Genomic DNA, 110,466 nt, shown 5'->3' on the forward strand with positions numbered 1-110,466 from the left:
AGGCAAAGAAATGGCTGACAGCAGCTTACCCCATGCTGGAGCAGGCCCTGTCAAACGGCCCATGGCTGGCCGGTGCCTTCTCCATGGCCGATTGCGCCGCACTGCCCGGTTTGTACTACGCCAGGCAGTTCCTCTCCTTTGACGACCGGCCATTGATCGCAGACTACTGGCAGCGCGCCAATACACGCCCCTCGGTAGCAGCCACCTTTGCGCTGGCCGACCAAGCCTGGCGTGAGCAAGGCGCGTAAGACCAGGCTTGGTGCGGTTCAGGCCGCGACCCGTTTCCCTTGGCTGGACAGGCTCAGCAAAGTTTGCCGCAGCAAAGCCTGGGTAGTTGGGGCCAGGAAACCTTCCACGAACTCGTCCACCGGCAATTGGTTGATGTCCGCAAACGCTTCTCGCAAAGAGGCCCGAGCCGCCTGGCGCATGGTCTGGAAACTGTGGCTGGGCAGGCGTGACAACTGTTCTAGCTGACGCAGCGCCTGTGCCAGCTCCTGCCCCGGTGGCACCAGCTCATCCACCAGCCCCAGCTGCAGCGCGCGCGCCGGGTCGCAGCTCTCGCCCCAGACCAGCAGGCGCTCGGCATGGCGGGCACCCACCACCCGCTCTACCGCCAGTCGGAAACAGGGTGGCAGGCAGACGCCTACGCATACCTCGCTGAAGCCGATACGCCCCTCGCCCACGCTCATCACGCGATAGTCAGCAAACACGGCCAGCAACGCCCCGGCGGCCAGCGCATGCCCAGTGAGGGCAGCACAGACCGGCAGTGGGCTGTGCGCCAGCTCCGCCGCCAGCAGAAACACCTGTTGCCAGTAAGCACGCACCTGCTCACGGTCTGCCGTTAGCAAGAAAGGCAGGTCGATCCCTGCCGAAAACACGCCCGGCTGGCCTGACAGCACAATGCCTTGCTGCCCCTGCCGCTCAGCTTCGCTCAGGGCATGCCGCAGCTGCAGCAGCATGGCGCGGTCGATCAGGTTATAGGGTGGGCGCTGCAATCGGATTTCGACCCGCTGCCCCGGGTGTTGAATGATGTCCAGCATGGTATGGCTCCTGCTTGTATCGGCCTGATGCTGCATGAAGGGGGCATCCGCCGCCCTTTAATCAGGCAGCGGCGGATGGTGAGCGTGCTCAGTCAACGATGCCGTACTGGCGACACCAGTCGGTAATCTCGGCAAAACGTGCCGCATTCAGCTTCTGGTTATGCTCCGAGTAGCGCACCTTGCGGATCGCCTCGTGGTCGCCCGGCTGAATCGGGTAATCAAAGCTGGCGAAGCGGGCTATCTCCGGCATATAGGTGTATTCCTCCAGCAGGAAGACATAGCCCTTGCGGAAAAACTCGCTCAGCCTGGCGGTATCGGCCGCCGGGGCCTGCCGGTAGTAGTTTTCGACCACGTTCTTGGCGAAGGCGATATGGCGCACCTCTTCCAGATGGTGCTCACGGAACATGGTGCGGGTCAGCGGGTCGATCACATCATGCTGGGTTTGATAGATGGAGTTCATCTCGGCAAACCATTCGATCAGGAAGTTCCACAGAATGCCGTACACCGGGTGCAGGTCCGGCAACTGCCGCTCAAAGCTGGAAAACTGCGGGATGTTTTCCGGATGGCTCCACATCTCCAGATTGGCCGCTTTCAGGTAACGACGGAACATCAGGGTGTGCATGATCTCTTCCCGCGAAAAGATCATCAGATACTCCCGCACATCCGGCTCCAGCTGGGCATGGAATTTGTTGACATAGCCCACATACAGCTCGGGCAGTGCCTGTTCCAGCCAGATGAAGTAAGACACGTCGCGCGCCGTTTCCAGCCACAGGGACTCCGTGCGCTGCTCGGGCGTCATGCGCTCCCAGTATTCGGTGCCGTACAGCCAGCCGGTTTCTTCCAGCTTGGGTGGTTTGCTGAAATCAATGCCCTGTTCCCAGTCCACCACCTTATCGAGCTGCAGCAGCTTGCGATGTGACGCATTGATCAGCGTCTGCACCATCTTGTGGCTTTTGTCGTCGAGGATGATCGGGTTTTCCAGTGTCGTGCTGTCCATCATTCGCGTCCTTGTGGGGGTCAAAAAGGGGGCTGTCGCCTTAAGGGGTTCCTGCAGAAACCTTCCTCAAACCACGCGGTCCGGCTGAGCACCGCCCTGCCGCCGGTCTGGCAGCATGTCAGGCCCTGCGGGCAGGGTTTCAGGAAGGATTCCGGCGGGCCGGGCTATCGCAGCCCGGCCCGGGCTCAGGCGGCGATCCGCTCCGGTTGAGGTTCCACCGGACGTTCCTCGCGCAGCTTGCGGCGCAGGATCTTGCCCACATTGGTCTTGGGCAATTCGTCCCGGAATTCGATATGTCTTGGCCGTTTGTAGCCGGTGAGCTGCTCCCGGCAATAGGCCATCAGCAGCTCCTCAGTCAGCTCCGGGTCACGCCGCACCACATAGAGTTTGACCGCCTCCCCGGAGTGCGGGTCTGGCACGCCAACGCAGGCGCACTCCAGCACGCCCGGGTGTTGGGCCACCACACCTTCCACTTCATTGGGGTACACATTGAAGCCCGAGACCAGGATCATGTCCTTCTTGCGGTCCACCACGCGGACGAAGCCCTGCTCGTCCATCACCCCGATGTCGCCGGAGCGGAAGAAGCCATCTGCCGTCATCACCAGCGCCGTTTCATCAGGCCGGTTCCAATAGCCCTGCATCACCTGCGGGCCACGGATGGCAATCTCCCCCGGCTCCCCCAGCGGCAAGGTACGACCATCGTCATCCAGGATGCGGACTTCGGTGGAGGGGATCGGCAAGCCAATCGTGCCAGAGAACGTTTTGAGAAACGGTGGATTGAGGGTGACCGTCGGTGCCGTTTCCGACAAGCCATAGCCCTCGAGGATCGGGCAACCGGTGACCTGCTGCCAGCGTTCACTCACTGCCTGCTGCACCGCCATGCCACCGCCGAGGGTAATGCGCAGGCTGGAGAAATCCAGCTTGGCAAAGTCCGGATGGTTGAGCATGGCGTTGAACAGGGTATTCACCCCCGGCAGAAAATGGAAACGATGCTTGCGCAAGGTGGCGATAAAACCGGGAATGTCGCGCGGGTTCGGGATCAGGATGTTCATGGCCCCCCAGCGCATGCCCATCAGCAGGCAGGCGGTCAGTGCCAGGATGTGGTATAGCGGCAGCGCACACACGGTATGCAGCCGCTCCACGCCGGGCGCACGCAGCACCGGGCCGGCCCAGCTGTCGTTCTGCAGCACGTTGGCAATGACATTACGGTGGGTCAGTATTGCGCCCTTGGACAGGCCGGTGGTGCCTCCAGTGTACTGCAGGAAGGCAATGTCATCATGACCCAGACTGGGCGCGGCAAAGGGCAAATGCGCCCCTTTTCGGATCGCCTGCATGAACGGGATGGCGCCCGGCAGTGACCACGCCGGCACCATTTTCTTCACATGGCGGACCACCCAGTTGACCACCGGCCCTTTCACCAGACCTTGCATGTCGCCCAGCGTGGCCACCAGCACATGCTTCACCGGGGTCTGTGCCACCACCGCCTGCAGGGTGTGCGCAAAATGCTCCAGCAGAATGATGGCCTCAGCGCCGGAATCCTCCAGCTGGTGTGCCAGCTCACGCGGGGTATACAGCGGATTGACGTTCACCACCGTATAACCAGCGCGCAGGATGGCGGCTACCGCAATCGGGTAGTGCAGCAGATTGGGCAGCATCACCGCCACCCGGGATCCCCGATGCAGGCCGCGTGACTGTAGCCAGGCCGCCAACTGGCGGGAATACTGCTCCAACTCGCGATAGCTGAGGTAGTGACCCATGCAGACACAGGCGGCCTGGTCGGCATAGCGGGTAAATGACTCCTCCATCAGGTGAACCAGGGAGGGATAGCAGGAGGGGTCGATGCTTGCCGGAATCCCTTCCGGATAGGACTTGAGCCAGATGTGATCCATGGTCTTCCTCTGTTGCGGCTGCATTATGGTTATGGAAGGCGCGTCATCTCTGGCGGGTAGCCATAAACGACGGCCAGGCATCGGTCGATGCCGCCAGCGGCCCGGTAGGCCACTGTGTGCAGGATGGCCCCGCCATTGGGCAGGGCAAGCAACAGGGGAGGCTCCCTAGGAAGCCGTGAAGCAGGTTCAGCGGCGCGTGCGGGCCGCTTCAGCCAGCGCCCGTGCAGACGCATCTGCTGCCGGGCCCGGCTCAAAATCCAGTTCGGTGGCCGCCAGCGGCACACCGGCCTGTGAGAAGATCTGCACAGGGCGTACCACTTGGCGGCTCTGCCGCTCAATCAAACGTATCCTGCGACCTTTCGGGTGAGGCATCCATGCCTCCCCCCAGTCCACCATGGCCGCCAGCAAGGGGGCCAGCGCCTGGCCTTTTTCCGTCAAACGGTAGTGCCATGCTCGCCCGTCCTGCGGGTCGGCCTCACGCTGGACAATCTGCAGCGTGGTTAGTCGCTTCAGGCGGGCTGCCAGAATATTGCTGCTGATCCCCAGATGCTGCTGCAGGGCATCAAAGCGACTCATGCCGCAAAACAGGTTGCGAACGATCAGCAGGGACCACCATTCCCCCACCTGCTCCAGCGTCTGGGCGATCGGGCAATGCTGCCCGCCAAGGTCAGCCTTGTGCATGCGGTCCACCGACCGTTTTGTTTAGTAAATGTATATTCACGATCGAGTATAGGGAGATTACTTTCATGATGCAAGCTTTCACCAAAAAACCATAGGGCTTCTAAATCCAGCATTCATGCGGGTTACGGGATGGATAACGGTCGTACCTGTCCCTAGGGACAGGGGTGCTCAGGGGCAGTTTAACGCTTCCACCGCAAACTGCTTGACCTGTTGTGTGAGGTGCAATTCTCGTACCGGCATCACCCCGATCAGGCTGTTGCATAGCCACATGCGATCTGCCGCCAGCACCATCTCCAGCGTGAGGTCGGCACATTTCAAAGGCTGGCGACTGTTGCGCGACGCCTCAATCCAGCGATCGCGGGTCAGCCCGGCGACCCCGCAGCGGCGCAAGGCTGGGGTCAGCAGCTCGCCATCCAGTCGCACAATCAGGTTGCTCTGGATGCCTTCCACCACCCAGCCCTCCTGATCCAGCAGAATGCCCTCAAAAAAGCGCTCGGTCGGCAGGGCCTGGCGGGCCAGCACATTATCCAGCCGGTTCAGGTGTTTGATCCCGGCCAGTTGCGGCTGGTGGCCCAGCCGCAACGCGCTCAGCTGTACGTCCACCCCCTGCTGGTAGTGGCTTTCCGGGTAGTGGGGCAAGGGGCTGAGTTGCAGCAGGCGGTTGGGCTGAATGCCATCCGGCGGGCGGTAGCCACGCGGGCCGCACCCCCGGGTCAGCGTCAGCTTGATCACCGCGTCTGCCTCGCCCCATGCTGCCAGCGCGGCCTGCAGGTCTGCCTGCCACACACTGGCTTCCGGCATGCCGATGCCGAGCACCTCGGCATCGCGGTGCAGCTTGTCGAGGTGCGCATCCCACAGCGGTACCTCGCCCGCCACCCGCCGCAAGGTGCGGAACACACCATCGCCATAAAGGAAGCCACGGTCATCCAGCGGAATGCTGCTGGCGGCGGCACCATTGAGCCAGCTGAGCGTGGTCATTGCTGGATACCCAGCGCACGCAGCAAACCGCGTACCTTGGCGCGGGTTTCGTTCAGCTCGCGCTCGGGGTCGGAGTCCGCCACAATGCCGCCGCCCGCGCGAAACAATAGCGCCCCATCCGCTCGGTGTGGCGCATACATGAAGCTGCGGATCAGGATGTTCATGTCCAGCGAGCCGTCCCGGTTCACAAATCCCATACTGCCGGTATAGGCGTAACGCGGCGAAGTTTCCAGTTCACGCACGATCTGCATGGTGCGTACCTTGGGGCAGCCGGTGATGGTGCCGCCAGGGAACAGCGCCCGGATGGCTTGCGCCGGGCTGATGTCGTCACGCAGATTGCCATGCACATTGGATTCGATATGGTGCACAAAGGCGTAGCTGGCCACCGCCATCAGCTCATCCACCTTCACGCTGCCCGGCTTGCACACCCTCCCGAGGTCATTGCGCTCCAGATCAACCAGCATGATGTGCTCGGCGCGCTCCTTGCGGCTGGCCAGCAGGCGGGCCTTCAGCGCGGCATCCTCATCCGGATCGGTCGAACGGGGGTGGGTACCGGCAATCGGCCGCGTTTCCGCACGGCGCTCGCCTGCCTGGTGCGAGACGCGCAGCAAACGCTCCGGCGAAGCCGACACCACCCAGGCCTGCCCTTCCCCATCCGGCAGGCAAGCAAGCCCGGAGAACGGGGCCGGGTTCACCTCACGCAACTGACGGTACAAGGCGCGCGGGTCAAAACCGTCGGCCACCTCAGCGGCCCAGCGGCGTGACAGGTTGACCTGAAAGACATCACCCTCGTGGATGTATTGCTTCACCCGCTGGATATTGCGCAGATACACCGCCGGGTCTTCCTCGTTCAAGGCGGTCACGCGGGCGGGCGGCCACGGTGGCAAGGGCGATGCATCGTGGCAGGCAGCCAGCAACTGCGGCAGCAGGTGGGCGGCGTCATCCTCCAGCAGCAGCATGGACTGGTTGCGGTCGCGCCGGTGCAGGATGGCGGCGGGCACCCGCAGCAGACATGCCTGCGGGAAATCCGGCGTGGCGGGGAAGCGTGGCACGGTCGGTTCAATCTCGTGCAGCAGCTCGTAGCCACAGTAGACAAACCAGCCACCACGGAACGGCAACTCGGCCAGGTCCGGGTCCACCGGCTGCTGCTCGGCACGCCACGCTGCATCCAGCACGGTGAACAGCGCATCCGGGCTGCTCAGCGCAACCGGCTGCGGGCAGGCCAGCAGAATATCCCAGCCTTCCGGGCCGCTGGATTGCAGCAGTACCGGGAACTGCGCCGGATTGCGGGCGGCCAACAGGAACAGGTCGGGGACGATATCAAGGGGGTGGATGCGTGTGCGGCTCATGGTCGCCATTCTGCCTCAAGGCGGGGGTGCTGACGAGCGCCCCACAAAACAAAACCGGCAAGGCGCAGAACGCCTTGCCGGCTGTACGGCTGGACCCCGCAGCGTCAAACGCGGCGGAACACCAGGGTACCGTTGGTACCGCCAAAGCCAAAGGAATTGGACAGTGCCACGTCGATCTTCATCTCACGCGCCTCGTTCGGCACGTAGTCGAGATCACACTCCGGGTCCTGATCATGCAGATTGATGGTCGGCGGGCTGACCTGATGATGCAAGGCCAGGGTAGAGTACACCGCTTCAATCCCGCCCGCGCCACCCAGCAGGTGACCGGTCATCGACTTGGTGGAGTTCACCGCCAGCTTGGCCGCATGATCGCCAAAACAGCGCTTGATGGCGATGGTTTCGGCAATGTCACCCAGCGGGGTGGAGGTGCCGTGGGCATTCAGGTAGTTCACTTCATCGATATTGATGCCCGCATCGCGCAGTGCATTCTGCATGCCGCGCGCCGCACCTTCGCCGTCTTCACATGGTGCCGTCATGTGGTGCGCATCCGAGCTCATGCCAAAACCGGCCAGCTCGGCGTAAATACGGGCACCACGCTTCTTGGCGTGCTCGTACTCTTCCAGAATCAGGACACCCGCGCCCTCACCCATCACAAAGCCGTCACGGCCCATGTCCCACGGTCGGGAAGCGGCTTCCGGATCATCATTGCGGGTGGAGAGTGCACGGGCGGCAGCAAAGCCGGCCATGCCAAGGCGGGTCACCGCCGCTTCGGTCCCGCCCGCCACCATCACGTCCGCATCGCCATAGGCGATGATGCGTGCCGAATCGCCGATGCAGTGGGCGCCAGTAGTACAGGCCGATACGATGCCGTAGCTCGGGCCTTTGTAGCCCTTCATGATCGACACCTGACCAGACACCATATTGATGATGGAGCCGGGGATGAAGAACGGCGATACCTTGCGCGGACCTTGTTCACGCAGCAAGCCATCGGTTTCTTCGATCAGGGTCAGACCGCCGATCCCGGAGCCGATATTGACACCGATACGAGTCGGGTCAATGCCAGCGTCGTCCAGCCCGGCGTCACTCACCGCCTGCAGGGCGGCAGCAATGCCATACTGGATGAACAAGTCCATCCGGCGCGCATCCTTGGCCGAGATGTACTGGGTCGGGTCGAAATTTTTGACTTCACCGGCAATCTGGCAGGCCAGATCACTGGTTTCAAAACGGGAAATACGGGCAATGCCGCTCTTGCCTGCCAGGATATTGGCCCAGCCGGTTGCGACATCATTGCCGTTCGGGGCCAGCAAACCCAGCCCGGTAACTACCACTCTGCGCTTGGACAACGGTTTCTCCGTGCTTGTTTTCAGATCCTGCTACAGATGCAGCACGATCCCGGAAAGCGGTCCGGTAAAGCAACGGGCGCCCGGGGCGCCCGTTCTTTGAATCCAGCTTACTTGGCCACGTTGGCGTTAACGTAGTCGATCGCCTGTTGCACGGTGGTGATCTTTTCAGCCTGATCGTCCGGGATTTCGCACTCGAACTCTTCTTCGAGGGCCATCACCAGCTCGACGGTGTCCAGCGAGTCCGCGCCGAGATCGTCGACGAAGGAGGATTCGTTCTTGACTTCCGCTTCGCTCACGCCGAGTTGTTCAGCAACGATCTTTTTAACACGCGCTTCGATGTTTTCCATTTTTACTCAACCATTCCTTTCAACAGGATTCAATAAAGCGCAGGCATTGTAGCAAATTTGCGGGAAAACCCAAACCGCCTGCCTGCAACAAAAAAATCATTCAAAAACAAAACGTTAAAACTGAACGCGCATTCAAGGCCGACCCGCACGCGGCGAGCCCGCCCAGAATATCACGCCCTTGGGCCAGGATCAGCCCATATACATGCCACCATTCACGTGCAGGGTTTGCCCGGTGACATAGCCTGCAGCCGGGCTGGCCAGATACGCCACCGCCGCCGCAATTTCTTCCGGTTGGCCCAGCCGACCCAGCGCAATCTGTCCCAACAAGGCTTCGCGCTGCGCTTCGGGCAGATCCTTGGTCATGTCGGTTTCAATGAAACCGGGTGCCACACAGTTCACCGTGATGTTGCGGCTGCCCACTTCACGCGCCAGCGACTTGCTGAAGCCCATCAGACCGGCCTTGGCGGCGGAATAGTTGGTCTGCCCCGGGTTGCCGGTGGCACCCACCACCGAGGCGATATTGATGATACGGCCCCAGCGGGCCTTCATCATGCCGCGCATCACCAGTCGTGACAGCTGGAATACCGGCTTGAGGTTGGTGTTCATGATGTCGTCCCACTCGCTGTCTTTCATCCGCATCAGCAGATTGTCGCGGGTGATGCCGGCGTTGTTGACCAGAATGGTGATGGCACCGTGCTGGCTCTCGATGGCCGCCACAATGGCGTCCAGCTGGGCGGCATCGCTCACGTTCAGCACGCGGCCTTCTCCAGTCACTCCGGCTTCTTTCAGATAGTCCGAAATAGCGGCTGCGCCGCTTTCGCTGGTCGCGGTGCCGATCACGGTGGCGCCCATGCGCCCCAGTTCCAGTGCAATTGCACGTCCGATCCCGCGTGATGCGCCGGTGACCAGCGCAATCTTGTCTTTCAGCATTGCCACTCCTTGCGGATGGTTAAAGGGTTGAGGCTCAGGCCAGCTCGGCAAAAGCCGCCGGTTCGACCAGCGCCACATGGCGCGCGTCCGGCGCACCCCGTTTGTTGAGACCCACCAGCACCTTGCCGGGGCCACACTCAGCAATCACGCTTACCGGACGAGCGGCCAGCGCCGCCACGGTTTCCACCCAGCGCACCGGGCTGTACAGCTGTGCCACCAGCGCGGCCTTGATGGCGGCCGCATCGCTGTGGCTGCACACGTCGACATTGTGCAGCACCGGAATCGCCGGGGTATTGATCTGAATCTGCTCCAGTGCAGCCGCCAGACGGTCGGCGGCCGGTTTCATCAGCGCGCAGTGCGAGGGTACCGACACCGGCAGCAGCAGGGCACGCTTGGCCCCCTTGGCCTTGGCCAGCTCGCAGGCACGTTCGACAGCCGCCTTGTTGCCGGCGATCACGGTCTGGCCTGCCGAATTGAAGTTGACCGGGGCCACCACCTCGCCTTGTGCCGCTTCGTCACAGGCGGCTTGCAGCACGGTGTCGTCCAGCCCGAGGATGGCAGCCATCGCGCCGGTCCCTTCCGGCACCGCCGCCTGCATGGCTTCTGCGCGCAGCCGTACCAGTTTCAGCGCGTCGGCAAATGCCAGACTGCCCGCCGCTACCAGTGCTGCGTACTCGCCCAGGCTGTGCCCGGCCACCACGCTGGGTGCCGCGCCGCCTTGGGCCAGCCAGGCGCGGTATACCGCCACATCGGCGGTCAGCATCAGCGGCTGGGTATTGATGGTGGCATCCAGCTGTTCCTTGGGACCATCGGCCACCATTTGCCAGACGTCAAAGCCGAGCACGGCGGAGGCTTCTGCAAAGGTGTCACGCACCACGGCCACGTCAGCAAAGGCATTCATCATGCCCACCGACTGGGAGCCTTGACCGGGAAACACAAACGCCAAAGACATGCTTTACTCCTTGAATCCGTCAGGGCGCAGGGCAGTCACCCAGCCGCTGCGCGGTAAATACCGAGAGAAAGGTACCCGGTGGCCAGCCATTGAGGCTCTGCGCCGTGGCTTCACCGTGGTAATGGGTAGAGTCATCAAACACCAGCCAGGCGGCGCCTTTGGCCGGAATCTTGCCCTCACAGCGCGCCTGCCAGCTGGCGCGATTGCCTTCTTGCTTGAACTGGCTGGTTTCACACTGCTGCTTCTGGTCACCCAGCAAACGATGCAGATCACTGCGCCACTGTTGCAGCTGAGCTTCTTCCAGACAGCGTTGCACCGATTTGGGCCGCTTGCCGATCAGGCTGTGGCTGGTCACGGTCGAGATTTCCCACAGGCCCGCCTGCAGTGGCGCGGCGGTGTCCTCGGCCCAAGCCAAGGCTGGCAGCAGCCCGAGCAGGATGAGGAGCGCTCGCAACATGATCCGGCCCGCGCGCTTTACCAGCGCAGCAGAACCGCGCCCCAGGCAAAGCCGCCGCCGATGCCTTCCAGCATCACCAGATCACCGGCTTGCAGGCGACCATCACGCGCGGCTTCGTCCATCGCCAGCGGAATGGAGGCTGCCGAGGTATTGCCATGGCGATCGACTGTGGTCACCACCTGCGACATCGGCAGGCCCAGCTTTTTGGCGGTGGCTTCCAAAATACGGATATTGGCCTGGTGCGGGATCAGCCACTTGAGATCGGCTGCCGTCAGGTCCTGCTCGCGCAGCACCTGGTCGGCCATCTCACCCAGCGACTTCACCGCAAACTTGAACACGCCCTGCCCGTCCATGCGGACAAAAGGGTGGCCGTTGATCTGACCACTGCTGGCCTGACCCGGCACTTCCAGCAGGTGCTTGTGGCGTCCATCGGCCTTCAGCTGCGAGCTGAGGATGCCCGGCGTCTCGCTGGCTTCCAGCACCACGGCACCAGCACCATCGCCGAACAGCACGCAGGTGGTGCGGTCCGTCCAGTCGATGATGCGGGAGAAGGTATCGGCTCCGACCACCAAAGCTTTTTTCGAGCTGCCACTACGGATGAACTTCTCGGCAGTTGCAACCGCATAGACAAAACCGGCACAGACCGCCTGAATGTCAAAAGCGACCCCGCCAAAAGCACCCAGCCGGTTTTGCAAGATAGTGGCCACACTGGGGAAAATCTGGTCTGGTGTGGTGGTGGCCACCACGATCAGATCAATCTCTTCCGCTGCGACACCCGCCGATTCCAGCGCACGCAGGCAGGCTTCAAAGGCCAGATCACTGGTCAGCTCACCTTCGGCGGCAATGTGACGCTGACGGATACCGGAGCGAGTGACAATCCACTCATCGCTGGTATCCACCATCTTTTCCAGATCTGCGTTGTACAGCACTTTGGCCGGCAGATAGCTGCCGGTACCGGTAATCTTGGCGTACATCAGGAGGCCTCACGGGCTGCCGCGTCACCGCTGGCAGTCGGTTGAAATTCTGCCATTTTGCCAGAAATGTGGGCGATGACGTTATGTTCCACTTCCAGCAACGCCTGCTCCAGCGCATAGCGGAACGCCAAAGCGTCTGCGCCACCGTGGCTTTTCACTACCGTGCCGCGCAGACCGATCAGGCTGGCGCCGTTGTAACGACGCGGGTCCATACGGCGGCGGAAGGAAGACAGCGCAGGCAGAGCCAAGAGGCCCAGCAGCTTGGTCAGCCAGTTACGGTTGAACGACTCTTTCAAGGCCGCGGCAATCATTTTGGCCACGCCTTCCGAAGTCTTCAGCGAGATATTGCCGGCAAAGCCATCGGTGACCACCACATCGGTGGTGCCTTTGAAGATGTCATCACCTTCCACGTAACCATGGAAATTCAGGCCACTGTCACGCAGCAGCGCAGCCGCTTCCTTGATGGTGGCCGTGCCCTTGATGTCCTCGGTGCCCACATTGAGCAGGCCTACCGTCGGCTCGGGCTTGTTCAGCAAGGCGGAGGCCAGCATGGCCCCCATCACGCCGAACTGCAGTAGGTGCAGGGGCTCGGAATCAATATTGGCACCCAGATCCAGCACCACACTGTTGCCCTGCATATTGGGCATCAGCTTGGCGATGGCCGGTCGATCCACCCCCGGCAGCATCTTCAGCACAAAGCGGCTGGTGGCCATCAGCGCGCCGGTATTACCGGCAGAAACACAGGCCTGGGCGCGCCCTTCCTTCACCATATTGATGGCGATGCGCATCGAGGACTGTTTCTTGTTCTTCAGCGCAGACTGTGGCGATTCGTCCATGCCCACCACTTCGGTGGCGGGTTCGAGTGACAGGCGGTCGGTCGGCACATCCTTGTGACGGCGCAATTCAGCCGACATGGCGTCCGGCATGCCTACCAGAATCACGTGGATAGCAGGATGTTGCTGCAGAAAGCGCAGAACTGCGGCGATCGTAACCCGACAACCGTGATCGCCACCCATGGCGTCAACGGCAATGGTGATATTCATCGAGCAGAGGCAGGCGAGAAATGAGAGGGAGGGAACTGCGGGCGGGTCGTGCCCTGGGGACCGTTACCGGTCCGGACATGACACCGCCGCCACAGCGGGCCGCGCAAGGCGGCAGGACCAGCAGGCTTACTCGCCCTTGGTCTTCAGGACCTTGCGGCCACGGTAGTAGCCGTTCGGGCTGACGTGGTGACGCAGGTGCACTTCACCGGACACCGGCTCAACAGCCAGCGGCGGGGTGGTCAGAAAGTCGTGGGCGCGGTGCATGCCACGCTTGGACGGGGATTTTTTGTTCTGTTGAACGGCCATGATGACTCCTTAGACTAAATCGGCTGCGATTGCAGTTACCGCCCGCAACCGGCGCCAGCGACCGGCTCAGTGCCGGGTTTTCAATTTCGCCAGCACCGCAAACGGATTCGGCTTTTCTTTTTCTGCGACCGCACCCGCTGCCGCAGCAATGTCGACACACTGTTCGTGCCTGGGGGCAAACGAGAGGTTAAGCAGCACCTCATCTTCCACCCAGGTCAATACGTCAAAAGCTGCCTCGACCAGCACAGCATCTTCGTCATCACTGTCGTACTCTTCCACCTGCTCCTGCGTCTTCACCACCACCAGACGGTTTTGGCTCGACACCGCATGGGTGAACGGTTGCAGACAGCGCTGGCATACCTGGCACACGTCGGTTTCCACCGAGATGTCCAGCACCGGCAAGCGCAAGGCGTTGACACCACCCTGCACCACAAACCTGACTTCGCCGTCGGTACGTGACAAACTGGCGGCCAGCCGTGGCAGCTGCTGGAGCGGCACGCGGCCTTCCAGACGTTGCTTGCCCTCGGCAAAGGCGAGGTTATGGATGACGAACTGTTCTGACATAAACGCGGCATGATATAATCAGCGCCCTTGATTGTCAAAGCCTTTCACGCCCCGCCCCATGTCTCCCACGCTGGTTCTGGCCTCTACCTCCACCTACCGCCGCGAGCTGCTGGCACGGCTGCAGTTGCCGTTTGACGTTGCCCGCCCGGATGTCGATGAAACCCCGCTGCCCGGCGAGCGCGCCGAGCAGACGGCACTGCGCCTGGCAGAAGCCAAAGCCCGCGCCGTGGCACCACGCTTTCCCGGCAGCCTGATCATCGGGTCCGACCAGGTTGCCTTGCTGGACGGCGAGCAACTGGGCAAGCCCGGCCACCACGCGGCTGCCGTGGCCCAGCTGCAGAAGATGCGGGGCCGCCGGGTGGTGTTTCACACCGCGCTGGCCTTGCTCGACAGCCGCAGCGGTGTGGCCGAGGTGGTGGATGTACCGTATGAAGTACAGCTGCGCACCTACTCAGATGAACTGATCGAGCGCTATCTGCGCACCGAGCAACCGTATGACTGCGCCGGCAGCGCCAAGACCGAAGGACTGGGTGTCGCCCTGATTGAATGGATGCGGGGTGACGACCCTTCCGCACTGGTCGGTCTCCCCTTGATGGCGCTGACCACCCTGCTACAACGCGCCGGGCTGCCACCGCTGGGGGTGATATGAGCTACGGCACCCTGTATCTGATCCCGACCCCGCTGGGCGAAGGCGCACCACCGGAAGCGGTATTGCCCGCCAGTGCGCTGGCCATCACCCGCCAGCTGCAGCACTTTGTGGTGGAGCATCCGAAAACCGCTCGCGCCTGCCTCAAGCTGATGGGCACCGCCCTGCCCCTGCAGCAACTCAGCATGCAGACGCTGAATGAGCATACTGCTGCCAAGGACGTGGAGCCCTTGCTGGCCCCGCTGCTGGCGGGCCAGGATGTGGGCCTGCTGTCGGAGGCCGGTTGCCCGGCGGTGGCGGACCCCGGTGCGCAACTGGTGGCACTGGCCCATCAGCGGCAGATCCCGGTACGACCTCTGGTGGGCCCGTCTTCGCTGTTGCTGGCCTTGATGGCCAGCGGCCTGAATGGCCAGCGCTTCTCGTTTCAGGGCTATTTGCCTGCCCAGCCTGCCGAGCGTCAGCAACGCCTGCAACAACTGGAGCAGCACTCACGCCGTCAGCAGGAAACCATCCTGTTCATCGAGACCCCATACCGCAATGCGGCGATGCTGGAGAGCCTGCTGCAAACCTTGCAGCCGGACACCCGCCTGTGCGTGGCCACCGACCTGACGCTACCGAGTGAGCACATCCTCACCCGCAGGGTGGCTGACTGGCGGTCGCAGCCCCGCCCGGAGCTGAACAAGCGGCCCAGCATTTTCCTGTTTTTGGCCTGATACTGTATTGCTCTTACTGCGCACTGAGCGGCGGCAAGGCACTATCTAGCTGAGTCATGACCGCATCAGGCACCTGCTTGCTGCACATCAGATAGCGCAGATTGCCTGGTGGCATATCCGTAAAGGTCAGCCGGGCCAATGCCACTTTGGGCGCATTGGCCTGCGGGCTGACACGCAACACGTGTTGATAATAGTCCAGCTCTTCCGGGTTAAGCGGAACCAGCTCTACCCGTTGGAATTGCAGCTTACGCAAAGCCTGCAGCACATCACTGGAGCGATCCACGTCCGCCCCCATCCCCTGCAGTAGTGCATCCAGCGGCGCACCATAGACAAAACCGTCCACCACTCCGACCCGTGGTGGCGCCGGGCGGGTCAGCAACTCGCTGACCCGCGCAATGCCGCTCCAGTGCGCCACATGCTCTGGCAGGCTGGCAAATACAATGGGCTGGTCCCGATGCAGAGGCCGGCTAAAGCGGGCAAAGCCTCGTCGCTCATCATTCATGAACCAGCCGATGGAGCACACGGGAAAAGCGTTCACTCGTATCTCTTCAAGTGCCCGCCGCGCCGGGCGAGCCACATAAACTGCAGACAACCCGCCCTTGGACAACGCTTGCCGCACCCGTTGCAACAGGAAGCCCGCAGGCAGACCACGCTCATCCGTATAGTAATAAGGTGGTTTTTCGATGTAGGTGATGGTCAAAGGCTCCGCCGCCCATGCCATCGGGCTGATCGCCAGCAGCAAGAATGCCCGTTTCAGCATACCCATCCTCCTGCCATGAGTATGGTCCAGCGGGTGACATTTTCCCAGCGTTCAGACATCCTGATTGCGCATGAAATCTGCCGTGCGAAACAGTGCTTCCTCCAAATGACTGCGCAAGGCGTCTTCCATGGCCACCTCGTTCATGGCTTTGAGCATGCAGTACATCCACTGATCACGCCCGCTGCTGTCAATGGCAAACGGCAGGTGCCGGGCACGCAGCATGGGATGGCCAAAACGCTCAATGTACAGATTCGGTCCGCCCAGCCAGCCCGACAGGAACATGAACAGCTTATCGGCAGAATGGGTCAGGTCTGCCGGGTGCATGTCACGCACGGCTTTCGCTACCGGATCGGTATCCATGATGGCGTAAAAGCGGTCCACCAGCTGGCGCAGCACGGCTTCGCCGCCCAGCAGTTGATAAGGCGATAATTCAGTCGACATCCATCACACCCGGGTCTAAGCCATCAAACGCGAGAAATCCGGTACGGGTGACTTGCTCAACGCTACCAGCACCATATAGAAGAACACACAGACCGCCAGCACCCAGCACACCAGACGCTGGGCATGTGTCTTGCCACGCTTGAGCGCAAAGGTGCCCAGGCCGATATAGGCCAGCAGGGCAAAGAACTTGGCGGTCAGCCAGGGCTGCATGAACGGATACATGCCGCTCAGCACCATCAGCGCGATCGCTGCAGACAGCAATACGGTATCGATCACATGCGGCACAATGCGCACCCAGCGGTAAGCCAGCCGGGGGGATTCCTGCAGCATCCAGACGCCCCGCAGCAGGAACAGGCTGCCGGACAAGGCAACCGCCAACAGATGAAGATGTTTGATGGCTGAGTACATGGCCCCTCCACTCGGTCGATAAACAGGGCGCACTGTACCATTTTGCATCACGACCCGACCAGTCTATCCGCTCCTGCCTGCAGGAGCATTGGACAGCCACTTGCATCTGGCTTTAACATTTCTGACCAACAAGCCAGTTAAATTTTGCAAACAGCATAAATGTCTGCTATGACCTTCAAGTACCCCCTCCGCTCGTACAAGAGGTTCGCCCACTGATCATGTCCGACAGCGAAGCACAATTCGTTGACATCGCCCGATTGCGCATCGGTTTGTACATCCACCTGGACCTGGGCTGGATGGCGCACCCGTTTTCGCTCAACAGTTTCAAGATTCGCACGGAAGAACAGATCGAGATCATCCGCAATCTGGGACTGGAACGTATCCGCTATGACCCAGCCCGCAGCGACGCTCAGCCGCTGGCGGAGCCCGGTCATGACACAATCAAACCCATCGTCGCTACCGAAGCCAGCCCGGTCGAGAATCCTGAGATCAAGGCCAAGCGTGCCCGCCGTGAACGACTGGATCAGCAACGCGCCAGCCTGGCGGCCTGTGAGCGGCAGTTTGGTGAAGCAAGCAGGCAATTCAAACTGGTCAGCAAGCAGGCCAATACCTCCCCCGAGCAGGCACGGCAACTCTCCGAGCAATTGATTGGTGGGTTTGTTGATGACCTCACAGGCGATCAGGAAGCAGCCATCCGGCTGCTGTCTGAGAAAACTGGCGAAGAGGGGGCACTGCATGCCCTGAACGTCACCATCCTGTCCTTGCTGCTGGGTAAGGCCTGCGGGCTGGAACGGCAAGCCATGGCTGACCTCGGCATGGGCGCACTGCTGCATGACATCGGCAAGATTGAATTACCTGACCGGGTCCGTCATCTGGACGATCATTTCAATCACGCCGAGCGTGAGCTCTACCAGACCCACGTCAGCCAGGGCATTGCGCTGGGGCGTCGCATGGGCCTGTCCGCCCCGACCTTGCTCACGCTGGCCCAGCATCATGAGCATGCCGATGGCAGCGGCTTTCCGCAACGGGCCAAGAGCGACAAGATCAGTCCGGCAGCCCGCATTGTGGCGCTGGTCAATCGCTATGACAATCTGTGCAACCCGGCCAACCCGGCGCAGGCACTGACCCCGCATGAAGTCCTGCGCAGCCTGTTTGCGCAGCAGCGAAATCACTTCGACGCCACCATTCTCAACAGTTTTATCCGCATGATGGGTGTCTACCCGCCAGGCTCGGTGGTACAGCTGGAAGATGAGCGTTATGCACTGGTGGTATCGGTCAACGCCGCTCGGCCGCTCAAGCCCCATATTGTGGTGCATGATCGTGAGGTGCCGCGCGAGGATTGCATTGTGCTGGACCTGGAAAATGAGCCCGACTTGTCGATCAAGCGCAGCTTGAAGCCCACGCAGTTGCCGCGTCCGGTGTTTGATTACCTCTCGCCCCGCAAGCGCATGTGTTACTTCTTTGAGCGCGGTCGTGAGGCGGCCTCAGGGACACCACCATGAAGCTCAATCGCTGGCAACCCCTGATCGACGGCCTGATGGAGGCGGTCTGGCTGGTCGACCCGATCAGCCTGCAAGTGGTCGCCGCCAATGCCGCCACCGAGCGTATGCTGCGCATGCCGGTCACCGCCCTGCTGGGACGTTCGGTCGCCGAGCTGGCGTCCACCCCGGAAGACCTGTACTTCTGGGAAGACGTTGCTGCAGGTCGCAGCCAGCATATCAATTCGGAAACCGTCATGCGCCGTGGCGACGGCGGCCTGATCACGGTGGAGCGCTGTGTCAGCCTGGTCAAGCTCGGCAACGAATCCATGTTCATGGCCAGCTTCATCGACCACAGCGCCCAGCTACAAGCCGAGCAGGAGCTGGAAACCCTGATCGCCGAGTTACGTGCCACGCTGGAGTCGTGCGCAGATGGCATTCTGGTGGTCAACCGGCATGGCAGCATCCGGGGCTACAATCAGCGTTTTGCCCAGCAATGGGGCCTGCCGGAGTCCTTGCAGACCCGCCGCGACGATCCTGCTGTGTTCCAGTGGTTATTGCAAGCCGTGCAACACCCCGATGACTATCAGCGCCGCTTGCAGCAACTGGAGCAATCTCCGCTGCTGGAAGCCACCGACACCCTCTACCTGCGCAGTGGCCTGGTGCTGGAGCGGGTATCGCTACCCCAGTTTGCGCGGGGCCGCGCCATTGGCCGGGTCTATGCCTTCCGTGACATTACCCGGCGGCTGCAGGATGAGGCCCAGCTGCAAGTAGCGGCCAAGGTGCTGGATGCCAGCCTGGATGCCATTTTCATTACGGATCAGCAAGGGCGGATCGTCACCGCCAACCCGCGCTTCGCCGCCCTGACCGGGCAAAGCATCACTAGCCTGCAGGGGACTGATCCCTCCCGCTTCCTGAGCCACCCGGATGGCAAGCGCTTTCTGCATAACCTGCAACTGGAGCTGGCACAGCATCTATTGTGGGAAGGTGAGATTCAGTTGCAGCAGGCCCATGGTGGAACCATACCCTGCTTGCTGTCACTGGTAAGGATGCTGGATAGCCAGGGCATGCGCAGCCACGATGTCGGCTTCCTGAAAGACCTGACGGAAGCCAAGGCGGCCAAGCGCCGTATTGAAGACCTCGCCTATAACGACACCCTGACCGGCCTGCCCAACCGCCTGCTGCTGGCCGAGCGTGTCCAGATGGCCATCCAGTCCGCCGAGCGCAACCAGAGCCAGTTCGCCGTGCTGTTTCTGGACCTGGACCGCTTCAAGCACATCAACGATTCACTGGGTCATCTGGCCGGAGATGCCGTGCTGATGGATGTCGCGCAGCGGCTGCAGGATTGCCTGCGGCAGCAGGACACTGCAGCCCGCCTGGGCGGCGACGAATTCATCCTGGTGCTCAACGGCGTGAATGAACAGGGCGCGGAAAACTCGGCGCGCCGCATCATTGATGCGCTGTCGCAACCCTTCCACTTTGCCGACCTGACGTTCTCGGTCACCTGCAGCATTGGCATCGCGCTCTACCCTGATGATGGTCGCAGCATGGATGACCTGATCAAGAACGCCGACAGCGCGATGTATCACGTCAAGGAGCGGGGCCGCGCCGACTTCCGCTTCTACCAGCGGCAGATGAATCTGGGTCTGCTGACCCGCATGAAGCTGGATCATGCCATGCGTGAAGGGCTACGCGAGCAGCGCTTTCATCTGCACTACCAACCGCAGGTGGACCTCAATAGCGCTACCTTGCTCGGGGTGGAAGCACTGATTCGCTGGCACGATCCGGAGCTGGGTGAAGTGCCCCCCGGCCAATTCATCCCGATTGCCGAGGAAACCGGGCTGATCGTTGCGATTGGTAACTGGGTACTGGACAGCGCAGCCGCTCAGGCCAGCCAGTGGCGGCGTGACGGCTACCGCTTCACGACAGCGGTCAACGTGTCAGCCTACCAGTTTCAGCAAGCTGACTTCGTCGAACGGGTGGCGGACACCCTGCAGCGCCATCAACTGCCGGGTGAGGCACTGGAGCTGGAGCTCACCGAAACCTTCCTGATCCGCGATGCCACCGAGGCGCTGCGCAAGCTGGATGCCCTGTCTGCGCTCAAGGTGCGGATGGCCATTGATGACTTTGGCACCGGCTACTCCAGCCTCAGCTATCTGAAGCGCTTCCCCATCCACAAGCTGAAGATCGACCGTTCCTTCATCCACGATGTACCGGGCGACGAAGGTGCAGAAGGCATCGTGCAAGCCATCATCAACATGGCACAGGCCCTGCACCTGCAGGTGACGGCAGAAGGAGTGGAGACCGAAGCCCAGCGCGCCTTCCTCAGCCGCGCAGGTTGTACGCAGTACCAGGGATACCTGTTTGCCCGCCCCACCGCCGCTAGCGACCTCGCGCCGATGCTGCCCTCCCCCGCTCAGCGCTAGACCTTGTCGTTGCGCTGTCATCCTGCACTGCTATAAGTACATGACCAGATGGTCTGAGGCCCGGCTTTACCCAAAGCCAGGCCTGCCTTAGCATGATAACCATCGCCTGTGTCTGGAGCCTGCATGACTGCCCCGCTGCTGCAAGAGCACCCGCTGCGCCAATCGCTGAACGACGAAGCCCATGCCCGCCCCTCAGTACCGGTGCACACCGGTAGCCGGCTCAGCGCACTGGTCTTGTTTGGCGGTGATACCACCGCACACCGTGCCGCCTTGCAGGCATTGACGCGACAGCTAGGCCTGCCGGAACCGGGCAGTCACCCGCACTATGTCGGCGAACACGCCGGGCTGACCCTGCGCTGGGACAGCCATACCGAATTTACCCGCTACTCGCTGCTGCTGCCGGATGGCCCGGAAGATCCTTTCGCCGAATCACCGCTGGACCGCTTGCCTGCGGACTGGCTGGATACCTTGCCAGGTCAATTGCTGGTCGCCATCCATGCTGCAGTGGTACCACGACAGGAAGAGCCCGTCGATCTCACCCGAGTAGCGGACCGATATTTTGCCGGGCACGACTTGATCGGCTCCGAGCTGGGCGATGGTCGCGGTCTGGCCCTGACCGACCTGCAGCTGCACCCGGACCGCCACCTGCCCTCCGGCGCCAGCCGCCTGCTGCTGCTCGATGGGGCGATGAGCGAACGCCAGTGTGGCCGCATGCTGCAGCGCCTGCTGGAAATCGAAACCTATCGCATGCTGGCCTTGCTCGGGCTGCCGGTAGCCAAGGCCTTGCTACCGCAGCTGGCCGACATGGAAGCCCGCCTGAGCCGACTGACCCGCGCCATCCGCCAGCCAGAAAGTGACGACCGGCAACTGCTTGACGAGATGACCGAACTGGCCGCTGAACTGGAAGGCAGTCTGGCCGCCAGCAGCTACCGCTTCAGCGCCGCCAGTGCCTACTACGCCATTATCGAACGGCGGATTGCCGAGCTGCGCGAAAGCCGCCTGAGTGGCCTGCAGCCGTTTCGTGAATTCGTGGAGCGACGTCTCGCTCCCGCCATTGACACCTGTCAGTCGGTCAGCCGGCGGCAAGAGCAGCTCTCCTTGCGGCTCCAGCGCAGCACCGCCCTGCTGCGTACCCGGGTTGATGTCAGCAGTGAAGCTCAGCGCCATGGCCTGCTCGCCTCCATGAACCGCCGCGCCGCGCTGCAACTACGCCTGCAACAAACGGTGGAAGGGCTCTCCGTTGCCGTACTCACCTACTACATCGTCAGCCTGATCGGCTACGCCGCCAAAGCCCTGCACGCCCTCGGCCTGCATGTCACCCCTGAACTGGTCACCGGCGGCGCCATCCCGCTGGTCGCCGCCACCGTCGCATTTGGCCTGCACCGCTTCCAGGCCCGCCAGGAAGAACCCCGACCTCCGGTCAGTTGAGCCCCTGCCCTATCGGACAGTACTTACGGCAAGGCAAATAGTGCAGTGTGTGCGAGCGCCGGGTCATGCCCAGCGCTGCCACCATAGACTTGCCGTAAGCGCTTGCCTATCACAGGGAGACCCGCATGCACCTCGCCAAACTTCGTTTGCTTGCATGGAGCATGGTGCTCTTGCTGGCTGGCTGTGGAGCCAATCACAACGCCATCCACCATGAGTTCACGATACCTGCTAACAACACAAACTCTAACAGCACAAACTCAGTACCCGGTAAGGCGATTTTCGTAGATGCCAAGCAGCGCGCCATCCTCGCCATACCATATGGAGGCGCAATTCGGGTCTGCGCAGAGCAGGCACCGGATGTGTTTTCGGTGCTGAGTGCCAGTCTGGCAGCGGATCTTGATGCGGGGATCCCTGAGCAAAAGCTGAAAGCGGCAATCAAGATGGCCAGCAGCGAGAGTGGCGCCACCATCCGCCGTAGTCAGACGGTCAATCTGCTAAGCCTGTCCATGCTGAATACCTGCTTGCGCTATGCCAGTGGTGCCATTAGAGAGGACGAGCTGAGGTTGCAGGCAGCACGGGACCAGCGCATGCTGGTCAGCGTGCTAGCCATTGAGCAACTGACCAGCCTGGGAGACAGTCAACCCGTTGTGATTCTAAATACCCAGTCTCAGGCGAGTGGCAGCAATCCGCAACTGTTGAGTGACGCAAAGCAGGATCGCGACCAGAAACAAAGCGCCTTCGACGACAAGAAAAAGGCAGCCGGAGACCCGTTTGAGGCATGGATAAAAGACAAGACCTGCAATGACGTATCTAGTGACGATAAGGGCAAGTGCCATGCATTGCACGAGGCACAATCCGCGCTGGATAAGGCGGAAAAATACTACCAGGCCATGCTGACAGCAACTCAGAATGCAGGGGCAGCCTATGGTAATGCAAATGGTACCGTCACCCTCCCTGCCCACAGCACAACACTCTCCGAGGCATCCATCCGCGAGATTACCCAAGCCGTCATAAAAATTGCAGAAGCGGGCATGCGTCTTGACCCACTCGAACACTGCCTGGCAAACGCCAATAACCAAACAGAAAGAAATCAGTGCATTGCGGAACATGGGAAGCCCGAAGAGGAGGGTACCTCCACAGCCTCTTTAATAAAAGGGAATCAAGTCAAAATTACTCCTGCTAAGCTTTTTATACAATTCTCCGCGGAATCCATTGCTCAAGACGTCAGAACGCTCAATTACACGCTTAAAGCATGCTTGCCAAACCTGAGCATTTATTCCCCGGAACGAATGAAGACAGGAACGCCGAAAAACACAATAGTCCGCTATTATTTTGAGGAGGACAAAGGTGCAGCTGAGGCGATCAGCACGAGCTTCACAGCCCTCACTAAACAGCCAGCAGTGAAAGAACTGTATCCTGGAAATGGCAATGTCAAACCCGGCCTGATCGAACTCTGGATAGCAAATGACACACTAAGCTTAACCCTCACCAACAAATGCCAATAACAAGGCCGCCCAAATTAACGGCTTCCCTCAGTTCACCCCTGGCACCACCCAGCGGGCCGGGATGCCGCGCAGGAATTCCAGTTTGCAGGGTTGCTGGTATTCCTGCTGGCAGCGTTTGAGGACATCCTGTTTCACCTCGTGCGCCTCGGCGGCAGAGCCGCCGCTGAGGCCGCCGTTGGGTGCGCGGGCGATGGCGACAAAACCGTTGTAGAAACTGAAGCCGATCCGGCATTCCTTGAGCTGGGCCTCATTGCAGGCCGCCATGGCTTCGCGTTCAGCCTCTTCCTGACTGGACCAGTCCAATCCGTAGGCGTAGCTGGGGGCGCCTTTGGCATCACGCGCCCAGGCTATGGCGCTGTAGCGGCGTTGCCAGTAGCCGGTCGGGCCAGGCGGTGGTGCGGCTTGCGGGGTATTGCCTTGCCGCCCCGCTCCGTTGACCCGCGAATTCCACTCCGGGGTACCGGGCACATTGCCTTGTGGGTCATAGATCGGAGCACAACCGGACCAGCCGGCATTGCCCCCCCCCAACGGGTATTGACCCGGCGGGCAAGCATGAGCCTGCAAAGACCAGACCAGACTCAGCACGAGGAATGCAGTAACAGATAGCGAACGGGGCATGCTCGGCTCCGATAACAGATGGGGCTATGACCCGAGCATGCCGGGCTAGTTCCGCCGCTGCCAGAAGCCCTCTGCAGTGAATACCAGCAGTGCCAGCCAGATCAGGCCAAAGCCGATCAGGCGCACCTGATCAAAAGGCTCATGATACAGCAGCGCACCGATCAGCAATTGCAGCGTGGGCGAGAGGTATTGCAGCAGGCCCAGTGTACTGAGCGGCAAGCGTCGTGCACCCGCACCAAACATCAGCAAGGGGATGACCGTGACAATGCCGGTACCCATCAGCAGCAGGGTTCTACCGCTGTCGATATGGCCGAAGTGGCCTTGCCCCTGCCACGACAGCCAGAGCAGATAGCCCAGCGCGGGCAGGAACAGCAGGATGGCCTCCATCGACAAGCCTTCCAGCGAGCCCAGCGCGGCAGTCTTGCGCAGGAAGCCATAGAAGCCAAAGCTGAAGGCCAGCACCAGCGCCACCCACGGCAAGGTGCCCAGTTGCCAGCCCAGCCAGGCCACCCCGGCTGCTGCCAGCGCGACCGATAGCCATTGCCCGGGCCGCAGCCGCTCATGCAGCAGTACGCTGCCCAGCAGCACATTGACCAGCGGGTTGATGAAGTAACCCAGGCTGGCTTCCAGCACCTTGCCCTGGTTGACCGCCCAGATATACACGCCCCAGTTACAACCCAGCAACAGGGCGGAGCAAAGGAAGAGGCGGCTACTGCGCCATTGGCGCAGCGCGGCCAGTACCTGACGCCAGTCTCCTTGCCAGGCCAGCAGCACGATCAGCACTGGCAGTGACCATACCATGCGGTGCGCCAGAATCTCCGTCGCGGGCAAAGCGTGCAGCGGTCGCCAGTACAGCGGGAACAGCCCCCAGCAGAAATAGGCTCCGAGGCCATACCAGATACCCTGGCGAACCTGTGCCGCGCTCATGACCGTGCCTCCGGGGCATTGCCGTGTGTGTAATGTGTGTTGTGCTGGCGAGCAGGTTTGACCTGCATAAGATTCCTTGCGTGGCCAGAGTGGCCTGACTTCAAAGTCAGCACTATACGCGGACACACGACACACTGTCCCGGTACAGCCAGAGGGCACTGCACCATGACAGTGCCTGATCAACCTGCCTCAGCAGCAGCACTCCCCGGGCTTTCTTCACGCTGGATGCGCTGGCTGGTTCGCCACAGCAGCGGCATTGCCAGCACACAGCACAGGGCGTTGGCATACCACATGCGCTCGGCACCGAAGTAGCGGATCAGCTGACTGGAGCAGACGGGTGACAATAGACTGGCCACGCTCCAGGCCACCGTATAGATGCCCAGATAATGGCCGGTACGCCGCCCTTCTGCCCGCTGCATCACCACGCCAATGACCGTGGGCATGATCACCATCTCCGCCACCGTCCACACCACCGTAGAAAAAGACAGCCACACCACGCCCTGCCCCAGCGGCAGCATGGCGCTGGCCAGGCCCATCAGCAGCGCGCCGGCCAACATCAGCAGCGGCGGCTGGGCGTTGCGACTGCACCAGCTGGTCAGCGGTATCTGTACGGCGACGATCAGCAGGCCGTTGAGCGCAATCTGCCAGCCAAACCCCTCCGGCCCCAGCCGGTAATGCAACACCGTATAGTTGCCCAGCTGCGAATAGATGGCCTCCAGCACCAGCCGCAGGATCAGGCTGCCGAACATGAAAGCGAGCAAAGGCCCATCCCGATAAGGGCTCTGCAGATGGCGCTCACCCGTGGTATCCCGTGTGACGGCAGCCTGCGCCTGCCCGGCATGCCGCCGCAGCGCCCACCATAGCCACAAGGCTGCCAGCGCGGAGGTGAGGCTGTCGAGGATGAACACAATGCGATAGTCGTGGCTGGCCGCCAGCCCGCCCATGACACCCGCCACCGAGACTGCCAGATTGATCGACACCCGGTTGAGCGACTGCGCCACCACCCGGCTTTCTGCCGAGCAGGTTTCCATGATCAGCCGGTGGATCTGCGGCCGAAAACCGGTATCCATGAAGCCACTGGCCATCATCACCAGCGCCAGCAAGATCGGCTGCTCAACACACAGGTAGAGCAGGAAGCAGCCTGCCGAGCCGCACAACATGATCAACGCCAGGCGGCGGGCGGGCCAGTGGTCATTCATCAGGCCGCCGCCGTAAGCCCCGGCCAGCATGCCCAGCCCATTGCAGGCCAGCAGCCAGCCCACCATCTCGATCGGCAAGTGCAAAGCCTGGTGCAGGTACAGCGGCATGAAGATGCGCACCGCACCGCCCATACGGTTAATCAGTTGCGCCCCCGCCAGCACCCAGGCCATCGTGGGCAAGCTGCGCAGCGACGGTCCCAGCCAGCGCCGCCAGTCCGCAGGGGCCGCTTTACTCATGCACGCCCCCCGGCCTCAGCCGGTTTGGCCGCAGCATGCTGATCCTGCATGACACGCCCGGTGCGCAACAGCAGCGGCAACACCAGCACACAGGCCAGACCGCTGAGGTACCAGACACTGTCCGCCCCGCCATGGTGAATCAACTGGCTGGACCATACCGGCGCCAGCAGCCCGGCAATACTCCACGCCATGGAGTACACCCCCAGATAATGCCCGGTACGACGCCCCTCCGCACGCTGCATCACCAGCAGCACCAGGGTTGGCATCCACAGCATCTCGGCCACCGTCCACACCACGGTGGTGAACGACACCCAGCCAAAGCTCTGCCCCAGCGGCACCAATGCCGCACCCAATGCCATCAGCGCACCGCCACTGAGTACCAGCGCCGTAGGCGGGTAGCGGCGGTTGCCCCAGGCGGTGAGGGGAATTTGTACCACGGTAATCAGCAAGCCATTGATGGCCATCTGCCAGCCAAAGGCCGATGGCCCCAGCCGATAATGCGCCCCCATATAATTACCCAACTGGATGTTGATGGTCTCAAACACCATCTGCAGCACCAGCGCGCCGCCCACAAACCAGAGAAAGGGCGGGTCCTGATACGGGGTTTGCCCCTCCTGCGGTGCTTTGGCAGTACCGGTCTGCGCTGCAGGCGCAGCCTCCGGTGCAAAGCGGCGCAACGCCCACCACAACCAGACACCCGCCAGGGCCGAGGTGAGGCTATCAAACAGGAACACAATCCGGTAATCCATGCTGGCAGCAATCCCGCCCAGCACCCCGGCCAACGCCACCGCCAGATTGATCGACACCCGGTTGAGCGACTGCGCCGTCGCCCGGGTCTCCGGCGGACAGGCCTCCATGATCAGGCGGTGGATTTGCGGCCGCAGCGCCACATCGGTAAAGCCGGTCACCAAGAGCAGTGGCGCCAGCCACCAGATTGAGTCGAGGAACAAATACAGCAGGAATATCAGCGCCGCGCTGAACAACATACCCACCGCCAGTCGCCGCGCCGGCCAATGGTCGGTCATCACGCCACCCAGCCAGGACCCCGCCAGCATGCCCACCCCATTACAGGCCAGCAACCACCCCACCTGATCCATCGGCAAGTGCAGCGCCTGATGCAGATACAGCGGCATGAACATGCGCACCGCGCCACCCATGCGATTGATCAACTGTGTCGCCGCCAGTACCCAGGACATCACCGGCAATTGCGACACCGCCTCACCAAACATACGCTTCCACACCGCAGGCGCAGCAGACATCAAACCTCCTGAACGACGGGGCTGCTTGTGGCAGCACACCGAAAGCAGCGCCACCAGACGGTAGCGCCAGAGAAAGGGGGGGTGCACTTACTGTACGGTAATGTCATCGGTTTGAAACGATACAGATGGTGCAAAAACCAGCAGACAGTGTTACGCCCTGTGCAAACGGGCGGGAGGGCTTGACTTGGGAGGGGGCTACAGCTGGAATGACCGAAGTTTGGGTATGGAGTCAGTTATCTTTCCCCTAGACCAGCATGCACCTGCCGGTAGCGCTTATGCAAATCGACTATTCAGGTGTATATTGTTACGCACCCTTTATCTGGTACGCCCCATGACACGATCACGCGGTTTAGCTTGCGCCCTGTTTCTGTCCGCCATCACGTTGAGCACTCACAGCACGGCGGCTCAACCCGCGTTTGAGCTATCCAGCAAGTTTTACGAGGCGGATTTCAGCCGAGCCCCCATCTGGGATGGCACCCATCGCTTCGAGAATGTGTTTTGCCTGAGCTTTCCGCGCAGCCAGGAGGCGCAGGGGCTGGCCTACGCGCTGTACAACAGCAATACCCTGTACTTTAGCCGGGTGGCCTACCCCGACCTGACCGCCCTCTACGTGGTGACGTCAACCGTGCCGGCAGGCCGCACCACTGAAGCGGAGATCGACAATCTGGCCGCGCAAAACCAGCGCAGCGTGGAGGCCTACCCCAGCTATTTCAAGCAGACCCGCACCACGGGCGTACTCGGCCCCTCACTGACCTTGACCGTGCGGAATGCGCGAGAAGGCGGCAAAGAAGCGCCCTTCCCTTTTGTACGCAGCGTAGCCAATCGACCGGATGGGCAGCTGGCCTCGCTCTCGGTGCATCGCCTGTTCGTGCACGGGCAAGATCGAATTGAAGTGGCCGGGCTGCGTTACTTCCAAGCCCCCATCAGCGCCGACCGCGAAGCCGAGGCAATCTCTAACTTGACCGCACTGGTCGAAGCCGCAGCCGACTCCTTGCAAAGCTGCACGGCGAAACTGCCACCACGGGGGTAATTAAGGCAAAGAGGCGACCCCAGTATGCAGCAGATGCCAGCTAATAGCATCGGCCTGCTTTACTTCAACGCTCCGAACAGCCCCGCTCATAAGGCTGGGTCCAATCCCTTGCAAACCTTCACAATGAAGCTGCTGCCATAGTAGGTAGTAAGTGTAATCTATGTACGCTATCGCACCGCCAGGTGAGTTGAATGCGCCTAGTCTTAATCTACTGCCCGGTGGTCTAGCCAATTAAATTTAGCTCGGTCGCTGTGATGCAGAAACACGTTCCTAAATTATCTAACACTAAATAACATGCCTGCTGTGCAAGTTAGATATTCTTGCCTGTGGCACAACCACCCATAAGGAGCATCAAAATGAACTGGGATATTACTGAAGAAAACTGGAAGCAATTTAAAGGTAAAGTTAAGGCGCAATGGGCTAAGTTAACAAATGACCATCTTGATGTCATTGCGGGAAAACGTACAGCCCTAGCTGGAAAAATTCAAGAAACATACGGTGTCAGCAGCGAGACGGCAGAGGAGCAGATCAAGAAATTTGAGGCGCAACAAAAAGATGGCTGACCGCATTAATGACTAATCCTATCTCGGGTGTTGAAGTGAAAAAATAAAAGCACCCGAGGTTAGCTGCCAGGTTATCAATAAAAACAAGCTTTGCCCCATGTATTTTAACAATATGGGGCATTTTTTTAAATAATTTTCTTGTTGGTAAAGGAGAGAAAATGCAAGCCATCGCCACCCCGCAAGATGCACTGGAAGCAGATGAACTACCGAACAGTCGCGGGGGAATGAATGAACTGTTGAGCCCATCTACAGACGAGCGATTTGTTGAAATGAGCCCCTACGAGCTGCTAATGTGTGTAGATGCATGGCTATCGGAGGGAGGGCGTGAATAGGCTACAGTGATTGAGTTAGGTTGCCATTATGTTGGGTAATAAACGATCATATTCTTTCTTAACCACTGCATAGCACTCGCAAGAGCGTTTCTCAAGCCCCAGTCTGTCCAGCACTTTGATATGCCCGCGTGCATAACTTATCAGCCCTGCTTTTTGCAACTTTAACGCAGCTTCCGTCACGCCCTCACGGCGTACACCCAGCATATTTGCAATGAGCTCCTGTGTCATCACCAGTTCATTTCCTGTCAGGCGATCAAGGCTTAGTAGCAGCCAACGACACAATTGCTGGTCAAGTGAATGATGCCGGTTGCAAACGGCTGTTTGTGCCATCTGGGTAATCAAAGCCTGAGTATAACGCAATAATAAATGTAAAGCGGGACCAGCTCGATTAAACTCATCCTGCAATGCAAACGCTTTTAGGCGAATACCCTCTCCGGCACTCTGTACAACGGCTCGACTGGGGGTTGATCCACCTCCCATAAAAAGCGATATGCCGACTACTCCCTCATTGCCTACCACAGCAATTTCAGCTGAGGCGCCATTTTCCAATACATACAGCAAGGAAACAATACTGGTTGTTGGAAAGAAAACGTGAGATTGAATGCATCCTGGCTCAGAGATTACCTGACCCAGTGGCATATGAACGTGTTCGAGAAACGGAGCCCAGCGTGAAAATTCCTCCTGGGGAAGTGCTGCCAAAAGATGGTTATCGTTCTTTTCGTTTAGGAACAGCACCGCTTGGCCCTCACTGGTAAGGTTATAGGCAGAGGGTGTACACCCGCCTCTTGGTGCCACACCATACACCTGTGCATGTTACCTGTATGTACGCTACCGCACATATGGCCAAAATATTGATTACTGAATCACGCACACTTCAATGGCACCAGGATTCCTGCTCTCGTACTACACTGGGGGCGTTCCAAAATTTACATCTGGGGCGGTACGCTATAGATTAAACAACGACCGCCACATTTATTGCTGTGTCACTCTCGGAAGCTTACTTGCTATGCTTGCTAGCATGAAGCTGGATTGCCTCTTTAGCATGCTCATTGGCCTGAATCGAATGACTGCTGGCGACTACCGTATGATGCGCAGCAGCTTTGTGATCCCCGGAATGATGCAGCTTTGCTGCCTCCTTATGATGCTTGGAAGCCAACTCATGCTGTTCAGCCGCCTGTTGATGATGTGAGCTACTCTGTTTTTGCTCGGTCTCTTGATTGTTTAGCTTGATCTGTTCCATTTGAAACTCCAGTCATAAGTAAGTGCGATGTACTTAATAAAAATTATTGAGTTGGATCGCAAACTCATCATGACAGGGTAGTCACTACAGTTCTGTACGCTTGAGCACACTTGGCCATTTAAATTTGCAACAGGGTCAACACTTTGTTTTAAGCTGGATCTGGCCATGACACCCCCTCCATGCAGCCCTCAACCTGCAACCGTGCGAAGGGGCACAATGACCCATCAGACATTGCGCCATACACTGATCTGCCCTGTAGAACATTTCTCAGAAGCAAGTAGCGCACCTTGCCACACAGCGCGCTACTCTCTGGCCCGCATCACATCTTCACGCCCAGTTCACGCAGGCGCTCTTCGAGGTAGGAGAGCGCGGTGTAGCGCTCAGACAGGACCACTTCGTCGCGCGGGTGCAGGAAGAGCGGCAGCGAGACGCGGGATTTGAAGCGACCTTCGCCGGTGGGGTTAATCACGCGGTGGGTGGTGGAGGGGAAGTAGCCGCCAGAGGCTTCCTGCAGCATGTCGCCGATATTGATCACCAGGGTGCCGAAATCACAGGGGACGTCGTACCACACGTCGTCCATGCCTTTGACCTGCAGGCCAGGTTCGTTGGCGGCGGGCAGCACGGTGAGCAGGTTGATGTCTTCGTGGGCGGCGGCGCGGATGGCGCCGGGCTCTTCGTCACCGGTCAGCGGTGGGTAGCGCAGGACGCGCAGCAGGGTTTTGGCACTGCCTTCGATCATGTCGGGCAGCGGCATGGAGAAGCGGGCGCGCACGTCTGCCGGGCTGTTGTCCTGCACCCAGCCGAGCAGTTCTTGCGCGAGGCGGTTGGCCACATCATAGTAGCGGCGGGCGGTATCTGGTACTTCAGCCGGGTAGCGGCCCCACGGGTAGAGGTGGTAGTACTCTTTGATGTCTTTCTTGCTGTGGCCTTTGGCGGTTTCAGAAATGGCAGTGGAGAAGAAGCCATCCTGTTTGTCGCGGTCAAAGGCGTATCGGGTTTTGGCATCGGTATCAAAGAAGGCCAGCCATTCGCGGTAGATGGCTTCCACCATGTCTTGCGGGATAGGGTGGTTCTTGAGTACGCCAAAGCCGGTCTGGCGCAGCGATTCAGTGAAGCGGGCGGGCGCGTCCGGGTCGCGGTAGTCTACAACCTGTACTTGCATGGTATTGAGTGCCTTTGCGAGTTCGTTCTGTTTCAACACGAACCGGGGGGATACCTATTGTATGCCCTTACGGTCTGAGGGTCGAGCCAGCGGGTCGACTGTACTGGTGGCTGCCGGGGCTGCTGTACCTGCTGGCTCGCCTTCCCTCGCCCTACAATGAGCTACCCTTCCTTGCCGGAGTTTCCTGCATGCACCTCGCTGCCCTACATCATTACCCGGTCAAGTCCTGCGCCGGGCAGCCCTTGGCTGAAGCGGATGTGTCCCCCTTGGGCTTGCCGTTTGACCGTCACTGGATGCTGGCGCTGCCGGATGGACAATTCATCACGGGCCGCGATTATCCGCTGCTGGTGCGGGTAACGGTGGTGGCGAATGCGACAGGTCTGCAGCTCTCCGCGCCCGGCATGCCACCCTTGCAAGTCAGCCCGGCAGATTGCACCGCGCCGGTGCAGACCGGGGTGTGGCGTTACCAGTTCTCGGCCTGGGGTGGATGCCAGGTGGCCAACACCTGGTTCAGTGAATATCTGCAGACGGCGTGCCAGTTGTTATACATCGGCGCGGAAACCCAGCGCTGGCACGACCGCATGGAAGCGGTACCCCTGTCGTTTGCCGATGGTTACCCGCTGCTCTTGATCGGGCAAGGCTCGCTGGATGACCTGAACAGCCGACTGGCGCAGCCGGTGGGAATGGCAAACTTCCGCCCCAACTTGGTGATTGCGGAAAGCAACGCCTATGAAGAGGATTACTGGCAACGCATTCGCATCGGTGAGGTGGAGTTTTTCAACCCCAAGCCTTGCTCACGCTGCATCTTCACCACGGTGGACCCCGCCACGGGGGAGAAGGCCGCCAGCGGCGAACCGCTGGCCACCCTCAGCCAGTACCGAATGATCGAACCGCATGGGGTGTGCTTCGGGGTGAATCTGGTGGTCAGCAAGCCCGGCACCTTGCGGATTGGCGATCCGCTGGAGGTGCTGGACTGGGATTTCTGACCCGGCTTAGCGCACTAGGGCCAGCTTGCCTGCGGGCGCTGGCGCCGGGCGGCTGGAGAGCAGTACCCCGCCAATCACCAGCAACATGCCCAGCCATTGGGCGCCGGTGACTACTTGCCCCAGTAGCAAGCCCATCAGGCAGGTCAGCACCGGCACCAGATTGATGAAAATGGTGGCGCGTGCCGTCCCCAGGGTTTTGATGCCCTGGTTCCACCAGACGTAGGTCAAGCCTACGCCGAGCACACCCATCACAACCAGCGCAGCAAACAGGGGGAGCGTGGGCAGATGCAGGCCCTGTGCTGGCACGCTGATGCCCATCAAGCCCAAGGCCCCAGCGATGATGGTCACCGTGGTCATCTGCAGGGTAGTCATGCCACGCACAAAACCGCGCCCGATGACTCCGTAACTCACCCAGCCCAGTACAGCGAGCATGATCAGGCCATCGGCAGGGGACAGGTTCAGATGTTGCAACACCTGCCAGCTGCCGCGGCTGACAACAGTAACCACGCCGGCAAACGCCAGCCCTGCACCCAGCCACTGCTGCACATTCAACCGCTCACGCAGCAGGAGCGCCGACATGACCGCCGTCAGGGCTGGGGTGGTCGCCATCAGCAGGGAAGCATTGACCGGTGAACTGCCCCCCAGGCCACCATAGAGTGCCAGATTGAAGCCCACCACCCCCAGCAGCACCATCATCAGCAAGGGGCGCGCATTCTTTCGGATGGCTTGCCAGTCGTAGCCCTCGGACAGCCATACCCAGATACCCAGGGTCAATGCAGCCAGCAGCATCCGCCAGGTGGTCAACTCCAGCACCGGCAGCTGCTGCAACACCCACTTGCCAAGGTGGAACATGGCTGCCCAGCACAGCGCGGTAATGATTAGCTGGATAACTGCCCTGCGGTAACTCATATTGCCCTCACTTGCTTTGACTCATTGAGCTTGCAGTTTAATTTTCCTAAATTGATAATTGAATAGCGATAAATCGAAATTCATTTTCCACTTATGCAAAGCAAACCCTCGCTGGACTGGAACCATCTCAAGTATTTTCTGGCCGTTGCCCGCCACGGTGGGCTGACACCCGCCGCCCAGCATCTGGGCAGTAGCCCCTCTACCGTGATGCGGCACGTGGATGCCATGGAAGCCGAGCTGGGCATCACCTTGTTTCTGCGGCAGCAGCAGGGCTACCGGCTGACCGACCAGGGCGAGAGCCTGCTCTCCCACATGCTGGAAGCCGAGCAGGCCATGCTGGCGCTGGAGCGCCACGGTAGCCAGCTGGCGCAGCGCGATCAGGCCATGGGCACCATCCGGCTGGCGACGGCGGAAACGCTGGGCAGTACGTTGGTGGCTCCCAATCTGCACCGTTTTTTCCAGCAGTATCCACTGGTGCAGGTGGAGTTGATCATTGGCCGCCAGCTGAGCGACCTGTCGCGCCGGGAGGCTGATCTGGCCCTGCGCTCCATGAACCCGGAACACCGGGATTGGTACCAGGACTATGTGCTGCAGGAAGTCGGCCTGCTCAGCTACCGCCTGTATGGCACGCCGGAGCGTTGTGAGCAAGCACGCCGCGAGGGCTGGCAACGCACGCCGCTGATTGGCTGGGACGAGGCCTGGCTGAAGGACGCGCGCGGGCATTGGCTGACCCGGTTTCCAACCGAGAGTACGGTATTCCGCTGCAACAGCCTGCAGGGGCAGTTCGCTGCGGCCTGCAATGGCATCGGGCTGGTGCTGCTACCCGACTTTCTGGGCAAACAGGATGCACGGTTGCAAGCGGTGGAGGAAGGCGAGATCTATCAACGACAACTGATGCTGGTCTGGCATCGGGATCTGCGCGCCAGCCAGCGGGTGCTGGCGATGCGGGATTTTCTGGTCAAGCTGTTGCGGGAGTACATCCCGCAAGCCTAACCTTCGCCGCACACCTGATTACGCCCGCCCTGCTTGGCGCGGTACAGCGCCTGATCCGCAGCCAGGCTCAGCTCACTGGCCGTCATGCCGGGTTTCCAGGCAGCCACCCCGGCGCTGAAGGTCGAATTGAACACCACCTCCCCTGCCGTGTGCTGTAACTGCATATACGCTTGCCGCAGGGCGTCGATCCGCTGCATGGCAACTTCCAGCGACGTTTCCGGCAACAGGACGGCAAACTCCTCGCCCCCGTAGCGGCCCAGCTGGCCAAAGCGGCGCAGCCGCATCTGCAGCATGCGTGAGAGGCTGCGGATCACCCGGTCACCGACCGGGTGCCCGTAGCTGTCATTGATACGCTTGAAATGGTCGATGTCGAGCATCGCCAGCGCCAGCGCCTGCGGTTCGCGCTGGTTACGCGCCACTTCCCGCAGCAGCTGCTCGCCAAAGTGGCTGTGGGTCAGCAGACCGGTCAGGCCATCGTGGCACATCAGGCGGCGCAACGTCCGGTAGCGCTCGGCGGTGATGGTGACCGACTCCACCAGCACCTGCGGCTGGATAGGCTTGGTCAGGAAGTCATCGCCGCCCTTGCGGCGTGCCAGCAATTGCTTGCTGATGTCGGTTTCACCGGAAAGAAACACAATGGGCAGGCTCGCCATATTGTCTTGCTGCCGGATGACCTTGGCCGCTTCGTCGCCCGTACACTCCGGCATATACATGTCAACCAGCAGCAGCTCGGGCTCGAACTCTTCAATGGCTTGCAGCAGGATCAAGGGGTCGGTTTCCACCCGTGTGACCATACCCGCCTGCCGCAACACCTTGCCGGTATGCTCGGCAATGCTGTGAGAGTCATCCACAATCAAGACGCGGTAGGGCTCAAACGGCAGGTTGTCGGTCTGTCGGTCCAGCCGATCCACCAGCTGGGTCAGGTCATAGGGGTGAATCAGCAGCTCGGCACAGCCGGCGCGGACGATCTGAACCTGGTCCTCAAAAGGCAGCGGGTCACAGATACCCAGAATCGGAATCCGCTCCGGCAAGCTGGCACGCAAACGGGCGACCTCATCGGCCAGCCGTGCCACTTCTTCGCCTCGGCCTTCCAGCAGCACCGCCGACGGCATTTGCACCTTCGTGGCCGTCGCCAACTCTTCGGTCGAGCCAAAATGCAGCAGGACATAGCCAAAGTGGGTCAGCTGCTGACCCAGCTCATTCAGGTCATGCGCCTGGCTTGAATATGCAAACAGGGTTTCGTATCGCAGGGACGCATCCATGCTGCCAACTACCCAGTGGGGAAGGTGTATGCAGTATGGTTTATTCCAGATGATTTTGCCAGGAAACATCACGAACGCTTGCGGTGGCGTCACAGTGTTTCACTTTGCGAAAGCCCATTCCTCATCTATAACCAGTGCAGGGCATGTCTACGCGTACCCATTCTTGTGTCGCCCGTTCATTCTTCATGAGTGCCCACTGTCAGGAGGACGATCATGTCGTCATTGCGCAGCAAGCTGGTCAGCTTTGTGCTGATCCTGATCCTGTTCCTGTCCATGTTGTTGTGCGGGGTGGCCTACTGGCAATCCCGCTCTGCGCTGGAAACGGAAATCAAGGCTGAAATCAGCCAGTCGGCCAGCAACAAGGTCAGCTTTGTTACCGAATGGGTCAGCTCCCGCCAGAAGGTGGTAGCAGCCATCCTGCCCCGTTTCGGACAGGGCGAGCTCAAGCTGGTACTGGATCAGGCCAAGGCCTCGGGCGGACTGGATGAAGCCTATGTCGGCCAGCCTGACAAAACCATGACCATGACCACCAATGCGCCGAAGCTGCCGGATGGCTATGACCCGACCGGCCGCCCCTGGTACAAGGCCGCCGCAGCGACCGATGGTCCAATCGCCTCCCCACCCTATATTGATGCCGGCACCAACCAGCCCATCATCTCCTTTGCGCAGGCGCGCAAGGATAATGGCCAGGTGGTGGCGGTAGCCGGTGGCGATGTGACGCTCAAGCGCGTGGTGGAAGAAATTGTCGCAACCAAGCTGCCTGGCAATGGCTATGCCTTCCTGATGACACAAGAAGGCGACATCATTGCCCACCCGAAGAAGGATTCGGGCCTGAAAAAGGTGGCCGAGGTCATCTCGGGTTATAGCCTGACCGCGCAAAGTAAGAATGGTCAGATCAGCGAATCCAGCCTCGATGGCAAAACCGTGTGGACCGCACTCTACCCGGTCGGCGATACCGGCTGGCTGCTTGGGGTGGTGGTACCGGTAGCGGAAGCCACCGCACCGGTGAACACCCTGCTCTATCTGATGCTGGGGCTGCTGGTGGTGGGGGTTGCCGTTGGCGGAGCCATCACCTATGTCGGTGTCAGCCGGCTGATGCACGGTCTGATCATGATGCGTGACGCCATGCGCAATATCGCCAGCGGTGGCGGGGACCTGACGGTTCACCTGACCGTAGACAGCCAGGACGAGGTCGGCCAGAGCAAGGATGCCTTCAACCGCTTCCTTGGCGCGCTGCGCGGCATGATTGCCGATACCAAATCCAACGCGGGCGAGCTGCTGCAAGGCTTCCATCATGTGGCCGAAGAGACCGACCGCATCAGCAGCAGCTCACAGCAACAGGCGATGTCGGCCAATGCCACTGCTGCGGCGATTGAAGAGATGTCGGTGAGTGTCAGCCACATTGCCGATTCCGCCAAAACCGCCGAGCAACTGGCCCGTACGGCCGGGCAGGCCTCCCGCGATGTGGCGCAGGATGTGCGGGAAACCGCTGCCGAGATCTCACGGATTGCCGATACCGTGCGCCAGCTGTCCCAGGTGCTCAACGGACTGGACGCCCGCTCCAGCCAGATCAGCACCATTGTCGGCGTGATCAAGGAAATTGCCGATCAGACCAACCTGCTGGCCCTGAATGCGGCCATCGAAGCCGCGCGGGCCGGTGAGCAAGGCCGTGGCTTTGCAGTGGTGGCGGATGAAGTCCGCAAGCTGGCCGAGCGCACCGGCAGCTCAACCGTTGAAATCGGCAACATGATCACCCTGATTCAGGAAGAGACCTCAAGGGCGGTGCAGAGCATGCAGACGGCGGTGAGCCAGGTGCAAAGCGGGGTGGAGAAATCCAGCTCGGTGGCCGAATCCATCCAGCGTATTGAACACAGCTCACTGGAAGTAGTGAGCACGCTGGGTGACATTGCAGCGGCCACTGCAGAGCAATCCAGCGCCAGCCAGGACATTGCCCGCAATATCGAGCGCATCAATGAAATGACGGAAAACACCGACTTTGCCATCCAGCAGGCGCAGCAAACGACCAGCCGCTTGCGGCAAGTGGCCGAAGACTTGCGCGCGATGATGGACAAGTTTCAGGTGTAAACCCGAGGCCACCCACAAAACAAACGGGCTGCCGATGGCAGCCCGTTTGTTTTGTACCCGCCGTCATCACGGGTGATACAGCGCCCTCGCCAGCAAGGCCCCGGCATCCCCAAAATAGTGCCGCCGCAATAAGCCATCCAGGATCACCCGCGCTGAATCGGGCGTAAACGCACCATCGCGTATCCACTCCAGCACCATCGGTACCGGGAGCAGTGCATGCTCCGCCACTTCACCGTCCTGATTTTGCGGTACAAAATCCGCAGGCAGTGTCAGGTCATGGACAAACAGCCATTCGCGATGCAGGCCATCTGGCCGCAAATGGCAGGACAGCACCCGGTTACCAATGCGGGCATGCTGTGCGCCCTCAGGCGGAATGCCCGCCTCCTCCCAGCACTCGCGCAGCATCGCCTGCTGCAGCGATTCACCATGGGCCACACCGCCCCCCATCAGATTATCCCAGCGACCGGGGTCTATGGCTTTTTGCATGCTGCGCCGGGCAGCCCACAGCCACAGGTCCTCACCATCGCGCACCCAGCCATTCAAGTGCACCGCCCGGCTGGTCAGCCCCAGCAGGCGGAAAGCGCCACGCTCCAGCAAGCCCAGCCCGGAGCTGTCCTGCTCATAATCCTCATCGGGCAGGCGTACCGGGTACAGCTCATCACGCCACTCCGGAAAGCCCCCTTGCTGGTGTACCTGCTGCACCCATTGCTGCACGGCAGACGGCTGGCCCTGCAGCAGGACATCACTGCCCAGCAGCAGCCTCTGACCCACCTGCTGGAACAAGCCACTGGCCTGCCCCCATTGCAACCACGCGGCCTCCGAGATCCAACCCATGCCCTGCCCCGCCACCGACCAATGCCGTCCCTGCTGCCAGGGGATCGGCGGCTGCGACTGCAACCAGCGGCACAAACCTTGCACGATATGTGATGGGCTCATCCTGTCCTCCTGGCCTGCCGGCCTGACATTCCACCCGCACCCGGCGGCGCTGGCTTGCTACAATGCGGCATCCTGTTCGTGATGCAGACCATGTTGCCTGTTGCTACCGAGCCGCCTCATGCCAGCCTGGCCGCTGCCCTTCTGGACGCCCTGGGTCACTTGCCCGGCGCCATCGTGGTCGATGCGCAGGCCCGCATCCGCTGGCTGAGCCCCGCTTACGCGCAACTGCTGGGCGTGGCGGACCCGGACACCGTCATCGGCTGGCCGGTCGAGCAACTGATCCCGCACAGCAAGCTGCGCGACGTCGCCCACAGTGGGCACGCTACCCCGCTGGATTTCCTGCAGCACGAGGGGCGGGATTATGTGGTCACCCGTCTGCCCCTCTGGAATCAGGATACACCAGCTGGCGCCATTGGTCTGTTACTGTACGAGGAATGGCAAACCCTCAGCCCGCTGGTCGCCCGTTTTCAGCGCCTGCAGCGCGAGCTGGACGATGCCCGTCGCCAGCTCTCCAGCCAGCGCCCGGCCCGCTACCAGCTCAGCGACCTGATCGGACAGGGTCACGCTGCCACCCGGCTGCGGCAACTGGCCGAACGCGCGGCCCAGCTGGACACCACCGTACTGCTGCAAGGCGAAACCGGCACCGGCAAGGAGCTGCTGGCGCAAGCCATCCATCACGCCTCACAACGCCAGCACGCGGCCTTTGTCGGCCTCAACATCGCCGCGCTGCCGGATAGCCTGCTGGAAGCCGAGCTGTTTGGTGCCGCTCCCGGCGCCTATACCGGCGCCGACCGCAAAGGCCGCGAGGGCAAATTCCAGCAAGCGCAGGGCGGTACCCTGTTTTTGGATGAAATCGGCGATCTGGCGCTGCCGCTGCAAGCCAAGCTGCTGCGGGTGCTGCAAGAACAGGAAATCGAACCGCTCGGTGCCAATCGTCTGGTCAAGCTGGATGTCCGCATCATCGCCGCCACCAGCCGCGACCTGCCCGCCATGGTGCAGCAAGGCCAGTTCCGCGCCGACCTCTACTACCGGCTTAATATCCTGCCGATCACCCTGCCGCCCTTGCGAGAGCGCAGCGAAGACATCCCCTTGCTGGTGCGCCACCTGCTGTTGCGACAAGCCGAACGTACCGGCCTGTCCTGTCGGCAACTCAGCACCGATGCCCTCTACCGGCTCACCACCCACGCCTGGCCGGGCAATATCCGCGAGCTGCGCAATGTACTGGAGCAAGCCTGCCTCTACCAGCCCGAAGGCGTACTGGACGCCCGTAGCCTGCACATGCTGCCCAACCCTGCTCCTGCCACACGCCCCTGCACGCCGCTGGCCGACCTGCTGGCCGCCACCGAACGGCAAGCCCTGCTCGACGCGCTGGCCGCCTGCCAGCACAACCGCAGCCAGGCGGCACAGCGCCTGGGGATTAGCCGGGCCACCCTCTATGAGAAGCTGGCCCGCCACGGTATCCGCTAAGCCGGCAAGTCCGCAAAAAATGGTAAGTCGGTCTCCCTACAATGGGGGTGCGTTTAACCCACTCACCCGGAGACCAACATGAACTACCATACGCTGCAACAGCCCCAGCGCATCATCGGCATGGCCTTTCGCACCAGCAATGACACCGCCGACCAGGACATCCCCGCCTACTGGCAGCAGGTGATGGGCGGGCAAAAGCTCGATGGCATCAGCGGACGACTGGACGACGCCGTCTACGCGGTGTATACGGAATTCAGCCACCCCGGTGTCGACAACATCGGCCCTTACACCTATGTGATCGGCGTGGCGGTGACGGACGATGCACCGGTGCCGGATGGTCTGCAGGCATTCACGCTGCCCGCCGCCCGCTATGCCGTGTTTGACGTACCCAGCGGCCGCCCCGAACATGTCGGCGAGCGCTGGCGCGAGATCTGGAACTGGAACGATGCCCGCAAAGCCTACCGCTGCGACTTTGAACGCTACCGCCAGCAAGCCGATGGACGCTGCGACATCGCGATCCATGTCGGCATTCATTGAGGCCCCGGCCAGTGGCCCGGCGCAGCGCTATGTGCAGCGCATGTGCCGGGTGATCGACCATGTCTACGACCACCTCGACAGCGCGCTGGACCTCGACGTGCTGGCCGAGGTGGCCTGCATGTCGCCCCACCACTGGCACCGCATCTACCAGTCCATGTACGGTGAAACCCTGGCCCGCACCGTGCGGCGGCTGCGCCTGCACCGCGCTGCGGCCGAGCTGGCTTACAGCGCGCTGCCACTCACCCGCATCGCCCGCCGTGCCGCCTACCCCAGCCTGCCTTCGTTCAGCCGCACCTTCAAAGCCGCCTACGGCGTGCCCCCGGCCCGTTACCGTGCCCTCGGCCAGCACCGCAGCTTTACCCTGCAGCAAGCTCAGCCACCCGGTGAAGACCTGCAGGTCAGCATTGAGCAACTACCCGAGTTGAAACTGCTGGGTATCGCCCATCAAGGCAGCTATATGCTGATTGGTCGCGCCTTTGACCGCCTGTTTGCCCACACCGCCGCCAGCGGCCTGCTGCAACACGGCCCACGCTGCTTTGGCCTGTATCTGGACGACCCCAGCCAGGTGCCGGAGCGCCTGCGCCGCTCTGTCGCCGCCATCGGCCCGTTTACCGCCCCCCCGAGTCTGCCCCACGCCGAGCTGCAGCCCTGCACCACCCACGCCGGCCCCTACGCCACCCTGCTGCACCGTGGCCCCTACGACGGCATGCACGCCAGCTACCGCTGGCTGCTGGGCCAATGGCTGCCGCATTCCGACTACGACGCCGCCGACGGCCCACTGATCGAGGAATACCTCAACAACCCGCGCGACACTGCACCCTCCGATCTGCTGACGCGGATACACCTGCCGCTGCGGGCGGAGACAGGACAATCATAGCCTAATGCGGACCAAGCAACCCTATGTCCCATAGCCCCTCCTTGCGATTCACGCGCTGGCCGTGGCTACGCCCCGCCCTGTTGTGCGCCTTGCTGCTGTATGCCATCGTGGCGGCGATCCGGATGATCCGGCAGGACAGCTGCTGGTTGCAGCTGGGTGCGCGAATGGGCGGCCACCCATCATGGGCGGGTATGGCGGTATCGGCCCTATTGGAGCTGCTACACTTCGCTTTACTCGGCTTGCTGGGCTACCGTCTCTACCGTGGCCACCTCCCGAGCGCGCTTGAGTACGGGCACCCACTACTCAAGCGCGCACTGCGTGGCAAAAGCCTGGCGCTTGCCTTGCTCCTCACCCTGATGGCCACCGAGCCTTTCGGTTTTGCCGCCACCGGGCTGGAGCAAGCGGCCTGGCAGGTGTTGGGCCTGCAGTCGCATGAGTGCGCTTGGTGGTGAAGCTGTTACCCCCCTTTTGAAACCGGAAGACCATGTCCAAGCCACGCCATTTCGAAAAACTGCCCTCCGTGACGGCCTTGCTTTATTTTGGCATGGCGGCTTTTTGCTTCAGCGCATGGCTAATGGAACCCGGGACGGGAGGCGCGCTGCCATGCATTATGCTGATGGCGTGCTGCATAGCCTTCGGTGCGTGGTCACTCTTTGGGGGGCGATTCCCGTTAACGGCAATGGCGATCCTGCTTTTGCTTGCGTCCCTCTTCGCCCTGTTCAGCTTTGCAGAGTACGATCAGACCCCGCAGCGCAAACGTATCAAAACCATACAGGCGAGCGCCTGGCTGCTGGCGACCACCTGTTATCTGTATCACTTGAAACGCTTTGAGCGTACGCGGCACCCCACCTTGAGCGCAGCAGACCCTGCCGGGACCAGCGACAACCCTGACAGGACCCGCAATCCAGAAGGATAACGACAGCCACTGCGCGCCCACTAGCCGTGGCCCCGCTATCCATGACTGGGGCAAGCGGCCTGGCAGACGTTAGGACTGCAACGGCATGCGTGTCTCTGGCGGTAACCACACTACTGCAGCGCAATATCGCGGAAAGACGTGGGCCTGAGGCCACGTCTCGCACCTTACTGTGCAGGCTTTTGAAACCGCCGCCGGATCGCCATCGCCTCATCGCTACTGGCATCAAAAAAGAAGGCCGGTGCACAAGGGGCCTGCAATACGGTAAGGATGTCCGGTTCGGCAGAGGGCAGAATCGTGGCGCTGGGGCCACGCAGGGGTGGAGTGCGCGACTTGGGTGAGCGCAAGGCGATCAGGTACGGCCCTTCATCCATATGCTCTGGTTCACCGAAGGTAGAGTTATCCCATGTTACTGTCAGGGTGGGAGACGCTTGGCCTGCCAACACCCGGTCCACCGCGATGGTAAAGCGGGCATAGTCCGACAGGTAGCTTTGCGTGGGTGGCCTGTCGGGAAATCTTTTACGGATATCCTCATCACGCACGATTTCATAATGGGTCACTCGGCCAATCACCACCGTACTGGCATACTGGAGATCATCAAGCCGCAGCCCGGCCATCATAATACACGCCATCGCCGGTACCGCCGTCCACAGGGTGATCAGCCCGGCCAGGGCCGCCTTCCAGCGCTTTCGCATGTCACATCCTCCATCCGTGGGTGTCTCTGCGCCCCAGTGTAGCGGCAAAGCCATGTTCATGCAGCCTGTCACATTTCGTATCGCTCCGTCGTCATGGTGTGATCAGGTCAAGCAGGAGGCATCATGAGGGGGTGGCATCGTTTCGGGGCGGGGGTGTTGGGGGTGTTTTTGCTGCTGCATCTGGGCAATCACCTGCTGTTGTTCGTGGGCTTTGAGGCACACCAGGCGGTGATGCACAGCCTGCGGCAGCTGTACCGCTGGCCACCACTGGGGGCGGTGTTGCTGCTGGCGGTCTGCACGCAGCTGATCAGTGGCGTGATGCTGGCGTGGCGTAGCCGACGTGGCAGTTTGCCCGCGCTGCGCTGGCAGCGCTGGAGTGGCCTGGCCCTGCTGCTCTTTCTGCTGATCCATGTCAGCGCGGTCCTGCTGGGGCGGCGGGCCGGGCTGGATACCGATGTACATTTTGCTGCCGCTGGCTTGCACCACTACCCTGCCTGGCTGTTCTTTGTGCCGTATTACACGCTGGCGGTGGGCGCGCTTGGTCTACATCTGGGCGCCCGGCTGGCGCGGCGCTGGCCGCAGCAAGCGGGACGCTGCCTGTGGGGTGGTGCAATGCTGGGCCTGTTGCTGGGAGCGAGCTGGGTGATGGCGATGGCCGGGTGGCTGTACCCGGTGGCGATTCCAGCGGTGTACCATGCAGCTTTCCGGTGATGGCCTGATGATGGCAGATGCTTTTCTCGCGCAACGCGCACACCTGCGGCGGGTGGCTTACCGTATGCTGGGGGACCCCCATGCGGTGGAGGACGTACTGCAGGAGGCGTGGCTGCGCTGGCAGGCACAAGCCAGCCTGCCGGATGTGCCTGCAGCCTGGCTGCATACGGTGGTATCCCGCCTGTGCCTGGACCAATTGCGGCTCCGGCGGCAAGCGCAGCACCACTATGCGGGCAGCTGGCTACCTGCGCCGTGGCAGGACGAGGCCGACGAGCAGGCCGACCCGCTGGCACAGCTGGGGCAGCGCGCCGAGCTGGGGCAGGCGCTGATGCTGCTGCTGGAGCGGCTGAGCCCGGACGAGCGGGTGGCTTGGGTGATGTACGACAGTTTTGACCATGACCACCGGCAGATTGCCACGGTGCTGGGACGCAGTGAGGCCGCCTGCCGCCAACTGGTCAGCCGCGCGCGCAAGCGCCTGCAACAGGGCGAGCGGCGCTTTGCCTGCCCGCCGGAACAGCGGCAACAGGTGCTGTTGCAGTTTCTGACAGCCTTGGGGAGTGGTGACCTGAGCGGCCTGCTGGCGACACTGGCGCCAGCGGTGCAGCTACACTCCGATGGCGGCGGCAAGGTGTTGGCCGCCAGCCGACCGGTGCATGGCCCGCGCGCTGTCAGCCGCCTGCTGCTGGGGGTGCGTCGTGTGCAACCTGCAGGCTCCTCCATTCAGCTGGCGTGCCGCGGCGGGGAAACCGTATTGCTGGGTTTGGTGGACGGCGCGCTTCACTTCCAGATGAGCTTTGCCGTTGGTGCGCGGGGGATTCAAGGCCTCTACCTGCAGTTGAACCCGGACAAGCTGGCACAGCCTGTGGCCGTTCATACATAAAAAAACGCGCGATGTTGCCATCGCGCGCCAAGCCCACCTGTGGGCATGGATTACCCACGGTTGAAAAAACGGTATGTCGGGCAGGTTCAGGCCACCATCTGGCGAGCCCGATCACGCAGCACAAACTTCTGTACCTTGCCGGTACTGGTCTTGGGCAGCTCGCCCAGCAGCACCCGCTTCGGTACCTTGTAGTGCGCCAGATGCTCGCGGCACCACTGCAGCAGTTCTGCTTCTGCCGGCGCGGCCACCCCGCTGCGCAGGGCGACAAAGGCATAGGGCACCTCGCCCCACTTCTCGTCCGGGCACGCCACCACCGCCGCCTCCAGTACCGCCGGGTGCTGATAAAGCGCGGCCTCTACTTCGATGGAGGCGATGTTCTCGCCACCGGAGATAATGATGTCCTTGGCGCGGTCTTTCAGTTCGATATAGCCATCCGGGTGCAACACGCCGAGGTCACCGGAGTGGAACCAGCCTCCCGCAAACGCTTCCTCGGTTGCACTCGGGTTTTTCAGATAGCCTTTCATCACGATGTTGCCGCGGAACATCACTTCGCCCAGCGACTGCCCATCGGCAGGCACCGGGGTCATCGTATCCGGGTTCATCACCGTCACCGCTTCCAGCATCGGGTAGCGTACCCCCTGCCGCCGCAGGAAATCCGCCTGTCCGGCTTCGTCCATCTGCTCAAAGGCAGGCTGCCACTGGCACAGTGTGGCCGGGCCGTAGGTTTCGGTCAGGCCATACAGGTGCAGCACCTTGAAGCCGATGGCTTCCGCCGCACGGATGATCGGCACCGGCACGGGCGCCGCTGCGGCCTTGAACTGCACGGTGCGCGGGAAGGTGCGGCGCTGCTCGGGCGGTGCATTGAGGAACAGGCCCAGCACCACCGCTGCCCCGCACATCACGTTGACCTGATGCTCGGCAATCAGCCGGTACATGCTGGCGGCTTCGACCCGCCGCAGGCAGACCGAGGTGGCCCCGAGCGCAGCCAGCGTCCAGATGAAGCACCAACCATTGCAGTGGAACATCGGCAAGGACCACAGGTAGACGGTATCTTGCGTCATCTGGCTGGAGAGGATGTTGCTCACCGCGTTCAGGTACGCGCCGCGGTGGTGGTAGACCACACCTTTCGGGTTGCCGGTGGTGCCGGAGGTGTAATTGAGGCTGATCGCCTGCCATTCATCCACCAGAGCGGGCGCCTGCCAGTGCGGGTCACCTTCTTCCAGCAGGGTGGCGTAGTCCAGCGCACCAATCCGTTCGCCGCTGTCGTACTCGCTGTCGATGATGTCCACCAGCAGGGGCGGATGACTGCACAGCGCCACCGCAGCGCGGGCCAGCCCGGCAAACTCGCTGTCCACCAGCAGCACTTTGGCCTCGCCGTGATCCAGCTGAAACGCCAGCGTGCGGGCATCGAGCCGATAGTTGAGGGTATTCAGTACCGCCCCGCATAGCGGCACTGCAAAGTGGGCCTCAAACATTTCCGGAATATTGGGGGCGAGGATGGCGACCGTCTGCCCGGTCTGCACCCCATGCTGAACCAGCGCGGAGGCGAACCGCCGCACCCGCTCGCCCACCTCACGCCAGCGGTAGCGGCGCTGGCCATGAATCACGGCCAGCTTGTCTGGCCATACCTGCTCGCTACGCTGCAAAAAGGTACACGGCGTCAGCGGCGTGTAGTTGGCCGGGTTGGGTGGCAGATCGTCCACAGCGTGCATGCAGCGCTCCCTCTCAGGGTATTTGGGCTCCTGAGTACATAGCAAACGACGTGCCAGCTGGCCTTTCCCGCATGGCGCGCCTGCTGGCAAGCGGTCTGGCAAGCCATGCCCTCCAGATGGGGTTGCCATGGTCAAGCGGGAGAATTGTCTGGAAAATCGGACAGTACCGACAGAATGTCGTTATTGCTCAGTGAGCAGGTGGAATTCCAGAAAATAAGACAATGTCCGATAATTCAGACAAGCCATCATGAAGGCGGCCTCGCCTGCACGCACCCCGCGACAGCAAGGCTTATTTACGGCTGAGGCAATCCAGATAGATGGCCGGGTCCGGCATGGTCTGGTAGCGCTGGGCGTGCCACAGCATCTCGCCAAAGCAGTCGAGGAAGGCATGGACCGCCTCATGCTCGCTACCCAGCTTGAGGCACAGGCGATGAAAATGGGCGCGTACGCCGGGCGGCTGGTCGATGCTGAGCTGCTCGCGGATCGACAGGTGCATCATCAGATGCAGGAAGGGGTTGGGCTCGCCCTGCTCTGCCGGATAATCCCGCGTCAGGTAACGATCCGGGTCGGACAGGATGGCGTGGTATTCCGGATGCTCACCGATCACGTCCAGTGCCATCGCCTCCAGCGGGGTCAAAGGCAGGCCATCGTGGTGCTTGCGCCAAGTATCAAACAGGAACTGGCGGGCCTGATCGCGGCTGGGGTCGAACATGCTTACTCACTCACCGGAACGGTACGGCCCGGAAATTCACACAGATCGGCAATGATACACGACTCACAATGCGGCTTGCGCGCCGTACAGGTATAGCGGCCATGCAAAATCAGCCAGTGGTGGGCGTCCAGCAGGTACTCCGCAGGGATCACCTTCAGCAACTTGTCCTCCACCGCTCGCACGTCCTTGCCTGGAGCCAACCGCGTGCGATTGGAGAGGCGGAAGATATGGGTGTCCACCGCCATGGTCGGCTGGCGGAAAATGGTGTTGAGGATCACATTGGCTGTCTTGCGGCCCACCCCCGGCAAGGCCTCCAGCGCAGCGCGCTCCGCCGGCACCTCGCCGTCGTGCCGCTCAAGCAACAGCTGACAGGTCTCGATCACATGCTTGGCCTTGCTGCGGTAGAGGCCAATGCGATTGATGAAACCCTCCAGCCTCTCCTGCCCCAGCGCCAGAATCGCCGCCGGGGTGTTGGCCACCGGATACAGCTCACGGGTACACAGGTTCACGCTCTTGTCGGTGGCCTGCGCGGAGAGCATCACCGCCACCAGTAGTTCGAACGGCGTGCGGTATTCCAGCTCGGTGGTCGGTTCCGGATTGGCGGCAGCCAGCCGGGCGAAAATCTGTCGGCGCTTGTCGGCGTTCATCGGGGTTGGGCTCCAAAAACGGCATTATGCCTGAGCCGAGGGTGTCCGGCAGCCCCTTGCCCGGCGCTGCGGGCCGCTTGCGATACTGCGATGAACCATGCCAGCATACGGCCTCAGAACCTGTTTATAGTCTGCTGCGCGACGGCGATACGGCGTTGAAAACAACTTCGGAATGCTCATTTACCACCGAGTAAACTCCGCTTCCTCAGCCGTTTTCGCCTTGTCTCACCCTCGCTCGCGAGACCATAAACAGGTTCTCAGAACAAGGAGACCGCATGCCCGAGATCATTCTGGACGAAAACCCCGCTGACACCGACATCCAGATACTGGAAGATGGCGTCACCCGCTACGGGCGCAACCTGTCGCAAGGCGATGCGCGACCGCTGGCCTGCTGGATACGGCAGGATGGGCAATTGCGGGGTGGGGTGTGTGGCCGTACCGAGCTGGGCCGCCTGTTCATCCAGTACCTGTGGGTAGATGAGGCACAGCGCGGGCAAGGCTGGGCCAGCGCGCTGCTGAACCAGATCGAAGCCGCGGCCCGCGAGCGCGGCTGCCGCGATGCCTTGATCGAGACCCTGCTCGACCCGGTGGCCGAGCTGTACCAGCGACGCGGCTATCAGGTACTGGCTTGCATTCCGGACTGGGTGGGCCGCTTCAGCCGCACCATCCTGTGCAAACCCTTGCAGGATTGATCAGTGCAGGGTGAGTGCGCGGCGGATACGGATACGTTTGTACAGCCCATAAAAGGCGACCAGCATAAAGCAAACGCCCACCGCAGCAATCGCCCCGACCACGGCCATGCGGCCTTGCTGCATGGTATCAAAGGCCTTGTAGAGCGCAACCAGGGTACGGTCCATGGTCACCGACGCCACATCACCCTGCTCCAGCTCCAGCAACTCCTTGTTCTGGAACCAGGCCCAGACAAAGAACACCGCGCCGATCAGGTTCCAACCCCAAAAGCTCTTGAAGACGCTGCGATCCGACCGGCCATGGTACATATTGGGAGAAACACTCATGCTCAGGGCCTCCTCGCTTCAGCCACAAAGAAATGCAGTTCCGCTCCGTTTTCATCGGTGCCATTCAGCTGGAAGCGCTCTGGCAGGTCGGCACGGCTCAGGCGGAAATGCTGCTGCGTTTGCAGGTCGCTCTCGGGCGGTACTGAGCAGCGATTGGTTTCACAGCCACCAGCATAAGGCATTACGGTCACGTCCTTGTCCGTCACCCGCTCCACCTTCAGCCAGCGGAAGCGGGGGAGAGGCTGCTCGGTGGTGTTATAAGCAATCTGCATCCCCAACATCAGGTCACCCACCTGGGGCGCTCGGCTGACCTGCTCCCGCACCCGCTCACCGCGCCCCTGGATGTACATCCACACCCCCAGCCCGATGAAGATCAGCAGCAGCATGCCCAGGAACAGTTTGAAAAACAACTTCAGCCGGGAGGTAGCGGGCTGCAGCACCGCCTGCTGCTTTTCTGCCAGATAGGCCTCTTCCAGCAGGTCGTCCCAGTTCAAGGGATGCAGCTCATTGTGACAAGCGGGGCAGGACACCAGTCCACTGACATTTTTTGTCATCTTCACAGCGCCGCCGGTTTCCACCTGGCGCTGGAAATACTCCACCTTCAGGCTGCCATGATTGCAATACGGGCACGACCGCGGCAGGCTGGCCTGATGGATCGGGACATACGTAATGGTATATGACTGGGAAATGATCATAGGTAAGTCCGCTAAAACGGCAGGCCGTCACATAGACCATGCATTATGTCATCGGTATGGCCGGGGTGCCAGTGCAGCCTCCTTGCGTTTTGGCTTCACTTAAGGAAGCAGCCAGAATTCGGTCACAGTGCATTCATCGGTCAGTACACACGACCAAGCATACACAGCCTGCTTCCTGCAGCAGCCTTGCTTGAGTTGTCTGCACTGCAGCGCATCAGGGCCGCTCGAAATCCACAACAAAATAGTGCCGCTCAGCCCCGCGAGCATCCTGCCCATTCAGGTTATTACCGGTCTTGCGGAAATCTTCGCGGCTGGCCTGAAAGCGCAGCCCCGGCTGCAGCGCAGATTCTGACGGTTTGGGGCAATCGTCCCGTGTGGTGCAGCTCCCGGCATAGGGAATCAGACTGAACTCAAGGTCCCCCACTTGCACCACTTTCAACCAGAGATAGGTGGACTTGGGCTCCGGGTCAGTATCCGTCGCAATCGGCATGGCCAGCAGCCTATCCCCCGGCTGGGGCTGCTGGCTGATGGCCGTACGCAGTTGATGATCCGTCCAGGCCGAAATCGCCCAGATCAGCAGTGGCACAACCAGCAGCAGCATCGCCATCAGGAGCTTGGCAGGTGTCTTCCAGCGGAAGAAAGGAGGCAAACGCACCGCCTGCTGCTCACCGGCCTGACAGGCCTCGGTCAACGCCTTATCCCAGGTGGCGGGAGCGCACTCACGCTGGCAGGCCGTGCAGGACACCCGTCTGCTCAGCTGATCCGTCAGTCTCAGGGTCCATCGGGTTTCTCGCTGCAGCTGAAAGTAGTGCCCGGTGAGCGCCTGTGCACCGCAGTGCGGGCACTGCCCGGGCAGGCTGAGCTGATGAATGGGCCGGTAAGTGGTGGTCATCGACAGAGTTGCCATGCTGTGCTGCGCTCCTTGCTTTCCCGTTCCTGCAGGCACCCGCCTGCAGCCACCATGCCAGTTTACTGCGGGCACGCCACCGGCTGCGGCTTGCCGCTGCTCACCACCTGCAGCAATTGCGCCGTGTCATAGACATCGGACTGCTCGGTATTGACCACATAGTGGCCGATCCGCAACGTGGCCGTCCCCTTGAAGCCGCACTGGCCTTTGGCAGGCTTGGCGGGCAGCTTCAGCATCGACCGCGCTTTGGTCTGTGGATCAAAGCAGAACCAGGCACTGCGGGTATCGCCCTTCTCACGCGGGATCAGGCCTGCGGTGGCTTTATCCGGGGTGAAACACAGCGTATCCCCCAGCAGCTCATCGCTGCTGTCTTGCAGGTATTGCCCGCTCACCACCACTTCGCCGCTGTAATACACCAGCGCATCCTTCTGGTGATGACGCTGCAAGGCCGGTGCAGCTTGCGCGCCCAGCGCCAGCGCACACAAAGCAGCCCAATACATCCGTTTCATGGTGTTCCTCCTGTTGATCGTGTGGCGATTATATGCATATTGAATGATCTGGACACCCTGCCTGAACGAGCACCACGCCATCGTAGCGCCGCGCCTGGCAAACTTCATTGCCCCATCTGCTGCAACCAGGGAATACTGGCGGCCAGCATCACGGTGGTCAGCCCCTGGCCCAGCACCCGTGCGGTGACCGGCTCAGGGGAGCTTTTCTCGGCGGATTGCAGCAGCGGGGCCAGCAAGGCCAGGCTCAACAGCAACACCGGCACCAGCCAGGCCAGGCGGGGCATGCACGCCAGCGCCAGCACACCCAGCAGCAGGCAGGCACCAACATACAGCAGCACCAGCTCGGCCTGGCGGCGCAACCTGGCCTCTGCGGTGAGCACCAGATAGCCACACACCCCGATGCCCACCGGCACACACGCCACCCACAGCATGCTGTTCATCCCCAGCCCCCTCGCTCTTGATGGAAGGCATGGTAGCAAGCTACGGATTTTATTGATGAAATGGATGTGCAGTATCAGAAAGTGATACCTGACAGATCACCCATGCGGCGCTGATACTACGGCAAGGCGGGCAAACGGCTACACCATACCTTGCCTGTTGCGCTGTACAGGCTCAGCGGCGGTCTGCGCCACCTCTGGCTGCCAAATGTGCTCACCCATTGCAGCTGAGGGCACCATGCAGTAGTCACGCCGTCCAAACCAGTGAAAACGATGGCGAGCCACGGTCCGGTACAGGGCATCGCGCAAAGGGCGTGGCACCAGCCACAGCAGTAGCCCCAGCACTTTCATCGGCAGACTCAAACGCCACAGGATACGGATGCAGGCGGTCGAGTGCGTATAGGCACGTGAGTCTTCCAGCAGCACAAAGCTCTCCGGATCATCTGTCGACATGCCGAGTTGAGGAGTTCACGACCGATCAGTTGCGGTGACTTGCTTTTTAGAAGATATTCGTCCCGGGCCCAACAAATAGGTTTCGACTAGAGCAATTAGCTTTTGAATCTGGCTGACATTATAATAAACCTTGACTCAAAAAGATTATATGAAACCTGAGCCAATGCAGCTGTCGCCATGATGCATATAGTGCACATTAAGGCATACCCGAAGTATCCATTCGGCAGATGCTTTAAAATCTGATTAGCCAGGAAATAGATAATAGTTGTATGGAAAACATATAGCCCATAGCTTACCTCTCCCAACTTTGTGACGCACTTGTTGCATAAGATATTGCTCAAATACTTTGTGGTAATCGCTAGTTTATTCAGCGAAAACTGAGCGCAAGTCTCGATGCTCAGAACGGTGAAAACAATGATGCAAGACAGCGCGGCAGAGAGAGAAAAAACTAGAGCGCTTTCGTTTCCTGTTGTTGCGGCAGTAGCATGCGGAAGGTGGTAAAGTTTATTATAAATTCCATACCCGCAGATTGCTATCAAACCCTGCAGTGGAACATTTCGTCCGGCAAACAAAAGAAAGGACCTTCCTTTTTCTGATCTATAAAGCCAAGCCAGTAGCGCTCCTAAAAAGAAAGAATCAATCCCTCCAATTAGGTTAACATATACAAAAAGTGGGCCATAAATATTGAATGCACTGACCTTTAATATCCCAGAAAACCAGAAGAATAAAATTATTACCACGAATGGAAACCAAACATTTCTATGGAAGTCAATTTTTTTACATAGCATAGTGAACAGTACAAAACTGATTGAAAATGCTGCATAAAACTGAATCTCAACAGTGATTGACCATAAAGGGCCAATCACACCCCCGACTCCACCCCAGTCAATATCAAATAACGCGGAAGAAAAGTTCGATACAAATGTCAAATAAAATGGGATGGCAGACAAAAATCTAAAGTACTCTTCACCTTGGACGTAAAGAGGTCCGATTCCGACTCCAATAAATGGAAATATAACGAACCCAATAGCTGCAACAACGAAATATAACGGCAATAAGCGAAGTGCTCTTCTGGCAAAGAAATTTCCTACCGAGAAATTGCCGGTCTTGTCTATTTCACTCATTGCCAAATACGTGACAAGAAAAGCACTGAGCACAAAAAAAACCTGCACTCCAACCCAGTTGGTAAATTGCATGTGCCTTATCCAGCTGGAATTCAATGTCTGCGGAAGATGGCCAATAAACACCCATCCAAATGCAAAGAAGCGCAACCCATTTAGCGCTGCAAACTGATGATTTGTTTTCATTTTATCCATAAGTTCAAGTCTAAGGAGTCGGTGTTGAAGTATTCGATTTCATGCCTCAAACGTGCAGCTCCTTGTGGGGCATTACACAGCTTCAGGAGTGGTATTCAGGTAGCATCATGCATGCTCAGGTGGCCTCTCTCTTATCCGGAAACTGCCCACCCATCCCAAGCAGCCGGAACTTTGTACGCACCCCTCTTGAACAGTAGTTAAACCTGCTGGGTTAACTCAAGCAAAAAGTGAAGATGCGGTGCTGCGGCGCCTCGCTCGATGTTGGTGACCAATCCTCCACCCAATCGTAGTGCAGGGACAAAGAAATACATTTGCCCCTCATGCAAGATCCCCGCGCCTTTTACGGTTTTCTCAAACTGCGCTTGCCGGAAGAAGTCTGATCTCACGTCTTGATTGCAGCACCACTCATTGAAAAACTGGGTCAGTGACCAAACCAGCACTCCCCCTTCTGATGTATGTGGGTCCAGATAGCAAACATCCTCGTCGCCAGCATCACTGAGTTTACGGTAATAGAAAATGTCCCCAAATGCCGAGATGGCGATCGGCAAGCGACTCATATCCTCATCCCGCATCAGCCAGTCCCAGAGGTTGTCTCGGTAGTCGTCCGGGTCGACGATCTGAATCAAACCATCCCCGTACACGCCAAAACCATGCTGCCTCCAAAGCTCAAGCAGGCTATCCGGCAAATAAGGCTGGTACTGAGCGATCTTGCCTGGATCCGCCCGCCTCAGTCGCAGTCCTGGCTCAAATGTGTCCACAAACGCTTGCAATGTAATGCCCATTTCACCTCCATCAACCTGTTGCCGCCCCATCTTAACCCCCCAGCTGCCGCAATGTCTCTACCACCTCGTCAACGCTGAGCGTGCCTTCCACCGTCAGGTTCGCTGGCAGGGCGTCCAGATGCGGGCCGAAGAAGCCGCTGTCCCAGCTGCGCTGGATGGTCATGGGCCAGAGCAGGATCAGGGCTTCGCCGTCCACCTGTGGCAGGTGGCGGGTGAGCCCTTCACCCCAGATCGGGAACAGGGGTTCGGGCGTGGTGTGTTGCGGCCAGCCGTAGTGCCACCAGCCGTGGTCGGATACTTGCCCGTCGCCGCCCAGTGCAGCGGCCAGTACGGCTTCATCCGGTGCCCGCCCGCCCGGCAGCAGGGTGCCTAGGCGGCATTGCAGCAGGCTGAACAGGTGGAAGCAGTTGGCAACATTGTGGTAGTGCACGCGGTAGCCTTGGCGGCTTTCCACATGCAGCACGGTGAGCGGGGCGCTGTGGCGCTGGATGGCTTCTCGCACCCAGCTGAAGGCGTAGCTGTAGCCTTCGAGCTGTTCCAGCCGGGTCATGCGGGATTCGGTGGTGGCCCAGTCCTCCCGCCGGTCCGGCAGGCGTGCCAGATGGCTGACCAGCGCGCGCGCCAGATTGGGGATGGCATCCAGCCAGATTTGCTGTGCTTCATCCAGCGGCGGATAGTCTTCATCGTCGTCGCTGATCTCGGGAAAGCGCGCCAGCAGGTGTTCGAAGAACTCCAGCAGGCACGGTCCACTGGGGTCGGCCGGGTGGCCGTTTTCGACCAGCACACCAAGGCTGACCGCCACCCAGCCCGCACCATGCGGCGGCAGGTTGCCGACTTGGGCGGCGACAGCGCCCATCCAGTCCGGGTGGTCACGCAGGGTGCGTTGCAGGTTCTGGATGCCCAGGCGCACATCCGGGCCGGGTTCGGCTTTGTGGCAGCGCTGGAATGGGGCCAGCAGGATTTCCAGGGTTTCGTAAGGGACCATCGAAAACGATCGTAGTGTAGGTTCAGGACTGTCGCAGCGGCGGCAAGGTGGCGTGCTCCATTTTAGCAGCCTGCGTTCGCTTGCGTCCGCACGCGTTATGCAACCCTCAGAGCCGCGCCCGCATCAGGTAAAAGCCTTCCCGCATCTCCAGCTCTTCGAAACCGCAACGGGCATAGAGCTGTCGCGCCGGGTTCTGCGGGTGGACGGTGAGGGAGACTTGGCGATAACCCGCCTGGCGGGCCGCTTCCAGTGCTGCCCGCATCATCTTGCCACCGTGGCCTTGATGCTGGTAGGCCGCGCCCAGCGAGATGCCAAGCTGCGGGGTCTGGTTATCCACCCAGGCGAGGCCGACCTGGTCTTTCAGCATCCGCATCCAGCAAGCGCCGATGTCGACGCCGTCGAGTACCGCCACTACACCGACATCGCCCGGCTTGCCCCAATCCTGTGCATAAATGCTGACCTCAGGGTGATCCAGCACGCTGCGCGGGCGCAAGCCAGCCGGTGGCGGATCCCACAGGGCCACGTGCAGCCAGTTCCATAATGCGGTCTGATCTTCGGATAGCAGAGGACGAAAACTGAGCATCAGGCAATCCTTGTCATGGTGCATTGGCCTTCATGGTGTCCAGCTCCTGCTGGCACTGGGCCTTGTTGTGGTAAATGATGTACTCGCTGCGGGACGATGCCTTGCAGCTGGCCACCGGCTTCGGCCCACTGCCAAAACCGGGTGATGCCTCACACTGGCGCAGCTTGGTGAGCAATGCTGGCGTGACCACCACACAGCGGGCTTGCTCACCCTTGAGCCAGTCAAAGCCATACTGGCCGGCAGTCGGAACAGGGGACGACGCTTGTGCTACAGGCAACAGCAAGAGGCTTGGCAACCCGAGCCACAGAATACGCCGCATGATCCCGCTCCATTACACTAAAGGGTGGCAGTATAGCGCAACGTCATGACTGCCTGACAAGCGGGAACTGTCCTGCAACCTGCATGCTCCAACCATTCACGCCCAAGGAGCACGCACATGAGCGAAACGCCTTTACCAAGCATTGCCGACAAATTTGATACCGATAGCGCCGAGCAACTGGTGGCACTGGGCTACCCGGTCAATTCGGACGCGCTGGACGAGCTGATTTTCTGGTCCTGCTTTCCCAACGACCCGGTCTGCCACGTGACCCACCCTTATATCCAGAGTCTGCCCAATGAGGCACTGGTGGCCCCGCTGCTGGACTTTCTGCAATACAACCTGGAAGTGGGTCAAACCGAGCTGGTGGTAGATGCCTTCTGGCTGTTCATCAACCCGCGTGGCGAAGCGTTTCGCCAGCAGATCAAGCAGGCCACGGCAGACGAAGCCATCCGTGCGCTGTTTGACGACCCCGAGTACGCCCCCGACCCGGACGACGCCGCAGACTGAGCTCAATGAGGGTGCTACACTGCCCACCTTGCCTGCCCGCTCACCACCATGTGCGTCAATTACCTGCCCGTCTCCGCTGACCAGCTGACCCGCTACTTTGAAGTAGCGCTGGAAGCGGAGTGGGCGGACGAAGTGTGGCAGGACCATGACGCCCCCATCATCCTGCGTGCGCCGCAGGGCATTGTCGCTACACTGGCAGGCTATGGCATGGTGCCGCGCCGCCACCAGCCCGCCGGTCAACGCGCCTACAGTACGCAGAACGCCCGGCTGGAAACCGTGGCGGAGCGCCCCAGCTATCGCGGGCCGTGGCAATACGCCCAGTTCTGTCTGGTGCCAATGCTGGGCTTCTTTGAGCCGCGCTACGATGCACGCGGCCGTAGTGAACGCTGGCTGATCCGCCGCACCGACCACGCCCCGTTTGCCGTCGCCGGACTGTGGCGCTCCTGGCGCGAAGCGGATGGCCGTACCAGCCACGCCTTCACCCAGCTCACCCTGAATGCCGACCAGCACCCACTGATGCAGCAGTTCCACCCGCCCGAAGATGAAAAGCGCTCACTGGTGATCGTGCCGCCCAGCCACTACCATACCTGGCTGCACTGCCGCCAGCCCGAGGCCGCCCTGCCGCTGCTGCAACCGTTTGACCCCTGCGACTGGACCGCCGAGCCGCGCCCCCGGCCCAGTGCCAAGGCGGCGCGGATGCAGAGCCTGTTTTAAGCTACAGCCTTTGGGATGAGTTGCACGGCAATACCAGAAGATGGGACTGCAACTATAGACAGCAGTAGCAGTTAATCAAGGAGGAACGGCAATAACGATGCGAAAAAAAATAGAATATGAGCAGCTACCTGTGCAATTAACTTTGGTGGTCAGAAAAACTGACTTTATCAAGGGTTACGATTGCGCAGATCGAGAAGCTTTTGTCGTCTGGTTTGCCAACAGAGCGACTGGAAAGCAGCAAGAGGTTGAGTTCTCCTTGAGAGAGCAGCGTATTTTGTCACGGGCGGAGCGTGAGAAGGACTTTCCCCCCGAAGAAGAGATTGCGCTGCCCGGGCTGGGCTTCAGAGTAATCAAGGGATATTACCTTGAGCAAGGTACGGATGTGCGCTATGAGACATACGACGTATATCCAGAAGGTATCCAGTCGAAGTTACTTACCTGCGAACAGATTTACTTTTCTCCAGTTCTCATTAATATCGGTGAATTAGTACGCTCTGCGGCAGAAAATGCGTCATTTCCGACGGTGTATAGTGGCTGGCCGTTATCGGACCGGGTGAATTACTGGGTTTCTGCGTTATATCGCCTCAGACATCGCACAGGTGAGTTAGGGGCCTTGGAGGATGATGTGTTTGGACCCGGACTCATTAGTAAAATGAAGTCCATAGATACCGACATAAACTCAATATTGCCCGCTATACTCAAGGGCCTTGCCGCCATGGAGTCGATAAGCCCACAAGGGTTGCTTCTGTCATTTAACTTGCGTACAGGGCTGTCAATTGTTCCGTAGGGAGCCCCTGAACAAGTTCCCAATTCAGTGACATAACACATCCTGTCCACCACAAGCGCCCACAACTTTGAAACCGCTCGCCACCACGCTGTGGTAGCCGACTGATTCCTGTACCGAACGGCAAGATTATTACGGTCTCGCAGGGGTTAGTGATGTGCAAGCCGATGTCGTGCGCTACACCCAGTCTGCGAGCACACACTAACGCGACTGGACCGCCGAGCCGCGCCCCCGGCCCAATGCCAAGGCGGCGTGGATGCGGAGCCTGTTTTAAGCTACAGCCCTTGGGATGAGCTGCACGGCGGATGTACCCCTTCTACCGCCGGATAATTGCATACTTCGTCGATACGCTTCAGATAGCTGTCGATCAGGCAGGCCTGGGTGGTGCAGCGGTTACGCTGCTTTAGCCACTGCTTTTGTGTCTTGCGCAAATCTGCCACTGCTTCTTTGCCGATCTGAGGTGCCTGCATCATCTGGTAGTTTTCCGCCAGCACGTCATCCATATGGCTCAGGCGCGGCGTGCCACAGATCTGTGTTTCAGCATAGCCCTTGGCAATGCTGCATTTGAAGGATGCCGCCCCTGCCAGCGTACTGACCAGCAGCAGTGCCCATGCAGTAACTTTTTTCATGACCTCTCCTTGAGCGGGTTGCGCTTGCAGTCCAGCACACCCGGACTATGACATGGGGATTATGTGGCATACCCCACCCCACCACAAGGCTTAATCACAGCCAAATTTCACACTCCCTGCACGTATGCCCACTTGCCACATCGCACTTGCCCGGTAGACTGTGGCTGATACCGCAAACCATCATGCCATGACATAGAAGGGTATACATGTTCGGCTTGACCCCTGCCACGCTGGAAGATCCTGCCTTGGGCCTGCTCAAGCGAGACCGCTGGCGCAGCCTGTGGCGTGGCACGGTTACGCTGGACGGGCAGCAGGTGCCTCTAATTCTGGCAGGCAACCGGCGTGCGCCCAGTCCAGCCGCCTTGCGCACTGCCCACACCATGCAAAGCCAGTACACCAGCTGGCAGCCGTACATCGCCCAAGCCTTGTACACGCACTGCGCGCCCTATGTGGAAGCCATTGCGGCTGGCGAGCTGCCCGCCCCGGCCTCAACCCTGCCCCCGCTCACGCAGCCAGATCAGGTCTGGCCGCATGTGTCTCTGGTATTTGCGTCGGTACTGCCACTGGGCGTAGCCCTGACCGTGGAGCTGGCCTATGCCACGGCCTGGGATGAGGAACACCTTGTCGCCGCGCGCTTTCTGGAAGGCCGCTTTCTTGAGCTGTGTGGTAGTGTCATCGCCCCCTAACCTGCCTGTGGAGTCTTGATGTCATTGAAACTGGAACCGCTCGCCCAATATCCACAGTACCACGCTGTAGTGGCCGACTGGTTTAGTACTGAATGGCCAGACTATTATGGCCCTGGTGGGGTTGGCGATGCACCAGCCGATGTAGCGCGTTACGCCCAGCCTGCAAACACCGCCCCCTACGGACTGCTGGCATTGCAAGATGATCAGCCTTGCGGCTTCGCCGCGCTGAAAACGGAAACCTTCCCCAGCCATCCGGAATTGGGACCGTGGCTGGGTGCCGCCTACGTACCGCCCCCATTACGACGAGGCGGTATTGGCGCAGCCCTGATTACCGGACTGGAAGACGCGGCACGCCAGATGGGCTACCCGCAACTCTACTGCGCTACCGCCACCACCGACAGCTTGATGCTGCGCTGCCACTGGACCCTGCTGGACACCGTGCAGCACCAAGGGCACGCGATACGGGTTTATTTCAAACCGCTCTCCTCACGCTCATAGCCACCCTCTGCACCCAGTGAGGTAGGCCGAATCAAGCGCAAAGGGCAAGCTAGCGACATCAAGCACTGCAACGTGTGAGCGGCATGCCCTCCGGAACCTAACCCACCCTTCCAGGTCAGAACCCAAGCCAGCTGCCCCTTAGCGCTGGATGACCTTCGCTGACGCAAGTTGCGGAATCGGAATGCTGATTAAGAGTCCCTGCCCACGTTGTCATACTCCGGTACGGATTGCTTGGCTGACCCGTTTGCAGTGTCCTGGCTGTCAGTGCAGGCTGGATTATGATGACTCCATTTACAAGGTGGTGATCGTCGTCGTGATGGCGCTGCTCAGCCCGCTGACCCTGGGGCTCAGTGCCGGGTTGGCGATGCTGTGGCCGGCCATGCCGCTGGATGGGTCTTTCTGTTTTCTACTGCTCAACCTGCTGATTCATGGCCTGGGCACCGTGGTAGCATTCCGCCGGGGGTGGCTGCGCTTGTATTGCAAGGGATGAGCAGCGGATACGGCCCCCTTCCCCTGCCACCGCCCCGGTCAAGGATACAGCCTCATGATGAGTGCTCATGCGCTAGTCCAGAGATGGTTGCCCGTGTCGCATTTCAGGGAGCGACATTCCGTGTCCATGGCAGGTGATCCGGCGGCCATTCTGGATATTCTGACGCAGCTGGAGGTCGAGGACGACAGGGTCATCCCTACCCTGCTGCGCCTGCGGGAAGCCCCATCGCGGCTATGGGCTTGCCTTGGGGGGCAATCCGGCTTGCGTCAGCGCCCCCACTTCAGTCTGGCGGATTTCACCTTGCTGGAGCGCAACGAAACCGGGTTGGCGTTTGGTCTGGTGGGGCGCTTCTGGCGGCACGATTTTGGCTTGCATCCATTGTCATCCCCTGAGGATTTCCGTCACACAGCGGCACCGGGCTGCGCGCGCCTGGTGATGGTTTATGCCCTGGAACAAGACACGCCAGGCCAGCAAAGGCTGACGACTGAAACCCATGTGTTTTGCCCGGATCGACGCAGCCGGCTGTTGTTCAGTGTGTACTGGGTGATGATCCGGCTGGGCAGCGGTTTCATCCGGCGGCGCATTCTGGCCCGCGTTCGCCGACACTTGCTGAAAACCCGTGACTGAGGCGACCTTACTCGGCCTCCACGTGGGGTTTAAGCAGACGTTTTAACTCGCCCTGCTGGCGCAGACGCTGGATGCCACGATCCAGCGTTTGCAGCAGGTCCACTGCATTCGGCACATTCCGGCTGACCAGAAAAGAGGCGCTCAGGGTCGGCAAGCCTTGCAACGATGCTTTGCGCAGCTGCGGGTCACTCAGTGCCGCATGCAGCAGTTTGCGAAAACCCGAAACGACTTCGGTATTTTCGACGAATACTTCGCAACGGCCAGCGCGCAACTTGGCAATGAGGGACGCGTAATCAGTAGCGCCCGTATCCAGCTGCGCCGGGTCCAGCCCAAGGTAGCTGTAATTGAACCCCAGCAGACCACACACCTTCACGCCAACCAGATCCTCCCGCTGGCGAATACGGGCCCCCGCCGGGTAGCGGTCCGCCAGATAATAGACCTGAGGGTTAAGCTCCAGATAGGGCTGACTGATTCCGTATTGCGCCTCCCGCTCCAGCGAGCGGGTCGCACCCATCACAATGTGCACCCCTGCTCCGCTCTTGGCCAAGGCAAGGCAACGAGCCCACGGCAGCAGGATCACATTCAGCTGGTAATCACTGCCCTTGAGGGCGGCACGCAAGACATCGGGCGAGTAGCCCACCACCCGTTCCGGCTGCTGCCGGTCATAATAGGAAGAAGGCGGCCACTCATTTTCTCCGCCGCACGCCGTGATGCGTTCGGCACGTGCAAGCGTAAACAGTAACCCCAACAGTATGAGCAAGACAGCACGCACCGGGTCAGGCTCCCATGAACATGTCCACAGTATAGGCTAGACTGCCGGGTCAGGTCGTTTAACGTTCCCGCCTACCCCAGTACCCCGATAATCACACTGGACGCCTGAAACAAGGCGGTGACCGCCTGGCCTGGCTGCACGATCAGCGCATCCATGCTGGCCTGGGCGATCAAGGTATGGCCACTGGCCAGCGACAGGCTGACTTCGGCGTTGACCGCGCCGGGCCGCACCTGCGCCACCGTGGCGGGCAGCACATTGCGGGTGGCAAAGCGTGCCTGCCCGGCCTCGCTGACCAGCAGCACCGAGCTGGCCTTGATCAGGGCAAAGGCTGTCATGCCGGGCTGTAGCGCCAACGCTTCGCTGCTATCGCGGGTAATGGTGGCCACCAGCTGAAAACCATCGGCCACATCCAGCACCACCTCATCATTGACCGCACCGCGCTGGAGGGTCTGGATGGTACCGGCAAACTGGTTTCGCGCGCTGGTTCGCATGGTCATTCTCCGCAACAGCTGATAATCCTCCGGCAGGCCATCGGCCAACCCGGCCAGTCGGCCCAGAAAGCGCTGGTGTTCCTGCTCGATGCGGCGGAAGTTGGCCACCAGTTGCTGTCCGCGTGGGGTCAGCCGGGTCCCCCCGCCGCCCTTGCCCCCCGCCAGCCGTTCAACCAGTGGCGTCTCCGCCAGGCTGTTCATATGGTTGATAGCCTCCCACGCCGCCTTGTAACTGAGCCCAACCGTCTGTGCCGCCTTGGTGATGGAGCCACAGTCATCCAGCTGCGCCAGCAGCGCCATATGCAGGCTGCTACCCAGCTTCTGCGCGCCACTCTGCAGCCAGATGCTGCCCTGCACATCCCACTCTCCCGCCTCAGCTTGCATCACTGCCCTCCGCCACCTGACCTTGCTGCAACACCAGCCGGGCATCGGCAAAGCGTTCCACGTCTTCCGGGTCGTGGCTGATCAGCACCATCGGCAACTGCAGTTGCTGCTGCCAACGGTCCAGCTCATCACGCATCTTTTGCCGCAACAAGGTATCCAGCGCTGCAAACGGTTCATCCAGCAGCAGTACGCTGGGGCGTGCCGCCAGCGTGCGTGCCAGCGCCACCCGCTGCCGTTGCCCACCGGAGAGATCTGCCGGACGCTGCCGTGCCACCTCATCCAATTCAAAAGCCTGCAACCAGTCGTCCACCTCGCGCCCGCCTGCCTCTGGGCTGGGATTGCGCCAGCCCCGGGTCAGCCCAAAGGCGATGTTCTGCCGCACCGTCAGGTGAGGAAACAGCGCATAGTCCTGAAACAGGAGCCCGGCGCGCCGCTGCTCGGGAGGCAGATTGAGGCCACGCTCGGTATCCAGCCAGTCACGACCGGCCAGTCGTATCCGCCCCTGCTGCGGGGTGACCAGACCCGCCAGCAAGCGCAGGGTTTGACTCTTGCCGGAACCAGAGGGGCCAAACACCACCAGCCGTTGCCGGGCGGTGGTAAACGCAATATCCAGCGCAAAGTGTCGTCCAGCGGATTGCAAGACGTGGCGAAACGCAAAGGTCAGTTGGGGTGCCGTCATGTTCGCCGTCCTTGGCCGGGGGCCAGCCAGCCGGCCAGCAGCAGGACCACGATACAGACCACCGAGGTGATCAGTACCAAGGTTTGCGCCAGCCCGTCTTGCCCGGCCTGCACCGCATCGTGCACCGCCGTGGCCAGGGTCTGGGTGCGGCCAGGAATGCTGCCCGCCAGCATCAAAGTGGCGCCAAACTCGCCCATGGCTCGGGCAAAGGCCAGCAGCACACCGGCCAGCAAACCGCGCCAGGCCAGCGGCAGGGTTACCCGCCAGAACACCGCCCAAGGCGACAAGCCCAGTACCCGCGCCGCCTGCTCCAGCTGTACGTCCACGGCTTCAAACGCGGCACGGGCCGGCTTGAGTACCAGCGGAAAAGCCACCACTGCCGCCGCCACCGCGGCCCCCTGCCAGCTGAAGACCAAGCGGATGCCAAGGCTGTGTTCCAGCCACTGGCCGAATACACTCTGCCGCCCCAGCAGCACCAGCAGGTAGTAGCCCAGCACGGTGGGGGGCAGCACCATCGGCAAGGTCAGCAGGCTATCCAGCAGTTCGCGCCCCGGGAAGCGGCAGCGCGCCAGCAGGAAACCGGCCAGCCCGCCGCTCAGCAAGGCCAGCAGCGTGGCCCAACTGGCCACCTTCAGCGACAGCAGTAGCGGTGTCCAGGCCTCGCTCATGGTCGCTCAGGGCTGCTGGAAACCGTGACGGCGCAGAATGGCCTGCCCCTCGGCGGACAGGACAAAGCGGACAAAGCGCTGTGCCTCTGCCGGATGGGTACTGGCGGCCAGTGCCGCCAGCGGGTAACGCACCGGCTTCGCCAGCGGCACGGTAAACGCCACCTTCACCTTGTCCTTGAATTGCAGCGCGTCGGTCTGGTAGACAAACCCGGCATCCACCTCGCCGCGCGCCACATAATCCAGCGCCTGTCGTACATTCTGCGCCGGGATCAGCCGTGGCTGCAGTATGGACCACAAATTGGCCTGCTGCAGTGCCTGCTGGGCATAGCGCCCGGCGGGTACGCTGTCCGGATTGCCCAGCGCCAGTTTCTGAATGGTGGCCCCGTTCAGGTCTGTCAGCTGCTTCGGCATGACCTTGGCCGCAGGCGGCACCACCAGCACCAGTAAATTGCCGGCAAAATCCTTGGCTGCACCCGCCTTGACCAGCCCCTGGCTGATGGCCAGCTGCATGGTCTGCTCATCCGCCGAGGCAAATACGTCTACCGGCGCGCCCTTGGCCATCTGCTGCAGCAAGGCACCTGACGCCGCAAAGTTGAGCAACACCTTGTCACCAGGGGTGCGTGCCTCGTAGGCGGTGGCGACTTCCTTGAATGCCTCACTAAGGCTGGATGCGGCCGACACCGTCAGCTCCCCGGCTTGGGCCAGCGGGCATAACAAGGCCAGTACCCATACTGATTTCCGCAACATCCTTCGGCTCCCTGCCAACTGATTGATTAACCGCAATATACCACACTACATAACGAATCCAACAATTAATAAGGACTCCTTTACAAATGAATTGACGGCGGCTAAGATGCCAGCATGAAACCTGAACAGCCTTGGCAGGATACGCCCCCGCTCAGCGCACGCACCCTCAGTGCGCTGTCCCGCATTGCCAGCGTGCTACGGGCAGGTGAGTGGCAATTTGCCAGCCGCGCCGGGCTGAACCCGACCCAGCTGGACATCCTGCAACTGCTCTCGCCTCGCCCGGAGGGCATGCGGCTGAACTGGCTGGCGGAGCAACTGGGCGTAACCGCAGCCAGCGCCAGTGATTCGGCCTCCTCGCTGGTCAGCAAAGGCTGGCTGGAAAAAACCCGTGCGGTGGATGATGGCCGCGCCATTGCGCTGCGGTTGACCCCGGCAGGCCACGATCTGGCCGGGCATATTCCGGAAGCCAGCCAGTTTGCCGAAGCCGCACTGAGCCGATTGCCGCCGGGCCAGCAGGAAGCCCTGTATGACAGCCTGCTGGCGCTGATTCGCCAGCTGCAGCAGGCCGAGCGCTTTCCTGAATTGCGCGCCTGCATCGCTTGCCGTCATTTTCAGGCGCAACGGCACGCCGATCCGGTCGCCCCCCACCACTGTGCCCTGGTGGATGCCCCTTTGCCCGCCGCGCTGCTACGGCTGGATTGCCCCGAGTTCGAATCACGTTGATGGAGGTTTTCCCTGAAGTGCGCTGTGTTTTTGTTGTATTAATTTATTTAGGATTCCTAATATTAAGGAGAAAAACATGAAAGCCAAATTGATGCTATCCACCTTGACCGCTGCCCTGTTCAGCCTGGCTAGCCAGGCGCACGATGGCGGCATCCATACCGCCCCTCAAAGCTCGGTAGCGCCTGCATTCGACATCGTCCACACCCGCATCCGCAGTGAAGGCAATCAGCTGGTGTTCCACATGATGACCCAGGGCAGCCCCGGCAGCCAGACACCCAGTGCCACCGGCAAGCTGGCAGGCAGCACCGTCTTCTCCTATGTTTGGCCCACCAGCCTTGACCCCGCAACCGTGGGTTTTGCCACCCAGAGCGGGGTGCTGGCTTTTGCCGTCACCCATCATCCGGACTTCGACGACACCCCGCTGTTTGATGAAAACGCCGATGGCGACCCCGCCAACGACGGCGCACGCTGGCATTCACACTGGGTGGTACTGGCGCCGGATGCCGCTTGCGGCAAGGATACGCTGAAGGTGGTCGACATTCCCGAGGGTAGCCGCCCCCCGCTGCCGAAAACCTGGCCCGGCCTGCCGCTGCTGATCGACAGCCCCGGCTGGAGCCCGCAGTTCAAGGGCGATACCGTCGAGGTACGCGTGCCCTTTGAGAACATCGGCGCGGTCAAGCAAGCCAGCTACGATGGCGTAACGGCTGCCTTGCGGGTGAACGAGAGCATTCACGCGCCGCTGCTGTGTGTGAGCAATGTGTTCAAAGTGGCCTCGGGCAACCTCAGCCTGCCCGGCAAGGTCGATCAATAAACATCCCGGCCCGCTGCGGCGGGCCACCACCGGAGACTCGCCATGCCCTCCTTCCACCCGATGCTACCCCCTCTGCAGGTACAGCAATGGTTCAACACCACCCCGCTCACCCTGGCCGACTTGCATGGCCGTGTGATTTTGCTGCATGTCTTCCAGATGCTGTGCCCGGCCTGTGTCAGCCACGGCATTCCACAGGCCAAACAGGTGCGGCGGTTGTTCCCGGCGGATCAAGTCGCGGTGATCGGCCTGCACAGCGTGTTTGAACACCACGCCGCCATGCAGCCCGACGCGCTGTCTGCCTTCCTGCACGAATACCGGATCGACTGGCCCGTCGCCGTGGACCAGCCCAACCCGCACGGCCCGATCCCGCTCAGCATGCAGGCCCTGCACCTGCAAGGCACCCCCTCCACCCTGCTGATCGACCGCCAGGGCCGTCTGCGCCTGCACCACTTCGGCCATCTGGACGACCTGCAACTGGGCGCGCAGCTGGGGTATTTGCTGCAGGAAGCCAACGTGCAGCAAACCGCCGACGCAACGGATGCACACGGTCATACACAAGGATGTACGCCCACCGGATGTAAGGCACCATGAAAAAGGCCGCCTCGGTCAAGCGGCCTTTTCAGCAGACGGTACAGCCCCCTACAAAATCGCCCCTGGCTTTTCACCACGCTCGTACACCACGTGGGCGCGGCCGACGATGAGGGGATCGAGTTTGCCGACTGCCTCTACCGTCTTGGTGTTGTACGGCAGTTTGTGCAACACATAGCGCATGGCGTTCAGGCGTGCGCGCTTCTTGCAGTCGCTCTTGATCACCGTCCAGGGGGAATCTGCGGTATCGGTCTCGAAGAACATGGCTTCCTTGGCGCGGGTGTAGTCGTCCCACTTGTCCAGCGAGGCGAGGTCGATCGGGCTCAGCTTCCACTGCTTCAGTGGGTGAACCTCGCGCTCCTTGAAGCGGCGGCGCTGTTCGGCGCGGCTGACGCTGAACCAGAATTTGATCAGGTAGACCCCGCTGCGGGCCAGATGGCGCTCGAACTCCGGCACTTGCCGCATGAATTCGTTGTACTCCGCCGGGGAGCAAAAGCCCATCACCCGCTCCACACCCGCCCGGTTATACCAGCTGCGGTCAAACATCACGATTTCGCCCCGCGTGGGCAGATGCTGGATGTAGCGCTGGAAATACCATTGCCCCTGTTCGGCATCGCTGGGCTTTTCCAGCGCCACCACCCGCGCACCACGCGGGTTAAGGTGTTCCATGAAGCGCTTGATGGTACCGCCCTTGCCAGCGGCGTCGCGCCCTTCAAACAGGATCACCACCCGTTGCCCGGTTTCTTTCACCCAGGCCTGCAGCTTGAGCAGCTCCACCTGCAGGCGGAATTTTTCCTTCTCATAGCTACTGCGGCGCAGCAGGTTACGGTAGGGGTAGCCGCCATCGCGCCAGTCCTCCGCCAGCTCCAGATCCGGATTGCGACCGGATTTCTTGTCGCGGCCTTGGTCGTCCCCCATCAGCAGGCGGCGCAGTACGCGCCGGTCGTCCTCAGCAGCACCTTCCACCAGTGCACGCAGCGCCTGTGCCCGCTCATGCACAGGCGTCTGCTCATCTTCCAGCAGGTCTGCGGCCACCTCCAGCAAGGATTGCCGGGCTGCCGCAGCGGCATTGCCCGCCACCCAGTTCTCCAGCTGCTCTGGCTGTGCCACCGGGGCGGTATCTCCGCCGGATACCGGCCGATTGCGACCCGCACGGCTACTGCGTTTGACTTTGCTGTCCATCACGATCCCCCCTGCCACAATGTCATGACAATCTCAAGACAGCATAGCCGGAATCGCGCGGGAGGCATCGGGGTTAGATCAAATAATTGTGCATGCGGCAGGCTTGTCAGCTGGCTTGCCCTGCTGCAACATGTCCGGCATGCCACGCACCAAGCCTCTCTCCACGGTACCTGCCAACTGGTGTGAGGCCAGCCAGCGCTTGGTCTCCGCCGCCGGGACCCGGCACTATACCGACCGACCGTACACATGCTGGCGCTGCAAAGTGGCCTGTGTGTTTACCGCAGCAGATCAGCGCTATACCTATGAAGTCAAAAAAGCCAGCATTGACCAGGACCGCCTGCTCTGCCGCCCTTGCTGGCAGCGTCGCAATGCCATTCTTCTGGCGCTGGGTGAGTGTCAGGCCAGGTGGAACGCCCAGCGTACCTCACTGCGGCAAGACCCTGCCTTTCTGAGCACCTGGCTGGCTCTGCTGGATGAGAAAGACCAGTACATCCCCTATCGGCGCGATACCGCCAAAAAAAGCATGCTGTGCAAGCTGCTCAACCCGCCCCTCCATGCACCTCCCCCACCTGACTAAGCCCCCCGCAGCTCAGGCGCGGTGCCATCGCGGGCTACAGCAGTCATGGTTAATGGTGGGGACCTGGAAGGATGGATTGGTATGCCTGCCATCCAGAGCAAAGTGTTGCCACACTGCGTAATCCCACTCTACCGGCTGCTGAACATTCGGCATACCCTGCATTGCCCGGCGGGGTAGCCGTGTATCTGGAAGCCTCACCGCATGAGGCGCATCACCGCGAGTGGTAATGAATATTGCTTCTATATTGAGAATGATAACCGTTATTGAAAATATCAAATTGCCTGTGCTACATTCCCCCAATCGCTGGTGCAGCCAATCGGCCCAGTCCACAGCTTGCCGCCAGCGGTCACAACCAACAGACAAAGTCCGATCCTTGACAGGAGTTTATCCATGGCAGACATGATCGCCAGCCGCATTGTATTGGCCGTGCAGGACCTTGAGCGCTCGGTGACGTTCTATCGCGACCGCTTGGGATTTGTGGAGGACTTTGCAACCGGAGGCTGGAGCTTCCTCTCACGCGGCAGCTGCCGCCTGATGATCGGCCATTGCCCGGACACCCCGCCCGCCAGCACCCTGGGCGACCACAACTACATCGCCTACGTGCAGGTGACGGATATTGACGACCTGCACCAGGAATTCAGCCAGCGCGGCCTGACCCCGCTACACATACCGGAAACCAAACCGTGGGGCATCCGTGAAATGATGGTGGTCACCCCTGACGGGCATCGGATGATGTTTGGGGAGGAGATGGCGTAAGCTGACGGTGGAGATACACTCCCCTGATGACCCTCGCACCCGCACGGCCAAGCGTAGCACTTGCGGCGCTTTCCGCACTCCGCGAAGTGATCAGGCGCACTGACCACCTCACATCCACTGTGTCTGAGCCCCGCTGAGCTGAAGGTTAGAACTTGCTCGGGAATTGGCCAGCTTCAAACAGGGGCAGCATCTCTTTTAACTCCAGAACCCGTTCTTCAGTACAAAACTTGGGGTTGTGCTTGCTGTGCAGGTAGGCAAAATCAATGCCTATCATTTTATGAATAACCTCCCCTTGAGGGTAACGGGTATCCAGTGCAGCAAGAACCTTGCGTTCATCAAATGCAATACCGCATGTTTTGGCAGCCCCGATACGTGACCAGGCATACTGCAAGTTCGGGTCCCACCCCATGGCGTCGACGCCCGTGAATCCTTTATCGTAGTGGTACTCATAGACATTGTCGGGGATATTGTACGCCGTCATCCCACCCACGCCTTTATACCCGCCATAATCCGCGGCCCACACGGCAGGGACGGCAAGGCCCAGTGACATCGCAATGACAAAGATTTTCATATCGATATTGTTCGCAATATATTTAAATGGTCGACCCAAAGCGGCGGATGAACTCATCCGTGTGGAATGCTGAGCCACACGGTGAGTCCCCGTCAGCCCCGCCCCCACAGGTTCACCCGTTCCTTGTCCAGCCCTTGCTGCACCATTTCGGCGGCACGCAGCACGGCGCGGGCCTTGTTGTGGGTTTCTTGCCATTCGGCCTGCGGGTCGGAATCGGCAACGATGCCGGCACCGGCCTGTACATAGAGGGTCTGGTCCTTGATCACGGCGGTACGCAACGCAATCGCCAGGTCCATGTCACCGGAGAAGCCGAGGTAGCCCACCGCGCCGGAGTAGATGCCGCGTGCAGTGGGTTCCAGCTCATTGATGATTTCCAGCGCGCGCACTTTCGGCGCGCCGGAGACGGTACCCGCCGGAAAGGTGGCGCGCAGCACGTCCATATTGCCTACACCGGGCTTGAGTGTGCCTTCCACGCTGGAGACGATGTGCATCACGTGGGAGTAACGCTCGATCACCATCTTGTCGGTCAGTTTCACGCTGCCAGTATCGGCAATGCGGCCCACGTCGTTGCGACCCAGGTCGATCAGCATCAGGTGTTCGGCGCATTCCTTCGGGTCGGCCAGCAGTTCCTGCTCCAGCTGCACATCTTCATCATGATTGGCGCCGCGTGGGCGGGTGCCGGCAATCGGCCGTACCAGCACATTGTCGCCTTCACGGCGCACCAGAATCTCCGGTGAGGCACCCACGATGTGGAAGTCGCCCATATCGTAGTAGAACATATAGGGCGAGGGGTTCACCGAGCGCAGGGCGCGGTAGAGGCTGAGCGGGTTTTCGGCAAACGGCATGCGCATGCGCTGGCTGAGTACCACCTGCATGGCGTCGCCATCAAAAATGTAGCGTTTGGCAGCGTCCACCGCCTGCTTGAACGGGGCCTCACCAAACTCGGACACCGCAGCCTGCACGCTGGTGGCCGGTTGCAGCGGCAGCTTGCCGGTTTCCCGCAATTGCAGGCACAGCTCGGTGAGGCGCACCAGCGCCATATCGTAGCTGTTAGGGATATTCGGGTCGGCATACACCACCAGATGCAACTTGCCGGTGAGGTTATCCACCACCGCCAGCTGCTCGCTTTGCAGCAGCAGGATGTCCGGCGTACCCAAGTGGCCGGGCTTGTCGACATTGGCCAGCCGCTTTTCGCAGTAGCGGATAGTTTCGTAGCCAAAGTACCCTACCAGCCCGCCGTTGAAGCGGGGTAGCTCCGGCAGAGGTGCGGGTTTGAAGCGGGCTTGATAGCTCTGGATGAAGTCGAGCGGGTCGCCTTCATGCGATTCGATCACGTCCACACCACGCCGCACCTGCACCTGCTGGCCGCGTACTTCCAGCCGGGTTTCGCATGGCAGGCCAATGAAAGAATAACGACCAAACCGTTCGCCGCCTACCACCGACTCCAGCAGGTAGGAAAACGGCTTGTTGGCCAGCTTGAGGTAAACGGAAAGCGGGGTATCGAGGTCGGCTAGCAGTTCTACGGTGACCGGAATGCGGTTATAGCCTTGGCGGGCGAGCGCTTGGAATGCGTCACGGGACAACATGGGTATCTACTCCAGACAAAATGGGGGCAAAAAGAGGGCTAAAAGGAATCGCTTAACCGCGACGCCATCGCCACATCCGCCACGCCTTGCCGGAGAACAACACCATGATTCAGGCACACCCTGTCGAATTCAATGAATGGCTGCCATTCTTGCCGATTTTGCTGCCAGGCACAAGAGCCCGCTGCCGAGAGGCTGATGCGGATCAAGCCCATCGCGGCTTCCGCCACCCTGTATGGCTGGACAGTTGCCAGGTCAGGTAGAACGCGGCAACGTGCCCTGCTGCCCACTCAACAAATCCCCAATATTCATTTAGAATAGTCCATTTGAATCAAATGCATGCAGCCGTGCTTGGCATGCACAGCAAGACAGGAACACGTCATGTCAGGAAACAGTAAGTGGCTCGCGGTGGTGCTGGTTGCCGTGGTCAGCGCAGGGGGCTCCGGCTACTACAGCTACCACAAACAGCAAGAACGGCGACAAGCCGAGCAGCGCCTGATGCAAGACATGCAGCGCGCGCAGCAGCAAATGGATCAGGCCAATTCGGGCCAGGTCGTCGTCCAGAAGCTGGACGAAACCACCCAAGCCACTGGCCAGACCGGGCGCACCGAATTGGCCATGCGACAGATCATCAATCAGGTGATCGACGTGCGTAACGGCTATAACCAGGAAATTGCAGCCCTGCAGCTGGACACGCTGCTGGATGCCAGCAACCTGCAAGCCGACACCGACCTGAGCCAGTCTTTGGCGCGCCTGGACAAGGCGGCAGCCGTTGTCGAGCGCTATCGCTTGAAAAGCAAGGATCTGCTGGATCATGCCCACGACCAGCTGGCCGCCAAAGGCGTCGGTGCGACCGACTTGAACAGCTTTGATGCCGGTTTACGCAAGAACCGCAGCGCCAGCGATGAAACCTGGACGCTGGAAGCCAAGATTGTGGTGGAAATGCGTAGCGTGATGGAGCTGCTCCGGCAACATCCCAAGCATTGGACCTTGCAAGGCGGTCAGTTAACGTTCAACAATCCGTCCAGCCTGAATCAATATCAGCAACATCTTCACACGATTCAGGAACTGGTAGCACGTGAGCAGAGTCTGCAACAGCAAATGAGCCTTAATAGTCAGTAATATGTCGTAGCGACACACGTACCTTCTACCCTGATCCGTCTTTTCATTGGACCCTTGATGAACAAACTTAAACTCAGCCTGATCACTGTCGGCGTGCTGGCTGTCGCCGCAGGCGGCACCACCTTCTATGCCGCGCACAAGGCAGAAACCGACCTGCGTGCCGCCTACGACTGGTTCAACAAGGAGATCGGTGAGGGGTGGCTGGACCAGAAGCTGCAGCTGAAGAATGCCCAGTACCACAAGGGCGTGTTCAATTCTGAAGCGCAGTTTGACCTGACCATTCCGGGCACCCCGGACAAGCTGACCATCCTGCAGCACATCCACAATGGCCCCCTGCTGAAGACAGCGAATGGCTGGAAGCTGGGCTGGTATGCCGTGGATTTTGAGGTGGACCCCAAGATACTGGCCAAACTGGATGCCAAATCCAAAGCCTGGCTGGAGCAGCACAAGAATCTGCTGGCGGTGGGTTACCATGTCGGCCTCGACAACACCCGCCATGCCTTCTTCAAACAAGGTGAGGTTCGCTTCGAAGACAATGGCGAGCAGTTTGTCTCTGCTGCCACCACCCACACGCTGGATTTTGACTCCGCACTGAGCCACATCCGCTACCGCTTTGCCCTGCCGCAATTATCCTTTACCGGCAAAGACAAAAAAACCGGGGGTGCGCTGAAAGACATGGTGCTGGAAGGCGAGATCCGCTCCACCGAAGGCAAGCTGGACATCAACAATGCACAGCATCAGTTCAGCCTGGGCAGCCTGTCATTCACGGAACAAAAACCGGACTATTCCGCCGAGGAACTGTTTACTGAGATGCCCGCCAGTGAGGCTAGCGCTGGAGAAGCCGCCGCCAGCGACGTGCCAGCCGAGCCTCCGGTGAAGATGAAAACGCAGCAGGTCGCGATCAAGGACATCCAGGTCAGCGGCAACGGCGAGCTGAAGGACGGTTTCTACAATCAAAGTGTGTCCTACAAGCTGGGCGACATTCAGGGTAATGCGGATGGTCTGGCACTGGGCAAGGATCCGATCCGCAGTCTGGAGTTCGGTTTCAGCCTGAAACATATCCATGCTGAATCCTTGCGCGGACTGACGGATAGCATGGTGGTCATGTACCGTAATCTGCTCCGGCAGAGCCTGAATGGTAATTACCAGGACATGGAGAAGCAGTTGGGTTCTGCGGCCTTTGGCATGGGTGCAGTGATGATTGCCAACTGGACCACCATCGCCAAGCATGACCCGACCATCAGCATCGACAAATTTGTCATGAAAACGGCGGCGAACCGCAGCATGCAAGGTGATCTGAGTGTCACCCTGAAGGGGCTGACCGATGCCGACATTGGCGGCTTCAACTGGGCCGCCATCCAGAACAAGCTGCTCATTGAAGGCAAGGGCAGTGTGTCCGAAGCCCTGCTCAAGGCGATGGAGTCCAATTACCAAGCAGACAGAATGGAGCGTTTGGTCAAGGCTCAGCTGATCCGCCGTGACGGTGATACCCTGTCCACGGAGTTCAAGGTGGCAGCCGGCCAGATCACGGTGCTGAAGCGGGTGTTCCCGAGCTTGCAAGCATTCGAAGCCGAAACCCGCAAACTGACAGACGAGTAATCCCTTCGCAAGATCAGTGAACCGTCGCCATCCGCTGGGGCGGTTCACGCAAACCCAAAGGGAGTACCCCTGCTCCCTTGAACCATGACGAATGGTCCGGGCCTTCGGCATGCACGCTGTTCAAACGGCCCGGCCATCTCACCCGCACAGACCGGAGCCGCACTCCACCATGAGCAATCCACCGCCCGCCTATGTCGGCCGCAGCTTCCTGCTGGGGCTGCGTGATGGTTTCAATCCCCTGCTGGCCTTGATCTCCCTCTGCATCACCGTGTTCAGCAGCGTACTGTGGCTGTTCATTTTTGTGTTCTGGGGCCATGAGATCATGCAGGCACTGCTGCAGGGCTCAGCCTGGCTGGCGCATACCGTGATGGGCTGGTTCGGGGTGAACTACACCCTGACACCCGATATCGCCGACCCGCGCTGGTGGGTCCGCCTCAGCAGCTGGATGCTGGGTTGGGCACTGACCTCCCTGTGCTACACACTGGCCGTTCTGCTTACCATCCGGTTGGTGGTGGAGTTGTTTTTCATTCGCCTGGTGCAGCAGCATTGCCTCAAGCGCTACCCGCATCTGCGCACCGACGTGAAGCGCTCGCTGCCCAGTGTGATCCTCACCATCATCCGGGGCTGGAGCCTCTTCCTGCTGCTGGCGCTGGTCTGCCTGGCCTTGCCGGTGATCGGCGGCGCCTTGCTGTTTGTGCTGGTGAGCTATTTCAATGTGCGCAGTCTGGCTAATGATGCGCTGGACGGGCTGGCCGATGAACCGATGGTACGGCAGCTGCTGCGCAGCAACCGGCTGCGGATGATCGGGCTCGGTATCCTGCTGTCGCTGTTTGCGCTGGTACCCTTCATCGGCCTGTTCCTGCCGGCCATCATTGCCGCCGCCAGCTGCCATCTGTTCATGCAACAATTGCCCGCCGCCGAGGCTTGACCGGCCCGTAGGCGTGGCGGCACAATGCGCGCATATTTAAACGCCTCAGACCAGAAAGGAGGTAAATCGGATGTTACAGACCAACGTGTTCAAGCTCAATAACGCACAGTTGCGCTACTTTGGTATAGCTGTCTGCGCTTTCCCGCTTCCCGTCGCACTGCGATGAGCGGGTCGGAGCGCCCTCAATCCCCATTCCATTGAGCCATTCCGGCTACCGTCATCGCCAGTGCATCTGTCGAAACGGGCGAGTTCGCCCTTTATTCTGGCAAAAGCACGATGACTACCCTACTTTCAGCACTTGATCTTCATCTGGACACGGTGGATGGTCCCCTGTTCAGCAACCTGAACTTTACCCTGCGCCTCGGCGACCGTATTGGCCTGATCGGCCACAATGGCTGCGGCAAAAGCACCCTGCTCGCCTTGCTGGCGGGCGAACTCAGCCCGGATCGCGGCCAGTTGCAACGCGCCCATCAGTGCCGCCTGCAGCGGGTGGAGCAATACTTGCCTGAGCACCTGGCATCACGCAGCTGCTGGGCGGTGCTGCTTGATGCCTTGCCGGATCCCGATGCCCATTGGCTGGCGGAGCAGCAACTGGCCCGGCTGGGGCTGCAGGACCAGCGGGATGTCCCGGCCATGGACCTCAGCGGTGGACAGCATACCCGGCTGCTGCTGGGCCGCGCGCTGCTGCAGGAGCCCAATCTGTTACTACTGGACGAACCCAGCAACCACCTCGACTTGCCCGCCCAGCTCTGGCTGGAGCAATGCCTGCTCGACTGGAAAGGCGCCCTGCTGCTGGTCTCGCACGATGCCCGTCTGCTGGATAACGTCACCCGGCAGAGCTGGATACTGCGTGATCAGCAGTTGTACAGCTTTGAGCTGCCCTGCAGCGCCGCGCGACAAGCTTTGCAAACGGCGGATGACGCTGCCCGGGTACGGCACGCAGCAGAGCAGGACGAAATCGACCGGCTGAATGCCAGCAGCAAGCGGATGGCCATCTGGGGACGCGACTTTGATAACGAGAAACTGAGCCGACGCGCCAGAGTCATGGCACAGCGCGCCGAACAACTGCGCGAAGAACAAACCTTCGTCAGTCGGGGCGCACCCTGGGTATTGCAACTCTCTGGTGAAGCCTTACCGGGACGGCAACTGCTGATGCTGGACCAAGTGGCTGTTCGTGCCGCTCCAGCGTTGCCCGTGCTGTTTTGCAGCGCAGAGCACTACGTTCGCAGCGGTGACCGCATTGCCTTGCTGGGTGCCAATGGCTGCGGCAAGTCCAGCCTGCTGCGGCTGCTGTGGCAGCAACTGCAGCAGCCGACTGAGGACAGCGCCATTCGTACCCACCCCGCCGCGCGAGTAGGCTATTACGACCAAAGCCAGCAGCAGCTGAGGGATGATGCCAGCCTGAGCGATGCCCTGCGCCCCTATTGCAACTTGCAGGATGCCGAACGACGGCAGGCACTGATCCGCGCCGGCTTTGCCTACCCACGCCATGGGCAACGGGTGGACACCCTCAGCGGGGGGGAGCGGGCACGGCTGATGTTCCTCGCCTTGTCGTTGGGCAGCCACCACCTGCTGCTGCTGGACGAGCCCAGCAACCACCTTGATCTGGAGGGCAAGGAGGCCTTGGCCGAGCAGCTGAACCAGTTTAGCGGAGCACTGCTGCTGGTCTCACACGACCGCGCGCTGATCGAAGCCAGCTGCAACCGCTTCTGGCTGATTGATCAAGGCCAGCTGGTTGAATGGTCCAGCGCAGAACAGGCCTGGTCGCAGCTAAGTCAGCACCAAGCCATCTCGCCAAGTGGGCATCACGCGGAGGCGATCCACGCCATCAGCCACGACGACGATGCACTCCTGCAAACCCTGCTAGCGCTGGAAGCACGGCTGGAAGCCGATCTGGCACGCAAGCCCAAGCAGCAAAAACCCCAGTTACAGCAAGCATGGCGTGCCGAAATCGCACGCCTGCAGCAGCAGCTGGGGCTGGTGTAAGGTCAGGTCCGGTGGGCGTGCCCGCCGGACCCTCCCTCAGTCTTGCAGCAGCAGGGTTACATCAATATTGCCACGGGTGGCGTTGGAGTACGGGCAAACCTGATGGGCTTGCTCGATCAGCTGCTGGGCCTGTTCACGTGCCATGCCGGGCAGGCTGATGCGCAGTTCTACTTCGATACCGAATGCAGCTCCAATCGGGCCAATACCTACGGTACCGTCAATGCTGGTATCGGCTGGCAGCGCCAGCTTGTTGCGCCCGGCCACCACCTTCATCGCGCCCATGAAGCAGGCACTGTAGCCTGCAGCAAACAGCTGCTCCGGGTTGGTACCTGCACCGCCTGCGCCGCCGAGCTCACGCGGCGTGGTCAGTTTCAGATCCAGCTGGTCATCGCTAGAGGTCGCGCGGCCATCACGGCCACCGGTAACATGAGCAGAAGCACGGTACAACACTTTATCGAGAGACATGATGACACCTTTCTTGGGTTGAACTTAGTTTACTACAATATAGTTTGCTATATTTAAAGCATGACACAACACCCGCCTGACCCTACCTCAACGACTGGCAAACAGCCGCTCCCGCAGCTGTACCAATTGCTCACGCAAGCCAACCAGCTCATCGACCGAGCATTGCGTGGCCTGCATTACACAGTGTGGCACAGCTTCAGCCGGCTCACGCAAGGCACGCCCAGCTTCGGTCAAGCTCACCACCACCCGGCGTTCATCTTGCTCGCTGCGCTGGCGCTGCACCAGGCCTTGCGCTTCCATCCGCTTCAGCAGCGGCGTCAGCGTGGCGGTGTCCAGATACAGGCGTTGGCAAATGTCTGTGACAATCAACTGATCCTGCTGCCACAGCACCAACATCACCAGATACTGCGGGTAGGTCAGCCCCAGCGCTTTCAGCTGCTTGCGATACACCTTGTTCATACCCAGCATCGCCGAATACAGGGCAAAGCAGAGCTGGATGTCCAAGTTCAGCAGGCTGGGGGGGCGTTGTTGTGTGTCCATGTGCGCATAATACATAGCGTACTATATTATTGCAAGCACTTTTTGCTGCCGCGTGCTCAGCGTTTCCCTGCATGCGCTTGCGCAACAGTGAGGGCCTGCTGCCCTTCTTCCACCATGGACACCATGATGGCCTGTATCTGGTCTCCTAAGGGGGTTGCAACCGCACCAAACCTTCGTATGACATCCTCCAGTGCCGCATCGTCCGCATGCCCCTGACTAAACGCCATCAACGTTTCATACACCTCCCGGGACATGGACTGCTGCGCATCCAGCAGGGCACAGACTTGCCTATGATGGGCTTGGGCTCGAGGATGAGCGTATACTGCAGCGGCAAATCGCTCGGCCACAGCCTTCATGCTCAAATGATGTCGCTGCATGGTGGCAATCGCCTCCTCCACCGGCGTATCCGCCTTAAAGCGCCCCTCCATCCCCTTGAACGCACGCCCTGCCTCATCAACGACGTCCTGCAGCCGCTCGCTCAACAACAGCATGTCTCCTTCCAGATGGGGGCGAGGCCGCAGGGTGTGGCGTATCCACGCCACCAAGGGCAGCACGAGCAACGGCAGTAGCCAATAGGGCGACATTCCTACTCCATCCATACGGTAGAAGCCTGCCCCCGTCATGCCATAAAAGCAATGGGAGGACTCCTCGGCAGAACTAGTTTTCGGTCAAGAGAATAGGATCAGTACAACGCCCGAACCATCTGCTGCAGCACAATCTCGGGCTGGTGTTCCAGTGGCTGAAACACGTTCTCCCAGACAAAACCATTCCGCAGGTAGAGGCGGCTGGCCGCTTGGTTGTCAGGTGACACCAGCAGATGCATGTGTTCCGCACCTGCCGCTTTCGCATGCTTCAACACCAGCGCAATCAGTGGGTCCGCTACCCCCTTGCCGCGCGCATCCGGATGAACCCACATGGCAATCAGCTCTGGATGCTGCTGGACCCATACCATGCCAATCAAGCCGATCACTCGGCCATCTTGCCGGGCGAGCCAATAACGTGCCGGGGTCTGGCCTGCCGCGCGAGCTTGCCAGTCCGCATCACTCAACTTGACCTGATCAGCATGGCGCAGGCCAAACGCCAAAGGGCTATCCAGCAAGGCTGCCAGCCGGATGACTTTCAATTCTGCCCAATCAGCAGCCCCACATAGGGTAATTTCCAGTGACATGACGTGGTTTATCCTTAGTGCCGGAAGACAGCGATGGCGGCCGATACGGATTCGGCACGATCACGTACCCCGTTGGCGGCTTGTGTCACCTGGTGGGTGGATTGCTCATTGCCCTCGGTCATGCTGGCAATCACTTCCACCTTGCTGGCAATATCCTGCATGGCACGCTGCTGCTCGGCCAGCGCGTCGGCAATCGACTGGATGCTCTGATTGATCTGCCCGGCATTGTGGCGAATCTGGCCAATGGCCTCGGTCGCGGTCGTGGTCTGCACCACACCCTGACCCGAGGCGGCTACACTGGCCTGCATCAACTGCACCACCTGCTCCATGCCCTGCCGGATGCGCGTAATCTGCTGGCCGATTTCCACCGTGGCCCCACCCGTCCGTTCAGCCAGCTTGCGCACCTCGTCCGCCACCACGGCAAAGCCCCGCCCGGACTCACCGGCGCGGGCCGCTTCAATGGCTGCATTGAGCGCCAGCAGATTGGTCTGGTCGGCAATGCCGTGAATGGTATTGGTGATCTGTGCAATCGCCTCAGTCTGGCCGTCCAGCTGATGGATGGCCTGCGCCGCTTCGCTGATCTGACTGGAGATCAAGCGAATGCCGTCGGCGGCTTCAGCAATGACCGTCTCGCCCTGACTGATGGACTGATCCACCGAATGGGCTTCGCGGCTGACTTCCTCGGCACGCTCACCCAGCTGCGTCATGCTCTGGAACATCTCCTCCAGCGCGGCGGCGATACTGCGGGTGGCATCCCCTTGCTGCGTGACGCCAGACTCCATGCGTTGTGCAGTATGCGTCAGCTGTTGAGCGTCCTCGGTCAGCTGGCCGGACAAGGTTCGAATCTGCCCCGACAGGTTACGCAGCTGCTGCTGCATGCCGCCCAGCTCACCTAACAAGCTGCTGGCGGGCGCCATAATGGATTGGCTCAGGTCCCCCGCCGCCACCGCACGCGTGACCGATACGGCCAGCGCAGGCTCCCCCCCCAAGGCTTCAAACAAGCGGCGGTACAGCACCAGCCCCGCCACCACCACCAGCCCCAAAACCAGAACACCCAGCCCGACAATCAGGTTGCGCAGCTGCACCGCCTGCGCAGTGCTGCGCTGTACAGCTTCGGTAGTCAGCTGTTGTGCATGGCGTGTCAGTTGGTCCAGCTTGTTCGTCAGCGCCTCGGCACGATCATCAAAACCGGTTTGCGGCTGCTTCATCAGCGCATTGCCCGCCTCACGGCCCTGCTGCTGATAGCGCTTCGCCATCTCCTTGCCCACCCCGTAAAAGGCGTTGCTCAGCGCGGTGACCTGGCTGGCCTCGTCGGTCAACTCGGGGGCCAACCGGGCCGCCTGCTGCAAGGATTGCTGCAGGGCCTGATAGTGCTCTTCCGCATCCGTGAAACCATCACCATCGCCTGTGGCACTGACATCGGTGAGGAACTGCTGGATCTGTACCACATGAAACCGGGCATCATGGATGGCAGCTGGCAGTGCTTGGGTCTGCTGCAGATCAAACTGCACCTGGTTGGCATTCTGCACCAGCCGGACGGCCGCGGTTATCACCAGCAACACCAGCATGCCGATAATGGCGAGATTGAAACCCACCAGCAGCTTTCTGAGTTTGATCGTTCTGCCTGCCATGTGCCCCCCTGTTATTTGATTTTGACCAAGCAGGGTATACCGCCGACACTGGACTGACAAGACACCTTCAACCGTGCCGAGGAAGGAAGTGCAACCCCTCAAGGTCGGCCCCGCCGCGACAGGCATGAAAAAAGCCGGGAGACCCGGCTTTTTTCATGCCCCGCGTGTACAGGCGCGGAGGTGTGCGTGGCATCACGCCATTACTGAGTCTTCCACTCCACGCCTTTTTCCTTGGCCAGCTTGGACAGCTCACCCACGGCGCCCATGGCTTTTTGCTGGCCTTCCATCACTTGCTTCATGCCGGTGTTGAGGGCATCCTGACCTTGCGCCGGGTTCTTCATCGCCCCTTCCAGGGTCTTGAGGCCTGCCATCATGTCGTCAAAGCCACCAATGATCTTGTCGGTCTGCGCCTTTACTTCCGGCGACTTGGCTTCAAAGGTCTTCAGCTTGGCGACCCGCGCTTCAAACTTGCCGATCACCTCATGAAATACGGCGGCCTTGCCTTCCATGGTCGGGGCTGCCTGCATCTTGGCATTCATGTCGGTCTGAATCTGCTGCATGTCGCCAAAGGCTTCCTTGCCCAAAGCATCAAACGCCTTCAAGTCATCTACGATCGGGTCTTTCTGGCAGGCCAGCAGCAACATGGACAGCATCAGTACTGCAAACCAGCGCATCGACTTCAACATCTTCTTCTCCCTTGGTGATCAATCACATCAAAACAGCATCATACTGGCATCAACCCGGCATGACAAAATCATCAACCGGTACTGACTGCGACTCACACTACTAGCACTCCACATCCGTCTGCCGCTACGCGGCAAGGCCAAAACCCCGTCCACCTCAGGCAGGACGCGGCATGTCGCAGCAACTTGGCCGCACGGGCGACGGATGCCATCCAGAAGCCAGGTAAGATGGCAAGCCTCACAACGGTCTCAAGCCCGGAATCTCTCTTCACAGACCGGGTTTTATGTTTCCGGGGCAGGTACACTCTCTCCTGCCCCTCCCGCCCGGTTTTCTCAGTTCACCAGCTCATACAGTGCGGAACCATCGCCATTGTCCTTGACCTGGCGGATGCCGGGGTGGTTGGACAAATATTTGCTGGCCGCGGTTGCGGAGAGGAAGCGCAGCTTGACGCCGGCCACCGGCAGGATGCGCCAGTTCTTGTCCGCGCTCAGGTTCAGCTTGGGAATGCTGGTCAGGTACTGCACCACGGCTTCGCGGTTCTCATCCGGCGAATCCACAACCACCTTGCTGCCATTCACACCGGGGAAGTTGCCACCGCCAAAGGCGCGGTAGTTGTTGGTCACGACCAGGAAGCGCGCCTGCTCGTCGATCGGCTTGCCATTGAAGCTGAGGTTGTGGATACGGTGCGCCTCGACATTTTGCAGCTTGCCATCCAGCGCGTAACGGGCAGGCTGGGTCACGTCGATGTCGTAGTTCACGCCGTCGATGGTGTCGAAGTTATACGAGCGGAAGTTGTCGTTGATCAGCGATTGTTCGGCAGCGCCCTTGGGGTCGATCTGGTTGAACTGGCCGGCCGACATTTCCAGCCACTCGCGCACTTCTGCACCGTTCAACAATACGGCCTTCAGGGTATTCGGGTAGATGTAGAGGTCCGCCACGTTCTTGATGGCGATATTGCCTGCCGGGATATCGGTGTAGTACGACCAGCCCTGACGACCACCGGCCTTGAACGGCGCCGCCGCCGACAGGATCGGATACTTCTCGTAAGCAGTACCTTGCACGGCGGTGCGGACAAAGGCGATCTGCGCATTGGACACCACCTGCACCGAGGAATCATCCGCCACCTGGGCAAAGTAGCTGTAGATCGGAGCGCTGCTTTCACTCACCTTGCCACGCACATAGCTCAGGGTATCGGCATGCTCATGGCCGATCAGCTGGGCGACAGCGGGATCAGCATCGACCAATGGCTTTTTGTTGGCGCGGTCAAAAATCGGACGGATGCTGGCCTTGCTGTCCACCACCTTCCATGGTCCGCTCTGGTTGTCCAGCTTGAGGTCGATCACCCCCAGATGGTCGCCCCAACGGCCTGGCATCACCGAAGGGATGCCATTGATGGTGCCTTGCTCCAGATTGACTTTGGGGTGGCTGGCAAAAGCTTTGCTGGGGAATTCAGCGTGAGCATGACCAAACAGAATGGCATCCACCCCCGGCACATTGGCGAGACCGGCTACGGCATTCTCGGCCAAATCTCCCAGCTCGCCCTTCTCAAATCCGGAGTGCGGAATAGCGATGATCAGCTGTGCCCCCTTGGCACGCATTTCCGGCACATAGCGCTGCGCCGTCTTGATGATGTCCTTGGCCACCACCTTGCCTTCCAGATTGGCCTTGTCCCAGCTCATGATCTGCGGCGGTACAAAACCAATCACGCCGACCTTGAGGGTGTGGCTCTGCCCGGTCTCATCCACTACCTTGCGGTCCAGCAGCAGATAGGGGGTGAACGCGTGGCGTTCGTTCTTGCCGTCCTTGTCGTCCAGATAGACGTTGGCATTCACATAGGGGAAGCGGGCGGTCGCCAGCGACTGCTTGAGGAATGGCAACCCGTAGTTGAACTCATGGTTGCCAATATTGCCCGCGTCGTATTGCAGAGTGTTCATCACCTTGTAAGCGGGGTGCGTCTCACCGGCTTTGAGCGGCTTGATCTTCGCCACCAGGTCACCCAGCGGGTTGCCCTGCAGCAGGTCACCATTGTCGAACAGCAGGCTGTTCTTGCTCTCGCTGCGCGCGGCCTTGATCAGGCTGATGGTCTTGGCCAGGCCATACTCGTCGGTACTACGATCCTGGTAATAATCGTAGTTGAGCAGGTTCATGTGAATGTCGGTGGTTTCCAGAATGCGCAGGCGCACTTCGGCAGCATGGCTGTTACCAACCAGCGCCACACTCACGGCAAAGGCCAACAGGGTTTTCTGCATGACGTCTCTCTTTCACTGGCGGGCGTGGCTCGCCCTTTTTTTGTCAACAAAGGGTGTAGTTTTCGCCAACAATATTACAACGTCAAGACAGATGACTGCGTTTACAGCAAGAAAAGACCAAGGTGTGGCATGGATGTGAATAACTATTCATCATCTGGCAGCAGCTCATCCACGCCGTTCAGCACCTGGCGGATCAGGCCCAGCGGAAAACCACGGCTGGCCAGGAAGCGGATTTGCCGGGCCTGCTCAGCGGGCGTGCTGGCGGCTTGCGAGAATTTCTTGCGCCAAGCGGCGCGAGCCCGTTCGAGCTCGCTATCGGCCACACTGGCCAGCGCTTCATCCAGCGCTTCGCCACGGATGCCGCGCTCTTGCAGGGTGTGCTTCAGGTAGCGGCTGCCATACTGGGCAGATTTGCTGTTGACCCACTGCTCGGCAAAGCGGCTGTCCGATTGCCAGCGCCGCTCGGCCAGGCGGTCCAGCAGGGCGTCGAGTTGCTCGACACTTTCCGCATGGGGCGCCAGCTTGCGCTGCAGCTCCAGCCGGGAATACTCCCGGCGTGAGAGCAGCTGGATGGCCCGGGCTTCCAGGCTCAGTTTGGTCGGGGCCATCCGCAATCAGCGGGCTCAGCCGAGTTCCGGCTCCGCGTCCGCATCCGCCAGCTCTTCCGCGGTCGGGGTGAACTGCGGCGCAGCCACACCCACGGCGGCACGGACCTTGGCTTCAATCTCCTGCGCCATCGCCGGATGGTCTTTCAGGAATTCGCGCACATTGTCCTTGCCCTGGCCGATCTTGCTGCCGTTGTAGGCATACCAGGCGCCGGACTTTTCGATGATCTTGTGCAGCACGCCCAGCTCGATGATTTCGCCTTCGCGGGAGATGCCTTCGCCGTAGAGGATGTCAAACAGCGCCTCGCGGAACGGCGGCGACACCTTGTTCTTCACCACCTTGACGCGGGTTTCATTGCCCACCACTTCTTCGCCCTTCTTGATCGAGCCGATGCGGCGGATATCCATCCGTACCGAGGCGTAGAACTTGAGGGCATTGCCGCCGGTGGTGGTTTCCGGGCTGCCGAACATCACCCCGATCTTCATGCGGATCTGGTTGATGAAGATGACCAGGGTATTGGTGCGCTTGATGTTGGCCGTCAGCTTGCGCAGGGCCTGGCTCATCAGGCGGGCCTGCAGGCCCACGTGGCTGTCGCCCATCTCGCCTTCAATTTCAGCCTTTGGCGTCAACGCCGCCACCGAGTCGACCACGATGATGTCGACACCACCGGAGCGAACCAGCATGTCGGCAATTTCCAGCGCCTGCTCACCGGTATCCGGCTGGGAGATCAACATCTCGCCCACCTGCACGCCCAGCTTCTGGGCGTAGGTCGGGTCCAGTGCGTTTTCCGCGTCAATATAGGCTGCCACGCCGCCCTGCTTCTGCACCTCGGCCACCACCTGCAGACACAGGGTGGTCTTGCCGGACGATTCCGGGCCATAGATTTCCACCACACGGCCACGTGGCAAGCCGCCCACGCCCAGCGCGATATCAAGCCCCAGCGAACCGGTGGACACCACTTGCAGGTCTTTCTCAATCTGGCCTTCGCCCATCTTCATGATGGAGCCTTTGCCAAACTGCTTTTCGATCTGCGCCAGTGCAGCAGCCAGTGCCTTGCTCTTGTTATCGTCCATGCGGTGAAGTCCTCGTCAGCGATGTCAGGGGTCGATACAGCGAATGCACGCATTATAGAACGAACGTTCCATGCTTGTACAACCCCCGACCGGGATTTTTTTACAGCTGGAAGGGGTAGACCGAACCCAGCCGCAGGATCTGCGTCAGCTGGTCGAGCGCGGTACGGCATTCCTGCAGCAGCGCAGGATCCGCCAGATCGGCCTCGCTCAGCTGATCGCGGTAATGCTTGTCTACCCACTGATTGAGCTGGCGGAACAGCTCATCATTCATCAGCACCGCCGGGTTGACCGCACCCAGCTCGGTCTCGGTCAGCGCCACACGCAAGCGCAGGCAAGCCGGGCCACCACCGTTGCGCATGCTTTGCTTGAGGTCGAACACTTTGTAGCTATCAATCGGGCCGCCACTCTTCACCAGCGTATCCAGATACGCCGCCACACGCGGATTGTCGCGGCACTCTTCCGGCACCACGATCATCATGCGGCCATCCGCTTTGGTCAGCAACTGGCTGTTGAACAGATAGGACTGGATGGCATCTTCCACCGAGACCGCGGCTTCCGGCACTTCGATTGCCTTGAATTCCACCCCTTTGGCGGCCAGCTTGCGCTGCAGCTCGTCCAGCACCCGCTGCTGATCAAGGAAACTGCGCTGGTGGTGAAACAGCACATTCTGGTTGCCAACCGAAATCACATCGTTATGGAATACACCCATGTCGATCACGTCCGGGTCCTGCTGGGCATACACCACGCCGTCATCCGTCAGTCCATGCAGACGGGCAACGGCCTGGCTGGCTTCCAGCGTTTGCCGCGCCGGAAAACGGCGTGGTTCCGGCTGGCCATGTGCGAAGGCGGCACGGCCATAGACGAAGAACTCGACCCCCGGCTTGCCATAGTCGCCACAGAAGCGGGTATGGTTGGCCGCCCCCTCATCCCCAAACGCCGCCACCGGCGGCAGGGCCGCGTGATGGGCAAAGTAATACTCATCGGCGAACATGGCCTTCAGCACCCGGCTAGTGGTCGGGTGTTCAATGGCGCGGTGGAATTTATTGTTGAGGTTGGCGGCGGTGAAATGGACACAGCCGTCCTCGGTATCCGCCGACGGGCTGACGGTGGCCGCATTGGCCGTCCACATGGACGATGCCGAGCTGCAGGCGGCGAGGATGGCCGGTGCCTGCTGCGCTGCCTGGCGGATCACCTCGTGATCCTTGCCGCTGAAACCCAGCTTGCGCAAGGTGGCCACGCTGGGGCGCTCTTGCGGTGCCAGCACGCCTTGCTTGAAACCCATGTCGGCCAGCGCCTTCATTTTCTGCAGCCCTTGCTTGGCCGCCAGCTTCGGGTTGGAATACTGTTTCAGGTTGCTGGTGGAGGCCACATTGCCAAACGACAGCCCGCTGTAGTTGTGGGTAGGGCCAACCAGGCCGTCAAAATTGACTTCAAAGGCACGCATGGGGGAAGAACTCCTGTTTTACAGCACCAGACCCGGGCTGAGGCTGTCCGGCATCTGTAGCGCATCACTTTCCAGCGAGGCCATCGGCCACGCGCAATAATCGGCTGCATAGTAGGCGCTGGGCTTGTGGTTGCCCGAACTGCCAATGCCGCCGAATGGCGCCGCGCTGCTGGCGCCGGTCAAGGGCTTGTTCCAGTTGACGATACCGGCACGGATTTCCAGCAACACCCGGTCATACAGATCACGCCGATCGGACAGCAGCCCGGCTGCCAGGCCAAAGCGGGTAGCGTTGGCCAGCCGTAGCGCCTCATCAAAGTCGGTATAGCGCTGCACTTGTAGCAAGGGGCCAAAGTACTCCTCGTCCGGCAGCTCGGCCACCGTTGTCACATCCAGAATGCCCGGTGTCAGCAACGCCGAGCCCGTATCCGGCTGGGTCAATTGCAGCAGCGGACGCGCACCCAGTGCCAACAGGCGCGCCTGGGCCTGCACCAGCGCCTGTGCCGCCTGCAGGGAAATCACCGCCCCCATGAAGGGCTGCTCGGCGTCATCATAGGCGCCGACCTTGAGCCGGGTGGTGGCCTCGCACAGTTGCTGCAGGAAGGCATCACCCGCCTCGCCATACGGCACCAGCAGACGGCGCGAGCAGGTGCAGCGTTGCCCCGCCGATATGAAGGCGGACTGGATGGTGTGGTGTACCGCTGCGCGGACATCCGAGACATCCTGCACGATCAGCGGATTGTTGCCGCCCATTTCAAGGGCCAGGATCTTTTCCGGCTGACCACTGAACTGCTGGTGCAGCAGGTGGCCGGTCTGCGAGCTGCCGGTAAAGAACAGGCCATCCAGCCCGGGGTGTGCGGCCAGCGCCATGCCGGTTTCACGTCCACCTTGCAGCAGGCCCATCACCCCGGCAGGCAAACCGGCCTCGTGCCACAGCTTGACGGTTTCTTCTGCCACCCACGGCGTCAGCTCGCTGGGCTTGAACAGCACGCAGTTGCCCGCCAGCAGCGCCGGGACAATATGGCCATTCGGCAAATGGCCGGGGAAGTTATAGGGGCCAAACACCGCCACCACACCATGCGGACGGTGGCGCAACACGGCGCGAGCGTCGCCCTGCTGGCCATGCTTCTCACCGGTGCGCTCTTCATACGCCTTGATGGAGATGTCCACCTTGTTGATCATGGTGGCGACTTCGGTCAGTGCCTCCCAGCGCGGCTTGCCGGTTTCGGCGCCGATCACCTCCGCCAGCCTGGCCTTGTGTTCACCGAGCAACACTGCAAAGCGCTTGAGGATGTCGATGCGTGCGCTCAGCGGCTGGCGGGCCCAGGTGGGGAAGGCCGCACGCGCCACAGCCACCGCCGCATCCACATCTACCGGACTGGCGGCCGAAGCCTGCCACAAGGCCGCTTGCGTGATCGGGTGCAGCGATTCCAGCACACTGCCGTGCCCGGTACGCCATTGCCCACCCCAATACAGGGCTGGATGCAAAATCGACATTACATATTCTCCTTCGGAATCAGCGGTACAGCACGCAGCAGGTCGCCCGGCGCGACGTCCAGCGCGGCGGCCTCTTCGGCGCTGAGCGGGAAGACTTCGCCCAGCTGGCTGGCGCGCGCCAGAATGCTGCGATAGTGGTCATAGCGGGTGTTGGACACCAGATAAACCTCCCCCTCCCCCGCTTCCGGCTGCACCGAAGCATGGTAGAGGCGGCTGTCCTTCACGGCGCGGATATCGCGTACATAGGCTTCCAGCGTCGGGCCCGCGTCGAAAATATCAACATAGCCTTCATAGCGCAGGCCTTCTGCCGTCAGCATGGCGCGTGCCGGCTCGGTCTGCGGGTGGACCGCGCCGATCACCGCCTGGGCTTCATCGGTCAGAAAGGTAACGTAGAGCGGGTGTTTGGGCATCAGCTCGGCCACAAACGACTTCTGCCCGATGCCGGTCAGGTAGTCCGCGCGTGAGAAGTCGATCGAGAAGAAGTGCCTTCCCAGGCTTTCCCAGAAGGGCGAGCGGCCTTGCTCGTCCGACACACCGCGCATCTCGGCCACCAGCTTTTCGGCAAACCGCTCCTGGAATTCGGCCAGAAACAGGAAGCGCGATTTGGAGAGCAGCGAGCCATTGCGGCTGTGGCGATAGTCGGGGTCGAGGAACAGCGAGCACAGCTCGCTGTAGCCGGTATGGTCATTACTGAGGAACAGCGTAGGCATCTGGGTGTAGACATCCAGCTCCTTGCTGGCGTGCACCAGGGTGCCCACGCGGTAGTTGTACCATGGCTCGGACAGGCCCACCGCCACCTCAATGGCGCAGATACCCACTACCCGCCGCTCGCTCAAGTCTTCCAGCGCGAACACATAGCTTTGCTCTTCGCGGCTGGCTTCGCCGCGCCAGGTGCGTACCGCGCGGTCGATCTTGGCAGCCAGACGCTCTTCATTCTGCGGCAAGGTGGTCACGCCAATGCCGGCCTTGCTGGCCAGTTGCATCAGCGCAGACACGTCATCGCTGCGGATCGGGCGAACGATCATCATGGGGAGGGACTTTCAGAGAACAGTTTGCTTACAAGCGGGTCAGGCGGACTTCATCGCCGTCGTCGAGTTCCAGGGCATCAGCCACTTGCTGCGCCAGCAGCAGCTCATCCGGCAGGGTCTCTGGCAACTGCAGCAGCATGGCGCGGAATCGCATCACGGCCGTGCTGGCCACCAGATACCACACCTGCCCGGCAGGCTGTTTGCCTCGCCTTACCGGGCGCAGCTGGCTTTCACGCACGCTGCGCAAGGCGTCACGACGGGCTCGGACCACCGGGCCACCGTCGAAAATCTCGATGTAGTTGTCCGCTTCAAAACCTTCACTGAGCAGGATGTTGAAGGGCAGCATGGAACCGCTGTGCACTTGCCCCATGGCCTGCTGGGCAGCATCGGACAAGAGCGGGACATAGATCGGATAGTGCGGCATCAACTCGGCGATGAAGGTCTTGTCCTTCACCCCCGAGAAGTATTCGGCCTGGTTGTAGTCGATACCGAAGAATTTGCGGCCAACACTTTCCCAGAACGGTGCCTTGCCCTGCGCATCACACACCCCCGGCAAAAACGCCATCAAGTTACTGGCAAAACGCTGCGGGTGCTGGGCGATGAACAGCAACCGGGCACGCGACAGCAGGCGCGGGTAGTGGGTGCCGGCCAGCTCGGGGTCGATGTAGAACGAGCAGAGCTGGGTATCGCCGGTGAGGTCATGGCTGAGCGTCAGCGCGTGGATGCGGTTATGCACCTTGAGCTGACGGGAAGCATGCACAATGATGTCATTGCGGTAGACGTAGAATGGCTCAGAGTAGCCTGCATAGGCCACCAGCGCCGAGGTACCGTGCAGCTGCCCGGTGGCCACATTCTCCAGCACGAAGAAGTAGCTCTCCTCACCGTAGACCTCGACCTCGCTCTCCATCGAGTGCGAAGACGCCTTGATCTTCTCGAACAGGCGGTCACGATGTGCGGGCAGCGTATGCACCGCCGGGCCGCTGGCCGTGGCCATGCGCTCGATCTGCGCAAGGTCTGCCAGTCGGCTCGGGCGAACGATCAGCACGACATCAGCCCTTTACCACACGGGCGACGGCACGCTCGAAGCGGGCCAGCCCTTCGGTGACATCCGCTTCCGGAATATTCAGCGCAGGCGCAAAGCGCACCACATTCGGCCCGGCAATCAGCGAGATCAGGCCCTCGGCTTCGCCCGCACGGCTGAAGTCTTTGGCACGTCCGGCATAATCACTGTGCAGTTCGCAGCCAATCAGCAGGCCGCTACCGCGGATGGCGCTGAAAATGCCGTGACGGCGGTTGATGGCGTTCAGCCCTTCGATAAACAGCTGATGCCGCCACTTGACCCCCCCCAGCACCTCCGGCGTATTGATGATTTCCAGCGCCCTGCCCGCCACCGCTGCAGCCAGCGGGTTGCCGCCGTAGGTGGTGCCGTGGCTGCCCACCGAGAAGCTCGCCGCCACCTTGTCAGTAGTCAGCATCGCGCCGACCGGGAAGCCGCCACCGAGAGCCTTGGCACTGGTCATGATGTCCGGCGTCACGTTGTGGTTCATATAAGCGTACAGCGCGCCGGTGCGGCCCACACCGGTCTGCACTTCATCAAACACCAGCAGGGCGTTGTGCTTGTCGCACAGTGCACGCAGGCCTTCGAGGAAACCGGGCGCAGCGGGGATCACGCCGCCCTCGCCTTGCACCGGCTCCACCATGACTGCGCAGGTCTTATCCGAAATCAGCGCTTCTGCAGCGGCCAGATCGTTATATGGCGCATGGTGGATACCACCCGGCAGCGGGCCGAAATCGGCGGAATACTTAGGCTGCCCCCCTACCGACACCGCAAACAGGGTACGGCCATGGAAGGCATTGCTGAACGCCACGATTTCATGCTTTTCCGGGCTGAAATGGTCACGTGCATACTTGCGGGCCAGCTTCAATGCGGCTTCGTTGGCCTCTGAGCCGGAATTGCAGACGAACACCCGATCCGCAAAGGTGGCGTCCACCAGCTGCTGTGCCAGCCGCAGCACCGGCTCATTGGTAAAGGCATTGCTGATGTGCCACAGCTTTTGTGCCTGCTCGTGCAAGGCGGCGACCAGGTCCGGGTGCGCATGACCCAGACCATTGACGGCGATCCCGGCGGCAAAATCCACGTACTCGCGACCGTCCTGATCCCACACACGAGAACCGGCCCCACGCACCGGTACAAAGGCAGCCGGTGCAAACATCGGCACCATCACTTCATCAAAGGTCTGGCGGGTAACAGCACGTTGTGACATGGTTTCCTCAAGCATCAAATGACCCGGCATCATCCGGGGAATGTAGTGAATTGTAACGAAATCGCCATCGGCGTCATTTCTTTGATGCGACGCTGATGTATATCTGTCAGCCCCCTGCCCCCTCACGGCCTTCCTCGCCGCCTACGGCACCCAGCCCGGCCCGCTGACTGCGCTCTTCGCGCGGCGTCAGTCCGAAGTGGCCCCGGTAGGTGCTAGAGAAATGCGGCCCGCTGGAAAATCCGCAGGACAGGCCAATCTGCACGATAGACTTGCTAGTATTGATCAGCAACTGCCGCGCCCGATTCAGGCGCAATTCCAGATAATACTTGGAGGGGACACTGTTCAGATACTGTTTGAACAAGCGCTCCAGCTGTCGCCGCGACAAACCGACATAACCGGCGATGTCGTCAGTGGTCAGCGGCTCTTCGATATTGGCTTCCATCAGCATCACCGCTTCGGACAGCTTGGGCTGGCTGCCGCCGATGCGCGCCACCAAGGGCACCCGCTGCCGGTCATTGGGGGTTCGCACCCGCTCCAGGCACAGCAGCTCGGATAGGTCAGAAGCCAGCTCCATGCCCTGCCGCTCGCCAATCAGGTGCAGCATCAGGTCCAGCGTGGCGGCTCCACCGGCACAGCTGATGCGGTCACGATCGACTTCAAACACATTGCTGCTGACGATCACGCCTTCAAAGCTTTCGCTCAAGCGGGATTGCACCTGCCAGTGGATGGTGGCCCGATAGCCGTTGAGCACCCCGGCACGCGCCAGCCACCAGCTCCCCGCACCGATCCCGCCCAGCACCACCCGCTGCTGCCCTAGGTGGGCCAGATGTTGCAACAGCGCGTCCCCATCCTTCACCGGCTGGATGTCGTCCGCCACCACCAGCAGCATGTCAAGGGTGGGCGCGTGCGATACCGCCAGATCCACCGGCCACTGCCCGCCGCCAAACAACGGGACGGGCTTGCCATCCATCGACAGGGTCAGGTAATCATAGGCCCGGGTACCGAGGGTGCGGTTGACCCAGCCCAGCGGGTCCAGCACGGCGGCAATGCCCAGCGCACTGCAAGGCGGCAACAAAAGCACGCCGACACGTAGCGGGGGTTGGACAGGTGAGGCAGGGGTCATGGCGGGATCAGGCCCGACGGAGAACGCCGGGCCGGGGTCAAACCTTACTTGAGGGCGCCGGACAGGAACTGCTTGAGCCGTTCACTGCGGGTATTGCCAAACACTTCACTGGGGTGGCCTTGCTCCTCAATCTGCCCCTGATGCAGGAAAATCACGTGGTTGGACACTTCACGGGCGAAGGCCATTTCATGGGTTACCACAATCATGGTGCGTCCTTCTTCCGCCAGCTTTTGCATCACCTTCAGCACTTCACCCACCAGCTCCGGGTCCAGCGCCGAGGTCGGCTCGTCGAACAGCATCACTTCCGGCTCCATCGCCAGCGCGCGGGCAATCGCCACCCGTTGCTGCTGACCACCCGACATATGCGAGGGGTATTTGTCTTCCACCCCTTTGAGGCCCACCTTTTCCAGATACTTGCGGGCACGGGCAATGGCTTCATCCTTGGGTACACCCAGCACATGCACCGGGCCTTCGATGATGTTTTCCAGTGCCGTCATGTGCGCCCACAGGTTGAAATGCTGAAACACCATCGACAGCTTGGTACGCATGCGTTGCAACTGTTTCTGGTCGACCACCCGCAGGCGACCTTGCTTGTCGCTCTCGGTGCGGATCTCTTCACCATTGAGCGAGATGCTGCCCGCATTGGGTTGCTCAAGGAAGTTGATACAACGCAAGAAGGTACTCTTGCCGGAGCCGCTGGAGCCGATGATGCTGATCACGTCCCCGGCATTGGCAGAGAGGGACACCCCTTTCAGCACTTCGTGGTTACCATATTTTTTATGCAGGTCTTTGACGGCTAAGGTGGTCATGGGATGAATTCCTGGTATGCGTTCAATTCGGGTTCACGGCGCTTTACTGGCTGAGCAGGTTGCCGCTGCGGATCGGCGTCGATCCGGCGATACGGGCAAGGCTCGCGCCACACGTGGCAAAGCGCAGAAAATGGCGAGCGTACAGCACGCCTTCAATACTGGCATGGAGGGTAGTAACGCGGTCGCTGAGCGGGTCCACCACGTCGACCACCGGGTCGCCAGGGCGCAGCCACGCGCCGGGCTCGGCACGGTAAACCACCACCCCGCTGTGCGGAGCCTGCAGCGACTCCGTACCACTCAAGGGCGTGGCATCGTGCAGCAGTGGCGGCAGAGCCGGGGGCGGCAGGTCCACATAGCCCTGGTGCGCCAGATAGCCGAGCAAGGCATCGGCATCGTGCTCGGCATTCGCCCAGCTGACTTCACTCTGCCCGCGCAGCTCCAGGGTGGCCGCTACGCTGCCATTCGGGATCGGATAATCCGGAAAGCGCCCGCGCAACTGCCACCAGATCTGACTGTTGGCTTCGTCAAAGCAGAAGCTGTCGCCAGACACCGTGGCCAGCAGTGAGGCATGCGCCCCCAGCAGTTGTGCCAGTGGTTTCAGTGTCTCCCACAGCGGGTCGGCGGTATACAGGTGGAATACCGCTTCCCAGTCGCAATGCAGGTCCAGCACCAGATCGGCATCGACCGACAGTGACAGCAAAGCCAGACGCATGGCCTCCAGCTCCGTGCCGGGCTGCAGCGTCGCCAGTGCCTGCTTGACCCGCTCGCGGATGACGCGCTGGTTGTGCAGCGGGTCCTGCGTCAGCACCTCAGCCAGCCCCTCCACGATCAGCGCCGCCAGATCGGGGTAGCTGCGGTTGAAGTTCTCTCCAGTCAGCTGCTCAAAGCGGCCGGTATGGCTGCCTTGCACATGCTGGTTAAGGCCAATGGGGTTGGCCACCGGCACCAGCACGATCTCGGCACGCAGCTTGCCTTCCGCCTCCAGCTGCGCCAGCCGTTGCTTCAGCACATGGTTGACCAGCATGCCGGGCAGCTCATCGGCATGCAGCGAGGACTGCAGATAAGCCTTGCGGCCGCTGTCTTGCGGGCCGTAGTGGAAACTGACTATTGCCCGTTCGGTGCCCAGCGACTGGGCCAGCAGTGGGATACGTCGAGTTTCCATGATCAGTGCTTCCGTGGCGCGAGGTAAGCCAGCCAGCGCTTCTCGGCCAGACGGAACAGGCCCAGCAGCAGGAAGGTGAGGATCAGGTAGATCACCCCGGCGGCGATGAAGCCCTCAAACGGTGCGTAGTACTTGGAGTAGACATTGCGGCCAGCACCGGTCAGGTCCACCAGCGTCACCGCACTGGCAATCGAGCTGCCTTGCAGCATGAAGATCACTTCATTGCTGTACGCCGGAATGGAGCGGCGCAGCGCGGACGGCAACACGATGCGGCGGACCATGGTAAACCAGCTCATGCCGATGGCCCGTGCCGCTTCAATCTCGCCGTAGGCAATGTTCTTCATCGCCCCGGCAAAGATCTCGGTGGTATAGGCCGCCGTATTGAGGGTAAAGGTGAACAGCGCGCAGAAGTAAGGCTCACGGAAGGGCAGGATCAGCGGATTTTCCGCCGCCCACTGCTCCTGCACCCACTCCAGCCCGGCAAAGCCGTTGTACACAATGAACAGCTGAATCAGCATCGGCGTGCCGCGCATGTAGTAGGTGAAGGCCCATACTGGCTTCGAGACCCACGGATTGCGCGAGCAGCGCAGCAAGGCCAGCCCGATGGCCAGCACCACCCCAAGGATCAGACAAGTACCCACCAGTTTGAGGGTCAACAACAGGCCGTACAGGTATTCCATCCGGCTGTCGTAAATGATCTGCAGGTTGAAGTCGTTCATAGTTCACCTGCCCTGACGCCCAAGGAGTAGCGTCGTTCCAGATAACGGAAACCAGCCGAAGAAATGGCGGTCAATCCCAGATAGATGAAGCTGGCAGCCAGCAGGAACTGCATCGGCTTGCCTGCGCTGCGACCGGCGGTATCCGCCACGTACAGCAGCTCGGCCAGACCGGTCATGGAAATCACGGCCGTACTTTTGAGCAAGACCAGCCAGTTGTTGCTGATGCTCGGCAGCGCATAACGCACCATTTGCGGGAACATCACGCGGCGGAACACCTGCATCGGAGTCATGCCGTAGGCCGCACCAGCTTCCAGCTGCCCTTTTTGCACTGCCATGAAGGCGCCACGGAAGGATTCGGTAAAGTAGGCGCCGTAGATGAAGCCCAGCGTCAGGATGCCCACCACAAACTGATTGAAGTCGATATGCGGCAGGTTGTGCGATTCGACAAAGTTGTTGAACAGGATTTGGCCACCAAAGAACAGCAGCAGCATCCAGACCAGATCCGGCACACCGCGGATCACTGTCGTATAGAGGGTTGCCATCCATCGCAACGGGGGAACGGTTGACAGCTTGCAGGCGGCACCGATCAACCCCAGCACACAGGCAAGGATGACCGACAGCACGCCTACCCTGACGGTCACCCAAGTGCCGTCAAGCAATTGGCTTGCGTATTCAGACCACATTTTTGTGTTGTTTTCCTGACAGGTGGCAGAGGCTCATTATTATGTCGTCCGGGCCCAATCCCCGGCCTCGTGCCTGTTGTACACCCATGACCGCCCGGTGCGGGCGGGCCAGCAACATGACTACCTCAGGGCGAGGGCACCCTGAATGACAACGCCCCGACCAGGCAGGTACTGCATGTTTCGTGCCGGTCGGGGCGCCATCGGGGTTCAGCCTGTGTAAGACTTAGCCGCCGTAAACGTCAAACTTGAAGTATTTGCCGTTGATCTTGCCATACTTGCCACTCTTGCGAATGGCGTCGATGGCTTTGTTGAAGGCGTCGCGCAGGTCTTTGTCTTCCTTGCGCACTGCCACACCGGCGCCTTCACCCAGCACGGCCTTCTCTTCCGGAGTTTTGCCGAACATGGGCTCGCCCACAAACTTGAAGTCCTTGCCTTCCGGCTTCTTCAGGAAGCCTTCTGATGCTTCCACCGAATCCTGGAAGGAGGCATCCACACGGCCTGCCTTCAGGTCCATGTACACTTCATCCTGCTTGGCGTAACGCACCACCTTGGCACCCTTCGGTTCCCAGAACTTGGAAACGAACTGGTCGGCAATGGTACCGCGCTGCACGCCAATCTTGACGTCCTTCAGGTGCTCAGGCTTGGCATCCTTGATCTTGGTGTTGTTCTTGGCCACCAGGCGTTGCGGGGTGTTGTAGTACTTCTTGCTGAAGTCCACCTTCTGCTTGCGCTCTTCGTTGATGGACATGGAAGCGATGATGGCGTCGAACTTCTTGGCTTGCAGCGCCGGGATCATGCCGTCCCAGTCTTGCTTCACCAGCGTGCACTTGGCCTTCATTTCTTCGCACAGCGCCATGGCGATATCAATGTCGAAACCGACAATGGAGCCATCCGGCTTGGTTTCGGAGAACGGGGGGTACGCACCCTCCACGCCGATGCGGATTTCTTTCCAGTCCTTGGCGAATGCGCCCATCGATGCGACAGATGCAGCCAGCGTCAGCGCGGCAATAGCCTTCTTCATGCAACCTTCTCCTCTGGTTTGTCGGGCCGGGCGATACATCGTCGATCCCGGTCCCTGCGGGTCTTGCGGGCGCGCTCCCCGTTCCGTGTCTGAAAACCGGGCCAGCACCTGCTTCAGGTCCATCACCTTCCGGCTCAAACCGTCCGGAAGTGGGTGACGGCAATAATGTCATGAATATTTATAGGCTACAATGTAAAACGCCTGCCCCGATCCGCACCAGCCTAGTACAGCAACATATTCAGGCACCAGGAATCAGCAGACAAAACGTTTAATATCATTGACTTAAGCTATATTGTTACCCATAAAAGCGGGGTGAATGACGATTTACTTAAACGCCATTCTGTAACTTGGTGTCGCATTCCGGAAATATCCCCCCTGTCCGCAGGTCTAGAATGCGCCTGAGCCGTGGTGGCCCCCCTCTCAGGTGATCCCTGAACTGCCACCCGCCCTGCTGGCCGCCAGTCAGCCCCGACAAGAGAGACAACAACAATGACGCAAACCCCGATGTCCGACCTGCAAGCCCTGATCGAGCAGGTACAGACCATTGCTCGTGAAAAACTGCCCGCAGCCCAGGTCAAGAAGATGTTGCCCTACCTGCAGGCCTACTTTGATGATGCCAACGTCGATGATCTGAGCACCCTGCCCGCGGTAGACCTGCTGGGTGCGGCCAGCAGCCATTTGCAGCTGGCGCAGCAACGTGTGACCGGTGAACCCAACATCCGCATCTACAACCCGGAATTCGATATTCACGGTTGGCAATCCACCCACACCATCATCGAGATGGTGAACGACGACATGCCTTTCCTGGTGGATTCGGTCACCATGGCTCTGTACCGCCGTGGCCTGTCACTGCACGTGCTGCTGCACCCGGTGCTCTCGGTGAGCCGGGACAGCAAAGGCAAGCTGACGAGCGTGGCCGAGGCCAGCGATGAAACCCCGGTGCGGGAATCCTTCATCCATATCCAGATCGACCGCCAGACCGACAAAGCCACATTGGCTGCACTGCAGGCCGACCTGCAGCAGGTGCTGACGGACATTCGCGCCGCTGTCAGCGACGAAGCCACCATGCGCCAGCACCTGCAAGAAGCGATTGCCTCGCTGGCCAGCGCACCGGCCCAGGCCGGGGATACGGCAGAATTTGCTGAATTCCTCGGCTGGATCGAGCGCAACAATTTTGTATTGCTGGGCTATGCCGACTATCAAGCCAAGAGCGGCAAGGCCACCGAGATCACACTGGTGGAAGGCTCGGGCCTCGGCATCCTGCGCGATACCGACCATCCGGTCTACGCCCAGTGCCTGAAAGGCATCCCCGGCGAGCTGGTGGAACTGAAAAAGCGGCCGGAAGCCCTGACGCTGGTAAAGGCGGATGCCCACTCCACCATCCACCGCCCGGGTCACCTGGACTTTATCGGCGTCAAACGCTACGACAGCAAGGGCAATGTGGTAGGGGACCGCTGCTTTGTTGGCCTGTACACCGCCACGGCTTACCACGCCTCCCCCAGTGACATCCCGGTGCTGCGCAAGAAAGTGGCTTTCGTACGGCAGGCGTGCGACTACATCGAAAACAGCCACCGCGAAAAAACCCTGCTCAACGTGCTGGAAACTTATCCGCGTGATGAGCTGATCGAAATGCCTGCCGACATCCTGCTGAAATTTGCACAGGGTATCGTCGGTTTGCAAGAACGCCCGCGCGTACGGGTGTTTGTGCGGGACGACCGCTTTGGCCGCTATGTCTCCGCGTTGGTCTATCTGCCGCGTGACGCTTTCAATACCGAAGTGCGGCTGAAGATGAACCAGATCCTGCTGCAGGCGTTTGGTGGTGAAAGCAGTGAATTCAATGTAATGCTGTCCGAGAGCAATCTGGCGCGCATCCAGTTCAATATCCGTACCCCGATCGGGCAGCTGCCGGAGTTCAGCGAGCAGCAGATCGAAGCTGACATTGCGCGCGCGGTGCGCGGCTGGAAAGACGAATTGCTGCAGTCGCTGCTGGAACAGCATGGCGAAGAGCGTGGCAACAACCTGTTCCGCCGCTATGGCGAAGGTTTCCCGGCGGCTTACCGCGAAGAATTCCTGCCACGCAGCGCCGTGAGTGATCTGGACAAGATGGAGTCGCTGTCCGCCGATTGCACGCTGGCGATGAAACTGTACGCACCGCAGCGCGACGATGGCAGCCATCAGCACTTCAAGCTGTTCCGCCTCAACCAGTCGATTGGCCTCTCCAATGCCTTGCCGATGCTGGAAAACCTGGGCGTGACGGTGCTGGACGAACATCCCTACCGCATCGAACTGGAAGACGGTAGCCAGGTGTCCATCAGCGATTACGGCCTGCAGCTGGGTAGCGAGAGTGCGCGGGATACCTTGCAGAACGACGCCAAGGTGCGTGAGGCGTTCCAGGAACTGTTCGCCAAGGTGTTCCACAAGCAATGCGAGAACGACGGCTTCAACCGCCTGACCCTGCTGGCCGGGCTGAACTGGCGTCAGGTCAGCGTGGTGCGTGCCTACGCCAAGTATCTGCGCCAGGCAGGCCTCACCTTCAGCCAGAGCTATGTCGAGCAATGTCTGGCCAACTATCCGCAGCTGGTGCGGCTGATGCTGGCGCTGTTCGAAGCCCGCCTGTCCCCCACCGCACACGATGCTGCACAGGCCGAGCAACTGACGGCAGATATCCGCGCCGGGCTGGATGATGTCGCCAACCTGGACGAAGACCGCATCCTCAATGGTTTCCTGACCCTGATCCTGGCCACCCGCCGCACCAACTTCTGGCAGCTGGATGCGCACGGCCAGCCCAAGCCTTATCTGTCGTTCAAGCTGGAAAGCGGGCAGATTCCGTTCCTGCCGGATCCAAAACCGCTGTTCGAAATCTGGGTGTACAGCCCACGGGTAGAGGGCGTGCACCTGCGTGGCGCCAAGGTGGCGCGTGGCGGCCTGCGCTGGTCGGACCGCATGGAAGACTTCCGCACCGAGGTGCTGGGCCTGGTGAAGGCGCAGATGGTGAAGAACGCGGTGATCGTGCCGATGGGCTCCAAGGGCGGCTTTGTCGGCAAGCAGCTGCCACCGGTCAGCGACCGTGATGCCTGGCTGGCGGAAGGCATTGCCTGCTACAAGATGTTCATTTCCGGCCTGCTGGACATCACCGACAACATCGTCAGCGGCAAGATCGTACCCCCGGCCAATGTGCACCGGCTGGACCCGGATGACCCCTATCTGGTGGTGGCAGCCGACAAGGGCACGGCCACCTTCTCCGACATCGCCAATGGCATTTCTGCCGAATACGGCTTCTGGCTGGCGGATGCATTTGCCTCAGGCGGCTCTGCCGGTTACGACCACAAGGGCATGGGCATTACCGCCAAGGGCGCGTGGGAATCGGTCAAGCGCAGCTTCCGCCATCTGGGCATCGACACCCAGACCACCGACTTCACGGTGATCGGTATTGGTGACATGTCAGGCGACGTGTTCGGCAACGGTATGCTGTTGTCGCAGCATATCCGCCTGCTGGCCGCATTCGACCATCGCCACATCTTCCTTGATCCGAACCCGGACGCCGCCCGCAGTTTTGCGGAGCGCCAGCGCCTGTTCGCCCTGCCCCGCTCCAGCTGGGCCGATTACGACAGCGCGCTGATCTCGGAAGGCGGCGGCATTCACCCGCGTAATGCCAAGTCGATTGCGCTGACCGCACCGGTGAAAGCCTGGCTGGGGGTGAGCGTAGACAGCATGACGCCGACCGAGCTGATCCACCACATCCTGAAAGCCCCGGCCGACCTGCTGTACAACGGCGGCATTGGCACCTATGTGAAAGCCAGCACGCAAAGCCATGCCGAAGCCAACGACCGTTCCTGCGATCCGATCCGGGTCAACGGCAATGATCTGCGGGTGAAGGTATTGGCCGAAGGCGGCAACCTCGGCTGCACCCAGCTGGGCCGTATCGAGTTCGCCCTCAACGGCGGCCGCATCTGCACCGACGCCATCGACAACTCGGCAGGCGTGGACTGCTCCGACCATGAGGTGAACATCAAGATCCTGCTCGGCCAGATCGTGGCCGGTGGTGACATGACCCTGAAGCAGCGCAATGTGCTGCTGGCAGAGATGACCGATGAAGTCGGTCAGCTGGTGCTGGCCAACAACTATGCGCAAACCCAGGTGATTGCCGTCGGCCAGCAGATTGCACCGTCGATGCTCAATACCCATGCCCGCTTCATCCAGCACCTGGAACATACCGGGCAAATGAACCGCAAGCTGGAGTTCCTGCCGGACGAAGCCCGCTTCAATGAGCGCCGTCTGGCCAAGCGTGGCTTGACCCCGCCAGAAGTCGCCGTGCTGATCGCCTACAGCAAGATCGAGCTGTACCAGAACCTGCTGCAGAGCGATTTGCCGGATCAGCCCGACTTTGAGGACATGCTGGTGGAGTACTTCCCGCTGCCGCTGCAGCAGAAGTTCCGCGAGGCGATGGGCAGCCATGTGCTGCGCCGCGAGATCATTGCCAACCAGATGGCCAATGAAATCGTCAACCGCATGGGCAGCACCTTCGTGTTCCGCCTGCAGGAAGAAAGCGCAGTGCCTGCAGCGGATATTGCCCGTGCCTGGCAAGCCGCCAGCCGCATTCTGGACGCCCGTGCGCTGTACCGTCAGATCGAGGCACTGGACAATGTGGCTCCCGCTGCCGTGCAGGCCGACATGATGCTGCAGGTCCGCACCCTGGTGGAACGTGCCTGCCGCTGGTTGATGCGCAATCGCCGCCCGATCACCCCGGTGAACGAGATCATCGCGGCTTTCCGCCCCTCGGTGGAGAAGCTGCTGGGCGACGTCAGCAAGCTGATTCCGTCTGCCGGTTACGCGCAGATTGCCAAGCGCGAAAGCCAGCTGATCGAGCAGAACGTACCGGCCGCACTGGCCGCCATGGTGGCACGGATGGACGAGCTGGTATCCGTGTTTGACATCATCGAGGTGGCACACGGCAACCAGCTGGCGCTGGATGTGGTGGCGGCCAACTGGTTTGCCTTGGGTCGCGCACTGCAGCTGGACTGGCTGCGGCAGGTCATCACCCGTCTGCCGCGCGACAATCGCTGGCAGTCGCTGGCACGTACCGCTTTGCGTGACGACCTGCATCGCCAGCAGCGGGCCCTGCTCAGCCGGGCACTGGCAGAAAGCAAGGATTGCGCAACCGACCTGCAGGTGACCGACTGGCTGGTGAAGCATGAGCATGCCGTCCATGTGTGCCAGCAGATGTTTGCCGAGCTGCAATCCTACGATCAGCTGGACCTGGCCATGCTGTCCGCCGGCATGCGTGAGCTGCACAATCACCTGATGGTGTAAGCGCAAGGGCTGCTCTGGTTTATTCGGGGCAGCCCGCCTTTTCAGGCACGGGGGATCATCAGCAGGGCTCGCAAACCCGTCTGAGGCACAAGCGACCGCGACTCAGTTGAGTGGGGAATACCAGAGCGAAGGGTCGTTCAAGGGGGTTTCAGCAGGCAGGTTAGGATTCTCCAGCCTCAGAACCCGCCGCCCTTGCAGTTTGAGGCCTCTGAGCAGTTCAGACTGATACGTCTGGAACATCTGCTCAAAGCGGCCATCCTGTCGCATCCGCTGCAAACCCGCCTCAATGCGCTGCCCCAGCCGCTCGCCTTCCTGCGTGCGTCCGGTGAAGAAGTAACGGGGCAAGGGCAGGTAAACCAGCAGGCTTTGCTCAATTTTCAGGCTGGGCAACTTGTCATGATGGCCCTGCCATTCCGGCATGATCTCGTCCACGCCCCGCAGGAAGTAATCAAACCGCCCATAAGACAGCATGGAAAACAAGGGCTCGTAATCGCTGCTGGTGACGACCTTGAAGCCAGCCTGGCGCCATACATCCGTGATGGTCCAGTTTTCCTGCAGACCCGCACGCAACTGCCGTAACTGATCAAGATTGCGGATCGCATCAAAGCGGGGTTGATCCTTGTCCCGGATCAGCAGCAACCGATAGCCGAGCAAACCTTTGTCGATAGGAATGCGAATGGGGCGGAGCGCTTGCTCATAGCTCACCGAGGTCGGCACATTGATGACATTGACCTCACCATTGGGGTCATTCAGTGCCAACACGCTGCGCAGACGGTTGATCGGACTGCTGCTGCGAACCAGCACATACTCGCCAAAATCCTTGCGGGTATGCTCCAGCGCCTCCTGCAGCAAGTCATACGCATAGCGATCCCGCACATCAATATCGGTTTCAGGGCGGGGAAAGACCACCCGTATGGGTGCCGCCCATAGAGCCACACTCACAAAACCGCTTAGCAGTAATGTCAACCATGCACGCATGTTGTCCCCCACACCGTCTCAGTATAGTGCGGATTTGCCAGTGCGTATGTCACCCTTCGTCACCCAGCCGGATGGCATTGGCCAGCCACGGTACATTTTGCTGCAGCAGTGGCAGGTAGCGCTGCCGCAGCACCTGAATGATATCCTGCGATAGCTGTGCTGGCAGACTACCCAGCTCTTCCTCACGCGCCACCAGCGTCAATTCGCGATGGAACTCGCCTTCCGGGATCGGCAGGCACTCCACTTCTCCGGTCAGCAAGCCACTTTGCAACAGGCATAGTGGGGTGGTAATGGTCCAGCCTACCCCGGCCTTGACCATGCCCAGAATGGCGGAAGAATTGTCCAGCTGCATGCGCAGGGGCGGCGTCAGCCCCCAGTGCTGCAACTGGGCCTCAATCGAGCGGCCAATCACCGTGCCGTGGCTGTAGCGCACAAAATCCCCCGCTGTGGACAGCGCCCGCAAACTGTTGCGCGGCCCGGCAAAGTCCTTGGGCAGCACCAGCACGAAGGGCTCGCGGATGATGCGCTGACGGAACAGCTCAGGATGGTTGGCCACCGCGTCGTCCGAAATGATGATGTCCACCTTGCGCGCCAGCAGGCTCTCGGCATGCTGGTGCGACTGTCCGGTGACCAGCGACCAGTGCGCACTGCGCAGCTTGACCACGTCCAGTAACTCGCGCCCCACGCTGGTCGCCAGCGAATCGACCGAGGCAATGCGCACATGCTTGAGGGTCGCTTTTTCCTTGCGGCGAAAGTCCAGGCTCACCTGCCGCGCCGAGTCCAGCAGGCGCACGCTGCGCTCGTAGAACTGCCGCCCCAGCGGGGTCAGCATCGGGGGGCGCTGCGAGCGGTCCAGCAACTGAACGTGCAGCGACTGCTCCAGATTGGCCAGACTTTGCGAGACCGAAGACTGGGTCATGCCCAGCCGCTGCCCGGCCGCCGTCATGCCACCGGCTTCGACTATCGCCGCAAACACCTCAAGGGATTTCAGATCAAAACCGATCTGCGATGCCATACCGATCTCCTTCCAGCCTGTACGCTACCTGCTGCGCGCCAGATTGGCAATCCGTGGCGGTGCGGAGCCTCAATCGGTCAGCCAGCGCGCCAGCTGCATCAGCAGGCTGTCCGACAGCAATTGCTCCGGTAAACAGAGCTGCAGCTGACGCGTGGCCCAGCCATCTTCCAACTCCACCACGGCAATCGGGTGGCTTTCCCGATAGGCCAGCGCCACATCCACCGGCAGAAAACCAATCCCCAACTGCGCCACCACCAACTGCACCAGGGCGTAAAAGCCGGGGGCGCGGGCGCGGTATACCGGCTGTACCGCAACATGGCGTGCCATTTTCTCGATAAAACCTTGCAAAGCCCTCTCCTCCGGCAGCCCCACCAAGGGCTGCTGCAAGGCTTCGCTGAAGCGGCAGCTCAGTTTTTGCGCGAGGGGGTGACCGGCTGCCGTCACCACCACCAGCCGGTATTGCCGGTATGGCAGGATCAGCAGGCCTTCCGGATGATAGTCACCGTCGATCACCCCCAGATCAGTCTGCCCGGCCGCGACAGCGCGCCAGACATCCCGGCTGCTGCCCTCCTCCAGGGTCAAGTCCAGCTCCGGATGCCGCTGCAGAAAGGCGCCCAGCTGTGCAGGCAATTGCGAGTGTGACGCCGTGGTATTGGCCTGCACCCGCAGATGCTGCCGTGCTGGGGTGCGCTGGCGAGTGGCGGCTTCCTGCGCCTCACTGGCGGCCTGCAGCGTGCGGCGGGCATGCTGCACCCACAGCAGCCCAGCCTCCGTCAACGCCATGCCATGCGCCTTGCGTTGCAGCAGCTGCACGCCAAGTCGGGACTCCAGCCCACGCAAGCGTGCGCTCGCAGCGGATAGCGCCAGCGGCAGGCGAGCAGCCGCTTCGCTCAGGCTGCCGCACTCAGCCACCGCCAGCAACAGGCGTAAATCCGGCAGATCAAAGTACACCGGCCGCAGCAGGCGCCGCAATTCGGTTTCTGATTTCGTCATGCACGAAATCATACTCCAGAAATCAGGCATGGTCTTGTCTGAAAGGCAAGCGCACAATGACAAAACTGTTTATCCAATGAAGCACTTCCATGTCCAGCACCGCAGAGCACACCTTCGCCAGCCACGAATCAGGCCGCCTTCACTGGTGGCAGGATGGCCGCAGTCTGGCCCTGCTGTCGGCCACCTGCTTTTCGCTCAAGGCTATTTTCATCAAGCTGGCCTATGCCGCCGGGCCGGTCGACGCCATTACCCTGCTGGCCATGCGCATGGGCCTGGCCTTGCCGGCCTTCATCCTGCTGGCCCGCTGGGGTGGTGGCAGCACCCTGAGCCGCCGCGAGTGGTTTCACCTGTTTTTGCTCGGCGTCACCGGCTACTACCTGTCCAGCCTGTTTGATTTCATCGGCTTGAAGTACATTACCGCCGGGCTGGAGCGGCTGATCCTGTTTACCTACCCCTGTTTTGTGCTGCTGGCCGACGCGCTGATCCACGGCAAGCGGGTACGCCTGGCCACCTGGGGTGCACTGGCGATCAGCTATCTGGGGCTGGTGCTGGCATTCTGGCATGACCTCATGCTGGTCAATGTCAGTCAGCAAGTCTGGATCGGCAGTGCCTGGGTACTGGCCAGCTGCCTGACCTATGCGCTGTACTATCTGGGCAGCGGCGTCATGGTGAAGCGGGTGGGTTCCTCCCGGCTGGCCGGTTATGCCGGTGCCTTTTCCAGCGGGCTGGTGCTCAGCCAGTTCATGCTCACCCGCTCACCGGCCATCCTGCTGGACTTGTCCTTGCCGATCTGGGGCTACGCCATCGCCATGGCCCTGATCTCCACCGTGCTGCCCATCTGGCTGGCGGCGCGTGCCGTGGCCCGGCTGGGCGCGGGGCAGACTGCAGCGCTCGGCACCATTGGTCCGGCGCTGACCATCTTCTTCGGCTGGATCATCCTGAGTGAGCCCTTCTCTTGGGTACAGCTGCTGGGTCTGGTCCTGGTGGTGTACGGCATCAGCCGATTGCAGAAAAAGTCATGAATCCAGGCGTGGCTTGTGGCATGATGCTGTTTTATGAATTAGCGTTCTCATCATGCTGCAACGCCTGTCGGGCGCACTGTTGCTTGCCCTGTTGTTCCCAACCTTACTGACTGCCGCCCCAACCCCAGCACCGATTACGGTACCGGATCAGGCTTTGGGGCTGTTCAGCCGGAAATTCCGCTCCTGCACCGGTGGCACCACGACCCATCCCCCTGAGTGCGTCAACAAGGCAGACTGGTTGCTGATCACTCCGGAGGGCGGCGATACCGTCAAGGTCCGCTTTGAGCTGACTTTTGCCAATGGCCACCTCTGCTCTGCCGGCAACCAGTTCAATGAGACTGCTGTAGGCCGCTGGGAAAAACAGCAGCTGAGCGTACAGATCAGCACCAGCCTGGGCGATCGCTGCAGCATGCAGATGCGCTTCACCCCGCGCGGCGTCACCTTCAGTGACCCCGGCTATAAATGTACCCCGCTGGTGTGTGGTGCCCGCGGCCTCCTGAATGATTTCAGCCTGCCGCGACGCGGCGCTTTCTGGTAGGCCCTCAGACCATCATGACACGCTACTTCTGCTTGATCTTGAGCCTGTGGCTCCTCACACCCCTGCTGGCCCATGCAGATACTCCACCCAACGCCACCATGGGCCTGTACAGTCAGAGAGTGCGGCTTTGCCCTGATGGCAACTCGGCCGCGGCTGCCTGCACCGATGTGGTGAGCTGGCTGCTGGTCACGCCAGAGAGCGTCCATTTCCAGCTCCGGCTGCCACAGGGTCAAACCTGCGCCAATCCTTATGAGGGAGCGTATTGGGGTGGTTTTGCCAGCCCCTCAGGCCGCATGCAGAAGGTGGTGTTTGATGACCCCTACCTGAAGCAGAAATGCACCCTGCAGCTGCACTTCAGCAAAGGACAGGTCACCCTGTCCGACCCCAAAGGTGAATGCACCAAGCTGCTGTGCAGAACCGGTGGCAAGCTGGATGGCCAGCGCCTGCCACGGCGCAGTGGTATCTGGTAGGCACAGCATTCACAGCACTCACTCCTGACACTACGCTGTCAGGCAGGGCAAGCATCATGCAAGTTTTAGCCCACCCCGTGAGGTCATGATGTCTGCAAGCGTACTGGAAATCATCCAATGGAAAGCCCAGCCCGGCGTCACCGATGCCGCCATGGTGGCGGCCATGCAGGCCCTGCTGCCGGACTTGCAGCAACTGGAGGGCTTTATCAGCAAGACGATGTACCACAACGCGGACCACTGGTGCGAACTCTACCACTGGCAGAGCGAAGCAGATGCACAGCAATCCAATGAGCGGATGGCAGGCCAAGCCAGCCTGCAGGCCTTGCTTGCCTTGGTGCAGCCCGATACGATCTCGATACAGATCATGCATCAGGTGTAAGACATGGGGTTTCCGGCAGCAGAACGCGAAGCCATGCGCGCCCTCAAAGGGGTCGGTGATACGGTCATCAATCGGCTGGAGCAGATCGGCTTCAGTACGCTGGCCCAGCTGGCCGGACAAGACCCGTTGGTGATTACCCGGCAGATTTCGCAGATGATGGGGTCAAGCTGCTGGCACAACAGTCCGCTGGCGCGGGGTGCGATCACCGCCATTGTCCAGCTTGCCGAGCGCCAAGCCTCACCTGGCTGAGCACGACCCTCCCACTAAGACAGCAGCAACATCAGCAGATTCGGCACCGGCCCGAACAGCGGCGCTGCCGAGTGGCGCAGCGACAGGTCAATACCCAGCAGCAGTAACCAGCACGCCAGCAGCAGCCAGACGGGTGAGCGCAACGGCCAGCCCATGCGCCGCCACCCCCACACCAGCAGACCGCTCAAGCCGGCCAGCAGCAATACAAACAAAGACAGCAGCACGCCATTGAGTGCGATCATCAACAGCACCGACAGCGGCTGCAGCAGCACGCCCCGCAGATGGATATTCCCCAGCGTCAATTCCATCGCGGCTGCGGCCAGCAGCCCCGTCCACAGCTGCAGCACGGGTACCGCCTGCAAGGCCGCCACCCCCAGCGCCGAGCCACGCAGCATCATTCGTGCATTCTGCCCCCAGCGCTGCGCCAGCCAAGCCTCCAGCCCGTTCCAGCCCGCCGTGAACATCAGCCAGGCCGGCAACAGCAAGCCCACCTGCCACACGCCCTTGAAGAAGTTGCTTCCCCAGGCATAGGCCAGGCAAACCGGCATGTTGATGAGCACCAGCCCTGCCCAAACCCAGCCACTTCGGCTGACGATCGCCGCCGTTGACGTTCGGGACTGCTGTAGCATGGTGGATGCTCCTGTGGATGATGGCGCGGTCTGGCAACGCTGTGCATCATAGCGAAACCCGCCCGCTTTGCGGGGCACCTCCCCCGCACGATTGCAGGACGGGGCCAGCCTGCTTTGTTCCCGTACGGGTAGAAACGGGAACACCCATCAGGTTCAAAGTGATGATGCCCCCTATTCCAGCTTGCGCCCCAACCGCTTTTCCACCTGCTTGCGCTCCCATTCCGCACCGAGGAACGGTATCCAGTCAAAGACGGAGGACGCATGAACCAGAATGCCGATGCCCCAGCCAAGTGCAGGCCAGTAAAACCACAGGTGCCGGGGGCTGGACAGCAGGTTGATCAGGCACAGCGCCGAGATGACCACCAGATACTGAATCAGGTGGATATAAAAGCGCTTGAGCTTGCGGACTCTGGACAGGGCCAGTTGTTCATCACGGTCAAGGGGATCACTCACAGGCATGGCTTGCTCACTGGACAAGGTGGAAAAGTCGATCTCAAAGACCGACGCCAGTGATTTCAAGGACTCCGCGCTGGCCGGCTGACCATTTTCAATCCGCTGAATCGTGCGGGTGCTCAATCCGCTGAGCTCCGCCAGTTGCTGCTGGGACCAGCCTCGCTGCAATCTGAGTTTCTGTACTTGCATGACCACTCCTTGAAATCACGTCACCAAGGCTAAACGCGACACTGCATGACACACCACGACGCGGACACGACAGGCAGACGACATGCCTACGACACCGGCTGTGCCAGCACAGTCAGCGGCTAAGCCCATGCCCGACGGCATCGCCACAGTAGCAGTGCCAGTGCGGGGAGCACCAACGCACACAGACTCAGTAACGCACCAGTCAGGGTCATCATCGCGAACAGGTGCAGCAGGCCAGGTAATGCATTCGTCGGCGGAGGGCCCAACATGCCCTCCGCGACCATGCCCGCAAACAGTTGCAATACCGGGGTGATCTGGGAAGCGGCCAGCATCAACACGGGCGTTCGTAACAGATAGACCGCCACATCCCCTGCCCAGGACAAAGCCCATCCTTCCAGCCGGCTCCAGAACAAGGTAAACATCATCCAGC

120 protein-coding genes (2 of these 120 running past the window's edge) are annotated in these 110,466 nt (G+C 60.7%); 42 read left to right on the forward strand and 78 right to left on the reverse strand.

Translation table 11 applies throughout. From position 1 onward, the window contains the following. Window positions 1–248: the final stretch of a glutathione S-transferase family protein gene (locus tag HF682_RS04630; RefSeq protein WP_168876049.1), read on the forward strand. Its footprint begins 385 nt before the window's first position; 248 of the gene's 633 nt are visible here — the last part of the coding sequence; the start codon falls outside the window, past its left edge; the stop codon is at window positions 246–248. Window positions 249–266: 18 nt separating this feature from the next. Here the strand turns inward: HF682_RS04630 and HF682_RS04635 are convergent, their stop codons facing one another. The 15 genes from HF682_RS04635 to HF682_RS04705 form a co-directional block, all read right to left on the reverse strand. Further along, complete coding sequence (locus tag HF682_RS04635; protein ID WP_168876050.1) at window positions 267–1,040, reverse strand: enoyl-CoA hydratase/isomerase family protein; 774 nt, start codon at window positions 1,038–1,040, stop codon at window positions 267–269. 88 nt (window positions 1,041–1,128) lie between these two features. Further along, window positions 1,129–2,040, reverse strand: coding sequence for a diiron oxygenase (locus tag HF682_RS04640; protein ID WP_168876051.1), 912 nt, complete (start codon window positions 2,038–2,040; stop codon window positions 1,129–1,131). A gap of 182 nt (window positions 2,041–2,222) precedes the next feature. Beyond that, window positions 2,223–3,926, reverse strand: a complete 1,704-nt coding sequence (locus HF682_RS04645) for a long-chain-fatty-acid--CoA ligase (RefSeq protein WP_168876052.1) — start codon at window positions 3,924–3,926, stop codon at window positions 2,223–2,225. A 186-nt stretch (window positions 3,927–4,112) separates the two neighbouring features. Continuing rightward, window positions 4,113–4,607 carry a winged helix-turn-helix transcriptional regulator gene (locus tag HF682_RS04650; RefSeq protein ID WP_168876053.1) on the reverse strand — a complete coding sequence of 165 codons (495 nt, stop codon included), beginning with the start codon at window positions 4,605–4,607 and terminating at the stop codon, window positions 4,113–4,115. 168 nt (window positions 4,608–4,775) lie between these two features. Then, window positions 4,776–5,585, reverse strand: a complete 810-nt coding sequence (gene pabC / locus HF682_RS04655; protein ID WP_168876054.1) for an aminodeoxychorismate lyase — start codon at window positions 5,583–5,585, stop codon at window positions 4,776–4,778. After that, entirely contained in the window at window positions 5,582–6,934 is a 1,353-nt protein-coding gene (locus tag HF682_RS04660; protein ID WP_168876055.1) for an aminodeoxychorismate synthase component I, read from the reverse strand. The genes pabC and HF682_RS04660 overlap by 4 nt, the downstream gene beginning before the upstream one ends. 104 nt (window positions 6,935–7,038) lie before the next feature. After that, window positions 7,039–8,277: a beta-ketoacyl-ACP synthase II gene (gene fabF, locus HF682_RS04665; RefSeq protein WP_168876056.1), complete on the reverse strand. Its 1,239-nt coding sequence runs from the start codon at window positions 8,275–8,277 to the stop codon at window positions 7,039–7,041. A gap of 107 nt (window positions 8,278–8,384) precedes the next feature. Then, window positions 8,385–8,624, reverse strand: a complete 240-nt coding sequence (gene acpP / locus HF682_RS04670) for an acyl carrier protein (RefSeq protein WP_168876057.1) — start codon at window positions 8,622–8,624, stop codon at window positions 8,385–8,387. A 189-nt stretch (window positions 8,625–8,813) separates the two neighbouring features. Further along, complete coding sequence (gene fabG / locus HF682_RS04675; protein WP_168876058.1) at window positions 8,814–9,554, reverse strand: 3-oxoacyl-ACP reductase FabG; 741 nt, start codon at window positions 9,552–9,554, stop codon at window positions 8,814–8,816. A gap of 34 nt (window positions 9,555–9,588) precedes the next feature. Further along, a complete protein-coding gene (fabD, locus tag HF682_RS04680; protein ID WP_168876059.1) occupies window positions 9,589–10,506 on the reverse strand; it encodes an ACP S-malonyltransferase in 918 nt (305 codons plus the stop codon). A 19-nt stretch (window positions 10,507–10,525) separates the two neighbouring features. Next, window positions 10,526–10,963, reverse strand: a complete 438-nt coding sequence (locus tag HF682_RS04685) for a DUF3617 domain-containing protein (RefSeq protein ID WP_168876060.1) — start codon at window positions 10,961–10,963, stop codon at window positions 10,526–10,528. 17 nt (window positions 10,964–10,980) lie between these two features. After that, a complete protein-coding gene (locus HF682_RS04690; protein WP_277346171.1) occupies window positions 10,981–11,940 on the reverse strand; it encodes a beta-ketoacyl-ACP synthase III in 960 nt (319 codons plus the stop codon). Beyond that, on the reverse strand, window positions 11,937–12,980 hold the full coding sequence (gene plsX, locus HF682_RS04695) for a phosphate acyltransferase PlsX (protein WP_168876062.1): 1,044 nt from the start codon (window positions 12,978–12,980) through the stop codon (window positions 11,937–11,939). Before plsX ends, HF682_RS04690 begins: the two co-directional genes overlap by 4 nt. 126 nt (window positions 12,981–13,106) lie before the next feature. After that, entirely contained in the window at window positions 13,107–13,286 is a 180-nt protein-coding gene (gene rpmF / locus HF682_RS04700; protein WP_168876063.1) for a 50S ribosomal protein L32, read from the reverse strand. A gap of 66 nt (window positions 13,287–13,352) precedes the next feature. Beyond that, window positions 13,353–13,850, reverse strand: coding sequence for a YceD family protein (locus tag HF682_RS04705; protein ID WP_168876064.1), 498 nt, complete (start codon window positions 13,848–13,850; stop codon window positions 13,353–13,355). Window positions 13,851–13,908: 58 nt separating this feature from the next. Between HF682_RS04705 and HF682_RS04710 the strand changes: the two genes are divergently transcribed. Together HF682_RS04710 and HF682_RS04715 are read left to right on the forward strand one after the other, a co-directional pair. Continuing rightward, window positions 13,909–14,499, forward strand: a complete 591-nt coding sequence (locus HF682_RS04710; RefSeq protein ID WP_168876065.1) for a Maf family nucleotide pyrophosphatase — start codon at window positions 13,909–13,911, stop codon at window positions 14,497–14,499. After that, entirely contained in the window at window positions 14,496–15,209 is a 714-nt protein-coding gene (locus HF682_RS04715; RefSeq protein WP_168876066.1) for an SAM-dependent methyltransferase, read from the forward strand. Before HF682_RS04710 ends, HF682_RS04715 begins: the two co-directional genes overlap by 4 nt. A gap of 13 nt (window positions 15,210–15,222) precedes the next feature. On the opposite strand, the gene HF682_RS04720 is transcribed toward HF682_RS04715, so the two are convergent. From HF682_RS04720 to HF682_RS04730, 3 genes are read right to left on the reverse strand one after another with little or no spacing between them, the layout of a single operon-like run. Beyond that, window positions 15,223–15,969, reverse strand: a complete 747-nt coding sequence (locus HF682_RS04720) for a transporter substrate-binding domain-containing protein (RefSeq protein ID WP_168876067.1) — start codon at window positions 15,967–15,969, stop codon at window positions 15,223–15,225. A 51-nt stretch (window positions 15,970–16,020) separates the two neighbouring features. Further along, a complete protein-coding gene (locus tag HF682_RS04725) occupies window positions 16,021–16,410 on the reverse strand; it encodes a group II truncated hemoglobin (RefSeq protein ID WP_168876068.1) in 390 nt (129 codons plus the stop codon). A 15-nt stretch (window positions 16,411–16,425) separates the two neighbouring features. Next, window positions 16,426–16,818, reverse strand: coding sequence for a SirB2 family protein (locus HF682_RS04730; RefSeq protein WP_168876069.1), 393 nt, complete (start codon window positions 16,816–16,818; stop codon window positions 16,426–16,428). A 218-nt stretch (window positions 16,819–17,036) separates the two neighbouring features. Between HF682_RS04730 and HF682_RS04735 the strand changes: the two genes are divergently transcribed. From HF682_RS04735 to HF682_RS04750, 4 genes are all read left to right on the forward strand, one after another. Beyond that, complete coding sequence (locus HF682_RS04735) at window positions 17,037–18,320, forward strand: HD-GYP domain-containing protein (RefSeq protein ID WP_168876070.1); 1,284 nt, start codon at window positions 17,037–17,039, stop codon at window positions 18,318–18,320. Further along, on the forward strand, window positions 18,317–20,722 hold the full coding sequence (locus HF682_RS04740; RefSeq protein WP_168876071.1) for a sensor domain-containing protein: 2,406 nt from the start codon (window positions 18,317–18,319) through the stop codon (window positions 20,720–20,722). Before HF682_RS04735 ends, HF682_RS04740 begins: the two co-directional genes overlap by 4 nt. Before the next feature lie 123 nt (window positions 20,723–20,845). Next, window positions 20,846–22,150, forward strand: coding sequence for a DUF3422 family protein (locus HF682_RS04745; protein ID WP_168876072.1), 1,305 nt, complete (start codon window positions 20,846–20,848; stop codon window positions 22,148–22,150). A 125-nt stretch (window positions 22,151–22,275) separates the two neighbouring features. Continuing rightward, window positions 22,276–23,655 (forward strand): hypothetical protein, encoded by a 1,380-nt coding sequence (locus HF682_RS04750; protein WP_168876073.1) that lies wholly within the window; start codon window positions 22,276–22,278, stop codon window positions 23,653–23,655. A gap of 27 nt (window positions 23,656–23,682) precedes the next feature. Here HF682_RS04750 and HF682_RS04755 read toward each other — a convergent pair whose 3' ends face one another. The 4 genes from HF682_RS04755 to HF682_RS04770 form a co-directional block, all read right to left on the reverse strand. Further along, window positions 23,683–24,273 carry a DUF4189 domain-containing protein gene (locus HF682_RS04755; RefSeq protein WP_168876074.1) on the reverse strand — a complete coding sequence of 197 codons (591 nt, stop codon included), beginning with the start codon at window positions 24,271–24,273 and terminating at the stop codon, window positions 23,683–23,685. 45 nt (window positions 24,274–24,318) lie between these two features. Continuing rightward, window positions 24,319–25,200: an EamA family transporter RarD gene (gene rarD / locus HF682_RS04760; RefSeq protein WP_168876075.1), complete on the reverse strand. Its 882-nt coding sequence runs from the start codon at window positions 25,198–25,200 to the stop codon at window positions 24,319–24,321. A 179-nt stretch (window positions 25,201–25,379) separates the two neighbouring features. After that, window positions 25,380–26,636 carry an MFS transporter gene (locus tag HF682_RS04765; RefSeq protein ID WP_168876076.1) on the reverse strand — a complete coding sequence of 419 codons (1,257 nt, stop codon included), beginning with the start codon at window positions 26,634–26,636 and terminating at the stop codon, window positions 25,380–25,382. Then, window positions 26,633–27,895, reverse strand: a complete 1,263-nt coding sequence (locus HF682_RS04770) for an MFS transporter (protein WP_168876077.1) — start codon at window positions 27,893–27,895, stop codon at window positions 26,633–26,635. Before HF682_RS04770 ends, HF682_RS04765 begins: the two co-directional genes overlap by 4 nt. 331 nt (window positions 27,896–28,226) lie before the next feature. Here HF682_RS04770 and HF682_RS04775 point away from each other — a divergent pair, with 331 nt between their 5' ends. Continuing rightward, on the forward strand, window positions 28,227–28,925 hold the full coding sequence (locus HF682_RS04775) for a hypothetical protein (RefSeq protein ID WP_168876078.1): 699 nt from the start codon (window positions 28,227–28,229) through the stop codon (window positions 28,923–28,925). Between the two features lie 356 nt (window positions 28,926–29,281). Beyond that, a complete protein-coding gene (locus HF682_RS04780) occupies window positions 29,282–29,488 on the forward strand; it encodes a CsbD family protein (RefSeq protein WP_168876079.1) in 207 nt (68 codons plus the stop codon). Window positions 29,489–29,835: 347 nt separating this feature from the next. Here HF682_RS04780 and HF682_RS04785 read toward each other — a convergent pair whose 3' ends face one another. The 3 genes from HF682_RS04785 to HF682_RS04795 form a co-directional block, all read right to left on the reverse strand. Then, complete coding sequence (locus HF682_RS04785; RefSeq protein ID WP_168876080.1) at window positions 29,836–30,555, reverse strand: Crp/Fnr family transcriptional regulator; 720 nt, start codon at window positions 30,553–30,555, stop codon at window positions 29,836–29,838. Between the two features lie 262 nt (window positions 30,556–30,817). After that, window positions 30,818–31,060, reverse strand: a complete 243-nt coding sequence (locus HF682_RS04790; RefSeq protein ID WP_168876081.1) for a hypothetical protein — start codon at window positions 31,058–31,060, stop codon at window positions 30,818–30,820. A 319-nt stretch (window positions 31,061–31,379) separates the two neighbouring features. Then, window positions 31,380–32,222, reverse strand: a complete 843-nt coding sequence (locus HF682_RS04795) for a 2OG-Fe(II) oxygenase family protein (protein WP_168876082.1) — start codon at window positions 32,220–32,222, stop codon at window positions 31,380–31,382. Window positions 32,223–32,410: 188 nt separating this feature from the next. Here HF682_RS04795 and HF682_RS04800 point away from each other — a divergent pair, with 188 nt between their 5' ends. Beyond that, window positions 32,411–33,208, forward strand: a complete 798-nt coding sequence (locus tag HF682_RS04800) for an MOSC domain-containing protein (RefSeq protein ID WP_168876083.1) — start codon at window positions 32,411–32,413, stop codon at window positions 33,206–33,208. 6 nt (window positions 33,209–33,214) lie between these two features. Here HF682_RS04800 and HF682_RS04805 read toward each other — a convergent pair whose 3' ends face one another. Next, window positions 33,215–34,117 (reverse strand): DMT family transporter, encoded by a 903-nt coding sequence (locus HF682_RS04805; RefSeq protein ID WP_168876084.1) that lies wholly within the window; start codon window positions 34,115–34,117, stop codon window positions 33,215–33,217. Between the two features lie 93 nt (window positions 34,118–34,210). Between HF682_RS04805 and HF682_RS04810 the strand changes: the two genes are divergently transcribed. Beyond that, window positions 34,211–35,110: a LysR family transcriptional regulator gene (locus HF682_RS04810; protein ID WP_168876085.1), complete on the forward strand. Its 900-nt coding sequence runs from the start codon at window positions 34,211–34,213 to the stop codon at window positions 35,108–35,110. Here the strand turns inward: HF682_RS04810 and HF682_RS04815 are convergent. Continuing rightward, a complete protein-coding gene (locus HF682_RS04815; protein WP_168876086.1) occupies window positions 35,107–36,372 on the reverse strand; it encodes a GGDEF domain-containing protein in 1,266 nt (421 codons plus the stop codon). The two genes, HF682_RS04810 and HF682_RS04815, sit on opposite strands and share 4 nt — an antisense overlap. Before the next feature lie 213 nt (window positions 36,373–36,585). On the opposite strand from HF682_RS04815, the gene HF682_RS04820 reads away from it, so the two are divergent. Further along, the gene (locus HF682_RS04820) at window positions 36,586–38,457 is read left to right on the forward strand and encodes a methyl-accepting chemotaxis protein (protein WP_168876087.1); all 1,872 of its coding nucleotides are present in this window, start codon (window positions 36,586–36,588) and stop codon (window positions 38,455–38,457) included. Window positions 38,458–38,523: 66 nt separating this feature from the next. Here the strand turns inward: HF682_RS04820 and HF682_RS04825 are convergent, their stop codons facing one another. Continuing rightward, on the reverse strand, window positions 38,524–39,393 hold the full coding sequence (locus tag HF682_RS04825; protein ID WP_168876088.1) for an NUDIX hydrolase: 870 nt from the start codon (window positions 39,391–39,393) through the stop codon (window positions 38,524–38,526). A gap of 90 nt (window positions 39,394–39,483) precedes the next feature. Between HF682_RS04825 and HF682_RS04830 the strand changes: the two genes are divergently transcribed. The 5 genes from HF682_RS04830 to HF682_RS04850 all read left to right on the forward strand — a co-directional run bounded on the left by HF682_RS04830 (window position 39,484) and on the right by HF682_RS04850 (window position 43,190). Further along, window positions 39,484–40,860 (forward strand): sigma-54 interaction domain-containing protein, encoded by a 1,377-nt coding sequence (locus HF682_RS04830; protein WP_168876089.1) that lies wholly within the window; start codon window positions 39,484–39,486, stop codon window positions 40,858–40,860. 78 nt (window positions 40,861–40,938) lie between these two features. After that, a complete protein-coding gene (locus tag HF682_RS04835; protein ID WP_168876090.1) occupies window positions 40,939–41,397 on the forward strand; it encodes a GyrI-like domain-containing protein in 459 nt (152 codons plus the stop codon). Beyond that, entirely contained in the window at window positions 41,381–42,274 is an 894-nt protein-coding gene (locus HF682_RS04840; protein WP_168876091.1) for an AraC family transcriptional regulator, read from the forward strand. The genes HF682_RS04835 and HF682_RS04840 overlap by 17 nt, the downstream gene beginning before the upstream one ends. A 23-nt stretch (window positions 42,275–42,297) precedes the next feature. Beyond that, the gene (locus HF682_RS04845) at window positions 42,298–42,726 is read left to right on the forward strand and encodes a hypothetical protein (protein ID WP_168876092.1); all 429 of its coding nucleotides are present in this window, start codon (window positions 42,298–42,300) and stop codon (window positions 42,724–42,726) included. 32 nt (window positions 42,727–42,758) lie between these two features. Next, on the forward strand, window positions 42,759–43,190 hold the full coding sequence (locus HF682_RS04850; protein ID WP_168876093.1) for a hypothetical protein: 432 nt from the start codon (window positions 42,759–42,761) through the stop codon (window positions 43,188–43,190). A 164-nt stretch (window positions 43,191–43,354) separates the two neighbouring features. Here HF682_RS04850 and HF682_RS04855 read toward each other — a convergent pair whose 3' ends face one another. Beyond that, entirely contained in the window at window positions 43,355–43,882 is a 528-nt protein-coding gene (locus tag HF682_RS04855) for a hypothetical protein (RefSeq protein WP_205881902.1), read from the reverse strand. A 123-nt stretch (window positions 43,883–44,005) separates the two neighbouring features. On the opposite strand from HF682_RS04855, the gene HF682_RS04860 reads away from it, so the two are divergent. Continuing rightward, window positions 44,006–44,593: a hypothetical protein gene (locus tag HF682_RS04860; RefSeq protein ID WP_168876094.1), complete on the forward strand. Its 588-nt coding sequence runs from the start codon at window positions 44,006–44,008 to the stop codon at window positions 44,591–44,593. Then, window positions 44,577–45,473: a sigma-70 family RNA polymerase sigma factor gene (locus HF682_RS04865; RefSeq protein WP_168876095.1), complete on the forward strand. Its 897-nt coding sequence runs from the start codon at window positions 44,577–44,579 to the stop codon at window positions 45,471–45,473. Before HF682_RS04860 ends, HF682_RS04865 begins: the two co-directional genes overlap by 17 nt. An 86-nt stretch (window positions 45,474–45,559) precedes the next feature. Here the strand turns inward: HF682_RS04865 and HF682_RS04870 are convergent, their stop codons facing one another. From HF682_RS04870 to nth, 3 genes are all read right to left on the reverse strand, one after another. Beyond that, a complete protein-coding gene (locus tag HF682_RS04870; protein ID WP_168876096.1) occupies window positions 45,560–47,185 on the reverse strand; it encodes an acyl-CoA synthetase in 1,626 nt (541 codons plus the stop codon). Between the two features lie 289 nt (window positions 47,186–47,474). Then, a complete protein-coding gene (locus HF682_RS04875) occupies window positions 47,475–47,897 on the reverse strand; it encodes a DUF1841 family protein (protein WP_168876097.1) in 423 nt (140 codons plus the stop codon). 2 nt (window positions 47,898–47,899) lie between these two features. Beyond that, window positions 47,900–48,544, reverse strand: a complete 645-nt coding sequence (gene nth, locus HF682_RS04880; protein ID WP_168876098.1) for an endonuclease III — start codon at window positions 48,542–48,544, stop codon at window positions 47,900–47,902. 275 nt (window positions 48,545–48,819) lie between these two features. Between nth and HF682_RS04885 the strand changes: the two genes are divergently transcribed. After that, the gene (locus HF682_RS04885; protein WP_168876099.1) at window positions 48,820–49,236 is read left to right on the forward strand and encodes a GNAT family N-acetyltransferase; all 417 of its coding nucleotides are present in this window, start codon (window positions 48,820–48,822) and stop codon (window positions 49,234–49,236) included. Here the strand turns inward: HF682_RS04885 and HF682_RS04890 are convergent, their stop codons facing one another. The 11 genes from HF682_RS04890 to HF682_RS04940 all read right to left on the reverse strand — a co-directional run bounded on the left by HF682_RS04890 (window position 49,237) and on the right by HF682_RS04940 (window position 56,546). Next, window positions 49,237–49,560, reverse strand: coding sequence for a hypothetical protein (locus HF682_RS04890; protein ID WP_168876100.1), 324 nt, complete (start codon window positions 49,558–49,560; stop codon window positions 49,237–49,239). A 2-nt stretch (window positions 49,561–49,562) separates the two neighbouring features. Then, the gene (locus tag HF682_RS04895; RefSeq protein ID WP_168876101.1) at window positions 49,563–50,054 is read right to left on the reverse strand and encodes a hypothetical protein; all 492 of its coding nucleotides are present in this window, start codon (window positions 50,052–50,054) and stop codon (window positions 49,563–49,565) included. A gap of 415 nt (window positions 50,055–50,469) precedes the next feature. Then, window positions 50,470–51,162 (reverse strand): hypothetical protein, encoded by a 693-nt coding sequence (locus tag HF682_RS04900; RefSeq protein WP_168876102.1) that lies wholly within the window; start codon window positions 51,160–51,162, stop codon window positions 50,470–50,472. 62 nt (window positions 51,163–51,224) lie between these two features. After that, a complete protein-coding gene (locus tag HF682_RS04905) occupies window positions 51,225–51,671 on the reverse strand; it encodes a hypothetical protein (RefSeq protein WP_168876103.1) in 447 nt (148 codons plus the stop codon). Window positions 51,672–51,775: 104 nt separating this feature from the next. After that, window positions 51,776–52,111, reverse strand: coding sequence for a hypothetical protein (locus HF682_RS04910; RefSeq protein WP_168876104.1), 336 nt, complete (start codon window positions 52,109–52,111; stop codon window positions 51,776–51,778). Between the two features lie 138 nt (window positions 52,112–52,249). Further along, complete coding sequence (locus HF682_RS04915; protein ID WP_168876105.1) at window positions 52,250–52,561, reverse strand: thiol-disulfide oxidoreductase DCC family protein; 312 nt, start codon at window positions 52,559–52,561, stop codon at window positions 52,250–52,252. 95 nt (window positions 52,562–52,656) lie between these two features. Next, complete coding sequence (locus tag HF682_RS04920) at window positions 52,657–53,877, reverse strand: acyltransferase family protein (protein ID WP_168876106.1); 1,221 nt, start codon at window positions 53,875–53,877, stop codon at window positions 52,657–52,659. A gap of 197 nt (window positions 53,878–54,074) precedes the next feature. Then, window positions 54,075–54,659 carry a GAD-like domain-containing protein gene (locus HF682_RS04925; protein ID WP_168876107.1) on the reverse strand — a complete coding sequence of 195 codons (585 nt, stop codon included), beginning with the start codon at window positions 54,657–54,659 and terminating at the stop codon, window positions 54,075–54,077. Between the two features lie 31 nt (window positions 54,660–54,690). Next, the gene (locus tag HF682_RS04930) at window positions 54,691–55,644 is read right to left on the reverse strand and encodes a hypothetical protein (protein ID WP_168876108.1); all 954 of its coding nucleotides are present in this window, start codon (window positions 55,642–55,644) and stop codon (window positions 54,691–54,693) included. A 106-nt stretch (window positions 55,645–55,750) separates the two neighbouring features. Next, window positions 55,751–56,227: a GNAT family N-acetyltransferase gene (locus tag HF682_RS04935; RefSeq protein ID WP_205881903.1), complete on the reverse strand. Its 477-nt coding sequence runs from the start codon at window positions 56,225–56,227 to the stop codon at window positions 55,751–55,753. Between the two features lie 13 nt (window positions 56,228–56,240). Further along, window positions 56,241–56,546 carry a hypothetical protein gene (locus HF682_RS04940; protein ID WP_168876110.1) on the reverse strand — a complete coding sequence of 102 codons (306 nt, stop codon included), beginning with the start codon at window positions 56,544–56,546 and terminating at the stop codon, window positions 56,241–56,243. A 117-nt stretch (window positions 56,547–56,663) separates the two neighbouring features. On the opposite strand from HF682_RS04940, the gene HF682_RS04945 reads away from it, so the two are divergent. The 3 genes from HF682_RS04945 (at window position 56,664) to HF682_RS04955 (ending at window position 58,554) form a co-directional block, all read left to right on the forward strand. Continuing rightward, entirely contained in the window at window positions 56,664–57,053 is a 390-nt protein-coding gene (locus HF682_RS04945; protein WP_168876111.1) for a hypothetical protein, read from the forward strand. 48 nt (window positions 57,054–57,101) lie between these two features. Continuing rightward, window positions 57,102–57,767, forward strand: coding sequence for an SOS response-associated peptidase (locus HF682_RS04950; protein WP_168876112.1), 666 nt, complete (start codon window positions 57,102–57,104; stop codon window positions 57,765–57,767). 97 nt (window positions 57,768–57,864) lie between these two features. Beyond that, a complete protein-coding gene (locus HF682_RS04955) occupies window positions 57,865–58,554 on the forward strand; it encodes a hypothetical protein (protein WP_168876113.1) in 690 nt (229 codons plus the stop codon). A gap of 272 nt (window positions 58,555–58,826) precedes the next feature. Here the strand turns inward: HF682_RS04955 and HF682_RS04960 are convergent, their stop codons facing one another. After that, complete coding sequence (locus tag HF682_RS04960; RefSeq protein ID WP_168876114.1) at window positions 58,827–59,180, reverse strand: lysozyme inhibitor LprI family protein; 354 nt, start codon at window positions 59,178–59,180, stop codon at window positions 58,827–58,829. Between the two features lie 206 nt (window positions 59,181–59,386). On the opposite strand from HF682_RS04960, the gene HF682_RS04965 reads away from it, so the two are divergent. The 4 genes from HF682_RS04965 to HF682_RS04980 all read left to right on the forward strand — a co-directional run bounded on the left by HF682_RS04965 (window position 59,387) and on the right by HF682_RS04980 (window position 61,481). Beyond that, entirely contained in the window at window positions 59,387–59,866 is a 480-nt protein-coding gene (locus HF682_RS04965) for a DUF6985 domain-containing protein (protein WP_168876115.1), read from the forward strand. Between the two features lie 18 nt (window positions 59,867–59,884). Beyond that, on the forward strand, window positions 59,885–60,364 hold the full coding sequence (locus HF682_RS04970; RefSeq protein ID WP_168876116.1) for a GNAT family N-acetyltransferase: 480 nt from the start codon (window positions 59,885–59,887) through the stop codon (window positions 60,362–60,364). A gap of 181 nt (window positions 60,365–60,545) precedes the next feature. Beyond that, window positions 60,546–60,854 (forward strand): hypothetical protein, encoded by a 309-nt coding sequence (locus tag HF682_RS04975; protein ID WP_168876117.1) that lies wholly within the window; start codon window positions 60,546–60,548, stop codon window positions 60,852–60,854. A 120-nt stretch (window positions 60,855–60,974) separates the two neighbouring features. Further along, on the forward strand, window positions 60,975–61,481 hold the full coding sequence (locus HF682_RS04980) for a hypothetical protein (protein WP_168876118.1): 507 nt from the start codon (window positions 60,975–60,977) through the stop codon (window positions 61,479–61,481). Window positions 61,482–61,488: 7 nt separating this feature from the next. Here HF682_RS04980 and HF682_RS04985 read toward each other — a convergent pair whose 3' ends face one another. The 5 genes from HF682_RS04985 to modA form a co-directional block, all read right to left on the reverse strand. Next, window positions 61,489–62,229: a substrate-binding periplasmic protein gene (locus HF682_RS04985; RefSeq protein WP_205881904.1), complete on the reverse strand. Its 741-nt coding sequence runs from the start codon at window positions 62,227–62,229 to the stop codon at window positions 61,489–61,491. Window positions 62,230–62,324: 95 nt separating this feature from the next. Further along, window positions 62,325–63,128 carry a TOBE domain-containing protein gene (locus HF682_RS04990; RefSeq protein ID WP_168876120.1) on the reverse strand — a complete coding sequence of 268 codons (804 nt, stop codon included), beginning with the start codon at window positions 63,126–63,128 and terminating at the stop codon, window positions 62,325–62,327. Continuing rightward, a complete protein-coding gene (locus tag HF682_RS04995; protein WP_168876121.1) occupies window positions 63,118–63,807 on the reverse strand; it encodes an ABC transporter ATP-binding protein in 690 nt (229 codons plus the stop codon). The genes HF682_RS04990 and HF682_RS04995 overlap by 11 nt, the downstream gene beginning before the upstream one ends. Further along, window positions 63,804–64,475, reverse strand: a complete 672-nt coding sequence (gene modB, locus HF682_RS05000; RefSeq protein WP_168876122.1) for a molybdate ABC transporter permease subunit — start codon at window positions 64,473–64,475, stop codon at window positions 63,804–63,806. Before modB ends, HF682_RS04995 begins: the two co-directional genes overlap by 4 nt. Window positions 64,476–64,481: 6 nt before the next feature. Further along, the gene (modA, locus tag HF682_RS05005; RefSeq protein WP_168876123.1) at window positions 64,482–65,222 is read right to left on the reverse strand and encodes a molybdate ABC transporter substrate-binding protein; all 741 of its coding nucleotides are present in this window, start codon (window positions 65,220–65,222) and stop codon (window positions 64,482–64,484) included. A 114-nt stretch (window positions 65,223–65,336) separates the two neighbouring features. On the opposite strand from modA, the gene HF682_RS05010 reads away from it, so the two are divergent. The 3 genes from HF682_RS05010 (at window position 65,337) to HF682_RS05020 (ending at window position 67,347) form a co-directional block, all read left to right on the forward strand. Then, window positions 65,337–65,945: a MarR family winged helix-turn-helix transcriptional regulator gene (locus HF682_RS05010; RefSeq protein ID WP_168876124.1), complete on the forward strand. Its 609-nt coding sequence runs from the start codon at window positions 65,337–65,339 to the stop codon at window positions 65,943–65,945. Window positions 65,946–66,021: 76 nt separating this feature from the next. Continuing rightward, the gene (locus tag HF682_RS05015; RefSeq protein ID WP_168876125.1) at window positions 66,022–66,756 is read left to right on the forward strand and encodes a hypothetical protein; all 735 of its coding nucleotides are present in this window, start codon (window positions 66,022–66,024) and stop codon (window positions 66,754–66,756) included. A 42-nt stretch (window positions 66,757–66,798) separates the two neighbouring features. Next, complete coding sequence (locus HF682_RS05020; RefSeq protein WP_168876126.1) at window positions 66,799–67,347, forward strand: thioredoxin domain-containing protein; 549 nt, start codon at window positions 66,799–66,801, stop codon at window positions 67,345–67,347. A 48-nt stretch (window positions 67,348–67,395) separates the two neighbouring features. Here HF682_RS05020 and ppk2 read toward each other — a convergent pair whose 3' ends face one another. Then, entirely contained in the window at window positions 67,396–68,529 is a 1,134-nt protein-coding gene (gene ppk2, locus HF682_RS05025) for a polyphosphate kinase 2 (protein WP_308418693.1), read from the reverse strand. Window positions 68,530–68,665: 136 nt separating this feature from the next. Between ppk2 and HF682_RS05030 the strand changes: the two genes are divergently transcribed. After that, window positions 68,666–69,103 carry a zinc-ribbon domain containing protein gene (locus HF682_RS05030; protein ID WP_168876127.1) on the forward strand — a complete coding sequence of 146 codons (438 nt, stop codon included), beginning with the start codon at window positions 68,666–68,668 and terminating at the stop codon, window positions 69,101–69,103. A gap of 390 nt (window positions 69,104–69,493) precedes the next feature. Then, complete coding sequence (locus tag HF682_RS05035) at window positions 69,494–69,859, forward strand: bleomycin resistance protein (RefSeq protein WP_168876128.1); 366 nt, start codon at window positions 69,494–69,496, stop codon at window positions 69,857–69,859. A gap of 145 nt (window positions 69,860–70,004) precedes the next feature. Here the strand turns inward: HF682_RS05035 and HF682_RS05040 are convergent, their stop codons facing one another. Both HF682_RS05040 and trpE read right to left on the reverse strand, forming a co-directional pair. Next, on the reverse strand, window positions 70,005–70,487 hold the full coding sequence (locus tag HF682_RS05040) for a hypothetical protein (protein ID WP_168876129.1): 483 nt from the start codon (window positions 70,485–70,487) through the stop codon (window positions 70,005–70,007). A 35-nt stretch (window positions 70,488–70,522) separates the two neighbouring features. After that, window positions 70,523–72,016 (reverse strand): anthranilate synthase component I, encoded by a 1,494-nt coding sequence (gene trpE, locus HF682_RS05045; protein ID WP_168876130.1) that lies wholly within the window; start codon window positions 72,014–72,016, stop codon window positions 70,523–70,525. A gap of 378 nt (window positions 72,017–72,394) precedes the next feature. On the opposite strand from trpE, the gene HF682_RS05050 reads away from it, so the two are divergent. From HF682_RS05050 to HF682_RS05065, 4 genes are all read left to right on the forward strand, one after another. Further along, window positions 72,395–73,135 (forward strand): hypothetical protein, encoded by a 741-nt coding sequence (locus HF682_RS05050; RefSeq protein ID WP_168876131.1) that lies wholly within the window; start codon window positions 72,395–72,397, stop codon window positions 73,133–73,135. Between the two features lie 57 nt (window positions 73,136–73,192). After that, entirely contained in the window at window positions 73,193–74,734 is a 1,542-nt protein-coding gene (locus HF682_RS05055) for a DUF945 family protein (protein WP_168876132.1), read from the forward strand. A 169-nt stretch (window positions 74,735–74,903) separates the two neighbouring features. Continuing rightward, window positions 74,904–75,662 (forward strand): EI24 domain-containing protein, encoded by a 759-nt coding sequence (locus tag HF682_RS05060; protein ID WP_168876133.1) that lies wholly within the window; start codon window positions 74,904–74,906, stop codon window positions 75,660–75,662. 276 nt (window positions 75,663–75,938) lie between these two features. Beyond that, window positions 75,939–77,648: an ATP-binding cassette domain-containing protein gene (locus tag HF682_RS05065; RefSeq protein ID WP_168876134.1), complete on the forward strand. Its 1,710-nt coding sequence runs from the start codon at window positions 75,939–75,941 to the stop codon at window positions 77,646–77,648. A gap of 36 nt (window positions 77,649–77,684) precedes the next feature. Here the strand turns inward: HF682_RS05065 and HF682_RS05070 are convergent, their stop codons facing one another. The 20 genes from HF682_RS05070 to aotJ form a co-directional block, all read right to left on the reverse strand. Further along, window positions 77,685–78,113, reverse strand: coding sequence for an organic hydroperoxide resistance protein (locus HF682_RS05070; protein ID WP_168876135.1), 429 nt, complete (start codon window positions 78,111–78,113; stop codon window positions 77,685–77,687). Window positions 78,114–78,200: 87 nt separating this feature from the next. After that, window positions 78,201–78,653, reverse strand: a complete 453-nt coding sequence (locus HF682_RS05075; RefSeq protein WP_168876136.1) for a MarR family winged helix-turn-helix transcriptional regulator — start codon at window positions 78,651–78,653, stop codon at window positions 78,201–78,203. A gap of 56 nt (window positions 78,654–78,709) precedes the next feature. Then, a complete protein-coding gene (locus HF682_RS05080) occupies window positions 78,710–79,237 on the reverse strand; it encodes a hypothetical protein (protein ID WP_168876137.1) in 528 nt (175 codons plus the stop codon). Between the two features lie 98 nt (window positions 79,238–79,335). Next, entirely contained in the window at window positions 79,336–79,821 is a 486-nt protein-coding gene (locus HF682_RS05085; RefSeq protein ID WP_168876138.1) for a GNAT family N-acetyltransferase, read from the reverse strand. Between the two features lie 14 nt (window positions 79,822–79,835). Next, window positions 79,836–81,452: a methyl-accepting chemotaxis protein gene (locus HF682_RS05090; protein ID WP_168876139.1), complete on the reverse strand. Its 1,617-nt coding sequence runs from the start codon at window positions 81,450–81,452 to the stop codon at window positions 79,836–79,838. A 200-nt stretch (window positions 81,453–81,652) separates the two neighbouring features. Further along, window positions 81,653–82,138 (reverse strand): PM1805 family lipoprotein, encoded by a 486-nt coding sequence (locus HF682_RS05095; RefSeq protein ID WP_168876140.1) that lies wholly within the window; start codon window positions 82,136–82,138, stop codon window positions 81,653–81,655. A gap of 330 nt (window positions 82,139–82,468) precedes the next feature. Next, window positions 82,469–84,385, reverse strand: coding sequence for a bifunctional 2',3'-cyclic-nucleotide 2'-phosphodiesterase/3'-nucleotidase (locus HF682_RS05100; protein ID WP_168876141.1), 1,917 nt, complete (start codon window positions 84,383–84,385; stop codon window positions 82,469–82,471). Between the two features lie 143 nt (window positions 84,386–84,528). Further along, window positions 84,529–84,993, reverse strand: a complete 465-nt coding sequence (recX, locus tag HF682_RS05105; protein ID WP_168876142.1) for a recombination regulator RecX — start codon at window positions 84,991–84,993, stop codon at window positions 84,529–84,531. A gap of 15 nt (window positions 84,994–85,008) precedes the next feature. Next, on the reverse strand, window positions 85,009–86,064 hold the full coding sequence (gene recA, locus HF682_RS05110; RefSeq protein ID WP_168876143.1) for a recombinase RecA: 1,056 nt from the start codon (window positions 86,062–86,064) through the stop codon (window positions 85,009–85,011). A 100-nt stretch (window positions 86,065–86,164) separates the two neighbouring features. Continuing rightward, entirely contained in the window at window positions 86,165–87,508 is a 1,344-nt protein-coding gene (gene astB, locus HF682_RS05115) for an N-succinylarginine dihydrolase (RefSeq protein WP_168876144.1), read from the reverse strand. Between the two features lie 18 nt (window positions 87,509–87,526). Further along, window positions 87,527–89,002 (reverse strand): succinylglutamate-semialdehyde dehydrogenase, encoded by a 1,476-nt coding sequence (gene astD, locus HF682_RS05120; RefSeq protein ID WP_168876145.1) that lies wholly within the window; start codon window positions 89,000–89,002, stop codon window positions 87,527–87,529. Further along, entirely contained in the window at window positions 89,002–90,030 is a 1,029-nt protein-coding gene (gene astA, locus HF682_RS05125; protein ID WP_168876146.1) for an arginine N-succinyltransferase, read from the reverse strand. The genes astD and astA (HF682_RS05125) overlap by 1 nt, the downstream gene beginning before the upstream one ends. A 28-nt stretch (window positions 90,031–90,058) precedes the next feature. Beyond that, window positions 90,059–91,075, reverse strand: a complete 1,017-nt coding sequence (gene astA, locus HF682_RS05130; RefSeq protein WP_168876147.1) for an arginine N-succinyltransferase — start codon at window positions 91,073–91,075, stop codon at window positions 90,059–90,061. A gap of 4 nt (window positions 91,076–91,079) precedes the next feature. Then, entirely contained in the window at window positions 91,080–92,294 is a 1,215-nt protein-coding gene (locus HF682_RS05135; protein WP_168876148.1) for an aspartate aminotransferase family protein, read from the reverse strand. A gap of 106 nt (window positions 92,295–92,400) precedes the next feature. After that, entirely contained in the window at window positions 92,401–93,417 is a 1,017-nt protein-coding gene (locus tag HF682_RS05140; RefSeq protein ID WP_168876149.1) for a GlxA family transcriptional regulator, read from the reverse strand. 44 nt (window positions 93,418–93,461) lie between these two features. Further along, window positions 93,462–94,226 carry an ABC transporter ATP-binding protein gene (locus HF682_RS05145; protein ID WP_168876150.1) on the reverse strand — a complete coding sequence of 255 codons (765 nt, stop codon included), beginning with the start codon at window positions 94,224–94,226 and terminating at the stop codon, window positions 93,462–93,464. A 43-nt stretch (window positions 94,227–94,269) separates the two neighbouring features. Then, entirely contained in the window at window positions 94,270–95,388 is a 1,119-nt protein-coding gene (locus tag HF682_RS05150; RefSeq protein ID WP_168876151.1) for a succinylglutamate desuccinylase/aspartoacylase family protein, read from the reverse strand. Between the two features lie 2 nt (window positions 95,389–95,390). Next, window positions 95,391–96,107: an ABC transporter permease gene (locus HF682_RS05155; protein WP_168876152.1), complete on the reverse strand. Its 717-nt coding sequence runs from the start codon at window positions 96,105–96,107 to the stop codon at window positions 95,391–95,393. After that, window positions 96,104–96,790 carry an ABC transporter permease gene (locus HF682_RS05160; RefSeq protein WP_168876153.1) on the reverse strand — a complete coding sequence of 229 codons (687 nt, stop codon included), beginning with the start codon at window positions 96,788–96,790 and terminating at the stop codon, window positions 96,104–96,106. The genes HF682_RS05155 and HF682_RS05160 overlap by 4 nt, the downstream gene beginning before the upstream one ends. A 223-nt stretch (window positions 96,791–97,013) precedes the next feature. Beyond that, entirely contained in the window at window positions 97,014–97,811 is a 798-nt protein-coding gene (aotJ, locus tag HF682_RS05165; RefSeq protein ID WP_168876154.1) for an L-arginine-binding protein AotJ, read from the reverse strand. 489 nt (window positions 97,812–98,300) lie between these two features. Here aotJ and HF682_RS05170 point away from each other — a divergent pair, with 489 nt between their 5' ends. Next, on the forward strand, window positions 98,301–103,121 hold the full coding sequence (locus HF682_RS05170; protein WP_168876155.1) for an NAD-glutamate dehydrogenase: 4,821 nt from the start codon (window positions 98,301–98,303) through the stop codon (window positions 103,119–103,121). Between the two features lie 102 nt (window positions 103,122–103,223). Here the strand turns inward: HF682_RS05170 and HF682_RS05175 are convergent, their stop codons facing one another. From HF682_RS05175 to HF682_RS05185, 3 genes are all read right to left on the reverse strand, one after another. Further along, window positions 103,224–104,099 carry a transporter substrate-binding domain-containing protein gene (locus HF682_RS05175; protein WP_168876156.1) on the reverse strand — a complete coding sequence of 292 codons (876 nt, stop codon included), beginning with the start codon at window positions 104,097–104,099 and terminating at the stop codon, window positions 103,224–103,226. Window positions 104,100–104,148: 49 nt separating this feature from the next. Continuing rightward, a complete protein-coding gene (locus HF682_RS05180; RefSeq protein WP_168876157.1) occupies window positions 104,149–105,114 on the reverse strand; it encodes a LysR family transcriptional regulator in 966 nt (321 codons plus the stop codon). A gap of 69 nt (window positions 105,115–105,183) precedes the next feature. Next, window positions 105,184–106,107, reverse strand: a complete 924-nt coding sequence (locus tag HF682_RS05185; RefSeq protein ID WP_168876158.1) for a LysR substrate-binding domain-containing protein — start codon at window positions 106,105–106,107, stop codon at window positions 105,184–105,186. 89 nt (window positions 106,108–106,196) lie between these two features. On the opposite strand from HF682_RS05185, the gene HF682_RS05190 reads away from it, so the two are divergent. The 5 genes from HF682_RS05190 (at window position 106,197) to HF682_RS05210 (ending at window position 108,765) form a co-directional block, all read left to right on the forward strand. Then, the gene (locus HF682_RS05190) at window positions 106,197–107,129 is read left to right on the forward strand and encodes a DMT family transporter (RefSeq protein WP_168876159.1); all 933 of its coding nucleotides are present in this window, start codon (window positions 106,197–106,199) and stop codon (window positions 107,127–107,129) included. A gap of 52 nt (window positions 107,130–107,181) precedes the next feature. Beyond that, window positions 107,182–107,667, forward strand: coding sequence for a hypothetical protein (locus HF682_RS05195; RefSeq protein WP_168876160.1), 486 nt, complete (start codon window positions 107,182–107,184; stop codon window positions 107,665–107,667). Between the two features lie 14 nt (window positions 107,668–107,681). After that, window positions 107,682–108,137, forward strand: a complete 456-nt coding sequence (locus tag HF682_RS05200; RefSeq protein ID WP_168876161.1) for a hypothetical protein — start codon at window positions 107,682–107,684, stop codon at window positions 108,135–108,137. Between the two features lie 88 nt (window positions 108,138–108,225). Continuing rightward, window positions 108,226–108,516 carry a hypothetical protein gene (locus HF682_RS05205; RefSeq protein ID WP_168876162.1) on the forward strand — a complete coding sequence of 97 codons (291 nt, stop codon included), beginning with the start codon at window positions 108,226–108,228 and terminating at the stop codon, window positions 108,514–108,516. A 3-nt stretch (window positions 108,517–108,519) separates the two neighbouring features. Continuing rightward, window positions 108,520–108,765, forward strand: a complete 246-nt coding sequence (locus HF682_RS05210; protein ID WP_168876163.1) for a hypothetical protein — start codon at window positions 108,520–108,522, stop codon at window positions 108,763–108,765. 14 nt (window positions 108,766–108,779) lie between these two features. Here HF682_RS05210 and HF682_RS05215 read toward each other — a convergent pair whose 3' ends face one another. The 3 genes from HF682_RS05215 to HF682_RS05225 form a co-directional block, all read right to left on the reverse strand. Then, entirely contained in the window at window positions 108,780–109,394 is a 615-nt protein-coding gene (locus HF682_RS05215; RefSeq protein ID WP_168876164.1) for a hypothetical protein, read from the reverse strand. A gap of 171 nt (window positions 109,395–109,565) precedes the next feature. Continuing rightward, window positions 109,566–110,036: a helix-turn-helix domain-containing protein gene (locus HF682_RS05220; RefSeq protein ID WP_168876165.1), complete on the reverse strand. Its 471-nt coding sequence runs from the start codon at window positions 110,034–110,036 to the stop codon at window positions 109,566–109,568. A gap of 119 nt (window positions 110,037–110,155) precedes the next feature. Then, window positions 110,156–110,466: the 3' portion of a hypothetical protein gene (locus HF682_RS05225; protein ID WP_168876166.1), read on the reverse strand. 76 nt of this gene lie beyond the right edge of the window; only the last 311 of its 387 coding nucleotides appear in the window; its start codon lies beyond the right edge, outside the window; its stop codon occupies window positions 110,156–110,158.

It is taken from the genome of Leeia aquatica (assembly GCF_012641365.1).
Classification (GTDB): domain Bacteria; phylum Pseudomonadota; class Gammaproteobacteria; order Burkholderiales; family Leeiaceae; genus Leeia; species Leeia aquatica.

Excerpts from the sequence above, each read along its gene's own strand:
- HF682_RS04635 (WP_168876050.1), bottom strand. The coding sequence starts at position 1,040 with ATGCTGGACATCATTCAACACCCGGGGCAGCGGGTCGAAATCCGATTG.
- HF682_RS04640 (WP_168876051.1), bottom strand. The coding sequence starts at position 2,040 with ATGATGGACAGCACGACACTGGAAAACCCGATCATCCTCGACGACAAA.
- HF682_RS04645 (WP_168876052.1), bottom strand. The coding sequence starts at position 3,926 with ATGGATCACATCTGGCTCAAGTCCTATCCGGAAGGGATTCCGGCAAGC.
- HF682_RS04650 (WP_168876053.1), bottom strand. The coding sequence starts at position 4,607 with ATGCACAAGGCTGACCTTGGCGGGCAGCATTGCCCGATCGCCCAGACG.
- pabC (WP_168876054.1), bottom strand. The coding sequence starts at position 5,585 with ATGACCACGCTCAGCTGGCTCAATGGTGCCGCCGCCAGCAGCATTCCG.
- HF682_RS04660 (WP_168876055.1), bottom strand. The coding sequence starts at position 6,934 with ATGAGCCGCACACGCATCCACCCCCTTGATATCGTCCCCGACCTGTTC.
- acpP (WP_168876057.1), bottom strand. The coding sequence starts at position 8,624 with ATGGAAAACATCGAAGCGCGTGTTAAAAAGATCGTTGCTGAACAACTC.
- fabG (WP_168876058.1), bottom strand. The coding sequence starts at position 9,554 with ATGCTGAAAGACAAGATTGCGCTGGTCACCGGCGCATCACGCGGGATC.
- fabD (WP_168876059.1), bottom strand. The coding sequence starts at position 10,506 with ATGTCTTTGGCGTTTGTGTTTCCCGGTCAAGGCTCCCAGTCGGTGGGC.
- HF682_RS04685 (WP_168876060.1), bottom strand. The coding sequence starts at position 10,963 with ATGTTGCGAGCGCTCCTCATCCTGCTCGGGCTGCTGCCAGCCTTGGCT.
- plsX (WP_168876062.1), bottom strand. The coding sequence starts at position 12,980 with ATGAATATCACCATTGCCGTTGACGCCATGGGTGGCGATCACGGTTGT.
- rpmF (WP_168876063.1), bottom strand. The coding sequence starts at position 13,286 with ATGGCCGTTCAACAGAACAAAAAATCCCCGTCCAAGCGTGGCATGCAC.
- HF682_RS04705 (WP_168876064.1), bottom strand. The coding sequence starts at position 13,850 with ATGTCAGAACAGTTCGTCATCCATAACCTCGCCTTTGCCGAGGGCAAG.
- HF682_RS04710 (WP_168876065.1), top strand. The coding sequence starts at position 13,909 with ATGTCTCCCACGCTGGTTCTGGCCTCTACCTCCACCTACCGCCGCGAG.
- HF682_RS04715 (WP_168876066.1), top strand. The coding sequence starts at position 14,496 with ATGAGCTACGGCACCCTGTATCTGATCCCGACCCCGCTGGGCGAAGGC.
- HF682_RS04720 (WP_168876067.1), bottom strand. The coding sequence starts at position 15,969 with ATGCTGAAACGGGCATTCTTGCTGCTGGCGATCAGCCCGATGGCATGG.
- HF682_RS04725 (WP_168876068.1), bottom strand. The coding sequence starts at position 16,410 with ATGTCGACTGAATTATCGCCTTATCAACTGCTGGGCGGCGAAGCCGTG.
- HF682_RS04730 (WP_168876069.1), bottom strand. The coding sequence starts at position 16,818 with ATGTACTCAGCCATCAAACATCTTCATCTGTTGGCGGTTGCCTTGTCC.
- HF682_RS04735 (WP_168876070.1), top strand. The coding sequence starts at position 17,037 with ATGTCCGACAGCGAAGCACAATTCGTTGACATCGCCCGATTGCGCATC.
- HF682_RS04740 (WP_168876071.1), top strand. The coding sequence starts at position 18,317 with ATGAAGCTCAATCGCTGGCAACCCCTGATCGACGGCCTGATGGAGGCG.
- HF682_RS04745 (WP_168876072.1), top strand. The coding sequence starts at position 20,846 with ATGACTGCCCCGCTGCTGCAAGAGCACCCGCTGCGCCAATCGCTGAAC.
- HF682_RS04750 (WP_168876073.1), top strand. The coding sequence starts at position 22,276 with ATGCACCTCGCCAAACTTCGTTTGCTTGCATGGAGCATGGTGCTCTTG.
- HF682_RS04755 (WP_168876074.1), bottom strand. The coding sequence starts at position 24,273 with ATGCCCCGTTCGCTATCTGTTACTGCATTCCTCGTGCTGAGTCTGGTC.
- rarD (WP_168876075.1), bottom strand. The coding sequence starts at position 25,200 with ATGAGCGCGGCACAGGTTCGCCAGGGTATCTGGTATGGCCTCGGAGCC.
- HF682_RS04765 (WP_168876076.1), bottom strand. The coding sequence starts at position 26,636 with ATGAGTAAAGCGGCCCCTGCGGACTGGCGGCGCTGGCTGGGACCGTCG.
- HF682_RS04770 (WP_168876077.1), bottom strand. The coding sequence starts at position 27,895 with ATGTCTGCTGCGCCTGCGGTGTGGAAGCGTATGTTTGGTGAGGCGGTG.
- HF682_RS04775 (WP_168876078.1), top strand. The coding sequence starts at position 28,227 with ATGACACGATCACGCGGTTTAGCTTGCGCCCTGTTTCTGTCCGCCATC.
- HF682_RS04780 (WP_168876079.1), top strand. The coding sequence starts at position 29,282 with ATGAACTGGGATATTACTGAAGAAAACTGGAAGCAATTTAAAGGTAAA.
- HF682_RS04790 (WP_168876081.1), bottom strand. The coding sequence starts at position 31,060 with ATGGAACAGATCAAGCTAAACAATCAAGAGACCGAGCAAAAACAGAGT.
- HF682_RS04795 (WP_168876082.1), bottom strand. The coding sequence starts at position 32,222 with ATGCAAGTACAGGTTGTAGACTACCGCGACCCGGACGCGCCCGCCCGC.
- HF682_RS04800 (WP_168876083.1), top strand. The coding sequence starts at position 32,411 with ATGCACCTCGCTGCCCTACATCATTACCCGGTCAAGTCCTGCGCCGGG.
- HF682_RS04805 (WP_168876084.1), bottom strand. The coding sequence starts at position 34,117 with ATGAGTTACCGCAGGGCAGTTATCCAGCTAATCATTACCGCGCTGTGC.
- HF682_RS04810 (WP_168876085.1), top strand. The coding sequence starts at position 34,211 with ATGCAAAGCAAACCCTCGCTGGACTGGAACCATCTCAAGTATTTTCTG.
- HF682_RS04815 (WP_168876086.1), bottom strand. The coding sequence starts at position 36,372 with ATGGATGCGTCCCTGCGATACGAAACCCTGTTTGCATATTCAAGCCAG.
- HF682_RS04820 (WP_168876087.1), top strand. The coding sequence starts at position 36,586 with ATGTCGTCATTGCGCAGCAAGCTGGTCAGCTTTGTGCTGATCCTGATC.
- HF682_RS04825 (WP_168876088.1), bottom strand. The coding sequence starts at position 39,393 with ATGAGCCCATCACATATCGTGCAAGGTTTGTGCCGCTGGTTGCAGTCG.
- HF682_RS04830 (WP_168876089.1), top strand. The coding sequence starts at position 39,484 with ATGTTGCCTGTTGCTACCGAGCCGCCTCATGCCAGCCTGGCCGCTGCC.
- HF682_RS04835 (WP_168876090.1), top strand. The coding sequence starts at position 40,939 with ATGAACTACCATACGCTGCAACAGCCCCAGCGCATCATCGGCATGGCC.
- HF682_RS04840 (WP_168876091.1), top strand. The coding sequence starts at position 41,381 with ATGTCGGCATTCATTGAGGCCCCGGCCAGTGGCCCGGCGCAGCGCTAT.
- HF682_RS04845 (WP_168876092.1), top strand. The coding sequence starts at position 42,298 with ATGTCCCATAGCCCCTCCTTGCGATTCACGCGCTGGCCGTGGCTACGC.
- HF682_RS04850 (WP_168876093.1), top strand. The coding sequence starts at position 42,759 with ATGTCCAAGCCACGCCATTTCGAAAAACTGCCCTCCGTGACGGCCTTG.
- HF682_RS04855 (WP_205881902.1), bottom strand. The coding sequence starts at position 43,882 with ATGCGAAAGCGCTGGAAGGCGGCCCTGGCCGGGCTGATCACCCTGTGG.
- HF682_RS04860 (WP_168876094.1), top strand. The coding sequence starts at position 44,006 with ATGAGGGGGTGGCATCGTTTCGGGGCGGGGGTGTTGGGGGTGTTTTTG.
- HF682_RS04865 (WP_168876095.1), top strand. The coding sequence starts at position 44,577 with ATGCAGCTTTCCGGTGATGGCCTGATGATGGCAGATGCTTTTCTCGCG.
- HF682_RS04870 (WP_168876096.1), bottom strand. The coding sequence starts at position 47,185 with ATGCACGCTGTGGACGATCTGCCACCCAACCCGGCCAACTACACGCCG.
- HF682_RS04875 (WP_168876097.1), bottom strand. The coding sequence starts at position 47,897 with ATGTTCGACCCCAGCCGCGATCAGGCCCGCCAGTTCCTGTTTGATACT.
- nth (WP_168876098.1), bottom strand. The coding sequence starts at position 48,544 with ATGAACGCCGACAAGCGCCGACAGATTTTCGCCCGGCTGGCTGCCGCC.
- HF682_RS04885 (WP_168876099.1), top strand. The coding sequence starts at position 48,820 with ATGCCCGAGATCATTCTGGACGAAAACCCCGCTGACACCGACATCCAG.
- HF682_RS04890 (WP_168876100.1), bottom strand. The coding sequence starts at position 49,560 with ATGAGTGTTTCTCCCAATATGTACCATGGCCGGTCGGATCGCAGCGTC.
- HF682_RS04900 (WP_168876102.1), bottom strand. The coding sequence starts at position 51,162 with ATGGCAACTCTGTCGATGACCACCACTTACCGGCCCATTCATCAGCTC.
- HF682_RS04905 (WP_168876103.1), bottom strand. The coding sequence starts at position 51,671 with ATGAAACGGATGTATTGGGCTGCTTTGTGTGCGCTGGCGCTGGGCGCG.
- HF682_RS04910 (WP_168876104.1), bottom strand. The coding sequence starts at position 52,111 with ATGAACAGCATGCTGTGGGTGGCGTGTGTGCCGGTGGGCATCGGGGTG.
- HF682_RS04915 (WP_168876105.1), bottom strand. The coding sequence starts at position 52,561 with ATGTCGACAGATGATCCGGAGAGCTTTGTGCTGCTGGAAGACTCACGT.
- HF682_RS04920 (WP_168876106.1), bottom strand. The coding sequence starts at position 53,877 with ATGGATAAAATGAAAACAAATCATCAGTTTGCAGCGCTAAATGGGTTG.
- HF682_RS04925 (WP_168876107.1), bottom strand. The coding sequence starts at position 54,659 with ATGGGCATTACATTGCAAGCGTTTGTGGACACATTTGAGCCAGGACTG.
- HF682_RS04930 (WP_168876108.1), bottom strand. The coding sequence starts at position 55,644 with ATGGTCCCTTACGAAACCCTGGAAATCCTGCTGGCCCCATTCCAGCGC.
- HF682_RS04935 (WP_205881903.1), bottom strand. The coding sequence starts at position 56,227 with ATGCTCAGTTTTCGTCCTCTGCTATCCGAAGATCAGACCGCATTATGG.
- HF682_RS04940 (WP_168876110.1), bottom strand. The coding sequence starts at position 56,546 with ATGCGGCGTATTCTGTGGCTCGGGTTGCCAAGCCTCTTGCTGTTGCCT.
- HF682_RS04945 (WP_168876111.1), top strand. The coding sequence starts at position 56,664 with ATGAGCGAAACGCCTTTACCAAGCATTGCCGACAAATTTGATACCGAT.
- HF682_RS04950 (WP_168876112.1), top strand. The coding sequence starts at position 57,102 with ATGTGCGTCAATTACCTGCCCGTCTCCGCTGACCAGCTGACCCGCTAC.
- HF682_RS04955 (WP_168876113.1), top strand. The coding sequence starts at position 57,865 with ATGCGAAAAAAAATAGAATATGAGCAGCTACCTGTGCAATTAACTTTG.
- HF682_RS04960 (WP_168876114.1), bottom strand. The coding sequence starts at position 59,180 with ATGAAAAAAGTTACTGCATGGGCACTGCTGCTGGTCAGTACGCTGGCA.
- HF682_RS04965 (WP_168876115.1), top strand. The coding sequence starts at position 59,387 with ATGTTCGGCTTGACCCCTGCCACGCTGGAAGATCCTGCCTTGGGCCTG.
- HF682_RS04970 (WP_168876116.1), top strand. The coding sequence starts at position 59,885 with ATGTCATTGAAACTGGAACCGCTCGCCCAATATCCACAGTACCACGCT.
- HF682_RS04975 (WP_168876117.1), top strand. The coding sequence starts at position 60,546 with ATGCTGATTAAGAGTCCCTGCCCACGTTGTCATACTCCGGTACGGATT.
- HF682_RS04990 (WP_168876120.1), bottom strand. The coding sequence starts at position 63,128 with ATGCAAGCTGAGGCGGGAGAGTGGGATGTGCAGGGCAGCATCTGGCTG.
- HF682_RS04995 (WP_168876121.1), bottom strand. The coding sequence starts at position 63,807 with ATGACGGCACCCCAACTGACCTTTGCGTTTCGCCACGTCTTGCAATCC.
- modB (WP_168876122.1), bottom strand. The coding sequence starts at position 64,475 with ATGAGCGAGGCCTGGACACCGCTACTGCTGTCGCTGAAGGTGGCCAGT.
- modA (WP_168876123.1), bottom strand. The coding sequence starts at position 65,222 with ATGTTGCGGAAATCAGTATGGGTACTGGCCTTGTTATGCCCGCTGGCC.
- HF682_RS05010 (WP_168876124.1), top strand. The coding sequence starts at position 65,337 with ATGAAACCTGAACAGCCTTGGCAGGATACGCCCCCGCTCAGCGCACGC.
- HF682_RS05015 (WP_168876125.1), top strand. The coding sequence starts at position 66,022 with ATGAAAGCCAAATTGATGCTATCCACCTTGACCGCTGCCCTGTTCAGC.
- HF682_RS05020 (WP_168876126.1), top strand. The coding sequence starts at position 66,799 with ATGCCCTCCTTCCACCCGATGCTACCCCCTCTGCAGGTACAGCAATGG.
- HF682_RS05030 (WP_168876127.1), top strand. The coding sequence starts at position 68,666 with ATGCCACGCACCAAGCCTCTCTCCACGGTACCTGCCAACTGGTGTGAG.
- HF682_RS05035 (WP_168876128.1), top strand. The coding sequence starts at position 69,494 with ATGGCAGACATGATCGCCAGCCGCATTGTATTGGCCGTGCAGGACCTT.
- HF682_RS05040 (WP_168876129.1), bottom strand. The coding sequence starts at position 70,487 with ATGAGTTCATCCGCCGCTTTGGGTCGACCATTTAAATATATTGCGAAC.
- trpE (WP_168876130.1), bottom strand. The coding sequence starts at position 72,016 with ATGTTGTCCCGTGACGCATTCCAAGCGCTCGCCCGCCAAGGCTATAAC.
- HF682_RS05050 (WP_168876131.1), top strand. The coding sequence starts at position 72,395 with ATGTCAGGAAACAGTAAGTGGCTCGCGGTGGTGCTGGTTGCCGTGGTC.
- HF682_RS05055 (WP_168876132.1), top strand. The coding sequence starts at position 73,193 with ATGAACAAACTTAAACTCAGCCTGATCACTGTCGGCGTGCTGGCTGTC.
- HF682_RS05060 (WP_168876133.1), top strand. The coding sequence starts at position 74,904 with ATGAGCAATCCACCGCCCGCCTATGTCGGCCGCAGCTTCCTGCTGGGG.
- HF682_RS05065 (WP_168876134.1), top strand. The coding sequence starts at position 75,939 with ATGACTACCCTACTTTCAGCACTTGATCTTCATCTGGACACGGTGGAT.
- HF682_RS05070 (WP_168876135.1), bottom strand. The coding sequence starts at position 78,113 with ATGTCTCTCGATAAAGTGTTGTACCGTGCTTCTGCTCATGTTACCGGT.
- HF682_RS05075 (WP_168876136.1), bottom strand. The coding sequence starts at position 78,653 with ATGGACACACAACAACGCCCCCCCAGCCTGCTGAACTTGGACATCCAG.
- HF682_RS05080 (WP_168876137.1), bottom strand. The coding sequence starts at position 79,237 with ATGTCGCCCTATTGGCTACTGCCGTTGCTCGTGCTGCCCTTGGTGGCG.
- HF682_RS05085 (WP_168876138.1), bottom strand. The coding sequence starts at position 79,821 with ATGTCACTGGAAATTACCCTATGTGGGGCTGCTGATTGGGCAGAATTG.
- HF682_RS05090 (WP_168876139.1), bottom strand. The coding sequence starts at position 81,452 with ATGGCAGGCAGAACGATCAAACTCAGAAAGCTGCTGGTGGGTTTCAAT.
- HF682_RS05095 (WP_168876140.1), bottom strand. The coding sequence starts at position 82,138 with ATGTTGAAGTCGATGCGCTGGTTTGCAGTACTGATGCTGTCCATGTTG.
- HF682_RS05100 (WP_168876141.1), bottom strand. The coding sequence starts at position 84,385 with ATGCAGAAAACCCTGTTGGCCTTTGCCGTGAGTGTGGCGCTGGTTGGT.
- recX (WP_168876142.1), bottom strand. The coding sequence starts at position 84,993 with ATGGCCCCGACCAAACTGAGCCTGGAAGCCCGGGCCATCCAGCTGCTC.
- recA (WP_168876143.1), bottom strand. The coding sequence starts at position 86,064 with ATGGACGATAACAAGAGCAAGGCACTGGCTGCTGCACTGGCGCAGATC.
- astB (WP_168876144.1), bottom strand. The coding sequence starts at position 87,508 with ATGCGTGCCTTTGAAGTCAATTTTGACGGCCTGGTTGGCCCTACCCAC.
- astD (WP_168876145.1), bottom strand. The coding sequence starts at position 89,002 with ATGTCGATTTTGCATCCAGCCCTGTATTGGGGTGGGCAATGGCGTACC.
- astA (WP_168876146.1), bottom strand. The coding sequence starts at position 90,030 with ATGATGATCGTTCGCCCGATCCGCAGCGATGACGTGTCTGCGCTGATG.
- HF682_RS05135 (WP_168876148.1), bottom strand. The coding sequence starts at position 92,294 with ATGTCACAACGTGCTGTTACCCGCCAGACCTTTGATGAAGTGATGGTG.
- HF682_RS05140 (WP_168876149.1), bottom strand. The coding sequence starts at position 93,417 with ATGACCCCTGCCTCACCTGTCCAACCCCCGCTACGTGTCGGCGTGCTT.
- HF682_RS05145 (WP_168876150.1), bottom strand. The coding sequence starts at position 94,226 with ATGACCACCTTAGCCGTCAAAGACCTGCATAAAAAATATGGTAACCAC.
- HF682_RS05150 (WP_168876151.1), bottom strand. The coding sequence starts at position 95,388 with ATGGAAACTCGACGTATCCCACTGCTGGCCCAGTCGCTGGGCACCGAA.
- HF682_RS05155 (WP_168876152.1), bottom strand. The coding sequence starts at position 96,107 with ATGAACGACTTCAACCTGCAGATCATTTACGACAGCCGGATGGAATAC.
- HF682_RS05160 (WP_168876153.1), bottom strand. The coding sequence starts at position 96,790 with ATGTGGTCTGAATACGCAAGCCAATTGCTTGACGGCACTTGGGTGACC.
- aotJ (WP_168876154.1), bottom strand. The coding sequence starts at position 97,811 with ATGAAGAAGGCTATTGCCGCGCTGACGCTGGCTGCATCTGTCGCATCG.
- HF682_RS05170 (WP_168876155.1), top strand. The coding sequence starts at position 98,301 with ATGACGCAAACCCCGATGTCCGACCTGCAAGCCCTGATCGAGCAGGTA.
- HF682_RS05175 (WP_168876156.1), bottom strand. The coding sequence starts at position 104,099 with ATGCGTGCATGGTTGACATTACTGCTAAGCGGTTTTGTGAGTGTGGCT.
- HF682_RS05180 (WP_168876157.1), bottom strand. The coding sequence starts at position 105,114 with ATGGCATCGCAGATCGGTTTTGATCTGAAATCCCTTGAGGTGTTTGCG.
- HF682_RS05185 (WP_168876158.1), bottom strand. The coding sequence starts at position 106,107 with ATGACGAAATCAGAAACCGAATTGCGGCGCCTGCTGCGGCCGGTGTAC.
- HF682_RS05190 (WP_168876159.1), top strand. The coding sequence starts at position 106,197 with ATGTCCAGCACCGCAGAGCACACCTTCGCCAGCCACGAATCAGGCCGC.
- HF682_RS05195 (WP_168876160.1), top strand. The coding sequence starts at position 107,182 with ATGCTGCAACGCCTGTCGGGCGCACTGTTGCTTGCCCTGTTGTTCCCA.
- HF682_RS05200 (WP_168876161.1), top strand. The coding sequence starts at position 107,682 with ATGACACGCTACTTCTGCTTGATCTTGAGCCTGTGGCTCCTCACACCC.
- HF682_RS05205 (WP_168876162.1), top strand. The coding sequence starts at position 108,226 with ATGTCTGCAAGCGTACTGGAAATCATCCAATGGAAAGCCCAGCCCGGC.
- HF682_RS05210 (WP_168876163.1), top strand. The coding sequence starts at position 108,520 with ATGGGGTTTCCGGCAGCAGAACGCGAAGCCATGCGCGCCCTCAAAGGG.
- HF682_RS05215 (WP_168876164.1), bottom strand. The coding sequence starts at position 109,394 with ATGCTACAGCAGTCCCGAACGTCAACGGCGGCGATCGTCAGCCGAAGT.
- HF682_RS05220 (WP_168876165.1), bottom strand. The coding sequence starts at position 110,036 with ATGCAAGTACAGAAACTCAGATTGCAGCGAGGCTGGTCCCAGCAGCAA.